105 protein-coding genes and 1 tRNA gene (2 of these 106 only partly in view) are annotated in these 114,775 nt (G+C 59.4%); 60 read left to right on the top strand and 46 right to left on the bottom strand.

Annotation, left to right across the window (positions count from 1 at the left end):
• Nucleotides 1-862: the 3' portion of a porin OmpA gene (gene ompA / locus AACQ95_RS19190; protein WP_241279401.1), read on the top strand. The gene continues 245 nt to the left of window position 1, outside the view; 862 of the gene's 1,107 nt are visible here — the last part of the coding sequence; the start codon falls outside the window, past its left edge; the stop codon is at nt 860-862.
• A 49-nt stretch (nt 863-911) separates the two neighbouring features.
• Here the strand turns inward: ompA and AACQ95_RS19185 are convergent, their stop codons facing one another.
• A complete protein-coding gene (locus AACQ95_RS19185) occupies nt 912-1,364 on the bottom strand; it encodes an HPP family protein (RefSeq protein WP_277604403.1) in 453 nt (150 codons plus the stop codon).
• 78 nt (nt 1,365-1,442) lie between these two features.
• Between AACQ95_RS19185 and AACQ95_RS19180 the strand changes: the two genes are divergently transcribed.
• Nucleotides 1,443-1,997 carry a TetR/AcrR family transcriptional regulator gene (locus AACQ95_RS19180; protein ID WP_241279398.1) on the top strand — a complete coding sequence of 185 codons (555 nt, stop codon included), beginning with the start codon at nt 1,443-1,445 and terminating at the stop codon, nt 1,995-1,997.
• 52 nt (nt 1,998-2,049) lie between these two features.
• A complete protein-coding gene (locus AACQ95_RS19175; protein WP_241279396.1) occupies nt 2,050-3,147 on the top strand; it encodes a hypothetical protein in 1,098 nt (365 codons plus the stop codon).
• A gap of 70 nt (nt 3,148-3,217) precedes the next feature.
• Here the strand turns inward: AACQ95_RS19175 and priA are convergent, their stop codons facing one another.
• Nucleotides 3,218-5,425, bottom strand: coding sequence for a primosomal protein N' (priA, locus tag AACQ95_RS19170; protein WP_241279394.1), 2,208 nt, complete (start codon nt 5,423-5,425; stop codon nt 3,218-3,220).
• Between the two features lie 146 nt (nt 5,426-5,571).
• Between priA and rpmE the strand changes: the two genes are divergently transcribed.
• The 3 genes from rpmE to AACQ95_RS19155 all read left to right on the top strand — a co-directional run bounded on the left by rpmE (nt 5,572) and on the right by AACQ95_RS19155 (nt 8,775).
• Nucleotides 5,572-5,787 carry a 50S ribosomal protein L31 gene (gene rpmE, locus AACQ95_RS19165; RefSeq protein WP_033129027.1) on the top strand — a complete coding sequence of 72 codons (216 nt, stop codon included), beginning with the start codon at nt 5,572-5,574 and terminating at the stop codon, nt 5,785-5,787.
• A 116-nt stretch (nt 5,788-5,903) separates the two neighbouring features.
• A complete protein-coding gene (locus AACQ95_RS19160) occupies nt 5,904-7,337 on the top strand; it encodes a DUF2867 domain-containing protein (protein WP_043142986.1) in 1,434 nt (477 codons plus the stop codon).
• A 181-nt stretch (nt 7,338-7,518) separates the two neighbouring features.
• Nucleotides 7,519-8,775 carry a malic enzyme-like NAD(P)-binding protein gene (locus AACQ95_RS19155; RefSeq protein ID WP_241279391.1) on the top strand — a complete coding sequence of 419 codons (1,257 nt, stop codon included), beginning with the start codon at nt 7,519-7,521 and terminating at the stop codon, nt 8,773-8,775.
• A gap of 76 nt (nt 8,776-8,851) precedes the next feature.
• On the opposite strand, the gene AACQ95_RS19150 is transcribed toward AACQ95_RS19155, so the two are convergent.
• The 4 genes from AACQ95_RS19150 to trmA all read right to left on the bottom strand — a co-directional run bounded on the left by AACQ95_RS19150 (nt 8,852) and on the right by trmA (nt 12,491).
• A complete protein-coding gene (locus tag AACQ95_RS19150; RefSeq protein WP_021138483.1) occupies nt 8,852-9,034 on the bottom strand; it encodes a hypothetical protein in 183 nt (60 codons plus the stop codon).
• 54 nt (nt 9,035-9,088) lie between these two features.
• Entirely contained in the window at nt 9,089-10,414 is a 1,326-nt protein-coding gene (rstB, locus tag AACQ95_RS19145) for a two-component system sensor histidine kinase RstB (RefSeq protein ID WP_241279390.1), read from the bottom strand.
• An 85-nt stretch (nt 10,415-10,499) separates the two neighbouring features.
• Nucleotides 10,500-11,207 carry a two-component system response regulator RstA gene (gene rstA / locus AACQ95_RS19140; RefSeq protein ID WP_043142902.1) on the bottom strand — a complete coding sequence of 236 codons (708 nt, stop codon included), beginning with the start codon at nt 11,205-11,207 and terminating at the stop codon, nt 10,500-10,502.
• A 150-nt stretch (nt 11,208-11,357) separates the two neighbouring features.
• Nucleotides 11,358-12,491 (bottom strand): tRNA (uridine(54)-C5)-methyltransferase TrmA, encoded by a 1,134-nt coding sequence (gene trmA, locus AACQ95_RS19135; RefSeq protein WP_241279388.1) that lies wholly within the window; start codon nt 12,489-12,491, stop codon nt 11,358-11,360.
• A 171-nt stretch (nt 12,492-12,662) separates the two neighbouring features.
• On the opposite strand from trmA, the gene AACQ95_RS19130 reads away from it, so the two are divergent.
• The 7 genes from AACQ95_RS19130 (at nt 12,663) to AACQ95_RS19100 (ending at nt 18,947) form a co-directional block, all read left to right on the top strand.
• Nucleotides 12,663-13,805: a DUF5610 domain-containing protein gene (locus AACQ95_RS19130; protein ID WP_241279386.1), complete on the top strand. Its 1,143-nt coding sequence runs from the start codon at nt 12,663-12,665 to the stop codon at nt 13,803-13,805.
• A 90-nt stretch (nt 13,806-13,895) separates the two neighbouring features.
• The gene (locus AACQ95_RS19125; protein ID WP_098981476.1) at nt 13,896-14,429 is read left to right on the top strand and encodes an ATP--cob(I)alamin adenosyltransferase; all 534 of its coding nucleotides are present in this window, start codon (nt 13,896-13,898) and stop codon (nt 14,427-14,429) included.
• Nucleotides 14,430-14,528: 99 nt separating this feature from the next.
• Entirely contained in the window at nt 14,529-16,211 is a 1,683-nt protein-coding gene (locus AACQ95_RS19120; protein WP_241279384.1) for an HAD-IIIC family phosphatase, read from the top strand.
• Entirely contained in the window at nt 16,204-16,434 is a 231-nt protein-coding gene (locus AACQ95_RS19115; RefSeq protein WP_241279382.1) for an acyl carrier protein, read from the top strand. Before AACQ95_RS19120 ends, AACQ95_RS19115 begins: the two co-directional genes overlap by 8 nt.
• Nucleotides 16,431-17,195: an AAC(3) family N-acetyltransferase gene (locus AACQ95_RS19110; protein ID WP_241279380.1), complete on the top strand. Its 765-nt coding sequence runs from the start codon at nt 16,431-16,433 to the stop codon at nt 17,193-17,195. The genes AACQ95_RS19115 and AACQ95_RS19110 overlap by 4 nt, the downstream gene beginning before the upstream one ends.
• Nucleotides 17,185-17,589, top strand: coding sequence for a VOC family protein (locus tag AACQ95_RS19105; protein ID WP_043554225.1), 405 nt, complete (start codon nt 17,185-17,187; stop codon nt 17,587-17,589). Before AACQ95_RS19110 ends, AACQ95_RS19105 begins: the two co-directional genes overlap by 11 nt.
• The gene (locus AACQ95_RS19100) at nt 17,586-18,947 is read left to right on the top strand and encodes a DUF4910 domain-containing protein (protein ID WP_241279378.1); all 1,362 of its coding nucleotides are present in this window, start codon (nt 17,586-17,588) and stop codon (nt 18,945-18,947) included. Before AACQ95_RS19105 ends, AACQ95_RS19100 begins: the two co-directional genes overlap by 4 nt.
• Here the strand turns inward: AACQ95_RS19100 and AACQ95_RS19095 are convergent.
• Genes AACQ95_RS19095 through pseF form a run of 6 tightly spaced genes read right to left on the bottom strand, consistent with a single transcriptional unit; the run spans nt 18,929 to nt 24,214 of the window.
• Nucleotides 18,929-19,675 carry a class I SAM-dependent methyltransferase gene (locus AACQ95_RS19095; protein ID WP_098981488.1) on the bottom strand — a complete coding sequence of 249 codons (747 nt, stop codon included), beginning with the start codon at nt 19,673-19,675 and terminating at the stop codon, nt 18,929-18,931. The genes AACQ95_RS19100 and AACQ95_RS19095 overlap by 19 nt on opposite strands.
• Nucleotides 19,672-19,935: a hypothetical protein gene (locus tag AACQ95_RS19090; protein ID WP_241279375.1), complete on the bottom strand. Its 264-nt coding sequence runs from the start codon at nt 19,933-19,935 to the stop codon at nt 19,672-19,674. Before AACQ95_RS19090 ends, AACQ95_RS19095 begins: the two co-directional genes overlap by 4 nt.
• Nucleotides 19,932-21,227 (bottom strand): motility associated factor glycosyltransferase family protein, encoded by a 1,296-nt coding sequence (locus tag AACQ95_RS19085; protein ID WP_241279373.1) that lies wholly within the window; start codon nt 21,225-21,227, stop codon nt 19,932-19,934. Before AACQ95_RS19085 ends, AACQ95_RS19090 begins: the two co-directional genes overlap by 4 nt.
• Entirely contained in the window at nt 21,220-22,266 is a 1,047-nt protein-coding gene (pseI, locus tag AACQ95_RS19080; RefSeq protein ID WP_241279371.1) for a pseudaminic acid synthase, read from the bottom strand. The genes AACQ95_RS19085 and pseI overlap by 8 nt, the downstream gene beginning before the upstream one ends.
• Nucleotides 22,267-22,272: 6 nt before the next feature.
• Nucleotides 22,273-23,529, bottom strand: coding sequence for a UDP-2,4-diacetamido-2,4,6-trideoxy-beta-L-altropyranose hydrolase (pseG, locus tag AACQ95_RS19075; RefSeq protein WP_241279369.1), 1,257 nt, complete (start codon nt 23,527-23,529; stop codon nt 22,273-22,275).
• Nucleotides 23,519-24,214 (bottom strand): pseudaminic acid cytidylyltransferase, encoded by a 696-nt coding sequence (gene pseF, locus AACQ95_RS19070; protein WP_241279367.1) that lies wholly within the window; start codon nt 24,212-24,214, stop codon nt 23,519-23,521. Before pseF ends, pseG begins: the two co-directional genes overlap by 11 nt.
• 165 nt (nt 24,215-24,379) lie before the next feature.
• Here pseF and AACQ95_RS19065 point away from each other — a divergent pair, with 165 nt between their 5' ends.
• From AACQ95_RS19065 to AACQ95_RS18965, 21 genes are all read left to right on the top strand, one after another.
• On the top strand, nt 24,380-24,916 hold the full coding sequence (locus AACQ95_RS19065; RefSeq protein ID WP_241279365.1) for a GNAT family N-acetyltransferase: 537 nt from the start codon (nt 24,380-24,382) through the stop codon (nt 24,914-24,916).
• Complete coding sequence (locus AACQ95_RS19060; RefSeq protein WP_005318271.1) at nt 24,913-25,146, top strand: acyl carrier protein; 234 nt, start codon at nt 24,913-24,915, stop codon at nt 25,144-25,146. Before AACQ95_RS19065 ends, AACQ95_RS19060 begins: the two co-directional genes overlap by 4 nt.
• Complete coding sequence (locus tag AACQ95_RS19055) at nt 25,146-25,895, top strand: SDR family NAD(P)-dependent oxidoreductase (RefSeq protein WP_241279364.1); 750 nt, start codon at nt 25,146-25,148, stop codon at nt 25,893-25,895. The genes AACQ95_RS19060 and AACQ95_RS19055 overlap by 1 nt, the downstream gene beginning before the upstream one ends.
• Complete coding sequence (locus AACQ95_RS19050) at nt 25,895-27,265, top strand: AMP-binding protein (RefSeq protein WP_241279362.1); 1,371 nt, start codon at nt 25,895-25,897, stop codon at nt 27,263-27,265. The genes AACQ95_RS19055 and AACQ95_RS19050 overlap by 1 nt, the downstream gene beginning before the upstream one ends.
• Entirely contained in the window at nt 27,265-28,323 is a 1,059-nt protein-coding gene (locus AACQ95_RS19045; RefSeq protein WP_241279360.1) for a LuxE/PaaK family acyltransferase, read from the top strand. Before AACQ95_RS19050 ends, AACQ95_RS19045 begins: the two co-directional genes overlap by 1 nt.
• Nucleotides 28,302-29,507 (top strand): acyl-CoA reductase, encoded by a 1,206-nt coding sequence (locus AACQ95_RS19040; RefSeq protein ID WP_241279358.1) that lies wholly within the window; start codon nt 28,302-28,304, stop codon nt 29,505-29,507. Before AACQ95_RS19045 ends, AACQ95_RS19040 begins: the two co-directional genes overlap by 22 nt.
• Nucleotides 29,508-29,678: 171 nt before the next feature.
• Complete coding sequence (locus AACQ95_RS19035) at nt 29,679-30,650, top strand: glycosyltransferase family 2 protein (protein WP_241279356.1); 972 nt, start codon at nt 29,679-29,681, stop codon at nt 30,648-30,650.
• A complete protein-coding gene (glf, locus tag AACQ95_RS19030; protein WP_241279355.1) occupies nt 30,647-31,822 on the top strand; it encodes a UDP-galactopyranose mutase in 1,176 nt (391 codons plus the stop codon). The genes AACQ95_RS19035 and glf overlap by 4 nt, the downstream gene beginning before the upstream one ends.
• Nucleotides 31,819-34,104 (top strand): HAD family hydrolase, encoded by a 2,286-nt coding sequence (locus AACQ95_RS19025; RefSeq protein WP_241279352.1) that lies wholly within the window; start codon nt 31,819-31,821, stop codon nt 34,102-34,104. Before glf ends, AACQ95_RS19025 begins: the two co-directional genes overlap by 4 nt.
• Nucleotides 34,105-35,424 (top strand): glycosyltransferase family 2 protein, encoded by a 1,320-nt coding sequence (locus tag AACQ95_RS19020; protein WP_241279351.1) that lies wholly within the window; start codon nt 34,105-34,107, stop codon nt 35,422-35,424. It abuts the gene before it with no gap.
• 34 nt (nt 35,425-35,458) lie between these two features.
• Nucleotides 35,459-36,190, top strand: a complete 732-nt coding sequence (locus AACQ95_RS19015) for a hypothetical protein (protein ID WP_241279350.1) — start codon at nt 35,459-35,461, stop codon at nt 36,188-36,190.
• The gene (locus tag AACQ95_RS19010; protein WP_241279349.1) at nt 36,183-36,974 is read left to right on the top strand and encodes a methyltransferase domain-containing protein; all 792 of its coding nucleotides are present in this window, start codon (nt 36,183-36,185) and stop codon (nt 36,972-36,974) included. Before AACQ95_RS19015 ends, AACQ95_RS19010 begins: the two co-directional genes overlap by 8 nt.
• Nucleotides 36,964-38,136, top strand: coding sequence for a hypothetical protein (locus tag AACQ95_RS19005; protein WP_241279348.1), 1,173 nt, complete (start codon nt 36,964-36,966; stop codon nt 38,134-38,136). The genes AACQ95_RS19010 and AACQ95_RS19005 overlap by 11 nt, the downstream gene beginning before the upstream one ends.
• Nucleotides 38,137-38,154: 18 nt before the next feature.
• Nucleotides 38,155-40,167: a hypothetical protein gene (locus AACQ95_RS19000; RefSeq protein WP_241279347.1), complete on the top strand. Its 2,013-nt coding sequence runs from the start codon at nt 38,155-38,157 to the stop codon at nt 40,165-40,167.
• A 14-nt stretch (nt 40,168-40,181) separates the two neighbouring features.
• Nucleotides 40,182-41,126 carry a hypothetical protein gene (locus AACQ95_RS18995; protein ID WP_241279346.1) on the top strand — a complete coding sequence of 315 codons (945 nt, stop codon included), beginning with the start codon at nt 40,182-40,184 and terminating at the stop codon, nt 41,124-41,126.
• An 11-nt stretch (nt 41,127-41,137) separates the two neighbouring features.
• Complete coding sequence (locus tag AACQ95_RS18990) at nt 41,138-41,653, top strand: adenylyl-sulfate kinase (RefSeq protein WP_241279345.1); 516 nt, start codon at nt 41,138-41,140, stop codon at nt 41,651-41,653.
• Between the two features lie 3 nt (nt 41,654-41,656).
• Nucleotides 41,657-42,238, top strand: a complete 582-nt coding sequence (locus tag AACQ95_RS18985; RefSeq protein WP_241279344.1) for a hypothetical protein — start codon at nt 41,657-41,659, stop codon at nt 42,236-42,238.
• Between the two features lies 1 nt (nt 42,239).
• A complete protein-coding gene (locus AACQ95_RS18980) occupies nt 42,240-42,974 on the top strand; it encodes a formyltransferase family protein (protein WP_241279343.1) in 735 nt (244 codons plus the stop codon).
• A complete protein-coding gene (locus tag AACQ95_RS18975; RefSeq protein WP_241279342.1) occupies nt 42,967-45,366 on the top strand; it encodes a PEP/pyruvate-binding domain-containing protein in 2,400 nt (799 codons plus the stop codon). Before AACQ95_RS18980 ends, AACQ95_RS18975 begins: the two co-directional genes overlap by 8 nt.
• 5 nt (nt 45,367-45,371) lie before the next feature.
• Nucleotides 45,372-45,995 (top strand): gamma-glutamyl-gamma-aminobutyrate hydrolase family protein, encoded by a 624-nt coding sequence (locus AACQ95_RS18970; protein WP_241279341.1) that lies wholly within the window; start codon nt 45,372-45,374, stop codon nt 45,993-45,995.
• 6 nt (nt 45,996-46,001) lie between these two features.
• Nucleotides 46,002-46,751: a phosphocholine cytidylyltransferase family protein gene (locus AACQ95_RS18965; protein ID WP_241279340.1), complete on the top strand. Its 750-nt coding sequence runs from the start codon at nt 46,002-46,004 to the stop codon at nt 46,749-46,751.
• Nucleotides 46,752-46,795: 44 nt separating this feature from the next.
• On the opposite strand, the gene pseC is transcribed toward AACQ95_RS18965, so the two are convergent.
• From pseC to AACQ95_RS18910, 11 genes are all read right to left on the bottom strand, one after another.
• A complete protein-coding gene (pseC, locus tag AACQ95_RS18960; protein ID WP_241279339.1) occupies nt 46,796-47,938 on the bottom strand; it encodes a UDP-4-amino-4,6-dideoxy-N-acetyl-beta-L-altrosamine transaminase in 1,143 nt (380 codons plus the stop codon).
• Entirely contained in the window at nt 47,935-48,939 is a 1,005-nt protein-coding gene (gene pseB / locus AACQ95_RS18955; protein ID WP_241279338.1) for a UDP-N-acetylglucosamine 4,6-dehydratase (inverting), read from the bottom strand. Before pseB ends, pseC begins: the two co-directional genes overlap by 4 nt.
• Before the next feature lie 221 nt (nt 48,940-49,160).
• Complete coding sequence (gene malZ / locus AACQ95_RS18950; RefSeq protein WP_241279337.1) at nt 49,161-50,990, bottom strand: maltodextrin glucosidase; 1,830 nt, start codon at nt 50,988-50,990, stop codon at nt 49,161-49,163.
• A gap of 5 nt (nt 50,991-50,995) precedes the next feature.
• Nucleotides 50,996-51,844, bottom strand: a complete 849-nt coding sequence (locus AACQ95_RS18945; protein ID WP_241279336.1) for an HDOD domain-containing protein — start codon at nt 51,842-51,844, stop codon at nt 50,996-50,998.
• A 70-nt stretch (nt 51,845-51,914) separates the two neighbouring features.
• Nucleotides 51,915-52,334, bottom strand: a complete 420-nt coding sequence (locus AACQ95_RS18940; RefSeq protein WP_241279335.1) for an META domain-containing protein — start codon at nt 52,332-52,334, stop codon at nt 51,915-51,917.
• Between the two features lie 293 nt (nt 52,335-52,627).
• Nucleotides 52,628-53,989, bottom strand: coding sequence for a molecular chaperone (gene yegD / locus AACQ95_RS18935; RefSeq protein ID WP_241279334.1), 1,362 nt, complete (start codon nt 53,987-53,989; stop codon nt 52,628-52,630).
• Between the two features lie 178 nt (nt 53,990-54,167).
• A complete protein-coding gene (locus tag AACQ95_RS18930; protein ID WP_241279333.1) occupies nt 54,168-55,157 on the bottom strand; it encodes a 2-hydroxyacid dehydrogenase in 990 nt (329 codons plus the stop codon).
• A 77-nt stretch (nt 55,158-55,234) separates the two neighbouring features.
• Complete coding sequence (locus AACQ95_RS18925; RefSeq protein WP_241279332.1) at nt 55,235-55,726, bottom strand: CreA family protein; 492 nt, start codon at nt 55,724-55,726, stop codon at nt 55,235-55,237.
• A 21-nt stretch (nt 55,727-55,747) separates the two neighbouring features.
• Nucleotides 55,748-56,194 carry an Mpo1 family 2-hydroxy fatty acid dioxygenase gene (locus AACQ95_RS18920; protein WP_241279331.1) on the bottom strand — a complete coding sequence of 149 codons (447 nt, stop codon included), beginning with the start codon at nt 56,192-56,194 and terminating at the stop codon, nt 55,748-55,750.
• Nucleotides 56,195-56,375: 181 nt separating this feature from the next.
• Nucleotides 56,376-57,230, bottom strand: coding sequence for a hypothetical protein (locus AACQ95_RS18915; protein WP_043554209.1), 855 nt, complete (start codon nt 57,228-57,230; stop codon nt 56,376-56,378).
• 185 nt (nt 57,231-57,415) lie between these two features.
• Complete coding sequence (locus AACQ95_RS18910) at nt 57,416-57,802, bottom strand: TraR/DksA family transcriptional regulator (RefSeq protein ID WP_042870327.1); 387 nt, start codon at nt 57,800-57,802, stop codon at nt 57,416-57,418.
• 467 nt (nt 57,803-58,269) lie between these two features.
• On the opposite strand from AACQ95_RS18910, the gene AACQ95_RS18905 reads away from it, so the two are divergent.
• From AACQ95_RS18905 to AACQ95_RS18865, 9 genes are all read left to right on the top strand, one after another.
• Nucleotides 58,270-59,601, top strand: coding sequence for a glutamine synthetase family protein (locus AACQ95_RS18905; protein ID WP_043142823.1), 1,332 nt, complete (start codon nt 58,270-58,272; stop codon nt 59,599-59,601).
• Nucleotides 59,602-59,775: 174 nt separating this feature from the next.
• Nucleotides 59,776-61,137 carry an aspartate aminotransferase family protein gene (locus AACQ95_RS18900; protein WP_043142820.1) on the top strand — a complete coding sequence of 454 codons (1,362 nt, stop codon included), beginning with the start codon at nt 59,776-59,778 and terminating at the stop codon, nt 61,135-61,137.
• A gap of 54 nt (nt 61,138-61,191) precedes the next feature.
• Nucleotides 61,192-62,289 (top strand): polyamine ABC transporter substrate-binding protein, encoded by a 1,098-nt coding sequence (locus tag AACQ95_RS18895; RefSeq protein ID WP_277604401.1) that lies wholly within the window; start codon nt 61,192-61,194, stop codon nt 62,287-62,289.
• Between the two features lie 141 nt (nt 62,290-62,430).
• Nucleotides 62,431-63,492, top strand: a complete 1,062-nt coding sequence (locus AACQ95_RS18890) for a polyamine ABC transporter substrate-binding protein (protein ID WP_241279475.1) — start codon at nt 62,431-62,433, stop codon at nt 63,490-63,492.
• Between the two features lie 75 nt (nt 63,493-63,567).
• Entirely contained in the window at nt 63,568-64,722 is a 1,155-nt protein-coding gene (gene potA, locus AACQ95_RS18885) for a polyamine ABC transporter ATP-binding protein (protein ID WP_042870317.1), read from the top strand.
• A complete protein-coding gene (locus tag AACQ95_RS18880) occupies nt 64,719-65,624 on the top strand; it encodes an ABC transporter permease subunit (protein WP_043142812.1) in 906 nt (301 codons plus the stop codon). The genes potA and AACQ95_RS18880 overlap by 4 nt, the downstream gene beginning before the upstream one ends.
• A 73-nt stretch (nt 65,625-65,697) precedes the next feature.
• The gene (locus AACQ95_RS18875; RefSeq protein WP_043142811.1) at nt 65,698-66,540 is read left to right on the top strand and encodes an ABC transporter permease subunit; all 843 of its coding nucleotides are present in this window, start codon (nt 65,698-65,700) and stop codon (nt 66,538-66,540) included.
• 89 nt (nt 66,541-66,629) lie between these two features.
• Complete coding sequence (locus AACQ95_RS18870; RefSeq protein WP_241279330.1) at nt 66,630-67,346, top strand: MOSC domain-containing protein; 717 nt, start codon at nt 66,630-66,632, stop codon at nt 67,344-67,346.
• Between the two features lie 154 nt (nt 67,347-67,500).
• Nucleotides 67,501-67,577, top strand: a tRNA-Pro gene (locus AACQ95_RS18865).
• A 293-nt stretch (nt 67,578-67,870) separates the two neighbouring features.
• Here AACQ95_RS18865 and AACQ95_RS18860 read toward each other — a convergent pair.
• Both AACQ95_RS18860 and AACQ95_RS18855 read right to left on the bottom strand, forming a co-directional pair.
• Nucleotides 67,871-68,398, bottom strand: coding sequence for an AbiTii domain-containing protein (locus AACQ95_RS18860; protein WP_043142807.1), 528 nt, complete (start codon nt 68,396-68,398; stop codon nt 67,871-67,873).
• 124 nt (nt 68,399-68,522) lie between these two features.
• Nucleotides 68,523-68,987 carry a thioesterase family protein gene (locus AACQ95_RS18855; protein WP_043142803.1) on the bottom strand — a complete coding sequence of 155 codons (465 nt, stop codon included), beginning with the start codon at nt 68,985-68,987 and terminating at the stop codon, nt 68,523-68,525.
• 133 nt (nt 68,988-69,120) lie between these two features.
• Here AACQ95_RS18855 and recQ point away from each other — a divergent pair, with 133 nt between their 5' ends.
• Nucleotides 69,121-70,944 carry an ATP-dependent DNA helicase RecQ gene (recQ, locus tag AACQ95_RS18850; RefSeq protein WP_043142799.1) on the top strand — a complete coding sequence of 608 codons (1,824 nt, stop codon included), beginning with the start codon at nt 69,121-69,123 and terminating at the stop codon, nt 70,942-70,944.
• 93 nt (nt 70,945-71,037) lie between these two features.
• Here recQ and AACQ95_RS18845 read toward each other — a convergent pair whose 3' ends face one another.
• The gene (locus AACQ95_RS18845; RefSeq protein WP_043554202.1) at nt 71,038-71,337 is read right to left on the bottom strand and encodes a c-type cytochrome; all 300 of its coding nucleotides are present in this window, start codon (nt 71,335-71,337) and stop codon (nt 71,038-71,040) included.
• A 104-nt stretch (nt 71,338-71,441) separates the two neighbouring features.
• Here AACQ95_RS18845 and AACQ95_RS18840 point away from each other — a divergent pair, with 104 nt between their 5' ends.
• The 3 genes from AACQ95_RS18840 to AACQ95_RS18830 all read left to right on the top strand — a co-directional run bounded on the left by AACQ95_RS18840 (nt 71,442) and on the right by AACQ95_RS18830 (nt 74,011).
• Complete coding sequence (locus AACQ95_RS18840; RefSeq protein WP_241279329.1) at nt 71,442-72,869, top strand: protein adenylyltransferase SelO; 1,428 nt, start codon at nt 71,442-71,444, stop codon at nt 72,867-72,869.
• 10 nt (nt 72,870-72,879) lie between these two features.
• Nucleotides 72,880-73,167 (top strand): DUF3630 family protein, encoded by a 288-nt coding sequence (locus tag AACQ95_RS18835; protein ID WP_241279328.1) that lies wholly within the window; start codon nt 72,880-72,882, stop codon nt 73,165-73,167.
• Nucleotides 73,168-73,336: 169 nt separating this feature from the next.
• Nucleotides 73,337-74,011 (top strand): 7-cyano-7-deazaguanine/7-aminomethyl-7-deazaguanine transporter, encoded by a 675-nt coding sequence (locus AACQ95_RS18830; protein ID WP_241279327.1) that lies wholly within the window; start codon nt 73,337-73,339, stop codon nt 74,009-74,011.
• 273 nt (nt 74,012-74,284) lie between these two features.
• Here AACQ95_RS18830 and rraA read toward each other — a convergent pair whose 3' ends face one another.
• Complete coding sequence (gene rraA, locus AACQ95_RS18825) at nt 74,285-74,770, bottom strand: ribonuclease E activity regulator RraA (RefSeq protein WP_021138460.1); 486 nt, start codon at nt 74,768-74,770, stop codon at nt 74,285-74,287.
• A 146-nt stretch (nt 74,771-74,916) separates the two neighbouring features.
• Between rraA and AACQ95_RS18820 the strand changes: the two genes are divergently transcribed.
• Nucleotides 74,917-76,770, top strand: coding sequence for a methyl-accepting chemotaxis protein (locus tag AACQ95_RS18820; protein ID WP_241279326.1), 1,854 nt, complete (start codon nt 74,917-74,919; stop codon nt 76,768-76,770).
• A gap of 71 nt (nt 76,771-76,841) precedes the next feature.
• Here the strand turns inward: AACQ95_RS18820 and mgtE are convergent, their stop codons facing one another.
• The 6 genes from mgtE to AACQ95_RS18790 form a co-directional block, all read right to left on the bottom strand.
• A complete protein-coding gene (mgtE, locus tag AACQ95_RS18815) occupies nt 76,842-78,266 on the bottom strand; it encodes a magnesium transporter (RefSeq protein ID WP_021138458.1) in 1,425 nt (474 codons plus the stop codon).
• Between the two features lie 152 nt (nt 78,267-78,418).
• Nucleotides 78,419-79,825, bottom strand: coding sequence for a siroheme synthase CysG (gene cysG / locus AACQ95_RS18810; protein WP_241279325.1), 1,407 nt, complete (start codon nt 79,823-79,825; stop codon nt 78,419-78,421).
• Between the two features lie 12 nt (nt 79,826-79,837).
• Nucleotides 79,838-80,644, bottom strand: a complete 807-nt coding sequence (gene nirC, locus AACQ95_RS18805) for a nitrite transporter NirC (RefSeq protein ID WP_241279324.1) — start codon at nt 80,642-80,644, stop codon at nt 79,838-79,840.
• 51 nt (nt 80,645-80,695) lie between these two features.
• Nucleotides 80,696-81,013, bottom strand: a complete 318-nt coding sequence (gene nirD / locus AACQ95_RS18800) for a nitrite reductase small subunit NirD (protein ID WP_241279323.1) — start codon at nt 81,011-81,013, stop codon at nt 80,696-80,698.
• Nucleotides 81,013-83,559, bottom strand: coding sequence for a nitrite reductase large subunit NirB (gene nirB, locus AACQ95_RS18795; protein WP_241279322.1), 2,547 nt, complete (start codon nt 83,557-83,559; stop codon nt 81,013-81,015). Before nirB ends, nirD begins: the two co-directional genes overlap by 1 nt.
• Nucleotides 83,560-83,859: 300 nt before the next feature.
• A complete protein-coding gene (locus tag AACQ95_RS18790; protein ID WP_241279321.1) occupies nt 83,860-84,780 on the bottom strand; it encodes a LysR family transcriptional regulator in 921 nt (306 codons plus the stop codon).
• Nucleotides 84,781-84,976: 196 nt separating this feature from the next.
• On the opposite strand from AACQ95_RS18790, the gene AACQ95_RS18785 reads away from it, so the two are divergent.
• Nucleotides 84,977-86,419: an MFS transporter gene (locus AACQ95_RS18785; RefSeq protein WP_241279320.1), complete on the top strand. Its 1,443-nt coding sequence runs from the start codon at nt 84,977-84,979 to the stop codon at nt 86,417-86,419.
• A gap of 20 nt (nt 86,420-86,439) precedes the next feature.
• Here AACQ95_RS18785 and hslU read toward each other — a convergent pair whose 3' ends face one another.
• From hslU to argS, 4 genes are all read right to left on the bottom strand, one after another.
• Nucleotides 86,440-87,768 carry an HslU--HslV peptidase ATPase subunit gene (gene hslU / locus AACQ95_RS18780; protein WP_043142767.1) on the bottom strand — a complete coding sequence of 443 codons (1,329 nt, stop codon included), beginning with the start codon at nt 87,766-87,768 and terminating at the stop codon, nt 86,440-86,442.
• 54 nt (nt 87,769-87,822) lie between these two features.
• Entirely contained in the window at nt 87,823-88,371 is a 549-nt protein-coding gene (gene hslV, locus AACQ95_RS18775; RefSeq protein WP_043142765.1) for an ATP-dependent protease subunit HslV, read from the bottom strand.
• 187 nt (nt 88,372-88,558) lie between these two features.
• A complete protein-coding gene (locus AACQ95_RS18770; RefSeq protein ID WP_241279319.1) occupies nt 88,559-89,398 on the bottom strand; it encodes an SPOR domain-containing protein in 840 nt (279 codons plus the stop codon).
• A 3-nt stretch (nt 89,399-89,401) separates the two neighbouring features.
• The gene (gene argS / locus AACQ95_RS18765) at nt 89,402-91,147 is read right to left on the bottom strand and encodes an arginine--tRNA ligase (protein ID WP_241279318.1); all 1,746 of its coding nucleotides are present in this window, start codon (nt 91,145-91,147) and stop codon (nt 89,402-89,404) included.
• A 313-nt stretch (nt 91,148-91,460) separates the two neighbouring features.
• Here argS and AACQ95_RS18760 point away from each other — a divergent pair, with 313 nt between their 5' ends.
• From AACQ95_RS18760 to AACQ95_RS18750, 3 genes are all read left to right on the top strand, one after another.
• Nucleotides 91,461-92,027, top strand: coding sequence for an LON peptidase substrate-binding domain-containing protein (locus AACQ95_RS18760; protein ID WP_043142757.1), 567 nt, complete (start codon nt 91,461-91,463; stop codon nt 92,025-92,027).
• Nucleotides 92,028-92,159: 132 nt separating this feature from the next.
• Nucleotides 92,160-92,729 carry a sigma-70 family RNA polymerase sigma factor gene (locus AACQ95_RS18755; RefSeq protein ID WP_172955248.1) on the top strand — a complete coding sequence of 190 codons (570 nt, stop codon included), beginning with the start codon at nt 92,160-92,162 and terminating at the stop codon, nt 92,727-92,729.
• Complete coding sequence (locus AACQ95_RS18750; RefSeq protein ID WP_241279317.1) at nt 92,722-93,402, top strand: ChrR family anti-sigma-E factor; 681 nt, start codon at nt 92,722-92,724, stop codon at nt 93,400-93,402. The genes AACQ95_RS18755 and AACQ95_RS18750 overlap by 8 nt, the downstream gene beginning before the upstream one ends.
• Before the next feature lie 61 nt (nt 93,403-93,463).
• On the opposite strand, the gene bacA is transcribed toward AACQ95_RS18750, so the two are convergent.
• From bacA to galE, 6 genes are all read right to left on the bottom strand, one after another.
• Entirely contained in the window at nt 93,464-94,279 is an 816-nt protein-coding gene (gene bacA / locus AACQ95_RS18745) for an undecaprenyl-diphosphate phosphatase (protein ID WP_241279316.1), read from the bottom strand.
• 139 nt (nt 94,280-94,418) lie between these two features.
• Nucleotides 94,419-95,414, bottom strand: a complete 996-nt coding sequence (locus AACQ95_RS18740) for an aldo/keto reductase (RefSeq protein ID WP_241279315.1) — start codon at nt 95,412-95,414, stop codon at nt 94,419-94,421.
• Nucleotides 95,415-95,589: 175 nt separating this feature from the next.
• Nucleotides 95,590-96,588 (bottom strand): galactose-1-epimerase, encoded by a 999-nt coding sequence (galM, locus tag AACQ95_RS18735; protein ID WP_241279314.1) that lies wholly within the window; start codon nt 96,586-96,588, stop codon nt 95,590-95,592.
• Nucleotides 96,589-96,652: 64 nt separating this feature from the next.
• On the bottom strand, nt 96,653-97,801 hold the full coding sequence (gene galK / locus AACQ95_RS18730; RefSeq protein ID WP_043554176.1) for a galactokinase: 1,149 nt from the start codon (nt 97,799-97,801) through the stop codon (nt 96,653-96,655).
• 85 nt (nt 97,802-97,886) lie between these two features.
• Nucleotides 97,887-98,936 carry a UDP-glucose--hexose-1-phosphate uridylyltransferase gene (locus AACQ95_RS18725; RefSeq protein ID WP_241279313.1) on the bottom strand — a complete coding sequence of 350 codons (1,050 nt, stop codon included), beginning with the start codon at nt 98,934-98,936 and terminating at the stop codon, nt 97,887-97,889.
• An 82-nt stretch (nt 98,937-99,018) separates the two neighbouring features.
• On the bottom strand, nt 99,019-100,032 hold the full coding sequence (gene galE, locus AACQ95_RS18720; protein WP_241279312.1) for a UDP-glucose 4-epimerase GalE: 1,014 nt from the start codon (nt 100,030-100,032) through the stop codon (nt 99,019-99,021).
• A gap of 203 nt (nt 100,033-100,235) precedes the next feature.
• On the opposite strand from galE, the gene AACQ95_RS18715 reads away from it, so the two are divergent.
• From AACQ95_RS18715 to AACQ95_RS18690, 6 genes are all read left to right on the top strand, one after another.
• The gene (locus AACQ95_RS18715) at nt 100,236-101,240 is read left to right on the top strand and encodes a substrate-binding domain-containing protein (RefSeq protein WP_042870263.1); all 1,005 of its coding nucleotides are present in this window, start codon (nt 100,236-100,238) and stop codon (nt 101,238-101,240) included.
• A 217-nt stretch (nt 101,241-101,457) separates the two neighbouring features.
• Nucleotides 101,458-104,523 carry a beta-galactosidase gene (locus tag AACQ95_RS18710; protein WP_241279311.1) on the top strand — a complete coding sequence of 1,022 codons (3,066 nt, stop codon included), beginning with the start codon at nt 101,458-101,460 and terminating at the stop codon, nt 104,521-104,523.
• A gap of 235 nt (nt 104,524-104,758) precedes the next feature.
• Nucleotides 104,759-105,745, top strand: a complete 987-nt coding sequence (gene mglB, locus AACQ95_RS18705) for a galactose/glucose ABC transporter substrate-binding protein MglB (RefSeq protein ID WP_043142734.1) — start codon at nt 104,759-104,761, stop codon at nt 105,743-105,745.
• A 53-nt stretch (nt 105,746-105,798) separates the two neighbouring features.
• A complete protein-coding gene (mglA, locus tag AACQ95_RS18700; protein ID WP_043142972.1) occupies nt 105,799-107,319 on the top strand; it encodes a galactose/methyl galactoside ABC transporter ATP-binding protein MglA in 1,521 nt (506 codons plus the stop codon).
• 16 nt (nt 107,320-107,335) lie between these two features.
• A complete protein-coding gene (gene mglC, locus AACQ95_RS18695; protein ID WP_042870254.1) occupies nt 107,336-108,346 on the top strand; it encodes a galactose/methyl galactoside ABC transporter permease MglC in 1,011 nt (336 codons plus the stop codon).
• A gap of 51 nt (nt 108,347-108,397) precedes the next feature.
• Nucleotides 108,398-110,131: a methyl-accepting chemotaxis protein gene (locus AACQ95_RS18690; protein ID WP_241279310.1), complete on the top strand. Its 1,734-nt coding sequence runs from the start codon at nt 108,398-108,400 to the stop codon at nt 110,129-110,131.
• A gap of 601 nt (nt 110,132-110,732) precedes the next feature.
• Here the strand turns inward: AACQ95_RS18690 and AACQ95_RS18685 are convergent.
• The 3 genes from AACQ95_RS18685 to AACQ95_RS18675 all read right to left on the bottom strand — a co-directional run bounded on the left by AACQ95_RS18685 (nt 110,733) and on the right by AACQ95_RS18675 (nt 112,027).
• Nucleotides 110,733-111,101 carry a hypothetical protein gene (locus AACQ95_RS18685; RefSeq protein ID WP_043142730.1) on the bottom strand — a complete coding sequence of 123 codons (369 nt, stop codon included), beginning with the start codon at nt 111,099-111,101 and terminating at the stop codon, nt 110,733-110,735.
• Nucleotide 111,102: 1 nt separating this feature from the next.
• A complete protein-coding gene (locus tag AACQ95_RS18680) occupies nt 111,103-111,750 on the bottom strand; it encodes an AAA family ATPase (protein ID WP_043142728.1) in 648 nt (215 codons plus the stop codon).
• Between the two features lie 100 nt (nt 111,751-111,850).
• Entirely contained in the window at nt 111,851-112,027 is a 177-nt protein-coding gene (locus AACQ95_RS18675; protein WP_241279309.1) for a hypothetical protein, read from the bottom strand.
• A 747-nt stretch (nt 112,028-112,774) separates the two neighbouring features.
• Between AACQ95_RS18675 and arcA the strand changes: the two genes are divergently transcribed.
• Nucleotides 112,775-113,995: an arginine deiminase gene (gene arcA / locus AACQ95_RS18670; protein WP_241279308.1), complete on the top strand. Its 1,221-nt coding sequence runs from the start codon at nt 112,775-112,777 to the stop codon at nt 113,993-113,995.
• A gap of 62 nt (nt 113,996-114,057) precedes the next feature.
• Nucleotides 114,058-114,775, top strand: the 5' portion of a protein-coding gene (gene arcC, locus AACQ95_RS18665) for a carbamate kinase (protein ID WP_043142723.1). 209 nt of this gene lie beyond the right edge of the window; only the first 718 of its 927 coding nucleotides appear in the window; it begins with the start codon at nt 114,058-114,060; the stop codon falls past the right edge of the window.

Here is a 114,775-nt window from a genome sequence, read left to right as displayed (position 1 = left end):
GTTCGGCTATGACTGGTTCGGCAAGTACACCTCGTCCGGTGATCTGAGCGGGGTCAGGGTGGAGGGGGAAGCCAAGAGCCAGATGATCCAGGCCACCATGAAGATAGGGTTCCCGGTCAACGACGCGCTGGATCTCTATGGCCGGATCGGCGGCGGCTACGCCTGGACCAACAGTGAGCTGTCGGCCCAGACCTCGACCGATTTCATCAAGGAGACAGGCAACAAGCATGGGGCCGCGTTTGTCGGGGCGCTGGGAGTTGAGTACGCCATTGATCGTGACTGGGCCGCCCGTATCGAATATCAGTACACAACGCCGCTGGGGGACGCCTCCCTCGATCGCTCCGGCATAGAGATGGATAACGGCCTGCTCTCCGTCGGCATGCTCTACCGCTTCGGTCAGCAGGGGGGCGATGTGGTGGCTCCGGCACCTGCGCCCGTCGTGGCGCCTGCTCCCGCCGCCGTGGTCGTCACCCAGCAGTTCAGCCTGAGCTCGGATGTGCTGTTCGAGTTCAACAAGGCCACCCTGAAGCCGACCGCCAGTCAGGCGCTCGATACCCTGTTCAGCCAGATAGTGGCGGCCAATCCCAAGGATGGCGTGGCGACCGTGATCGGACATACCGACCGCATAGGCTCCGATGCCTATAACCAGTCCCTGTCGGAACAGCGTGCCCGCAGCGTGGCCGACTACCTGATCGCCAAGGGGCTGTTTGCCGACAAGGTGCGGGTCGAGGGGCGTGGCAAGTCCTCCCCCGTGACCGGCAACAACTGCAGCAGCGGTTCCAAGCCTGCGCTGATCGCCTGTCTGGCACCGGATCGCCGGGTGGAAGTGCGGCTGGAAGGTGTTTCCCAGGCCGCCAAGTAAGGGTATTGGCATGAATCACAACAAGGGAGGCTTTGGCCTCCCTTGTTGTTTATATGGCCTTGGGCCGCCACAGCCGCACCCGCTGAAAGCCGTGGCCCAACAGGATCAGCAGCAAGGCACCGGGCAGCACTGTGTGCCACAGGAAGGGCCACTCTTGCCCCGTCATCAACACCAGCAGGGGGTTGGCGCCGGCGGGCGGGTGTATGAGGTTCAGGCCCTGCATCAGCGCTATGGCCAGCCCCACTCCCAATGCCAGCTGCAGTTCCAGCGGCAAGGGGAGCGACTGTACCAGCAAGCCGACCGTGGCCGTCAGCAGGTGGCCCCCGAGCAGATTGTACGGGCGGGCCAGCGGGCTGGCCGGCAGTGAAAACAGCAGCACGCAGCTTGCCCCGAAGGGCGCCATGATCAGGGCCGTGTGCCAGCTGATGTTCAGCCAGCCCAACACCCCGATCGCCAGTGCCGCGCCCACGCCTGCCCATAACGGGCCATGCCATTTTGTCATCACGTTTCCCTCTTGGTTTGTCTGACGTGATTAGGCACATTAGGTAGACAGATCGGTGTACTTCAAGGGGAAAATGACGTGAGTGAAAAACGGCAGCAGCTGATGGAAACCGCCTATCGGCTGTTCAATCGTCATGGCTTTCACGCAACCGGCATAGATCGCATCTGGGCGGAGGCAGGGAGCACCAAGCGTACCCTCTACCGTCACTTTCCCACCAAGGATGCGCTGATCGAAGAGGTGCTGCTGTCCCGTGAGCGGGAGTTTTTTGCCCTGCTTGAGACGCGGCTCGCGGGTCGGGAGGGCAGGGAGGAGCGGTTGCACGCCCTGTTCGACGGATTCGGCGAGTGGTTTGGCCGCAGCGACTTCTATGGCTGCAACTTCATCAATGCCAGCGCCGAGTTTGCCGACCCGCGTCATCCGGTTCGCAAGCTGGTGGTGGCACACAAGCAGGCGCTGCTGAACTGGGTCAGGGCGCAGCTCGGGTGCAGCCTCTCGCACGCCACCGGGCTCTGCCTGCTGCTGGAGGGGGCAGTGGTGATGGCCCACAGCTATCAGCAGCCGTTGGCGCTGGAGCAGGCCAGATCACTGGCCCTGGCCTTGTTATGTGCCGATGGCGAGGCTGCCATGCTCTGATATAGCCAATCGGTGTTAAGCCTGATGCGACATCCGGTCGATAACTGACCAGATGTATGGCGCCGAGGATCAACGTATGCGCATCGATCACTACGATCTCCAGGGAGAGGTACAGCACCAGTATCAACAGCTGCAGGCTCGCAAGGTACGCAACCTCGGGCCCGTCGCCCCTGCCGTGTCCGGGAGCCCTGCCGGGAATGAGGCCACGCCCACGACGGATCGGGTGGTGGCCGAACTGATGCGCACCGTCAGCGCGAACGTCATGCAGGGGAGCGTGAGCCAGCCAGGCGGCGCCAGTGCCGAGAGCGTGCCCTCTCTGGTCAAGCCGGAAGAGGAAGAGGCCAATCCCGACGAGGGGCTGGATAATCGGCTGCGGCTCATCAAGCTGATGATAGAGGCCATGCTCGGCCACGAGATAGAGCTGCCGACGCCCATCAAGCCGGCCGAACAGACCGCGGAGGGGGTGCCGGCTCCGCAAGGGGAGGCAACCCAGGCCGCTCCCGAGCCGGATCAGGCGGTGGAGGTAACCGATACCCTGCTGCAGCGGGAGCAGCTCAACGTGGTGGCGGCGGCCAGCGTGGAGACCAAGGATGGCCAGACCCTGCAGCTCGATCTCGGCTTTGTGCTCGACTGGCGCCAGCTCGATATCAGCCAGCGCCGCACCACCCTCAATGCCCTCAAGGATCCGCTGGTGCTCAGTCTGGATGGCAAGATTGCCGATCTGACCGAGGCGCGGGTCAACTTCGACATAGATCAGGATGGCAAGGACGACAGCCTGCCGGGTCTGAGCGAGGGCAGCGGTTTCGTGGCGCTGGATCGCAACGGCAACGGCACCATAGACGATGGCGGCGAACTGTTCGGAGCCCGCTCGGGCAACGGCTTCGGCGAGCTGGCGGCACTGGATGAGGATGGCAACGGCGTGCTGGATGAAGGCGACAAATCCTTCTCGGCCCTGCAGTTCTGGCGCCCGGACAATGCCCCCGTTGCGCTGGTGGAGCTGGGGATAGGCGCCATACTGCTGCACCCTCTGGATACCCCCTTCAATCACCTGGGCGAGGGCGGCAATCAGGGGGTCTTGCGTCAGTCAGGTCTCTACCTCACCGAGCAGGGCAAGGGCGGCTGGGTGCAACAGATAGACCTGAGGGTCTGATCCCGGGCCCTGGCTGGCGCATAGCGGGATCGCGAGTCGCCGCCAGCACCTGAGCAATATACCAACTGGCTCAGTTCAGCTCGGTGGGGTCTATGTCCAGACTCCAGCGCACCTTCTTGGTCTCGGGCCAGCCATCCAGCTCCTTGACCGCCCAATCCAGCAGTTGTGCCAGGGTTGCCCGGTTCGGCCCCTGCACCAGCAGCTGCATGCGGAATTTGCCCGCCTTGCGTTCCATGAAGCCGCTGATGGGCCCCAGCACCTGCACGTGGGGGTAACGGGCGCTGCGCAGTGTCTCGGCGAGGCGGGTGAGGAACAGCTGCACCTCGTCACGGCCAGTGGCCTCGGCCCGGAACAGCCCCTGATAGCTGAACGGCGGCAACCCCAGCAGGCGACGCTCCTTGAGCGCCGTGTCGGCGAAGTGGCCATAACCGTTCTGGGTCAGATCCTGCAGCAGGGCATGTTCCGGGTGGTGGCTCTGCAACACCACCAGCCCGGGCTTGCTGGCGCGCCCGGCGCGCCCCGCCACCTGGGTGTAGAGCTGGGCCAGCTTCTCGGCGGCGCGAAAATCGGCGCTGAACAGGGCGCCATCCACATCCAGCAGGCCCACTAGCGTCACATCCGGAAAGTGGTGCCCCTTGGCCAGCATCTGGGTGCCGATCAGGATCTTGTACTTGCCCGCCTTGATGTCGCCGAGATGGGTCTCCAGCTCCCCCTTGCGGCGGGTGTTGTCTCTGTCGATGCGCACCACCGGGTATTGGGGGAAAACCGTGGTGAGCAGCTGCTCCAGCTGCTCGGTACCAACTCCCGAGCCGATCAGCTCCTTGCTGCCGCACTCGGGGCAGCTGTGGGGCAGGGGGCGCACGCTGTCGCAGTGGTGGCAGTGCAGGCGACGCCCTGCCTGATGCCAGGTGTACCAGGCGTCGCAGCGCTCACAGGCGGCGCTCCAGCCACACTGGTGGCAGATCAGCGAGGGGGCATAGCCACGGCGGTTGAGAAACAGCATCACCTGGTTGCCGGCCACCAGGTGTTCCGCCATCAGCTGCTCCAGCTGGGGGGAGAGCCCGGCCTGCAGCCGCACGCTCTTGATGTCCAGGATCACCTGGCGGGCGGTCTGGGCGTTGCCGGCGCGCCGCGTCAGGCTGAGGTGGTGATACTTGCCGGTGCGGGCGTTGTGCAGCGTCTCCAGCGAGGGGGTGGCCGAGCCGAGCAGGATGGGAATGCCGGCGCGATGGGCCCGCATCACCGCCAGATCCCGGGCGTGGTAGCGAAAACCATCCTGTTGCTTGAAGGAGCCGTCGTGCTCCTCATCTATGATGATGATGCCGAGGTTCTTGAACGGGGTGAACACCGCAGAGCGGGTGCCGATCAGGATGGCGGCGCCGCCGTCGCGGCAGGCGAGCCAGGCATCCAGCCGTTCCCGATCGTTCATGGCCGAGTTCATCGCCACCACGGGCACCTTGAAGCGGCGACGGAAGCGATTGATGGTCTGGGGAGTGAGGCCGATTTCGGGCACCATCACCAGCGCCTGCTTGCCCGCCTTGAGCAGGGGCTCGAGTATGCTCAGGTACACTTCGGTCTTGCCTGACCCCGTGATGCCGTCCAGCAGGAAGGCGCCGAACTGGTTGCTCTGACTGGTGACGGCGGATACCGCCAGTGCCTGCTCGCCGTTGAGGCGCAGCCCCTCTCCCGCGTCAAAATGCGTCGCCCAGTCGCCGTCGTGGCTCGGCTCCAGGATACGCTTCTCCAGCAGCCCCTTCTTCTCCAGCGCAGTGAGTGCCGCACTCTGGATCTCCTCCTGCTTGAGGGCTGACGGTGTCTGCGGCCCCTTACGCAGCAGGGCGAGGGCCTGTTGCTGCTTGGCGGCCCGCTTGAGCTCGTTGAGATCGATCGCCATGCCGGCTTGCGTGGCAAACCAGAACTCCAGCTCCCGGTAGGCGGCGGGCTCCCCCTTGCGCACCAGCACCGGCAGGGCGTGGGGCAGCACCTCTCCCAGCGGATGCTGGTAGTAGCTGGCGCTCCAGGCCATCAGCGCCAGTATGTCCGGCCCCAGCACGGGGGCGCTGTCAAGCACTCGCTTGATGGGCTTGAGCTTGTTGCGGGGCACCTGGCTCTCGGTCGGATGCTCCACCACCAGCCCGACCAGGGTCTGGGGGCCGAAGGGGATCTCGACCCGACAGCCGGGCTCAGGCAGGGGCAAGGGAGAGAGATAGTCGAAGTGACGGCGTAACGGCACCGGCACAGCCACACGAACCAGATCCAGCGTTTGGGAAGAATTCACCAGGGATTGCCTATTTTTTCTGCGAAGCCACTTGCCTGATCTCAGGCATTTCCTATATTATTCGCAGCCTTTGAAACTGTGTTCAACAATCGTGTGGTGTCCGACAAGAGATCGGATGGCGACACGGCCTATTATCGAGGTTGTCCATGAAAGCTAATATCCATCCCGAGTACGTCGCCATCACCTGCAAATGCTCTTGCGGTAACGTCATCAATACCTTCTCTACCCTGGGTAAAGATCTGAACCTGGACGTGTGCTCTGCATGCCACCCGTTCTATACCGGCAAGCAGAAAGAAGTTTCTAGCGGCGGCCGCGTAGACAAGTTCAACAAGCGTTTCGGTGGTCTGACTGCCAAGAAGTAATTCTACTTCTGAAGAATTCTGAAAAAGGCGCCCATCGGGCGCCTTTTTTATTGCGCGGCGTTCTGTATTGAAGCGGTTTGCCCTATGGTGTTGGCTCACTCATGGGAGAAAAACAGATGCGCACATGTCTGGTGATGGGAGCGGCAGGATATATAGGGTCTTACCTGGTGCCCCACCTGCAAGGGCTGGGTTATCGGGTGATCGCCGGGGCTCGTCGTCCCTGCCGTCTGCCGCCGGGCGTGGAGTTTCGTCTCGCCGACAGCCTCAAGCCCATTACCCTGCTACCTGCGCTGGCGGGCATAGACACCGTCTTCTATCTGGTGCACGCCATGGGGGCCGGCGCCGATTTTCACCGGCTGGAGCAGCAGGGGGTGAAGAACTTCGCCGCCGCCGCCCGCGCCGCCGGGGTGCGTCGCATCATCTATCTGGGGGCCATCCAGCCCGAGCGCTGCAATAGCCGTCATCTCAACTCCCGCCGCCATTGTGGCGAGCTGTTTCGCGAGGCGGGTGTGCCGACGGTGGAGCTGCGCTCCGGCATCATCATAGGGCCGGGTTCGGCCGCCTTCGAGGTGATGCGGGATCTGGTGTTCAACCTGCCCATGATGGTCACGCCCAAGTGGGTGCGCTCCCGCACGCCGCCCATAGCGCTCTCCAACCTGCTGCACTACCTCGGCGGGCTGGTGGAGGTCGAGGGGGTGGATGGCCGGGTGCTCAACGCCGTCGGCCCCGAGCTGCTCAGCTATCAGCAGCAGTTGCAGAAGTTCGCCGCCCATATCGGCAAGCGCTGTCCCATCATCCCCATCCCGTTTCTGAGCCCCCGTCTCTCCGCCTGGTGGCTGCAATTCGTCACATCTGTGCCGCAACCCGTGGCCAAGGCGCTGGTGGGTGGCCTCAAGCACGACATCCCGGCCGATGACGGCCCGCTGCGGGCCCTGCTGCCGCAAACCCTGCTCAGCTTCGACGAGGCGCTCGGGGAGAGCCTGGCGCTGGAGCAGAAGCTGGGGGCCGAGCAGCAGGGGCAGGAGACGCCGCTGGGGCTGCGCTGGCGCCACCCCGAGTACGGCTTCTATGACCGCACCGCCAGCGGGGAGGCCATCTGTCTCGCTTCGCCCGAGGTGGTATGGCAGGTGTTGCAGCAGCTGGGGGGCGAGCAGCGCTACTTCTACATGAACGAGCTGTGGGTGGTGCGCGAATGGATGGATCACCTGATCGGCGGCCCTGCCCGCACCCGAGGCCGCACCAACCCGGATCGCTTCGTGAAGGGGGACATGCTGGACTCCTGGCAGATCCTCGGGGTCGACGAGGGGCGCAGGCTGGATCTGCTGTTCAACATGAAGGCCCCCGGAGTGGGGCGGCTGGAGTTCAACATACTGCCGGAGGAGTCCGGCCTGACCCGCATCAAGGTGACGGCCCACTGGCATCCTCAGGGGGCCTGGGGACTGGCCTACTGGCTCGCCATGCTGCCGTTTCATCTCTTCATCTTCCAGGGGATGACGGAGGCCATCGCCAGGCAGGCGGAGGCGAAAGCGGGCATCCCTGTGATGGGGTGAAACCATATCTATAACTAAATAGGTATTAGTGATTGGCATGACATGCTAATTACTGGCTTGTCAGTGGCGGCGAGGCGATACTTTCCTCTGTGAAAGCCCGATGGTTTTCTTTATGATCCCCAGCCCTCGCCCGCTGGCGAGCCAATGCACCACTCCATTCACTTCCGTATCGGGGTCCCCCATGTCCGATCTGCGTCACGATCTTCGTCAACAAGCACTCGATTACCATGCCCAGCCCGTACCGGGCAAGATTACCATCGCCCTCACCAAGCCCGCCGAGACAGCCCACGATCTGGCGCTGGCCTACAGCCCGGGTGTGGCCGAGCCGGTGCGCGAGATCGCCGCCAATCCCGATGATGCCTACCGCTACACCGGCAAGGGCAACCTGGTGGCCGTCATCTCCAACGGTACCGCCATCCTGGGACTGGGCAATCTGGGCCCGCTGGCGTCCAAGCCGGTGATGGAGGGCAAGGCCCTGCTGTTCAAGTGCTTCGCCGGCATAGACGCCATCGACATAGAGGTGAAGCACGAGACCAGCCAGCAGTTCATCGACACAGTGGCGGCCATCGCCGACACCTTCGGTGGCATCAACCTGGAAGACATCAAGGCGCCCGAGTGCTTCGAGATCGAGCAGGCGCTGATCGCCCGCTGCGACATCCCGGTATTCCATGATGACCAGCACGGTACCGCCATCGTCACCGCCGCCGGTCTGCTCAATGCGCTGGAAGTGCAGGGCAAGCGCATCGAACAGAGCCGCATCGTCTGCATGGGGGCCGGGGCTGCCGCCACCGCCTGCATGGACCTGCTGATCAAGTGCGGCGCCGCGCCGCACAACATCTTCATGCTCGATCGCCAGGGGGTGATCCACACAGGCCGCACCGATCTCAACCAGTACAAGCAGCGCTTCGCCAACGACACGCCGCTGCGCACCCTGATGGATGTCATTGAAGGGGCGGATGTGTTTGTCGGCGTCTCCGGCCCGGACGTGTTGCCTCCGGAGGCTGTGGCCCTGATGGCCCCCAACCCGGTGATCTTCGCCTGCTCCAACCCGGACCCGGAGATCAAGCCATCCCTGGCCCACGCGGTACGCGACGATCTCATCATGGGCACGGGCCGCTCGGATTATCCGAACCAGATCAACAACGTGCTCTGTTTCCCCTTCATTTTCCGCGGCGCGCTGGACGCCCGCGCCAGCCGCATCAACGATGCGATGAAGATAGCCGCGGTGGAGGCGATCCGCGGTCTGGTCAAGGAGCCGGTGCCGGCCGAGGTGCTGACCGCCGCCGGGGTGAGCGCGCTTTCCTTCGGCAAGGATTACGTCATTCCCAAGCCGATGGATGCCCGCCTGCTGCCACGGGTGGCCCGCGCCGTGGCGCTGGCGGCGGTAGCTTCCGGCGTGGCGCGCATCGCGCTGCCGGCAGATTACATGCTGAAATAAACTGGCGGTGCCATACCGACCACGACAGAAGGGGCCCCTGGGGGCCCCTTTTCATTACGGGAAGCTTGAGACGTCTTTATTTGGTCTTGGGAGCGACCTTGACGGCCGGTGCCTTGGCATGAGTCGCCTTGTGGTGCTTTTTCACCACCTTGGTCTGGGTCGCCTGGGGAGCGGCGGCCTTGGTGGGGGTGGCTGCCATGGTGAAGCCGGAGGTCAGGGCGAAGACAGCGGCCAGGCTCAGGGGGATCAGCTTGTTCATATTCCAGTTCCTCATTCGGGTTGATGACATGGAGCGTTTCTCCATGACTTCATCCTAGGGCCGTTCCGCTGGCGGTTCAGTGAGTGGCTGGTGACGGTTTGTATCCAAATGTACGGGCAGCTTCAGGCAGAAGCGGGCGCCGCTGCTGCTCGGCAGCAACTGCACCTCGCCGCCGTGGTGGCGGGCTATGCTGCGCACTATGGCGAGGCCGAGGCCGGCGCCGCCGGTACGGCGATCCCGGCTCTGATCCAGCCGCACGAAGGGCTCGAAGATCTGGGGTGCCAGCGCAGGATCTATGCCGGGGCCGTCGTCGGCCACCTCCAGCAGATAGTGATCCTGCTGCTGGCTCATGGCGAGGGTCACCCGGCTGGTGGCGTGGCGCAGGGCATTGCCGATGAGGTTCTCCAGCGCCCGGTCCAGCAATCGGGTATCGCCGCGCCAGGGCAGGGGATTGGCGGGGTGACTGAATTCGAGCCGGGTATGTGGCCGCAGCGCCTGCCAGTCCGGGAGACGGCTGCCGGCCCAGCCGGCCAGCTCCAGCTCGCTGCATTGCAGCGGCAGCTCGGGACGATCCAGCCTGGCGTAGGTGAGCATCTCCTCGATGAGGGCGTCCAGGGCCCCCAGATCGCGATCCAGCCCCTGTTGTTCCTCTGCCGATGGCTGCGGGTCCAGCATGGCGAGCCGGTAGCGCAACCGCACCAGGGGGGTGCGCAGCTCGTGGGCGATGGCATCGGTCAGCTGCTTGCGACTGGCCAGCATGGCCTGCAGCTGTTCCGTCATCTGATCGAAGGTGCGTCCCACCCGGCCCAGGCTGCTGCCGGCGGGCAGGCCGGTGCGGCTGGAGAGATCCCCGTCGCCGACCCGGCGGGCCGTCTGTTCGAGCCGTTGCAGGCCGCGCCAGTGCGGGCGCAGCCAGAGCAGGATCGGCAGACCCAGCGAGAGACCTATGGCCAGCAGCAGCCCTACATCGACCCAGTGCAGCTCGTGCAGGTAGGAGAGGTAGGGGACGGGGCCGACGATCAGCACCTGATCCGTCTCCGGGATGCGCTGCAGGAAGGTGTCATCCTCCTCGACTATGACTATGTTGCCCGCCTCGAGAAAGGCCTGATCCTCCTTGGCCAGCGGCTGGTTGGCGAGGGCCCCGATCTGCAGCGGCAGGGTGAGCTGGCGGCTCTGCTCCGCCATGCGGGCGGGCCAGTGTTCCGGCGGCAGGCGGGCCAGCTCGCCGGTGAGCAGGCCGAGGGAGCCTTGCATCATCCGCTCCAGATAGCGGTCACCCGCCCGCTCGGCGCTGACCTGATAGACGATGCCGACCAGCAGTATGGCCAGGGTGAAACAGCCGATCAGCAGCAGGTAGAACTGGATAAACAGGCGGCGCATGGGATCTTTCCTCTTTCCTGGATTGCGTCCGGGCGTTGCGTTTTTGCCCCCTCATCCCCCACACGGGGAGAAGGGAGCATCAAGCTCATTCCCAGGCGTGGGGCACCAGCAGATAACCCTTCTGGCGCACCGTCTTGATGCGGGTCGGGTTGTTGCTGTCATCCCCCAGCTTGCGGCGCAGGCGGGAGATGGCCACATCCATGCTGCGGTCCTGGCCATCGTAGTCGCGGCCACGCAGGCTGCGAAACAGCGCCTCCCGTCCCAGGATCTGGCCCGCATGACAGGCCAGCTCCCACAAGAGATCAAAATCGGCGGTGGAGAGGGGGATGCTGTCGCCATCGAGGCGCACATCCCGACCCGGCCCGTCGATCTGCAGGCGACCGAACTGCAGGCGCTGGGGCGGCGTACTGGCCACGGCTGTTTGCGGTGCCTGTCCCTGCTGGCGGAACTGGACCCGCAGCCTGGCCAGTAGCACGGGGGGCGGCGTTGTCTTGAGGATGTAGTCGTTGGCACCCAGCTCCAGGCTGAGGATCTGGTTCATGTCGCTGTCGAGGGAGGTGAGCATGACGATGGGGCCCTTGAAGCGCGGACGCAGATCCCGGCACAGGGAGAGGCCGTCCTGCCCCGGCAGCATGATGTCGAGCAGCACCAGGTCGGGCTGCTCGGCCAGAGCCCTGGCCAGCGCCAGGTCGCCTCTGGGCTCCAGCAGCACCTCCATGTCGTGGCGGGCAAGCCAGCTGCTGATGAGTTGGCCTATTTCGGGATCATCTTCAACAAAAAGAATGCGTTGCATTGTGGCATGACACCCAGGCTGTGGCGCGGATGCGCGTGCCGCCAGCATAACGGCTCCGGCCGCCGCGTGCACTGGGATAAATAATCAAACAGGGCCCGCGGGCCCTGTTCTTATCTTGCTTGTCGAGCGGGGAGCTGTGCCCTGGCGACATCAACCCGCCTTGCGCTTGAGATAGACCCCGGCTTCCATATGGTGGGTCCAGGGGAACTGATCGAACAGGGCGAAGCGGGCGATCTCGTGGGTTTCGCCCAGTACGACCATGTTGGCCTGCAGTGTCTCGGGGTTGCAGGAGATATAGAGGATGTTGTCGTACTCCTGTACCAACCGGACTGTGGCATCGTCGAGACCGGCGCGGGGCGGGTCGACGAAGATGGTGCTGCACTGGTAGGCGCCGAGATCGACCCCCTTGAGGCGGTTGAACTCCCGCTCGCCGCGCATCGCCATGGTGAACTCCTCGGCCGACATGCGCAGTATGATCAGGTTGTCGACACCGTTGGCGGCGATGTTGAACTGGGCTGAGTCCACGCTCGGCTTGGCGATCTCGGTGGCCAGCACCTTGCGGAAATTCTGTGCCAGGGCGATGGAGAAGTTGCCGTTGCCGCAGTAGAGCTCCAGCAGGTCACCCTCGCTGCCTTTGGTCACGTCCAGCGCCCAGCCCAGCATCTGCTCGTTGATGGCGGCGTTGGGCTGGGTGAAGCTGTTCTCCACCTGCTTGTAGACCAGCTCGCGACCCTGCACCGTCAGCCGCTCGATGACAAATTCCTCCCCCAGGCAGATCTTCTGCTTGTGGGCGCGGCCAATCAGTTGCAGCTCGAACCCCTGGGCCCGCAGGTCGGCCTGCAGCGCCTCGGCGGCTTGCTGCCACTCGCTTTCGAGCTTGCGATGGTAGAGCAGGCTGACGCAGATCTGGCCGGACTGGGTGGAGAGGTAGTCTATCTGGAACAGCTTGCGACGCAGCACGGGGTGCGGGCGAAGCCCCTCCAGCAGCACCGGCATCAGCTGGTTGATGAGGCGGCTGGCGGTGGGGAACTGGTCGACCCGGATGATCTCCTTGGTGGCCGGCGCATACATGCAGTGGAACAGGTCATCCCCTTCATGCCAGATGCGGAACTCGGCGCGCATCCGGTAGTGTTCGGCGGGGGAGGCGTGCACTTCCAGCGCAGGCAGGGTGAAGTCGGCGAACAGCCCGTTGAGGCGCTCGCGCTTCTCGTCGAGCTGGGCCTGGTAGTCGGCGGGAGTCCGCAGGGCCTGGGAGTCGGCGCCAGCTTGCTGGATTTGGGTCATGATATACCTCACATGCACACCGGCAGGGCCGGGTCGAAATCGGGGGAAGGCAACGGGCCACCCAAAGGGTGTGGATTTTAAAAGGCCATTGCAGATTGTCCAGTATTTTGTGGTCAAGAAGTGTTCAGTCAGGCCGATACCTGATCTACAGGCATGGTGGGAGGACACATTATGCAAATCGACGGCGTGGGCTCAGCCCAATCCAAGGGAGTGGGCGTTTCACCCAAGGCACCCCAACAGGCACAAGAGAAGCAGATCAGCAGCGCAGAGGAAGTCTCCCTGCACAAGCCGCCCAAGTGGGCCCAGGTGCTGATACAGCAGGCGTTGCAGTTTGCGCTGGAGATCAACGGTCAGGGTTATCAGGCACCCAAGGCACAGGAACCCGAGGAGATAACCCCGGAGACCCTGTTCGACTTCCAGTCGGTGGCGGACAACGTGCTGCAGTTCGTCACCGGACGGCTGGGCGCCGCCCGTGCGGACGGCAAGTCCGACGACGACCTGACCGGCATGATGGAGCAAGCCCGCAAGGGGGTGGACAAGGGTTTCGGCGACGCCAGGAAGCAGCTGGGCAAGTGGGCCACCGATAACGAAGACATCAAGACCGGTATCGATCAGAGCTACAAGCTGATCCAGAAGGGGCTCGACGAGTTCGAGAAGGAGTTCTTCGGCAAGGTCTCCTCCACCGACATGGGGCAGGCCGAGATGGCCAGTCGCCAGCAGGGTTCGCTGGAGATCCAGACCAAGGATGGCGACAAGGTGGTGCTGCGCTTCAATGACAGCTGGCAGACCAAGTCCCAGAAAGATGACAGCGGCAGCCAGTTCAGCCTCAAGTCGAGCCAGAGCTTCAGCTTCTCGCTGGAGGGGGATCTCAGCAGCGAGGAGATGGACTCCATCGGCAAGCTGGTCAAGGGGATCGACGATCTGGCGGGGAATTTCTTCTCCGGCAACTTCGAGGATCTGCTGAAGAAGGCGGGTGACCTGCAACTGGATGACAGCCAGCTTGCCTCCTACTCCCTCAAGCTCAAGCAGAGCGTCAAGCTGAGCCAGACCTACCAGGGAGCCCACTCGCTGCAGGATCTCCTCAAGCCGCTGGCGGACTATCTGCCCAAGCTCGATCAGGTGCAGCAACAGGCGGATGCCCTGCTGCCGGAATCGCAGCAGCAGGCGCTGACCCCTGCGGTGCTGGCGGCCCGCGGCCAGAGCGAACCGGCTCAGGTCAACAGCTTCACCAGCTTCAACCAGCGGATGCTGGAGGCGCTGCGAATGATAGGCCAGTTCCAGCCTGCGACCGAGCCTGCCAGCAAGAGCGTCTGAGTCGGCATCGCCCGGCTCAAGCCATAAGCTGCCGTTTGCCAGCTCCCCCAGGGGCTGGCAAACTGGCTCTTTTCCCAATCCGGCTACCTTATGAACCCCAAGAAGCCCAGAGACAAGCGCGAGCTCTGCTACCCCTTCATCTTCGAAACCCAGTTCCAGTGTGATTACGAGATCGCCACCGATGAGCTTTGCTGTCAGGTGGGGGCCGTACTCGCCCAGTTGCCAGTGGCAGAGGGAACCCGGGAGGTGGTGGCCGATCTGGGGGCCTTGCAGCGGCTCATCTACAACCTCAACGGTTCGGTACGGGGCAAGCTCGGTATTTTTGAAGAGGATCTGGCGTGGTTGAAAACGCGGTATGACCACTACAACGAGGCGAGCCGCGGCCGGGTCACGGGTTTTGTCTTGCCCCAGGGGCCCCAGCCCATTCCCACCCTGCATCTGTGCCGCTGCGGCAGCAAGAAGGTGGTGCGGCTGCTGGTGCGCCTCGAGGAGAGCGGCGTCCGCTTCGATCCCATCCTCTATCGCTTCGCCAACCTGCTGGCCAACTTCTTCTTCGTGCTGACCGTCTACCTCAAGCAGTTGTGGCAGGTGGAAGAGGTACCCTACGTCAGCATCAATTACTGACCAAGTGGCTGAAAATGCTTTTATTTTTCTGAAAGATAAAAGACGATCCAGCCATGCCGTTGCAATCTGGATGGCACCGATAGCGGAGCGGGGGAAGTCATGACGACGATTCATCTCAGTGGCAGTTCATTCTTGATGCCGGGCAACCTGGCCTGGCGGTCGCTGGCTGCCCACGGCGAGGTGCAGGTCGCACCCCATGGGCAGTGGCTGCAAACCCTGATGACTCCAGCCGAAGAGATCGCCGCCCAGACTCACATCATCATCTGGCTGTGGGAAGATCTGGTGCCGGCACAGACGCTGGCCGGGTGGAGCGGTTTGGCACAAGAGGCGCAGCAGCTGGCTGTGGCCGCCTTGGTCGCATCACTCTGCCAGCCCCTGCAACAGCGTCTGCTGCGCCGGCCGCAGGACCATCTGCTGGTCGGGGTCTGCAGCCGTTCCCCTGCCTCCGTATTTGGCGCGGCGCCCTCCGCGCTTGCCTGTCTGGCCGGTGAATTTGAGTGTCAGCTTGCCCATTTGCGGCAGCAGTATTCCGGCTTGGATGACCTGCACCTGCCGCTCTGGTTGCAACAGCAGGGTCGCCACCACTGTTTCGACAACCGCAATCACTACCTGATGTCCTGCCCCTTCTCCATGGCCGGGTTGGCCAGTCTGGCGCAGTGGATTGCCCCCTTGCTGCAGCGGCTGCACAGGCCAGCTCACAAGGTGCTGGTGCTCGATTGCGACAATACCCTGTGGGGAGGCGTGGTCGGCGAAGATGGCGTGGGGGGCGTCCTGCTGGGGCAGGATGGGGTGGGGCGTCTCTATCAGGCTTTCCAGCAGGCCGCCTGCTACTGGCACGGGCAGGGCGTCATATTGGCGCTCTGTTCCAAGAATCTGGCCGACGATGTGTGGCGGCTGTTCGATCAGCATCAGGGCATGGTGCTTGAGCGCCGGCACATAGCCGCGGCCGAGATTGGCTGGGAGCCCAAGTCCGCCGGCCTGCGACGCCTGGCTGCGCGGCTCAATGTGGGGCTGGACAGCCTGGTGTTCTGGGATGACAGCGAGCTGGAGCGTGCCGAGGTGCGTGCCAATTGCCCCGAGGTTACCGTCATCACGCCCCCTGCCGAGCTTTGGGGCTGGCCTGATGCATTGATGACGCTCGCCGAGCTGCAGAGCCGCCACCAGAGCCATGATGACAGCTTGCGCCAGGGCTCCTATCTGGCACAGGCAGAGGCGAATGCGGTGCGCCAGCAACTGGGCGACGAACACGCCTTCTTGCAACAGTTGGGGCTACGAGCGAGCTGGCAACCGCTCACCCAGAGCAATCAGCTGCGGGCCGAGCAGCTGAGCCAGAAGACCAACCAGTTCAATCTCTCCGCCCGGCGTTATCAGGCGGGTGAACTGGCACAGCTTGCCAGTACGCAGGGCGAGGTCTGGCTGGCATCACTGCAAGACACGTTTGCCGATCACGGCATGACGGCCCTGTTGGTGGTGCGCCCACTCGATGACGGAAAGGCGCTGCTGGATACCCTGGCCATCAGCTGTCGGGTGCTGGGGCGAGGTTTCGAATACTGGCTGCTCGCCCAACTGGCTGCCCGACTGATGGCAAAGGGCGTTGACCAACTGGTGATAAGCCTGGTACCCACGGATCGCAACCAGCCGGCGCGGGATTTTCTGGCGACCCTGCCGACCCGGCCGATAACCACTCCAGCGGGATTGACGCCGCTGGTGGACGAGATGTTCCTCTGCCTGGATCTCCCCTCTCTTTCTCTCCCGTTTCTGGAGTTTTATGCCAATGAATGACCTCATCGCGCTGGTTCGCCAGCAATTTCCCCAGGCCAGCATCAACGAGCAGGCCACCCTCGGTTTCGGCAGCTTTCCCGAGTGGGACTCCCTGGGTCACTTCAATCTGCTGCTGCTCATCGAACAGCACTTTGCCGTGCGGTTCGAGCCGCAGGAGCTGGCCGAGCTGAAGAGCCTGGCCGATATCAGACAGGCTCTGCTGCGCAAAGGGGTTGCCGAGTGAAACAGGCCATCGAACAGGCGCTGAGCGAGCTGGGGATCCCCAAGGGGAGTGCCCTTATGGTGCACTCGGACGCCATGGTCGTGGCCCAGTTTCCCGGTATGGGCAATGCCCAGGGAATAGCCGCCTTCTGGATGCACCTGGAGCAGTGGCTGGCGGGTGATCTGCTGGTGCCAACCTTCACCTACAGCCCCATGGCGGGTGAGTGCTTCGACCCGGCCCTCACCCCGAGCAAGGTGGGGCTGATGACGGAGGTGTTCAGGCAGCGTGACGGCGTGACCCGCACGCGGGATCCCATCTTCAGCGTGGCGATCAGCGGCCCCCACGGGGCCGAGCTGGCGGCCCGTGAGTGTCACGACTGCTTCGGTCAGGAGAGCCCGTTTGGCTGGCTGGCGGAGCAGGATGGCTGGTTGCTGGGATTGGGCTGTCATCCAGACAGGATCACCTTCACCCACTATGTGGAGCAACGGCTGGCCGTGCCCTATCGCTATCACAAACTGTTCGAGGGACAGGTGTGCGTTGCCGGCGCCTTGCGCGACTGGCAGGCCGACTACTATGTGCGGGATCTGGCGCTGGCCAGCGAGATCGATCTCTCCCGGCTGGTGGCCTTGCTGCAGGAAAGGGGCGCCTGGCATCAGACCCTGTGCCAGCGAGTGCCGGTCTGGGCCGTGTCCTGCCACGATTTCATCCTGGCCGCCAGTGAGTTGGTGGCGACGGCGCCATACGCCCTGATCCGGGCAGGAGGAACTTCTCATGCAATTTGACCATATAGGTCTGGTGGTGCCGGATCTCGCCAGCGGTGAGGCCTATTGCCGGGAGGTGTTGGGGCTGAGCCGCTTCTCGGTGGCGGTGGAAGATCCTTTGCAGAAGGTATGGGTGCAGTTCGTGCACGATGAGGGCGGACTTTGCTACGAGCTGGTGGCGCCGGCGACAGAGGATAGTCCTGTGACCCAGGTGCTCAAGACCCGGCGCAACGTCATCAATCATCTGGCCTATCGGGTGCCCTGCCTCGCTGAGAGTGCCGCCAGACTGCGGGATCAGCGTCACCTTCCCCTCGGCCCCAGCCAGCCGGCCATCGCCTTCGGCGGTGCCCACGTCCAGTTTTTCCTGAGCCCCCTTGGCCATATAGTCGAGTTGATCGAGGCACCTGTCATATGAGTTCTTCTCACAAGAGCGACTATCTGCCCACAGACTGGGATGACCAGGCGCAGATCGGCGAGCAGCTGCATCGCCTGCTGACCCTGCTGTTCCCCCTCAACCGCAGCCTGACCGGTGATGGCGTGCGCCAGACTCTGGCCCTGATGCGCCAGCACTGCCTGCCTGATCTGCAGATCCGGGAGGTGGCCAGCGGCACCGAATGTTTCGACTGGACTGTGCCCGATGAGTGGAACGTACAGCAGGCCTACATAGTGGGGCCGGACGGTCGCAAGGTGGTGGATTTCAAGGATCACAACCTGCATCTGGTGGGCTATTCGGAGCCGGTGCGCTGCACCCTCTCGCTGGCCGAACTGCAGCCCCATCTGCACTCCCTGCCCGAGCAGCCGGACGCCATTCCCTATGTGACCTCCTACTACAAGCGTCGCTGGGGCTTCTGCCTGCCGCACAAGGTGCGCGAGGCGCTGCCGGAGGGGGATTATGAGGTGGTGATCGATGCCAGCCTGGCGCCCGGCTCGCTCACCTATGGCGACTGGGTGCTGCCGGGAGAGAGCGAGCAGGAGATACTGCTGTCCAGCTACACCTGTCACCCCTCCATGGCCAACAACGAGCTGTCAGGCCCCTGTGTCGGGGTCTTCCTGATGGCCTGGCTCGCCTCCCTGCCAAAGCGCCGTTACAGCTATCGATTGATGCTGGTGCCCGAAACCCTGGGGGCCATCGTCTATCTCTCCCGCCATCTGGATCACCTCAAGCGGCACACCCTGGCCGGCTTCAACCTGACCTGTCTGGGCGATGAGCGCAGCTACTCCTTCCTGCCCTCACGCCAAGGCAACAGCCTGGCCGATCGCATCGGCCGTCATGTGCTTGGCCACCTGGCGCCGGGTTACAAGGCTTACAGCTTCCTGGAGCGAGGCTCCAACGAGCGCCAGCTGTGCGCCCCCGGCATCGATCTGCCGGTCACTACCCTGATGCGCAGCAAATATGGCTGCTATGCCGAGTACCACACCTCGCTGGATGATCTCTCGCTGGTGACCCCGGCTGGTCTGGCGGGCGGCTTCCTGGCGTTGCGCCGGGCCATCGAGTGTCTGGAGCTGGACGAGCGCTGCGAGGTCACAGTGCTGGGCGAGCCCCAGCTGGGCAAGCGGGGTCTCTATCCGGATCTGTCGACCCGCTATTCGGGCTGGCAGGTGAGGGAGATGATGAATCTGCTGGCCTACAGCGATGGCCAGCTGACCCTGTTCGAGATCGCCGAGACCATAAAGGTGCCTTTCTGGCGGGTGGCACCACTGGCCAGCATGCTGCTGGAAGCCGGGCTGCTGCGTCGCCTCAGCCAGCGACCGGATTACTCGATCACCAGATAGGCCGGCCCCGGGTTGTGCGGGGTACGGCGGATGGCGTAGCGATCCAGTCCCAGCACCTCCTTGAGGGCCAGGGTCTCCCCTGGAAAGGCGGGCCAGTTCAGCTCATCGAATGCCAGCACGGATCCCTTGGTCAGATGCGGCTTGATGAGCTCGAGACAGCGGCGGGTCGGTTCGTAGAGGTCAAAGTCAAAATAGGCCAGCGCTATCATGGTCTCCGGCTGACGGGCCAGATAGGCGGGCAGCGTCTCGGTCACATCCCCCTTCACCAGCTCGTGCTTGACGATGTGACCCAGCGGACTCTCGGCCTCATGGGCGGCGAGCAGCTGCGCCAGGTGCTGTTCATAGTCGGGTGTGACGCCATAGGCGCCCGGCTGGATGGCCGCATCGGATCCGTCCTGCGGAGCGTGGGAGGGAAAGCCGCTGAAGGTGTCGAATCCCACCAGCTTGCGATTGTAGTTGTAGGGCTCGTACATGCCGCGAAACGAGGAGAAGAGCGCCAGGTTCTGACCCCAGCGGGTACCGAAATCCATGATGACGCCGTGTACCGGAATGATCTTCTGGTAGAGCTCGTGCATGAACAGGATGCGGGAGAGCGACTGGCGCTTGAGGTAGAGGCCCAGATTGTTCTGCAGCTCGGCCGGGGGCAGCGGGCTGGCGCGCAATAGCTCGCTGAACGTCTGGCGACGAGACAGCTCCTCGTCGGAGGCATTGGAAATAGCCTTGATCATGAAACGTCTCCTGCTGTGGTGGGGGCGGAAGGGGTCGTCAGGGTATGCACCAGTTCATATTCGAGGTAATCGGCCAGCCCCAGCCAGTCTTGTCGCTCCTGGCTGCGGAGCAGGGCGGCTATCAGCTCGGGGGGCAGGCTGCCCCGTGCGGTGAGGGCCTCCTGCAGCAAACCGGGCAGGGTCTGGCTCGCGGCAAGCGACTGCCCCAGCCTGAACTGGTGTGCCAGCGCCCTGATGCGGGTTGTCAGGCCATTACTCATGACAGGTACTCCGGGTGGTAGCTGCAGCCCGCGATCTCGGCCCCTTCCCGGCTGCTGTTCCAGAAATGCACCTCGGGATGGCGCGCTATGTATCGCTCAAGTTCGGTGCGATAGGCGGAGAAGTTAGGGTTGGTCTTGACCCGGCGCCCGTGCCCGTCGAGGGTCCAGCTGAGTGCCTGGCTGGCAGTGGGGCCGAGCGCCCCATCCGCCCATCCTGAGTGGGTGAGCTCGCCGGGGAAGGCAAAATCCGTCCCCAGCAGTATGACCTGCTGGCAGCCCATCTGTACGGCAAGATCCACGGCGGGATGAATGACGCTGCCGCCCGAGTGCAGGGTTCCCTTGGGGATCTCCTGCCTCAGTGTCTGGTACATGGGACTGCGGGAATAGGCTGCCTTGCGCGGCCCCTGCCAGGCCAGCAGGGCTGCCGTCGGGACTGTGGGGTAGTAGACCAGGGTGGTCTGGGCCGATTGGTCGGCCGGCAACCGGCTGCCGTGGATGGCGTCATCTATGGTGACCACTATGTCTGGCCGGATGCCGTGGCGCAGCAAAAAAGCGAGCGCTGTGTCGACGCTGATCAGCAGATAGTCCTGACGCCGGGTCTGCAACTGGGCCTGCAAGGTGGCCAGATTGGTTTGCAGGGTCGGGCCGCTGGCGACGATCAGGGCATGTTTGCCTCGCGCCAGCCCGAACAGGCTGGCCACGTCGCCATCGCTTGCCAGCAGTGGCCGGTTCTCGGCCAGCCGGCGGGTCACCGCCGGATGCTCGGCATCGAACCTGGCGCTGGCAAACGGCAGCTCTATCTCGCTCACCAGCCTGTCCCGGATGCGGGCGGCGGCGTCTTCCACCAGCAGCAACTCGGGCGGCAGGGCGAAGAAGGGCAGACGGATTTCGCTCTCGTCCCCCGCCATCATCAGTTCGACCCTGGGGTCTGCCAGCCACTCCTGCTGGTCCAGCAGCCGCAGCACCAGCGCAAACAGGGCGCCATTCATGATCTTCACTTCCAGCCGCTTGAGGCCGCTGCGGCCCAGCAGGGCGCGCGGCAGATCGCCGAGCCCGGTACCGTAGAGGTGCAGCACGGCCACCTCGGGCAGGCTGGCAGCCTGCAGCTCGGCCTCTTGCACCCTGTCATGACGACTGGTGAGCTGGATGCCGTCGATGCTGAGGGTCGAGCCCAGCCCTTCGGTCAGCTCGGCCTGGATGCTCTCCACGTCCTGCGCCAGCAGACGGGGCCAGAGGGCTGGCCAGCGCTGGCTGATCAGCCTGCCGTGCTGGGCGAACAGTTCGTCACTCATCTTTGTCTATCCACTCCCAGCTCAGCGGCTGATTGGCTGCCATGTCGCGGCTGACCCGCTTGCCGATGAGTCGATCGTAATCGGCAGGGGGCAGGCCGAGGGCGGGGCGCACCGACTTGATGTGGGCGGCGGTGAGCGCCTCTCCGGCCGCAATATCTTTGACCAGATAGAGGGAGCGGCGAAAGGCGCGGTTGCCCTGCTCGCTCTGGGTGAGCTGGTAGTCGGCCACCCCGAGCGCCGCATGGGCGGTGTTGACCGAGGCAATGAGCTCGGTGAGTTCGGCCGGTTCCATGGAGAAGGCGCAATCCGGTCCGCCGTCGGCGCGGGCCAGGGTGAAGTGTTTCTCGATGAGGGTTGCCCCGAGCGCGGTGGCGGCGATGGCGGTGGCCGATCCCAGGGTGTGATCCGAGAGCCCCACCTCGACGCCGAAGCACTGGCGCAGCATGGGGATGGTGCGCAGGTTGTATTCGGCCGCCGGCGCCGGATAGCCGCTGACGCAGTGCAGCAGCGCCAGCTGGCCGCTGCCATGCTTGAGCGCCATCTCGACGGCGGCGGCGATCTCGGCCTCGTTGGCCATGCCGGTGGACATGATGAGCGGCTTGCCGGTCTGGGCGGCGTAGCGGATCAGGGGCAGGTCCACCAGCTCGAAGGAGGCAATCTTGTAGGCCGGGCAGTCGAGGGATTCCAGCAGATCCACGGCGCTGAAATCGAACGGACTGCTGAATACCGTCAGTCCCAGCTCGCGCCCCTTGGCAAACAGGGCCTGATGCCACTCCCACGGCGTGTGCGCCCACTCGTAGAGGTCGTACAGACTGTGACCATCCCACAGGCCGCCGTGGATCTGGAACTCGGGTCTGTCGCTTTTGAGGGTGATGGTATCGGGTCTGTAGGTCTGCAGTTTGACTGCACTGGCTCCGGCCGCCTTGGCGGCGGTCATGATGGCCAGCGCGCGTTCCAGGTTGCCGTTGTGGTTGGCCGAGAGCTCGGCGATCACGTAGGGCGCCTGCGCCGGGCCTATGGATTGATGGGCGATCTGCATCTGTGGTCAGGCTCCTGTGCCAAGTTGCCAGCCTTGCGGCACCGGCTGCCAGGGGGCAGGGGGCGCTATCTGCGGTGGCTCGGCAAGATAGAGGGGAAATTGGGAGAAAATGCTTTGCAAGCGATGTGCCAGCTCTTGCCACTCTTGTGCCAGAAGTGGTTGCCGGGCCTGCCATGCCAGCCGCGGGCCGCCCAGGGTCAGGGTGAGCAGATGTTTGTCATCCTGGTGGAACTGCCACTGCTGGCCATCAGGCTCCAGCTGGTAATCGGCTTGGGGCAGCAGCCAGGCGGTGAGGCGATCCAGCCCCAGGCCATCTACCTGTTGCTGGCCGCGCTGGCGATAGTCATCGGCCTGTCGCTCCAGCCGCTGCAGGGCCTGCAGCAGCCGCGCCGGCTCGGCCAGCTCGCTCAGCGTCAGCCGCTCGGCCAGCTGGAAGCGGGCTATCACTTGATCGTTGAACTGCTGGTTGTCGACTATGGGCACCGCCAGGGTCGGCAGGCCGAGGCAGGCTCGTTCCCAGGTCATGCCGCCGGCGGCGCCGATGGCGAAGTCATGCTGATTCATCAACTGCGCCATCTGATCGCTCTGGCGCAGCAGCACTATCTTGAGCTCGGACAGCTCGGCCACCCTCTGCTCCAGCTCGGGCCAGAAGGGGTTGGCACCGCCTGCTACCAGGGTCCACCGGATGGTTCGCGCCCAGGGCAAGCGGGCCAGACTGTTGAGGGTAGTGAGGCAGGCACCGGCCGGGTCGGCGCCGCCGAAGCAGATGAGCCCTCGCTGCCACTGGCTGGTTTGTTGACGTGCCAGCTGGCGATAGGCGGGCCTCAGCAGGGCATAGTCGGTGCCAAGCAATAGTCGGCAATCGGCCGGGATCAGCGGTTGGTAATCGGCGGCTGTGCGCAGTGGTCCCTGATCCAGCAGCAACTGGCAGTGGTGCGGGCGATCGGCCAGATCGTCGATCACCAGCAAGCGGCCACAGTGGATCGCCAGTTTTTGTTCGACCATGTGGTCAATTTGGTAGTGATCGAACACCAGCCAATCGGGCCGCAAGCCAGGCAGCGGGCCGGCGTCGTCCAGCGCGCTCAGGGAATGATGGTGATGGGGCTGCAGCAGCGGCAGCAGATGTGCGGGCAAGTCGTGGCAGAGAAAGTGGCACTCGGCCCCTGCCGCCCGCAGCCGATCGGCGATGGCCAGGCAGCGCATCAGGTGGCCCAGCCCTATTTCGGCGCCGGCATCGAGCCGGAAGGCGACGTTAAACGCCATCCTGGCTCAGCACCCGATAGAGCAGTTCGGCCAGGTGCCAGTCTTCCGGCGTATCTATGTCGACCACCCTGTGCCTCGGCAGAATATGGCCGATCCCTTCCCCGCCTACCGGGCTTATGCCCCCCAGCCAGGCCGCGCGGCTGCCCCAGTAGAACTGGCCGGCATCCTGGTAGGCGGGCTCCAGATCCTGGGATCGTTTCGCCATCTGCTCCGGCCAGAAGGGGGTGACTCTGCCCTGTGCGTCCATGCGCACCGCCCGCTGGATGGGGAAGCCGAATTCGGCCACCGTGTAGACGAAGGGCGCCTGGCTGGCGAGCAGGCGGTCGTGGGCGGCGCTCAGATCGCTGGCCTGAATGAGAGGCACAGTGGCATAGATGCAGCAGTAGTATTCCGCCTGCATGCCGAGATCGTCGAGTCGCCGGATGGCATCGATCACCACCGGGGTGGTGCCGGTATGATCGTCGGCCAGGCTGGCGGGGCGCAGGAAGGGCACCTCGGCGCCGAGTTGGCGGGCAACGTCGGCGACCTCCTCATCATCGGTGGAGACCACAATTCGGCTGAAGCAGCCTGCCGCCCGGGCCGCCTGAATGGCGTAGGCGAGCATGGGCTGGCCGCAGAAGGGGCGGATATTCTTGCGGGGAATGCGCTTGCTGCCGCCCCGGGCCGGAATGATGGCGATGGCCATGGTGCTCTCTCCCTGAGGGACGGGATCTGGCATCCCCGTCCGGATAATTGCTGACAACTCTTTGATTATTTTTGAGATTATACCGAGTTTTCATCTTATATTATTGAGCTTTGCTACGGAATCGCCCTGCTATGGTCGATAACATGGGCAAGTGATGGGAAGTGGGTGGTATTGAGCATGAGTTATGGTGTCGAGCTGCGCCCGGTTCAGCCGTGGGACTTGCCCACCCTGAGGCGCTGGCGCAATCAGGATGAGGTACGGCTGCAGATGGTCGAACAGGCGCTCATCTCCCCCCGCCAGCAGCGACAGTGGTTTGCCAGCAGCCGTGAGCGGCCGGATCAGCAGCACTGGGTGCTCTGGTGCCGGGGTCAGCGGGCAGGCTACGTCAACCTTAAAGGGGAGACACGGCAATCGCTGCAAGGGCAGCCGGTGGCTGACGCCGGCCTCTATCTGGGCACCTCCAGCGTGCGCCATCCCATGCTGGCCGTTGCCGCCGCCCTGTCCCAGCTCGATCAGGGTTTCGATACCTTCGAGCTCGGCTGCATCCGCACCCTGGTGCGCGCGGGCAACGGCGCCGCCCTGCGCCTGAACGAGCAGCTGGGTTATCGCCAACATGGGCAGGAGGGCGACTTTCTCGCCCTTGAACTGCAACCCGCCGATTATTATGCCGCCCGTGAACGGCTACGGAGATTTTTCAGATGACTACAGCGTTGGAACAGGTTTTCGCCGATGCCCTCGGCATAGACGTCGGCACCGTCAGCGACGGGCTGGCTTACAACAGCATTCCCCAGTGGGACTCCGTCGCTCACATGGGCCTGATCGCCCAGCTGGAGGATTGCTACGGCGTCCTGCTCGATACCGATGACATCATCGACATGAGCTCGGTCGCCAAGGCGCGGGAGATCCTCGCCAAATACGGGGTCGCCCTCTGATGCAGGAGCTGCTGCAGGGCAAGCGGGCGCTGATCACGGGGGCCGGGCGCGGCATTGGTCTCGCCATCGCCCGCCAGTTTGCCGCGCAGGGGGCCGAACTCTGGCTGGGGGGCCGCGATGAAGCGGCCATGAGCCAGCTGGCGGCCGCCCTCGGCGCCGAGTTCGGCGTCCCCTGCCAGCCGCTCTGTTTCGACGTGGCCGAGCCGCAGGCGGTCAAGCAGGCCTTTCAGCAGCTGTTTGCCCGGACCCGTCAGCTGGATGTGCTGGTCAACAATGCCGGGATACTGGAAGAGGGGCTGCTCGGTATGGTCAATCAGGCCCAGCTGGAGCAGACCTTCAGCCATAACACCTTCAGCGTTGTCTATTGCAGCCAGTACGCCGCCCGCCTGATGCAGCGCAGCGGTGGCGGCAGCATCATCAATCTGGCCTCCCTGATGGGCCGGGTGGGCGCCGCCGGGCTCAGCAGCTATGCCGGCAGCAAGGCGGCGGTGATCGGCATCACCCAGTCGCTGGCCAAGGAGCTGGCCGCCAGCCAGATCCGGGTCAACGCCATAGCCCCCGGCTTCATCGATACCGAGATGGCGCGTGCCATCCCGGACCAGAAGTTCGCCGAGCGTCTCGCCAGCATCGCCATGGGGCGGATCGGCACGCCGGACGAGGTGGCCAGGGTAGCGCTGTTCCTCGCCTCCGACCTGTCGAGTTACGTGACCGGTCAGGTCATAGGCGTGGATGGAGGCATGTTGGTCTGATGAAGCAACGCCATCCTCTACTCGCCCATCTGCATGAGGATAACCCGGCGCCGGCCTGGCGGGATCCGCTGGATGGCTGGCTCTCCTACGGCGAGCTGGCACGGCGGGTGATGCAAGTGGCAGAGACTTACCCGAGTGAGCGCAGCCTCGTCTATCTGCCCTTCTTCACCCGTACCTCCCACCTGCTGCATTATCTGGCCGCCCTCAGGCTGGGACATGCTGTGATGCTGGCAGATCCCGCCCTGCCATTGGCCCAGCATCAGGCCAGCTGCCAGCAGTTCGCCGTGACTTGCCGGGTAAATGAAGCAGGGGAGTTGATCCGTCTCAGGGATACAAGCCCACTGTTGCACCCCGAGCTGGTGGTGCTGTTGCCTACCTCGGGCAGTACCGGCAGTGCCAAGTGGGTGCGCCTATCGGGCCGCAATCTGGCGGCCAACGCCGCCTCCATCGCCGACTATCTGGCGCTGACGGCGGCCGAGCGGGCCATCACCAGCCTGCCGCTGTTCTACTCCTATGGCCTCTCGGTGCTCAACAGCCATCTGCTGGTGGGTGCCTCCCTGGTGCAGAGCGAGGGGAGCGTGCTGGAGCGCGACTTCTGGCAGCAGATCGAGCAGCACGGCGTGAGCAGTTTTGCCGGGGTGCCCTTTACCTATCAGATGCTGGCCCGGCTGCGCTTTGACTGGGCCCGGTATCCCTCCCTGCAGACCCTGACCCAGGCGGGGGGGCGACTCGAACCCGCGCTGGCGCAGCAATTTGCCGAACAGGCGCTGCGGCTGGGGCGGCGCTTCTTCGTCATGTATGGCCAGACAGAGGCCACCGCCCGCATGGCCTGGCTGGCGGCGCACGAGGTGGTCACCCATCCGGATGCCATCGGCCGCGCCATTCCCGGCGGCCACTTCTCCCTGCGCGAGCTGGAGGGGGGCAAGCCCGGGGAGGGGGAACTGGTCTATCGCGGCGACAACGTCATGCTGGGCTATGCCACTACCGTCGAAGATCTGGTGCAGGGCGCCCTGCTGCAGGAACTGGCCACCGGCGATCTGGCTCGCAGTGACGAGGCGGGCCGCTACTACATCTGTGGCCGTCTCAGTCGTTTTCTCAAGTTGTTCGGCAAGCGGATCAGCCTGGCAGAGGTCGAGAGCCAGCTCCATCGCTGGGGCTGGTCGGGGGCTTGTGGCGGGCGTGATGACAGCCTGCTGGTGGTCGTCGAACCCCATGACGAACTGACGGCCGACGGCTTGCAGCGTGAGCTGGCGCAGTGGTTACAGGCACCGCCACGGGCGGTGCGGGTGATACAGGTGGCACAGCTGCCGCGCACCGCCAACCACAAGATTGACTATGCCGCCCTGACCAGACTGGCGGAGGAGGCGTGATGGAAAGCTTGCTCGCCGCCCCCATCTTCGACCTGCCCCAGGCCGCCAAACAGGCGCTGTTGCTGGCGCGGCTCAATGCCCTGACCCGTCACCATGTCGAGCACTGTCCCCCTTATGCCAATGTGCTGCATGCCTTCGGCTGGACGACTGACGCTGCCGATTATGGCGCTCTGCCCTATCTGGCGGCCCGGCTGTTCAAGCTGGCCCAGTGGCAGAGCGTGCCCGAGGCTGAGGTGTTCAAGGTGCTCACCTCGTCGGGCACCACGGGAGCGCCGTCACGGATAGTGCTGGACCGGGAGACCGCAGCGTTGCAGAGCAAGGTGCTGGTGAAGATACTGCAGGAGTTTGTCGGCAAGCAGCGGCTGCCCATGCTGCTGGTGGAGCAGCCCGCCCTCATCCAGAACCGCAACGGCTTTTCGGCGCGTGGTGCAGGTGCCCTGGGGCTCTCCTTTCTCGGCCGGGACCACACCTATGCCCTCGACGAGCAGATGCGGCCCAACTGGCCGGTGATAGAGGCATTTTGCGACAAATACGCAGGTCAGCCTGTGCTGCTGTTCGGCTTTACCTTCATGGTCTGGCAATGCCTGCTGGAGCCCCTGCGCGAGCGCGGACTGCACCTGCCCTTTGAGCAGGGCATTTTGTTTCACAGCGGCGGCTGGAAGAAGCTGCAGCATCTGGCGGTGGACAATCCCGCCTTCAAGGCGCGTTGCCGCGATCAGCTGGGGCTGGGCCGGGTACACAACTTCTATGGCATGGCGGAGCAGGTGGGCTCCATCTTCGTCGAGTGCGAGCAGGGGCACCTGCATGCCCCCGTGTTTGCGGATGTACAGGTGCGGGATCCGCTTACCCATCAGCCGCTTGGGGTCGGTCAGCCCGGTTTATTGCAGGTGCTCTCCGCCATTCCCGGCAGTTATCCCGGCCACAGCCTGCTGACCGAGGATCTCGGCGTGCTGCTGGGGGAGGATGACTGCCCCTGTGGCCGCCATGGCAGTTATTTTCAGGTATCAGGACGCCAGCAAGGCGCCGAGGTGAGGGGATGCAGCGACACCTTCCAGTGACGCCGCCGCAGGCGGTAGAGGGGCTTTGGTTGACGGGGCCCGACGTCAGCTTCGTGGCACCGGCTGCCAGCTGGCAGACGTTTTGCCCGCAGCCGCTGCCCTGTTTTGCCCCCGTCATCTGCGACTTCGTGGCGGCTCTGTCGGCCCGCCTGCAGCAGGAGGGGCGGCGTCATCCCGATCTGGCCGCGTTCGGCTTCTGGCTGCGGCCGCGCCAGCTGGCCAGAGAGCGGCAACGGCTGCAGGGGCGGGGGCCGGTGGGCGTCACGTTTCACCTGGTGCCCTCCAACGTACCGACAGTGGCCTTCTACTCCTGGCTGATGGCCCTGCTGATGGGCAATCCCTGCGTGGTGCGGTTGTCGTCGCGCCGCGACCCGGTACAGGATGCCATGCTGGCCATACTGAACGACCTTTTCAGCCAGGTTGAGTGGCAGGGGATCGCCACCCGCACCCGCTTCATTCGCTATGGTCACGACGAAGGCACCACCGCCTGGTTGTCGGCCCGCTGCCGGCTGCGCATCATCTGGGGCGGCGACGAAACCATCCGCCAGGTGCGGGCCATTCCTCTCTCCCCAAGTGCACAGGAAATGGTATTTCCGGATCGCCGCTCCATGGCGGTGCTCGACAGCCACTGGCTGGCCGGGCTGGATGCTGTGGGCTGGCAACAGACCCTGGGTGCCCTGCAACAGGATTGCACCCGTTTCAATCAACAGGCCTGCGCCTCCCCCACTACCCTCTGCTGGCTGGGCGAGCCCGACGAAGCGTTGCGCCGCCGTCTGCTGGAGGCCCTGTTTGCGCCCTTTGCCGACGATCCCGCTCTGGTGATGGAGCGGCTCATCCACAGTCAACAAAATGCCGCCCTGGACGGTGAGATGCAGCTGAGCACATTCCCGGGTGTCACCTTATTGACTCCAGCCGCTTCTCTGCGGCTCGCACACGTCGGAGGAGGTACAGTCGCCGAGTTTGTGGCCGATACCCTGAATGAGCTGCTGTTGCAGCCGTGGGATATGCAGACCTGTGTCTGGGTCGGTGCACACAAGGCGCAGCTTGAGGATGCCTTGCCGAATGCGCCCACCTGCCGCATAGACAGGGTGGTGGTGGCGGGACAGGCGCTGGCATTCGAGTGGCACTGGGATGGCATCGACATGCTGCACGTTTGCAGCCGTGGCCTCGTCCAGCATGAATAATCGGGTGTGGCTCACATAAATCCCGCAGCTTCAATGGATTAGCTTGGTCAGGCATATCTCTTGCAGTAAAACCTGACAGAGAGGGGGGAAGGGTTGACAGGGACCGTGCGGTAGCCTTGCCCATTTTCTCCCATCAGCTTCTTTTCTACTCATCTTCTCTTGGATTTCCCTATGAAAGTCAGCGTATTGGTGCCTGTCTACAATCTGGCGCGCTTCATCGAACCCTGCCTGCTCAGCCTGCTCGAGCAGCAAACGGATTTCGAGTTCGAGGTGATCGCCATCGATGACGGCTCGAATGATGACTCCTGGGCTATCTTGCAGCGGCTGGCGCGGCAGTGGCCGACACTGCGCATTCTGCAGAACGAACAGAACATGGGGCTGGCCAAGACCCAGAAGCGGTTGCTTGCAGAGGCAAGGGGTGACTATCTCGCCTATGTGGATGGGGATGATCTGGCCCTGCCGGACAAGCTGCAGCGCCAGGCCGAGTATCTGGATGCACACCCGGGTTGCACCCTCTGCTACCACGAAGCCGAGATGTTCGATGATGAGACAGGGGCACGGATCAAGTTGTTTACCCGTGACTACTACAACAGCCGGCATCTCGAACCCGTGATGACGCGAGAGGCCTTGATCCGGTTCGGGGTCTTCGTCAATGCCAGCTCCATCATGTTTCGGCGCTATGAGGGGATGGAAAATGCCATCGACGAGGGGTGCAAGATCATCCTCGATTACCCCTGGCATATTCTGAATCTCTCTCTCAACCCGGGAACCCTCGACTTTATCCCCGAGCTGCTGGGACGTTATCGCTTCCACACCCAGAGCTTTGGCGGGCAGACCCGCAAATCGGCCGAGCGCCGTGAGCAGTCGCTGCGCGACCTGCTGCGGGCTTGCGACAATGCCGGTGACTTTGGCGCCGATCCTGTGACCATTGCCCAGGGGCGTGCCCATCACTACTACTCTGCCGCGCTCTATTTCTTGCGGCAGGGAGACTACGCCCGTTTTCTCAACCTGCTTGAGCAGTCGGTGAGCGAGGTGGCCACGCTGGCACCGGGCTGGTTTTTCGACGAGCGGCACCAGCTGGCGTGGGAGGGGCGCACCAATCCGGCCGGCGTTGTGCAACAACTGTTTGGAGATGCAGCGTGAGTTATCAGGCGATTGTCATCGGAGCCGGGCTGTCCGGCGCCGTCATGGCGGAGCGAATGGCCAGCCAGCTTGGCTGGAAGGTACTGGTGCTGGAACAGCGCGACCATATAGGCGGCAACTGCTTCGACGAGTATGACGAGCATGGGGTGCTGATCCATCGCTATGGACCGCACCTGTTTCATACCGACAAGCGGGAAGTGTGGGATTACCTGTCGCAGTTTACCGCCTGGCGGCCTTACGAGCATCGTGTGCTGTCACGGATCGATGGTCAGTTGGTGCCCATCCCGTTCAACCTGACCAGCATAGAGCGTTGCTTCCCGGCCGAGAAGGCAGCGGCCATGATTGAGGCTCTTCAGGCCAGGTTCGGTGAGGGGGCCAGAGTGCCCATCATGGCACTGCGGCAGGAAGCTGAGCCCCTGCTGGCTGAGCTGGCCCAGTTCATCTATGAGCGTGCCTTCGTCAACTACACCAGCAAGCAGTGGGGTGTATCACCAGAGCAGGTCTCGCCCGAGGTCACTGCGCGAGTGCCGGTCGTCGTCAATCGTGATGACCGTTACTTCATCGATCCCTGGCAGGCGGTGCCCGAGCAGGGCTACACCGCCATGTTCGAGCGCATGCTGGCGAACCCCTTGATTGAGGTCAGGCTCTCCACCCCCATGGGATCCCATGTTTGCCTGGATTGGCAACAGAAACGGATACTGCTGGATGGCGTGCCTTTTGCCGGACCCTTGGTCTATACCGGCATGCTGGATCAGCTGATGCCGGAGGATCACTATGATCTGCCGTATCGCTCGCTGCGCTTTGAGCACTGTCATCTGCCGCAAGCCCAATTTCAGCCGGTGACCACGGTCAATTACCCGAATGAAGAGGCCTATACCCGCATCACCGAATTCAAGCATCTGACAGGGCAGCAACATCCCGGTACCAGCATTGTTTATGAATATCCCTGTGCCTATGCGCCAGGGCAGGGGCTGGAGCCTTACTACCCGCTGTTTACCGATATGGCCAAACAGAATTATCAGGCTTGCCGCGATGAGTTGGCCCAGTTCCCGCAATTGATTGCCCTGGGGCGCCTTGCCGAATATCGCTATTTTGATATGGATGATGCGGTGGATAATGCGTTGCAAAACTTCAGGTGCCTGCGTTTATCGCCTAGGGAGGGAGTTGAGTGAGTCGTTATCTATCTGAATTGAATGCAGCTCTACAATCTCAGTCGATCACTGCCATTTCATGTGATGTATTCGATACCCTGATCTTCCGTCATGCCGGGACAGTCGAGCAACTCTGGCAACAGCTGGCAGTAAAGGCTTACCAGTTAGGTATTCTTTGCAATGACGATCCCGATGCCTTTGTGGAATACCGTAAAGAGGCTGAATCGATGGCGCGGCGTCAGATGATGCAGCGAGAAGGTCACAGAGAGGTACGGCTAGAGCACATCTATGCTTGCTGGCACAGCGCGCAGGGGGAGCTGTTGACCCAGCTGGAGCTGCAGTTGGAATACGACAACTGGCGGCTTAACTCGGTTCTGGCAGATTGGCTGGTCAGTCAGCAACAGCGTGGCCTTTTGATCGTGCTGCTCTCCGATATGTATTTGCCTGCCAGTCTGGTGCAGCGTTTCTTCAGTGCCAAGGCTCCGCAGCTGTTGCTGCACGAGATCTATATTTCCGGCGAATATCAGGCCAGCAAACAGGATGGCCGACTGTATCAGCGTCTGTTGGCCGCCCAGCAATGGCAGCCCGAATCGGTATTGCACATTGGGGATGACAAGATTGCCGACCTGCAGATGGCAAAGGCCTCCGGGCTAAGTGCCTGTCATGTCGGTTTGGGGGATGATTACCTGGCTCAATTGAAATACGAGCAACGTTTGTTTCCTCTTTGCATTCCAGGCTTGGAGCGATTGCGGCGGCAATGGCGCTGGTTGAATGATGGCTCGGCCAGTTCAGGAATATCCAGTCGTGTCTATGCGCCGCTGCTCTACGCATTTGCTCGCTGGCTTATCGTTTGCTGTCAGCAACAGGGGGTCTCCACGTTGTTCTGCCTGTTGCGTGAAGGAGATGTCATCGCACGTCTTATTCAGCAAATTTCTGGGCATACGCTGACTGTCAAGACGCTGGCAGTCTCCCGGCGTTCCAGCTTTCTGCCCAGTCGAAAGTGGTCGCTGGATCTTGTGCAGCAGCTCTGTGAGCGCCGCGGATATACGCTGGCCGAATTGCTTGAGGATCTGGGACTTGAGTGTTCACCGAGGTGGTTCCAGCACCGGCTTTGTACCTTGTCTGCGCTGGTACAAACTCCACTTTGGAGTGAGGTGCTGAGCTGGTTGGAACGTGTCCGGCCGCAGATTGTTGCCCACTTGCAGCAGCAGCGGCAGTGGTTGCTGCAATACCTTGTGCAGCAGGGGGTAAAAAACGCGCCTGAGATCGCCATTCTCGACTGGGGGTGTGGTGGCAGCCTGTTGCAAAATCTCCATCAGCTGGCGGGGCTGGATGACGTCACCTACTTCATGTTCTATGCCAGTCCGCGTGCGAGCCGGGTGGCATTGAGTCAAAAACTGCATGTGTTTCAGCCTGCGGCGTGCAAAGTATGGGCAACTCAACTGGCTGCTTATCCGGAAGTGAGCGAGATTCTGCTTAATGGTGTTCTTAATTCAACCCGGGCGTATCAGCGGGAGGATGGGGGGGGAATCACTCCTGTCGGCGTGCTACGGCCAGATGAATCTATTCGGCATGGGGTTGATCTGGATAACTTCACCAAAACGATTTTGTCCTGGGGGAAACTAGCCACAGAAGCGGGTTGGCTTGAACAGGGGCCATCCTTATCTGATCGACAGCACTTTGTTGCCATCCTGTACCGTCTGATTATTTATCCAATATGGCAAGAAGCGTGCATTCTGGCTGATTTACCTATTCCTCTGGCCGCAGGGGAAAGCACCCCCTTAGTGTCACAACGCGACATCATGTCGCTCAAAGATAGTGTCAGCTCAGGTGAACAAGCATACCAGCTTTTATTGGATGGAGTTCATCCTATCCTCCAGACCTGTTTTTGGTATCCAGGTACCGTGGCTCTTGCATTCCCGGATCAATTGCAGCTTTGTGGAGAGTTGGCCACCTACCAAGATGATGAGAAGGTGGCTCCTTTGTTGCTGCAGCTCTTGCAAGAAAAGAACATAGATGAAACGGCGCTTTACGGAGCCGGAGACCTAGGATTGCGAGTTTATGATGTTTTAATAAAACATGGTATTCGCGTAACCCATATTATCGACCGAAGAGCAGATCGAGGCTCTTTATATATGAATGGTATCAAGGTTATTACACTGGCTGAGGCGTCAAATCTGAATTTAAAAACCTATAGCGTAGCGTCTAGAGCATTCTGCAATGAAATAATTAGGTCAATAAAGTCGACCTATGATAATTCCTCGCGTGTCGTAGATATATTCACTTATAAAGGCTGCGTTTAAATGAAGAACAAAAAAAATCAACTGGTGACAATTGTTATTCCTTGTTATCAACAAGGGCATTTGCTCTCTCGTGCATTACGCTCTGTACAGCGTCAAACATATGATGCTATTGAAGTCATCATTGTTGATGATGGAAGTGAACCTGCGATAAACATCGAACAAGAGGAATACAGTTTTCCACTGGTCTTATTGAAGCAAAAAAACCAAGGCTTATCAGCAGCTCGTAATACTGGATTGAAAGCGGCAAACGGCAGTTATATCAAGTTTCTTGATTCGGATGATGAGCTATTACCAGAATGTATTGCTAATCAAGTAGCCATGATGGCATCGGAGAATACAATTGGCTGTATTGGATTTCGTGAGGTAAACGAAGATACGGGAAAAGAAGCTGATATTATTCCTGCATTTGGTGATGCTTTATCGGCATTGTTAATAGTGAATATTGGTCCTCCTCATATCTATCTATTCCGGACAAATGAAGTCCGTGCCTGTGGGGGCTTTTCTCAAGACAGCCGTGTAGATGGTGGTCATGAAGACTATGATTTTATTTTGCGAAGAGTAATTCAAGGGGCTGAGCTAATCACGCATCATTCGGTAGGTGTAGTTTATTATCGCCGAGAAGGTTCTATGTCAACGGTAAGAGACCGGATGGATAAAACACGTGCCGCTGTATGGTCATATAATGTTAATCAATATTTAACTCATTCATTTAAGTTAACTGATTTTAATGTAGTCCTGACCGCTCTTTGCAATATACTCAGGGTTACAATGCAAGAGTATAGGTCTAATCTTTGTTCAGTTATTATAAAACTTGAAAATATAGTGAAGTATGGCAAGATAGAAATGGATAGTACGAGCCAGAACTTTATTGTAGAACACCTTCGTAGTTTTCCTGAGTCCCGCGTGTTGGCTGAGTTGCTTTCGGCTAAGAAAGCACTGAATACAGCCAATACGACGTTACATCCACAATCAATTATTGATCATCGTGTGACACTGATGCAGGCGTTCAATGGCTTTAGCGATCAATATATTATCGATGTAATGAAAATGGCAGCCAAACACAAGGATAAACTTGCAATATATGGTGCTGGTGAGATAGGTAAACGTTTGGTTAGAATAATTTCTGCAGCTGGATTCAAACCTGTAGCCATTTATGATAAGAGCTGGCGTGCTATAAGTTCAATAGATAGTGTAGCGGTGTCTGCCCCCTCTTCGATAGACGAAAATAGTTGCACCGGAATAGTAATTGCGTCTTTTGCCTACAAGAGTGAGATCAGAATGTATATCGAAGAACGATCAAAATCGATCGAGCTGCTGTAGTTATTTTGATATAAATCGACCATAAGGAAATAACATGGATATGGATCTACCTCTAGGTAAGGGGATCAGAATTATATCGGTTGATATCTTTGACACTTTGCTTCTTAGAAACGGATATAGCGAAGAGCGACGTTTTATGTTGGCAGCTAAAAAGATAAAAGAGCTATGCCCAGAAATAAAAAGCAATGTGCGAGATATTTTTATATCTAGATACATGTCTCATCATTGGTTATACCGTTTATATCAACAAAAACAACTTAATAAAGAGCCAACTATCCAAGAGATTCTTGGTGTTCAGTTATCTATGTTGGGTGATGACTTGATTAGCCTGCAGAAGTTATTAGATGCAGAATTAGCAGTTGAGAGTGACGTCTTAGCATTGAATGAAGACCTATATAGTTGGCTGAAGGCGCAAGCCCAACGCGGTATCAAAGTTGTTTTTTTTAGCGACATGTATCTGTCAACAGAAATTATCAACACATTGTTATTGAGGAATAGTGTGGATCTTCCATTCGATCTATTTGTCAGTTGTGAGTCTGGGGTATCTAAACACCAAGGCACCGCTTTCCCTTGGTTAAGTAATAAATATAACGTGAGCGCTGAAGAAATATTGCATCTCGGTGATAACTATTCGGCCGATTATAACAATGCAATTGCCGCAGGCGTAAACGCATTACATACACCGCGAAGTGCTAAGTTCTATATTCTCGAAGATGCATTCAAATGGTTTGATAAACTATGGTTAAGGAGTAATGCGTATGCCTAATAAAGAAGTTTACACTCATGGATTTTATGATGATCAGGCCATGGCTTCGTATCGTTCTGCAGAGTGTGTATTGAAACACATGCTGTCACTGTTTCCTGGTATTCAGTCAGTCATAGATGTTGGATGCGGAACAGGATCTTGGCTTTCCGCGGCTCAAAATCTCGGAATAAATAAAATATACGGGATGGAGGGTTCTCCGGCTGCTAAAGATATGTTGATGATTCCTGATGATAATTGGCATGCTGTCGATGTTACAAAGCCTTTCAATTGTGGACAACGGTTTGACTTGGCTATGTCACTGGAGGTTGCAGAACATCTTCCCTTCGAGAAACACGGCGTATTTATCGAGAATATAATTCAGCATAGTGATCTTGTTCTTTTCTCGGCTGCGATTCCCTATCAAGGGGGAACCGGTCATCAAACTGAAAACTGGCCATCCTATTGGGCTCAGCTGTTTAGCTCTAAGGGTTTCCGATGCTATGATTTACTTCGCCACCGAATTTGGAATCAACGAGGTATCAATTTTTGGTATAAGCAAAATTTGTTAGTGTTTATTCGTGAAGGCGCAGAAGAAAAATTCAATATGAAAATTGAATCATCCATAGAGAGCCCTATATCTATCATTCATCCAGAGCTATATCTGTGGGCGATTAACAGAGCTGGAGGTATTACCAACGCTGAATATAATAGAGATCTTGCATATTATCTTCGTGTGAAAGATTTAGATCCAAATGTGCTCAGTGAAGAGGTAACATATGGAGATAAGTATAACAATGAATTCTGAAAATGTATATGCGGAGATATTTGGACCGTATTTTTTAGCGTGGTGTCAGCGACTACATAGCCTGGCAGAAATGTATGGCTCGCAGGGAAAAACAAAATTGTATTTTTCGACACGAGCCGGCTACGTCTTATATAAATTTTTCTCTGCATATGTCAAACAGAGAAATATTAACCAAACATATCAGTGTGAATTATTTCCTGTTTCAAGATTGGCCGCTATAAAGGCAGGGTTTGGAGAAGAACCCATGTGGACTGGCCATCTCTGTAATAGCGTATTCTATGGAAAGACCTTAAACTATTTAATAACTCGACTGGGGCGTGACTCCGAGTACTTTGATGTTAGTACATACCTTCAATTAGTGCCAAAAAAATTGCAAGAGAAGATTATCACCCCAGGTGTTATAAAAGAATGGTTTGAAATAGATGAAGCCTTACCTATAGAGCAGCAAATTTCTTCCTATTTTAAACAACAAAAAATGAAACTGGACTGTATTATTAATTCTGGTGATGACATCAATGTCATTATAGTCGACTCAGGATTATACGGCTTGACAGTGGAATTGTTGGCGGGTTTGTATCCACATAAAAATGTAGTAGGGGCATTCGTATATCTTTCAAACTACAATAAGGTTAGACCTGTAACACATCTCGATAAGTGCTACGGATTGATGGGAGAAGCGCAAAAAGCAAACTATAAACATCCTCATACCTGTGTCTTGCGGCATTGGCATCTTATTGAAGAATTACTGGAACCATCAGGGATTCCATCTTTGACTGAATATACGGATAAAGTAATGATTCGTGAGTATGTGAGTGATGATGATCGAATTAATTCGATCATTGATTTCATTGAAAGTGGCGAGAAAAAAAATCTAAATCGTATTTTAAATAGACTAAACTATTTTCTTGCAAATCCATCAATTGCGGTTGTCCGGTGTCTGTCACCTAATAGAAGAAAAAATGATGTCAATGATGAATCAATGCATGTGATTATTCCACATGACCTAGAAGTAAAGCTGCGTGAAAGAGATAAGTTGAGGCGATTTCGATATGGAATTATTAAAAGATCGCTATGGCGAGAGGGGCAGTATACGCAGAGTTATGGATTTATTGGTAGAGCAGTTAACGTTTTTAAATTATTGCGTGAAATAGTGCTTCCATAAGATGGAATATAAATATTGATGGGAAAAGAATCGCCACACTTAATGATAGACTTTGTCAGGAAATCCAATACATTGGTGTCCTACAATGTCAATGGTACCAACCCAGAAGATTTTAAAGTTTGTTTTGATAAAGCATGTGTTGCATTGAGAGTATTAGGGAAAAACGCAAGACTTGTTGCATTCAGATTCTATCCATCAGCATATGCACATCAGTTAGTCGATATCTTGAAGCAACTTCACCATTATAGGGATAATCGTTTTATACCTTTTGCGTTGATCACTTATGAGGAGTTCATCGCCACTCCAGAGTGGTATCAGCAAAACTTCAAGGATCTAAATGTATTTATATGTTGTGGTGATCATATAAAACACTTTGATTTTATTTATGCTGCGGTAATGTTGGAAAACTATATGACATATAAATCCAATCTACCGAAGCAAGTATATAAAATAGGAGTGACACATGGGATTGATGTTGACCTTGATATGTCTCTATACTTATTTGGTGGTGCATATGAATTTGATTATCTGCTAACTGCAAAAAGTATAAATTGTTATGACCCTGAACAGCTGATAAAACGATGTTATGCAAAATGTCTAATGCTTCATCAAGCTCCATCAGTTTCTTTAGTGCCTTTTGGAGTGCCAAAGCTAGATCAGTTTCTTGATTTATTAAAAGAAAAAAAAATAAAAGCTACTAGTATTGTCTATCATTTGTCGCACTTTTCTATGGAGGAAGATTGGGTCGTTGACTATATTCGTCCAACGATAGAGTTTATTCTCACTAACTTTCCAAACAATAAGTTAATATTTAGACCGTATCCAAAATATAAAAATAATCAACTAATCCTTGATATCGTTGAACACTTCTCAGCATTCAAGAACTTTTTCTACAGTACAGATAGTAGCTATGTTGTCGATTACTCTGATGCTGCAGTAATGGTTACACATAGAGCTTATCAAGATCATATATTTATTGCATCCGGCGGATATGGAGTTATTTTTTCACCATTATCTGGTAAATTTTCATTGCCGGCCATTGATAGATTGAAAGAAAGGGAATATATCGCCTGCACATATTCTAAACTCAAAGAATATATCAATACCGCATTGTCTTCAACGCAGACTCTTAGTTATAAAAACCGATACGAATATGCAAAAAAATCAGGAGTTCCACATATTGGTTGTTCAATAAAGTTCTTGGCCAGCTTACTCTCTTCAGACGAATTGAATAACAATGAATTTTCCAAGTTCTCTCTTGCAACAAGTAAGCATCTGTCAGCAGAAATTTTATTAAGGTATTATTCGCTGTTTGTTCAACAACCGTTTCATAAATTTGCACTATTATTAGTAGATGAATTTCCTGAACGGGCTGAGTTTCTTTTATTCCTAGCTGAAGCATGTCGGCGTTGTTTTAGCTATGAAGGTGAATATTGGTCTCTTGCTTTTCGTGCTCTTTATAGATTAATTCACCACCACCAATTTACATCACCTTTGCAAGCCAGTGCATGTAGATGGTGGCAACAATATGGTAGTGACTTGTTCATTGCACACTGGACGGAGTTGAAACAACGGAACTTAGAGTGTAGTGATGAAGAGCTGAAGTGTTATAATTATTTTTCTAGTGTTGATGATTATTCCACTGTAATCCAGTCATCATATCTTGTTGAGTCTTTAGATGATGGGACTATATTGAAGTCTGGGATTCTTTCACTATATTGTGCCGGTGAAATTGCTGACGGTTTTTTAAACTGGAATATTTCATCCGGTGGTAATTTTAAAATTAACTATATCTTTGACTCTTCTGAAGATAAAGTGGGTAAACCATTCCATGGTATGACAGTATTGCCAGGGCAGTCTATAGTAGACATCATTGATATTGAGTCTAGTGACCTGCTTATCTGTTCGCATAAATATTTCCTAGATATTTACATCTATCTGAGAACAGAATTACAATTTCGAGGGGGCATATATCTTTGGCATGATCATTATATATCTACCAATTTCAGCAAATTGTCTGATGATGTGTAATTGAGGTTATAAAGATGATAAACAACGAGCCATTCAGCTATCTTGAATTTGGTAGTATAGATCCTGCTACTGGTAAGCGTTGCATATATGATTACAAAGATCATGATAAAGCGTATGAATGGTTGATGCATGCGAGGTATTCTAATGACATCTATGCATATAAGAAAATGCTGAAAGAGCTATCCCATGCAGACCATGAACGAATGCTCAATATCTATCAAAACGAGATCCATCATCATGACGATTTCATAGTTAACAATAATAAGCTATTAGCTCTTGAAGTCGCTGGTAATTCGTTCTTTGAATTAGGTCAGACGTTGTTTGGGTGCATCGATGCTATGTCATTCATCCAGAAGTTTAACTTTAAATACTTAGGCATTACTTCTCCATGTATATTAGGCGATGTTTTGTGGCAGGGGGTTGATATTTCTGAGTTCTTCAACTTCACAGCGCTTCAACTGCATAATGATTATCATGTTAGTGTTGTGAATGAGCTGAATATAATCCAACCTGACCAAGATGTATTTTTTGCTAAGGGTATTACATTGCTTTATGCGGTTCGGAGTGCTGATGAGTTATTTAATCTAACTCGGAGAAAGAAAATTTCTATATTCGATTATTCATTTAGCATGAGCAATGATATTTCAACCCAAATAGGTACTGGTAAAAATGTAAAGTATCTATCAAAACGTGAATTCCTTTCTTTTTACGAAATGGTGAAAATGGAGGGGAAAGACATATGGATTAGAAATAATGCCGGCGTTAGAAATAATGGGAAGTCGTTTTATTTTGAAGCGATGGTGTGCTGTGCTGAGCTTTCAGAAAAATATATCAAGAGACAAGTAGATTGGATCAATGCCTTCAGGGAACAACCTGAAGAAATTTTGACGCTTGCCCATCGGAACGATGATGAATACTGGTCTTGGACAAAACTGGATGCTGTGCTAGATAAGATATAGGAGCAATATATATGGTTATATGGCTAGTTGGATTATCTGGTTCAGGTAAATCGACAATTGGACAGGCTTTACATAAGCGGATGAAGTTGGTCAATACGGCAACAGTTTTTATTGATGGAGATGAAATTAGAGAAATATTTCAACATAATGATGCGACTCGTGATTATTCAGAGCAAGGCCGTCGAATTAGTGCAGAACGCATGCATGAGCTCTGTGGGTGGTTAGATCGGCAAGGTATCGATGTAGTATGTTGTGTGATCTCTATGTTTCCTGATATTGTTACAATGAATCGCGATAGGTATACTGAGTTTTATGAAGTATTTATTGATGTAGATGTAGATGTGCTAATTTCTCGTGACAATAAAAATCTATATCGTCCAGCTTTGAAGGGAATAAAAAAAAATGTCGTTGGTATGGATATCCATTACAATGCTCCAGTTAATCCAGATATGGTGATAAAAAATAGTTTTAATTCAGATGATATTGTTGCTTATGCAGATGATATTTATAAAATGGTGACTAAATAGACAATGTACAAGTATCAATACGCAAGCGGTGATCTACTAGCCAATCCCCAAACTTACCAATACTCTGAATGTATTGGTACTGAGTTTATAGATGCTTGGACTACCCATCGAGCTGATATTATTTCGTCACTACCAGCACCATCTGTTCCAAGTTTGCAGCCTATGACTCGACCTATGACTCGAACAGTCGATTTCGGTGATACCGTATCCTCTCTATACCTGGTGATTTATTTTTTACGCAATAAAAATCCACTGGATAAAGAAATTGATAACTATGTATGGATGTTGGTTAGAAAATTTGAGGTAAGCAAAAGATTATACGAAGCATATGATAATATATTTCCTAACAAAGCGGTGAAGACCTCCGATTTTAGTAACTATTCAGTATATCTATTGTTTGCTGAGAGTTTGGTTAGGTCATGTCAGTTGATGGGAAATGATACTAGAAAACTAAACTGCTTACTTAAAGTATGTGATACTTTATGTTCAGCAGTTAAAATGTTTAGTGTTCAGCAACGGGCTCAACTGTCGTGGATACTAAAAGAAGAAAAAATTTGCATTATCCGTCTTATCGACAGGAGTTAATATGTTGCCAAATCGAACATTTGTAATGCTATGTGCCAGAACTGCACGCAGTAGTGCGTATGTTCAGGCACTTGCTGCTGCGGGAATAGTACCTGCAATTGTAATTATTTATGGTAAAAAATCCTCAAACATTCATAGTCGACGTCAACTCGACAGTCGTCTTTTTAATTGTTCGGTATGGTTACCAGATCTATCAATTGAGCTCGAGTCAACACTTTCGCGACTCGGGTGGCGTTATCTCTGCTGTGATGAAATAGAACTTAGTTCAGAATCGTTGTATTCCATTCTTAATATTCAAAAGATGGACTTGTTGGTTTATTCCGGATATGGTGGACAAATAGTCCCAGCATCAATTCTCTCATTGACTAAGGTATTACATATTCACTCTGGTTTGCTTCCTGAATATCGCGGTAGTACCACTTTATATTATCAGGTACTAGACCAGCAACAATGTGCTGCGAGTGCAATATTTCTTGACGAGAATATTGATACTGGACCAATTTTACTTAGAAAAATGTATCCGTTACCTCCTGAAAATATCGATGTTGATTATCTCTATGACAGTGCGATACGAGCTGATCTGCTCGTTGATTATATGAGGGGGTGGATAACTGGCGATAAAGAATACAGCTCTGAATCCCAAGTTGAAGTAAACCAACCCTATTATGTTATTCACCCTTTACTTAAGCACATTGCGTTATCTTTGTGCGATAAAGGAGGAGATAAATATGATTAGTCATCAGGGTGGATTTGTCTTTGGTACTAAAGCTGAAACTTTAACCAGTCTCAGACCGATCGTGAAGTCGTCTAAAGTATTACCTATTTTCTATTTCAATGTTGGTCAATGGAATACTGATAAACCTTGGGTTCTAGACTCAATTAATTTGATGGGAAATTATGACGCATTAATTATTAGAAGTAGTGCACAAAATGAAGATGGATTTCAGCACTCCATGGCCGGTGCATTTACAAGCCTTTTAAATGTACCAGCTAATGATCAGGTAGCTGTTATAAATGCCATTCAACAGGTTATTGCATCTTTTGGCTCTAACTCGAATGTCAATAATCAGGTGCTTGTTCAACCCATGTTAGCGAAGCCACAAATGAGTGGTGTGGTAATGACGCATGATTTTGAACATGGTGCGCCTTACTACGTTATTAACTACGATGATGAAAGTGGCCGTACTGATACGATCACAGGGGGGACTGGTGTTCAAAAGACAGTTCTTATTTATCGCAATACTGACTCATCTATTTTCCGCTCTTCACGTATCCAGTCTATCTTAGCTGCGGTCAAAGAACTGGAGTTGATCTGTTCAAGTGTTCCTCTCGATATTGAATTCGCTGTTGATGATAAAGATGATGTTTATATATTCCAGGTAAGACGTATCACCCTGTACAACATCTGGCATCCTGTGACGGAGCGTAGAGTTGCGCGACAATTAAATCATGTACAACGTTTCATCTCCCAACGGATGGCTCGCGATGGTGATTTATATGGTGCTACTACGTTACTTGGGGTAATGCCTGATTGGAACCCTGCTGAAATTATTGGTACAGCTCCCAGACCATTAGCAATTTCACTGTATCGGAAATTGATCACTGATTCTGCATGGAGTGAGGCTCGTAGTCTAATGGGGTATCATCATCCTGAATACAAGGCACTGATGGTTTTGTTGGGCTCTCAACCATATATTGATGTACGGAATAGTTTCAATTCCTTCCTTCCTGCAGGGCTAGATGCTTCGGTGTCTTGTTTATTAGTTGATGCATGGTTAGACAGGTTGAACCGTCATCCTGAGTTCCATGACAAGGTTGAGTTTGAAATAGTACAGACCTGTTTCGATTTTAGTTTTGAAAAAGATTTTGAAGACAGATATTCTGGGGTGTTGTCCCAAAGTCAGTTTGACGAGTATGTAGAATCTATCAAAGTGTTAACCGAAAATGCAATTCTCGGATTTGGTGTTGGCAGTTTACCTTATACATTAGAGTTGGTAAATATTATAGCAAAGCAACAGGATGTCCGTCGTTCTGTTAATTATCAACTTACCGAATTGAGTAATATTAATAGGCTATTGACCGACTGCCGAAAAAATGGGACTGTTTGTTTTTCTATTCTTGCTCGTCATGCATTTATCGCCGAAGCTATGCTGCGATCAGCTTCCAGTTGTGGAGCAATCACGAGCGAACGTTTACAAGCATGGAGGCAATCATTTAGTACGGTTACTACTGAATTAACTTCGGATTATACGGCTGTGTGTAATGGTGCTATGAGCTCAGATGATTTCTTTGCAAAGTTTGGTCATCTTCGTCCTGGTACATATGATATTACTTCTTTACGTTATGATGAACGACACGATCTATTCTCAATGGATAAGATTGCAACATGGTCATCCCATGCAGATGCGTCGTCTTCTACCTTTACTCTTTCCCATTCTGAATTGGATGCAACTCAGCAATTGATCGATTCAAGAGGCTGGGTGTTAACCTCATCTCAATTATTTGAATATGCAAAAATGGCTATTCAGGCAAGAGAGTATGCGAAGCTTATATTTACTAGAGACCTATCTGATGCACTGTTGATGTTAGTACATTGGGGGGCTGGGATGGGATTATCACGTGATGATTTATCTTATCTTGATATTTCATCTGTTCTAGATTTACTTGTTATGCATCCGTTGGATGATATGGACCGTGTATTATTGGATAAAGTAGGACGAGCAAAAGCTACATATCAGCAGTCATTATCCATCAAGTTAGGACATTTGATCACTAGTGTTAATGATGTTTTCGTCGTTCCGTTACATCGAAGCATGCCAAATTATGTTACTCATAAATGTGCGGAGGGGGTCTGCATTCGTTTAAAACAGGATACTCCGACCTCTGTGCCGCTCAATGGTAAGATTGTTTGTATTGAAAATGCTGACCCAGGTTATGACTGGATTTTTACCCGTGACATCGCTGGTTTGGTCACCCAGTTTGGGGGCGCTAATTCGCATATGGCTATTCGTTGTGCCGAGTTTGGAATCCCTGCTGCCATCGGTTGTGGAGAACAGTTATTCAATAAATTAAAAGATAACTATAAGATAGTCTTAAACTGTAAAGATAAAACCATCAATATGGTGTAGTTGATATGAAGAGAATTGGTGTTTCCATGCGGTCTTGTCCTGCGGAATCATATGTTGAAGCGAGGGATGGCTTAGCCAGAGATTGGTTTAGTCTTTTACATTTTCTTGGCTGGAACTGGTTGTTAGTTCCTAATCTCGGTCTGAAGACCGCCGATTATGTTCAAGCTCAAGGCATTGATGCACTTATTCTTACTGGCGGTGCAAACCTAGGGCATGATCCGATTCGTGATCAAAGTGAATTCGCGTTATTGCAGTACGCAACAAAGTATGAATTACCTGTGTTGGGGGTTTGTCGTGGTATGCAGATAATGTGTCAGTTTCACGGTGGGCAAGTCATATCGGCGCCAAAGATTGAACTTGCGGGCTTACGTCATTCTGTTCAACTTTGTCGTTTTCCTTTTTGGTTTGATTCATCCAATCCCTCCACTCTTATGGTTAATTCATTTCATCATAATGTGGTATCTATGCCTTTATCTGATGAGCTGGATCCGATTGCACTTGATGAGGATGGATACTGTGAAGCCTTTGTACACAAACGCCTTTTGCAGGTCGGTATTATGTGGCATCCGGAACGTGATGCGACGCTGAGCAGTTTTGACAGAAATTTAATTCAATGGTTATTTAAGTGAGAGTTTATGGATGCAATTATACTTGCTGCTGGACGTGGTTCCCGTCTCGGTAACCTTACCCGTGAGATTCCTAAACCTTTAACTCAGTTGGCGGGAAAGTCGCTAATAGAGTGGCAGATCAATGCATTACAGGTTGCAGGCATTCAAAAGATTAATTTGGTAACTGGCTATGCTGGTGACAAGCTGCTCCCCTACGGTGATGATCATATTTATAATCCTCGCTGGGCTACCAGTAATATGGTGCGGAGCTTGATGTCTGTAGATTCACTATTGAGTACACAGCCATACCTCATCAGTTATGGCGATATTGTTTATCGCTCAGATATTATTAGTGATCTGCTCGATAGTTCAGGCGATATTTCTATTACATTTGATGTGGATTGGTGGGATCTCTGGTCCGTTCGCTTTACAGACCCTTTGTCTGACGCAGAGAGTTTTCAGCATGAGCAGGGGCGTTTACTGAGTATTGGTGAGCGTGTTTCGGATAGAGCATTGATAAATGGCCAGTACATGGGCTTGCTCAAGTTTAGCCCTACGGGGTGGTTACAGGTTCGGAATATTCTTGCTGGTCTGGATAGTGTGTCAGTAGATAAACTGGATATGACTAGTTTGCTACGATTTTTACTTCAACAAGGCATCACGATCACGGTAGTTCCCATTCATGGTGGCTGGGTCGAAGTGGATAATCCCTCTGATATCGAGTTTTATGAACATATCATTCAGCAGCCTGGTTGGAGTCATGATTGGCGTGTATAACGCTTACCATGAAGCCTGTATTTTGTTCTGACTTCATGGGGTTATTAATTGAGTTGACTGAGCATGGCAATAATTGTATTTCTATCTGGTGCAATCAGTGCAGGAAAGAGTGGAATTGAAATGAGTGCCGATGAAAAATTGCTCGCTTGTGTGAGCAAATCGTTGTTTCTTTGTTCCTGTGCATGAAAGGGCTGAGCTGGAATAGGGGTATAGTGTACATTCACCCCGATCTCGCACATGCGTAACCGCTCGAATAATTCGCGACGTTGTGTGGTTGGCACCTTGATTATAAATAGATGCCAAGCGGACTCTCGTTCTTCTCGGTTAGCTAAAATGTCAAGGCCAAGGCGAGGTAATTCTGCTTGATAGCATGCGGCAATCTGGCGGCGCTTGGCTAGAAACAGTTCAAGTTGGCCCATTTGACTCAACCCCAGCGCCGCCTGGATATCTGTCATGCGATAGTTGAAACCCAGCATCTGCTGTTCGTAGTACCAAGGCCCGTCCGGTTCGTTGATGAAGTCTTCCGGTTCACGGGTGATGCCGTGGCTGCGTAGCATGCTCATGGTCTTGGCGAGAGCGGGATCATTGGTCATGGCCATGCCGCCTTCGCCCGTGGTGATGATCTTCACCGGGTGGAAGCTGAAGACGGTAATGTCGCTGTAGCGGCCATTGCCGGTCGGCTCGCCGTGATAGCGGGAGCCTAGGGCGTGGCAGGCATCTTCTATGATGCGAAACCCGTACTCCTGGCCCAGACGGTGGATCTCTTTCATATCGCAGGGCAAGCCGGCGAAGTGTACCGGAATGACCACCTTGGGCAGGCGTCCTTGCGCCTTGGCGACAATCAGCTTGCGCTCCAGCTCCTGTGCGCACATGTTGCCGGTATCCGGCTCTATGTCGACGAAGTCGACTTGGGCCCCGCAATAGAGTGCACAATTGGCCGAGGCGACGAAGCTGATGGGGGAGGTCCATACCCAGTCTCCCTGGCCAATACCCAGCGCTAGGCAGGCGATGTGCAAGGCGGCCGTGCCCGAATTGACTGCTACCCCGAAGCGGGCACCGCAGTAATCTGCCACGGCCTGCTCGAAACGGGGGACGACCGGGCCCTGCGTCAGAAAGTCCGACCTCAACACCTCGACTACCGCCTCGATATCCGCCTCGCTGATCGACTGCCTGCCGTACGGGATCATTCCATTACCACCTTGTCATTCAACTCTTTCAGTTGTGCCACCGTCAGGAAGTCGCCGTTGTTGCGTGAGTTGTACTCGAATCCCTGTTCGACCATGCATCCCTTCTCGCCTGTCGCAGTGACCGAGAAGTCATTGTTGCGATTGTTGAAGTTGATGGTGGGGCCGATGATGAAGAAGTCGTCGAACTCGAAGGTATGATAGGAGTCGTCACAGGGGCACATCACCTCATGCAGCTTCTCGCCCGGGCGAATGCCGATAATTTCCTGGGTCAGCTGGGGTGCCATGGCGGTAGCCAGGTCGGTGATCCGCACCGAAGGCAGCTTGGGCACGAAGATCTCGCCCCCCTTCATGCGCGGGAAGTTGTTCATCACAAAATCCACCCCCTGTTGCAGGGTGATCCAGAAGCGGGTCATCTCGGCATGGGTGATGGGAAGCGTGCCGGCGCCCTGGTCGATCCGTTTCTGGAAGAAAGGAACGACTGACCCACGTGAACCCACCACATTGCCGTAGCGCACGACCGCGAAGCGGGTTGGATCCTGGCCTGCGATGTTGTTGGCCGCCACAAACAGCTTGTCGGAAGCCAGCTTGGTGGCACCATACAGGTTGATGGGGTTGGCGGCCTTGTCGGTGGAGAGGGCGATCACCTTCTTGACCTGATTGAGCAGGGCGGCCTGGATGACGTTTTCTGCCCCATGGATGTTGGTCTTGATGCACTCCATGGGGTTGTATTCGGCGGCAGGCACCTGCTTGAGCGCGGCCGCGTGCACGACGTAATCAACGCCGCGCATCGCCATGTTCAGCCGGTTGGCATCCCGCACATCCCCGATGAAATAGCGCATGCAGGGTTCGTTGAACACCTGCTGCATCTCGAACTGTTTCAGTTCATCGCGGGAGTAGATGATAAGCCGTTTCGGCTTGTGGCGTTCCAGCACTGTCTTGACCAGCATCTTGCCAAACGAGCCAGTGCCGCCGGTAATCAATAGGGTTTTATTGTCGAACATGACGGATTCTCGCTAGTGATGCCAAGAGGCAAGCAATAAATGTGCCTTGAGCCAGTTTAGCCGAAAAGAGCTGAAAGCAGTTCTGCATGATGCCAGTTTTATTCCACTCTGCGTGAAGTAACTAGATGATTCATAGAGAAATCCAACCCAGCTCAAACAACTTTATGCGATTTTTGATGCTTTAACAAAAAGCGGAACACCCGGTTCCGCTTTTTTGACGCCTAGCTGGAGAGCAGCACCCTGGCCGAGTTGGCGGGTATGGTCAGTTGCACCTGTCCCTGCACCACTTCGTACTTGTCGCCGTTGAAGGCATCGGTGAAGCGGCTGGCGGGGCTGGCGGTCTGCCACAGGGGCAGCTTGATGGTGCGTGGTTCGGTCGGATGTCGGTTGCAGGCCACCACCACTTGATCGCTTTGCAGGGTGCGGGCGAACACATAGCTGTGCGGGCCGGCGTAGAGGGTCTGGATGTCGCCACGGCGCAGGGCTGGCCGCTGCTTGCGGATCTGGATCAGCCGGCGGTAGTGATCGTGCAGCACGTGATCCCAGGCCGTGGTTTCCCAGGGGAAGCAGCGACGGCAATCCGGGTCATTGCCACCCGAGAGCCCCACCTCGTCACCGTAGTAGATGGACGGCACGCCTATGTAGGTGAGCAGCAGGGTGGCAGCCAGGGTCATGCGCTGTTTGTCTTCGCCCAGCAGATGCAGGAAGCGGGCGGTATCGTGGCTGTCCAGCAGGTTGAACTGGGCCAGCTGGTTCTTGAACGGGATATGGGCCCGCGCCAGCTTGAGCCAGCGATCCAGCTCGTCGGCGCTGATCCTGATGGGGTGATAGGCGATGTCCTGCCCGGCCAGGAAGGCGCGGATCGGGTGGGCGAAACCATAGTAGTTCATGGCGCCATCCTCCTGATCCCCCTGCAGCCACTGGCTCGCCTCGAAGAAGTGCTCGCCGAGCACATAGGCGTCCGGGTTCTCCTGTTTCACCGCGCCGCGAATGGCGCGCACATGGCCGCGATTGCCCTCGGCCGTGCCCCGTTCTCCCAACATGTGGATGACGTCGAAGCGCCAGCCGTCGATCTGATAGGGGGCGCGCATCCAGTAGCGCAGGATGGCGTCGTCGGCCCGGTAGACGGCGTCCTGCACCTGTTCGCTGGCAAAGTCCAGCTTGGGCAGGCTGCGAATGCCCTTCCAGCTGACATAGTCCCCTTCGTTGTCAAAGGTGTAAAAGCTGCGCCACGGTGAGTCCGGGTTGCTCTGGGCCCCCTGTGGCGGGCAGAACCAGGGGTGCTGGGTCGAGGTGTGGTTGACCACGGCATCCAGGATGATCTTCATGCCGCGCTGGTGCAGGTTGCGGGTCAGCTCGGCGAACTGCGCGTTGCTGCCGAGGTGTGCGTCCACCTTGAAGTAGTCCTGGGTATCGTACTTGTGGTTGCTCGGCGAGTCGAAGATGGGGTTCAGGTAAAGGGCCGTGACCCCGAGGGATTGCAGGTAGTGCAGCTTGGCATCGATGCCCGCCAGATCCCCGCCGTAAAATTCACAGGCGCCGTGCCCCTCTTCGTGACGGCTGACCGGCTCGCCCCACGCCTTGCTGATGACCGCCTTGCCTCTGTACTCATATTCGTGATGTTTGACGCTGAGCGACGGGTCGCCGTTGCAGAAGCGGTCGGGGAAGATCTGGTAGAACACCTGATCCTGCACCCAGGCCGGCGGCTGATGCAGGCTGTTGAAGCGAAAGTGTTGCTCCCGTGGCGGCATGGCCGGGCTGACGCCGGCACCGTGCAGCCACCACTGCTCCTCGTCGGTCAGGCACTTGAAACAGTAGAGGTAGATATCCTGTCCCTTGGCCAGCGGCAGGGTTGCCTGCCACACCTGCAACCTGTCCCGGGTGGAGACAGGCGTCATGGCCACCAGATACTCCTCGTTGTCCGGTTCGTGGCGCAGCCACACCTCTCGGATCGGGGCATCCAGCGCGCTGAACAGGGTGAGTTGCAGGGTGTCGGCGCTCTCTTTGAACCAGGGCGCCACCTGGGGATGAAACAGAAATGGATGGGTCATGATGCTTATTGAGTCAGAAGGTCGGCGAGGGCATTACCCTGTTCGTGAAGCGTTTCGAGCTGGCCTGCCAGTGACTTGGGATCCAGCCCCAGCTGATCGGCGAGCGGCTTGGGGAAGCGGGCTATGATGGCCTGGGCGGGCACGCCCGCATTCCAGGCGAAGGAGATGAAAACGGCGAGCCGGATCAGCACCGCCTCCTTGCTGACCGGATCGTGGGAGAGGGGATCCAGCTGCTGGGCGATGGCATCGACGAAGGCTTCCGACAGGTTCCAGCGCCGCGCCAGCTCGGCGCCGAGCTGGGCATAGTCGTAGCCCAGCATCTCCCGCTGAGCCTCGACCCGGCTGCTGCCCTTCTGGATCGCCATGTTGATGAGCTCGGCCTCTTCCGGCAGGGTGCTCTGGATCAGCAGCTCGCCAATGTTGTGGATCAGGGCGCAGGTGAAGGCGGTCTCGGGATCGAGCACCTTGGCCTCCTGGGCCAGCGTCTTGGCTATGGTGGCGACCTGGAAGGTCTCGGTCCAGAACTTGTTCTTGTCGAAGCTGGGGGGGGCCTTGAAGCTGCCTATGATGCCGGAGGCGACCACCACGGAGCGCAGCCGGTTGAAACCGAGGCGGATCACCGCCTGTTCGATGGAGGTGACCTCATTGCCACGGCGCAGGGCGGCCGAGTTGGCCATCCGCAGCACCTTGACGCTGATCACCTGATCCATGGCGATCTTGGCCGCGATCTGGTCGATGCGGGCGTTTTCATCGTTGAAGCTCTGCATCAACTCATGCAGCAGCTGCGGGATAGTGGGGAGTTGTTTGATCTTGTCAAACAGACGATCCATCGACATGGCTGAGACAGCCTCCATTGCGAGCACTGCCTCATAGTGTGCCACAGGCGGGACACATGTTCCTGTTTGTGATGCCGGTTTGTGAGCGCTAGTGCACCCAGTCCCGCAGCTGGTATTCCAAACGGTGCCGTTTCCCTTCCAGGATCAGGGTCTGGGTGGTGCCGCTCAGGGTGGCCCCTTCGGTCAGGGTGGTGATGACGGCCTGCTCTATGGCCTCGAGCCGTGCCTGACAGGCCATCTCTGTGCTGCCGAGGCTGGTGACCCAAAATCTGTCGCCCTCGAGGTGTCCCTGGCCAAAGTAGCGATTGCAGCCGGCGATGCCGTTGACGGTGAAGTGCTCACCTATCTCGAAATCGGGCGGGTTGTCGCGAGAGGCCGTGACGGCCTGGCCATCCAGCTTGTCGAGCACCCAGTGATGGTGCTGCAACTCTTGCTGGACGAACGAGGGTGTACTGCTGCAGGCGCTGAGCAGGATCAGGGCGAGCAACAGTAGCAAGAATCTGGGCATGGAAGGGCTCCAATAGTGGGAGCGACAAGCATACCTGCTGCGCCGCCCTCGGGGCAGGGCGAGGGCGGCCGCCCCCGACCGCTTCTGTCGCCCTGCTGGTCAGCCCTGTGTCGTTAAATGGCAACACTTGCGGGCTGGCGGGACACGTTCGATGCCAACAAGACGACAGGAACCCTTATCGCTCCGTATCAGCGGTTGAACAGGCGCTCGGCGTAACGGGCAAGTCCTGCGGCCACCGGACCGAAGTCACCGCCACTCTCAAGAGCAATGGCGGGCAACGTTCGGCATTATGGTCAGCGATTGAACAGGCGCTCGGCGTAACGGGCCAGCCCTGCGGCGACCGAGCCGAAGTCATCGCCGCCTTCAAGCGGAATCGTGGGCAACTTCTGACGAATGAAGGCGGCGATGAGCGGCGAACGGGCGCTGCCGCCGGTGACGAAGATGCGGTCGGGCTGTACACCCGCGGCGGCAATGGCTTGGTCCATCAGCTCGCCAATCTTCTCCAGCAGCAGGGCCGAGGCGCTGGCCAGCTGCTCGCGATTGAGCTCAGCCTCCAGTCCCTTCTCCAGCTCGCTCAGAGACTGATGATTCGATTCCTGCTCCGAGAGGGCGATCTTGCCCTGCTCCGCGCGCCACACCAGCTGGTGGCTCAGCTTGTGGGCCCGCAGATTGGCGAGGCGACCCAGCTTGCTGCCGGGCTGGCTGTCGAGCTGCAGATCCTGCAGCTGACGGGCGGTATCCAGGCTGTAGAAGCGGCCCTGGGCACTGACGTCGTTGATGGCGGCCGCGTCCCAGAACAGCGGGTGGGGCAGTGGCTTGCCGGTCTTGAGGGTCTCGTGCATGCCGAGCAGCGGCATCATGCCTTCCACCGTCAGCCGGATGTCGAAGTCGTTGCCGCCGATGCGCTGGCCGCTGTGGCCGAGCAGATCGCCGCTGCGATCCAGCTGGTCGCGATGGCTCGGGCCCATGCGCAGCATGGAGCAGTCCGTGGTGCCGCCGCCGATATCCACCACCAGCACGACCGCATCCTCGTCGAGGCGCGCCTCGAATTCGAAACCGGCCGCCACGGGTTCATAGAGGAACTCCACCTGCTCGAACCCGGCCAGACGGGCCGCCTCGGTCAGAATGGCGATGGCCTGGCTGTTGCTCTCCTCCCCGGCCAGCCCCTGGAAGTTGACCGGGCGACCGATCACCGCTTGGCGGATCGGGGCGTCAAGCTGCTGCTCCGCCTCGCGGCGTACGTGCAGCATCATGGCGCAGACAATGTCTTCGAACAGCGCTATCTGGGGAGCCTTGAGGCCGTAGGCGCCGAGGAAGGATTTCGGCGACTTGATGTAGTAGCCGTCGTCCGGCTCCTCCAGATAGCGCTCCAGCGCCGCGGCGCCGAAGCTGAGCTCGTCGATCAGCCCCTCTTCCCGCATCTGGCGGCGCACGGCCTGGGCCCGGGTGACGACGGGGCCGCGCAGCTTGAGGTATTCCGCCTGCTGGGCAGGGGCCAGCCCTTCGGCCAGCAGGCCGGCGATGGCCTCTCTGTGGGGGGCGTGCAGCGTGGAGGGGAGATAGCGGGAACCGCACAGGGTCAGCAGCCTGGGGCTGCCCTGTTCCATCACGGCGACGGCACAGTTGGAGGTACCGTAATCAAATCCGATAAACATGGGCTGCCAGACTCCTGAATAAAAAAGGGCAGGTAGCCTACCCGATGGCGTCGGGTCTCACAACCCGGCGCCATGGTTATTGCGGCCGCAGGGGAGAATTGCATGACGAAGAGCGGGTCTGTGTACCAAACAGAGGGAGTGGCTCCCTCTGTCGTTCATGGCTGCGGGTGCGAGAGGATTACTCTACCTCGTTGTCGCTGCGGCCCTGGCTCTCGATGGCCTTGAGGTTGCCGAGGGTGGTATCGGCGATGGCGTGCAGCGCCTCGCGGGTCAGGAAGGCCTGATGGCCGGTAAACAGCACGTTGTGGCAGGCGGAGAGGCGACGGAACACGTCATCCGTGATCACCTCGTTGGACTTGTCGGAGAAGAAAAGGTCTTCCTCTTCCTCGTAGACGTCCAGCCCCAGGGCACCGATACGGGAGGTCTTGAGCGCCTCGATAGCGGCGTTGGAGTCGAGCAGGCCGCCCCGGCTGGTGTTGATGATCATCACACCATCCTTCATCTTGGCGAACGCCTCCTTGTTCAGCAGGTGGTAGTTCTCCTTGAACAGCGGGCAGTGCAGGCTGATGACGTCGGACTGGCGGAACAGGGTGTCGAGATCCACGTATTCGGCCCCCAGCTCGATGGCCGCCTGGTTCGGATAGGGGTCACTCACCAGCAGCCGCATGCCGAAACCCTTGAGGATGCGCAGGGTGGCGATGCCGATCTTGCCGGTGCCGATAATGCCGGCGGTGCGGCCGTGCATGTTGAAGCCGACCAGGCCTTCCAGCGAGAAGTTGGCATCGCGGGTGCGCTGATAGGCCTTATGGATGCGGCGGTTGAGGGTCATCATCAGCCCCACCGCGTGTTCGGCGACGGCTTCGGGGGAGTAGGCGGGCACCCGCACCACTTTCAGCCCCAGTTCCTTGGCGGCGACCAGATCCACGTTGTTGTAACCGGCGCAGCGCAGAGCGATCACCCTGGTGCCGTTGGCGGCCAGCTCGGTCAGTACTTCCCGATCGGCATCGTCATTGACGAACAGGCACACCACGGGGAAGCCGTGGGCCAGCCGGGCTGTCTTGGCCTCCAGCCGCACGTCGAAGAACTCCAGCTCGTAGCCGTACTGGCTGTTGGCCTGATTGAAGTGATCCTTGTCGTAGCTCTTGGTACTGAAAACGGCGACTTTCATGGTGCGCTCTCCGCAAATAATGATGTAGTTAAATTACAACAAATCAGACGCTTCATCACGGCTTAAATGGCGGCTTCTCAGCCCCACGGCATGATGGGAACCGCGCTCACTGCGCTTTTATACGAGCCATCCACCAGCTTGGTGCTGTAGGTCAGATAGACAAGTGCCTTGCGCTTTTCGTCGTAAAAACGCACCACTTTCTGCTCCTTGAACACCAGCGAGGTGCTGACGTCGAACACATCTTCCCCCGCCTTCAACTTGGCAGGCAGTGTGATGGGGCCAATCTGGTGGCACGACAAAGAGGCGTGAGAGGGGTCTTCCGCCAGCCCAAGCCCGCCCTTGACGCCACCGGTCTTGGGGCGTGCCAGGTAGCAGGCGACGCCCGCGATGCGGGGGTCGTCGAACGCCTCCACCAGGATCTTGTGGTTGGGGCCCACCAGCTTGAAGGCGGTGCTCACCTCACCTATGGGATCGGCCTTGTCGGCCAGCGCCGGGCCGGCGAGCAGGGCCCCCAGCAGCAGGGGCAGGGCAGGACTCAGCCTGTTACTAAGCGTGTGGCGGTATGACATTGTCTCTCCTGTTGGCCTCCCTCAGTAGGGAATGCCCAGACGACGATAGAGGCTGGCCAGCACCCAGGCGGGGCCGATCAGCAGAAATTGCAGGTCGGCGAGGAAGGAGGGGCGTTTGCCCTCGATCCTGTGACCGACGAACTGGGCTATCCAGAGCAGCCCGAAACCCACCAGGGCGGGCCACAGCAGTGGCCCCTGCCACTGGTAACAGCCCCACAGTCCCAGCGCGGTCAGCACCGCCATCCCCACAAACAGGGGGAACGACAGCCGCAGATAGAAGGCCAGCACAGGGATGGCCACCAGCGCCGCCCAGTTGAGCGAGGACGGCAGCGGGCCGGTCGGCAGACACCAGAGCAGCGCCAGCGAGCAGAGGTAGATGCCGGGCACGGCCAGCTTGTGGATCGCCACATTGACGGGGTGCTGGTGGCTCTGGCCGTAGTCGCTGAACCATTCATCGAGTCGTTTCATGGCACCTCCCTGGTGCTGCGGGTTGAAACCTCGGCTGGCTGGCGTGTCCCTTGCCAGCCCTGCCATCGCCTCTGCGTTTCTCTGCCCGGGCGGCTTGAGCTATGTCGCTGCGTCGGGTAATCCCAATGCAGAGGCCGGGGCTCCATACTGCGGTGGATAATCCCCACGGCCCCGGAGCCCATTATTGGGGTGGATAATCCCAATATTGGGCCGGAATGCTCCTGAGCAAGGGGGTCATGTCCGGATTGGGCAGCGAAATGGTGACCCGCTGGTTCAGATTGGCGCTGGCGAGGGCCTCACGGATCTTGGGGTTCTCCCGGAAGAAGGTCATGAAGCTGCCATCGGCATAGGCGCGTTCCAGTCCGGTCTGGATCGCCTTGGCCAGCTTGGGAGACTCGGGGCTGACGAAGAAGAACTCGGCAAAGGGATAGCGGATCAACAGGTGCTGATCTATCACCAGGTTGGGGTATTGCGCCACCAGTTCGCTGCGTTCGGCGAAGATCTCCACCAGATTGCGCGGGAAGAAGTCGAGCTTGTCACCGTCGTTGATCAGGCGAAACAGGTTGCTGTAGCGCCCGGAATAGGTGGGAATGCCGGCATTTTCCAGGATCTTGTTGTCGGCCCAGCCAACCCCCTGGGCCGCCTTCAGTCGCTTGAGATCGGCCAGCGAGTTGACCTGATTGAACTTCTCCTGGGCATCGCTGTGGATGAAGGAGAGGCGCAGCCCTTCCAGACCGCGAAACAGCGGGATCGGCACGGCGATGAGGGAGGATTCGAGTGCGCTGGAGGTGCCCATCCAGAACACATTGATGGTTTGGCCCTTGCCCAGCTGTTGCTGCAGGCTGTACTGGTTGAGGTTGAGCTCCACCTGCTGGATGCGAAATGGCTGTCCGGAGCGGGTCAGCGCCAGTTCCAGCAGCTTGAGCTGGTATTCCTTGTCGAGATCGTTGATCGGTCGGCTGGGGACCTTGACCGTGAGGGTCTGTGCTTGTGCCAGCAACGGCAGACACAAGCACAGTTTGAGGAACCATTTCACTCTCTGCTCTCCTGTAGATTCCGGGCTTGCCCGGAGTCTAACAGAAGTTGTCACTCTCTTGTGCGACGCCGTGATCTGGGCTCATGTGCAGCTTTTGGTCCGCATTTATCAACATAAACGCCGGTTCCTGCGCTGTACCTTGCCGACGACTTATCGCGACCGGCCAGTGACGGCTCTTCGCAGGATCAGGCGACGCGACGATACACGTGGGTATCGTTGAACTCCTTGGTACTCTGGCATTCGACGCAGAAGCGGGACTCAGGCCGAGCCTGCAGTCGCTTGAGGGAGATCTCGTCACCGCAGGATTCGCAGTAACCGAACTCTCCTTCGCCGATACGCTTCAACGCCCCTCTCAACTTGCGCAGATGCAGCTTGTCATGCTCGATGCGGTTCAGCTCCAGACGACGGGCTTCCTCGATACTGGCACGGTCAATTTCATCTGCCATCTCGTTGGTATCGGTGGCGATGGCCTGGCTGGCCTGGGAGTTGAGGCGATCCTCGAGTTCGAGGATTTGGCGCTCGATCTGTCCCTTGTAAAAGGCCAGTTGGTCTTTAGTCATGAAATCACACATACGGTTTACTACCAGTCAGTTACTAACCCAATTATCCCTGTTTATGGGGGCTGTCTGCCTGCAGACCAAGCCCTGTGTCCTGCATTTGCACCAAATCCAAGCAGGAGAGTGCAAATCAGGGCGGGCCTTGTACCAAAAAAATGCAGGCATGCAAAGCAAATAGGGCAAGGATTGTGCGCCCTTGCAAAAAAATGACCCGATTCGGACAGGGTCTGACTGAGAACATGGGGGATCAGGCCCCCTCGTTGGCACCGGGATTGCAGTGAGCTTTGAGGGCGCCTGGGTGTTTAGTATTTGGTGCCGCCATGGTCATTATATACACCGTTATTTATAGTTTTTTAAACACCACCGCTTGACATTGGCCATAACGGCGGGCTTTTATGGTGGTGTTGATTACAATTTGATAACAAGGGTGTTCCATATATTAGACACCCTTGCCAATGGCAATCGTAAAGTCGGGGTTTAACATGGACAGTATCAAGGGCTGGATGGAGAGCAATCGCATCACGGAAGTGGAGTGCCTGTTTCCGGATTTCACCGGTAATGCCCGAGGCAAGATCATTCCAGCCAACAAATTTTTGCGCGAAGGGGGCATGCGGCTGCCCGAGGTCATCTTCACCCAGACGGTGACCGGCGAGTACCCGGATGACGACAGCATGATAGACCCGCTGGAGCGGGACATGCAGCTCTATCCGGACCCCAACACCATTCGTTTCGTGCCCTGGGCGCTGGAGCCGACCGCTCAGGTGATCCACGACTGTTTCGACATCAATGGCAAGCTGATCGACATAGCGCCGCGCTCCGTGCTGCGTCGGGTCCTGTCATTCTATGAGAAACAGGGCTGGAAGCCGGTGGTGGCGCCCGAGCTGGAGTTCTATCTGGTCAAGCGCAACGAAGACCCCGACTATCCGCTGGTGCCGCCCGTTGGCCGCAATGGCCGACCCGAGACGGCCCGCCAGTCGTTCAGTATCGATGCGGTCAACGAATTCGACCCCATCTTCGAAGACATGTACGACTACTGCGAGGCGCAGGAGCTGGAAGTGGACACTCTGATCCACGAATCCGGCGCCGCCCAGATGGAGATCAACTTCCTGCACGGCGATGCCATCGATCTGGCGGATCAGGTGTTCCTGTTCAAGCGCACCATGCGTGAGGCGGCCCACAAGCACGGCATCTACGCCACCTTCATGGCCAAGCCGATGAGCGACGAGCCGGGCTCCGCCATGCACATCCACCAGAGCCTGGAAGATGTGGACGGTCGCAACCTGTTCGGCACGGAAAATGGCGGCAATACCGAGCAGTTCATGCACTTCATCGCGGGGCTGCAGAAGTACACCCCGGCGGTGACCGCCCTGCTGGCACCGAACGTCAACTCCTACCGTCGTCTCACCTTCGGCGAGAGCGCGCCGCGCAACGTGCAGTGGGGGGTGGAAAACCGTACCTGCGGCCTGCGCGTGCCCTTCTCCGAGGCCGGTGCGCGCCGCGTCGAAAACCGCTTCGCCGGGGCCGACGCCAATCCGTATCTGGCCCTGGCCGCCACCCTGGCCTGCGGCTACCTCGGCATGATGGAGAAGCTGGAGCCGTTGCAGGAGATGAAGTCGAGCGCCTATGACCTGCCCTACAGTCTGCCCCGTTCGCTGGAGGAGGCCCTGAGCCACCTGGAACAGTGCGAGCCCATCAAGGAGATGCTGGGTGAGCGCTTCATTCGTGCCTTCGTCGCGGTCAAGCGCAAGGAGTACGAGACCTACTTCGGGGTGATCAGTCGCTGGGAGCGGGAGTTCCTGCTGCTGAACGTGTGATCCGGCTGCGTGCTTGCCACGCGCCGCCCAGATACGGGGAGGCCGATGACGGCCTCTCCTGCTCATATGGAATCAACACACTGCCCGTGAGTGGCAGTGACGGTGAGCGCGCCAGCCGCCCTCACCGACGGACGAAAGATTCTCGCTTAAATCGAAGGAACCGAGGAGCAAGCAATGAAGCAGACCACACGTGAGTGGCAACAGCTGGATGCCAGCCACCACCTGCACCCCTTTACCGATTTTCAGGCGCTCAACAAGAAGGGCAGCCGCATCATCACCAAGGCCGAAGGTGTCTATCTGGAAGACTCTGAAGGCAAGCGCATTCTGGACGGGATGGCGGGCCTCTGGTGCGTCAACATGGGCTACGGCCGGCAGGAGCTGGTGGATGCCGCCACCAAACAGATGCAGCAACTGCCCTACTACAACCTCTTCTTCCAGACCAGCCACCCGCCTGCGGCCGAGCTGGCGACCCTGCTGGCCGAGATCACCCCCTCCCATCTCAATCACGTCTTCTTCACCGGCTCAGGCTCGGAGTGCAACGATACAGTGCTGCGCATGGTGCGCCACTACTGGGCCAGCAAGGGGCAGCCGGACAAGCAGGTGATCATCAGTCGCCACAACGCCTACCACGGCTCGACGGTAGCGGGTGCCAGCCTGGGCGGCATGAAGGGCATGCATGCCCAGGGTGGCCTGCCCATTCCCGGCATAGTGCACATCGATCAGCCCTACCACTTCGGTGAGGGGCAGGGGATGAGCGCCCACGAGTTCGGTCTGGAGCGCGCCCGCCAGCTGGAGCAGAAGATACTGGAACTGGGAGTGGACAAGGTTGCCGCCTTCATCGGCGAGCCCATCCAGGGGGCCGGCGGCGTCATCATTCCGCCCGACAGCTACTGGCCCGAGATCCAGCGTATCTGCGATCACTACGGCATCCTGCTCATCGCCGACGAGGTGATCTGTGGTTTCGGTCGTACCGGTCACTGGTTCGCCAGCGAAGGGTTTGGCATCAAGCCGGATCTCATGTGCCTGGCCAAGGGGATCACCTCCGGCTATCTGCCGATGGGGGCCGTGATGGTGGGCGACAGGGTCGCCAAGGTGCTGGTGGAGGAGGGGGGCGAATTCAACCACGGCTTCACCTACTCCGGCCATCCGGTGGCCTGCGCCGTGGCCATCGCCAACATTACGCTTATGCAAAACGAGAGCATAGTTAAGCGAATTCATGATAACATCGGCCCCTATTTGCAGCGCCGCTGGCGTGAACTGGCCGACCATCCGCTGGTGGGAGAAACCCGTGGCAAAGGCCTGGTGGCCGCGCTGGAAATAGTGCAGGACAAACAGACCAACAGCCGCTTCCCGGCTGGGCTGCAGGCCGGTATGACCTGCCGGGAGTTCTGCTTTAACAATGGCTTGGTGATGAGGGCTGTCGGCGATACCATGATCATATCGCCCCCCTTGGTGATCACCGAGGAACAGGTGGATGAATTGGTCAATCTGGCCAGGCTCAGTCTGGATCTGACGGCTGCAAAGCTGAAAGGGTAGGCGAGTGCCGGGCAGGTTGGCTTGCGCATACAATTTGCTTAGGAGACAAGGACTATGTCTTTCAAAACGGGAATGATTGCCGCTTCCGTGGCGCTGGTCATGATGAGTACCGGGGCGATGGCCGAGGACAAGGTGTTGCACGTCTACAACTGGAGCGACTATATCGCGCCGGATACGCTGGAAAACTTCCAGAAAGAGACGGGTATCAAGGTGGTATACGACGTGTTCGACAGCAACGAGGTGCTGGAAGCCAAGTTGCTGGCGGGCAGTTCGGGCTACGACATAGTCGTGCCGTCCAACCCCTTCCTGGCCAAGCAGATCAAGGCGGGTGTCTTCCAGAAGCTGGACAAGTCCAAGCTCTCCAATTGGCAAAACATGGATGTCGACCTGTTGAAGGCGCTCGAGCCGAGCGATCCGGGCAACCAGTACTCGATTCCTTACCTGTGGGGCACCATTGGCTACGCCTACAACGCCGAGAAGGTGAAAGCCGTGCTGGGCAAGGACGCGCCTGTGGACTCCTGGGATCTGGTGTTCAAACCGGAGAACATGGCCAAGCTGAAGGAGTGTGGCGTCTCTTTCCTCGACTCACCGACCGAAATGCTGCCGGCTGCCCTGCAATATCTGGGCTTCAAACCGGATAGCCAGAAGCCGGATGAGTTGAAGAAGGCAGAGGCGCTGTTCCTCTCCATCCGTCCCTATACCGCCTACTTCCACTCCTCCAAGTACATCTCGGATCTGGCCAACGGCAACCTGTGCGTCGCGGTCGGTTACTCCGGTGACTTGCAACAGTCCAAGGCGCGGGCGGCGGAGGCCAAGAACGGTGTGGCGCTGACCTACACAATTCCGAAAGAGGGGGCTGGCAGCTTCTTTGACATGCTGGCCATTCCGGCCGATGCCAAGAACGTCGAGGCCGCTCACACCTTCATCAACTATCTGATGAAGCCGGAAGTGATCGCCAGCATCACCAACGTGGTGCAGTTCCCGAACGGCAACAAGGCGGCGACCCCGCTGGTGGATGAGCCTATCCGTACCGACCCGGGTATCTACCCGAACGCGGAGACACTCAAGAAGATCTACACCTTCCCGGATCTGCCGGCCAAGGTGCAGCGTCTGATGACCCGCAGCTGGACCAAGATCAAATCAGGTAAATAAGTGACGAGTGCCCCTCCCGGTCCGCAGTTCGGCCGGGAGGGTGGTGACAACCCGACAGGTTGAACGGCGCGTATGGATGCGCAGCTGGCATACCAAAAAACATGAGGACTGAGATACGTGCACACAACCAAGATAGTGACTATGGCCCTGGCGCTGGGGCTGGCAAACGTGGCCCAGGCCGCCCCTGTGGTTCATTTTTACAACTGGTCCGATTATATCGGCGAGACCACCCTCAGCGACTTCCAGCAGGCAACCGGGATCCAGACCGTCTACGACGTGTTTGATTCCAACGAGACCCTGGAAGGCAAGCTGCTGACCGGACGCACCGGTTACGATCTGGTGGTGCCTTCCAACAATTTCCTGGCCAAACAGATCAAGGCGGGGGCCTTCCAGAAGCTGGATCCTGCCCTGCTGCCCAATCTGGCCAATCTGGATCCCGTGCTGCTCAAGCAGCTCGACAAGGTGGATCCGGGTCATCAGTACGCCGTGCCCTACCTGTGGGGTACCAACGGCATCGGTTACAACGTGGACAAGGTCAAGGCCGTGCTGGGAGTCGACAAGATTGACTCCTGGGCCATGATCTTCGAGCCGGAAAACATGCAGAAGCTGGCCCGTTGCGGTGTCGCCTTCCTCGATTCGGCCGACGAGATGATACCGGCGGCGCTCAACTACCTTGGGCTCGACCCCAACAGCCAGGATCCGGCCGATCTCAAGCGTGCCGAGAGCCAGCTGCTCAAGGTGCGGCCGTATGTGGCCTACTTCCACTCCTCCAAGTACATAGGCGATCTGGCCAACGGCGACATCTGCGTCGCGGCCGGCTTCTCTGGTGACATATTGCAGGCGGCGGCCCGTGCCGACGAGGCGGGCAAGGGGATCAAGATTGCCTACAGCATCCCGAAGGAGGGGGGCAACCTCTGGTTCGACATGATGGCGATCCCGACGGATGCCACCAACGTGAAAGAGGCGCACGCCCTGATCAACTACGTACTCCAGCCCGAAGTGATCGCCAAGGTCAGCAACCATGTGGGCTATGCGAATCCCAATGCCAAGGCGGGAGAGTACATGGACGAGAGCGTGCGCAATGACGAGTCCGTCTATCCACCCCAGGCGGTGCTGGAACGGCTGTATGTGCAGCAGGCACATCCCCGTGCGGTGCAGCGTCTGATCACCCGGAGTTGGACCAAGATCAAGTCCGGAACCTAACCTTGGCGCCCATCCTGGGGCGCCAGACTGTTTTATGGATCGGCCCAGGCCGGTATCACGTTTGGGAGTTTGGTAATGGCGATAGCCTCCAGTGCCTACAAGAAAGCCCTCGAGGGCAACCAGCAGCGCAAAGAAGTGCTGGTGAAGATTGACAGGGTAAGCAAGCAGTTCGATGAAACGCTGGCGGTCGACAACGTGTCACTCAACATCCACAAGGGTGAAATCTTCGCCCTGCTGGGGGGATCCGGTTCCGGCAAGTCGACCCTGCTGCGGATGCTGGCGGGATTCGAGCGCCCCACCGAGGGGCGCCTGTTCCTCGATGGCGTCGACATCACCGACATGCCGCCCTATGAACGGCCCATCAACATGATGTTCCAGTCCTACGCCCTGTTCCCCCACATGACGGTGGCGCAGAACATTGCCTTCGGCCTCAAGCAGGATGGCCTGCCCAAGGCCGAGATCGATGCGCAGGTCGAGGAGATGCTCAAGCTGGTGCAGATGACCCAGTATGCTCGCCGCAAGCCGCATCAGCTCTCCGGTGGCCAGCGCCAGCGGGTGGCACTGGCCCGCTCGCTGGCCAAGCGCCCCAAGCTGTTGCTGCTGGACGAACCCATGGGGGCGCTGGACAAGAAGCTGCGTTCCAGGATGCAGCTCGAACTGGTGGAGATCATAGAGCGGGTCGGCGTAACTTGCGTCATGGTGACCCACGATCAGGAAGAGGCCATGACCATGGCCGAACGGATCGCCATCATGCATCTGGGGTGCATCGAGCAGATCGGCAGTCCCATGGACATCTACGAGACCCCGGCCAGCCGGCTGGTGTGCGAGTTCATCGGCAACGTCAACCTGTTTGACGGCCTGCTGGTGGAGGATGAACAGGACCACGCCACCATCGCCTGCGCCGATCTGGAGCAGCCCATTTACGTGGGCCACGGCATCAGCTCCCGCGCCGAGAACAAGAAGGTCACCTACGCCCTGCGGCCGGAAAAACTCTTGATGAGCACCCAGAAACCGACCGAGATCGAGCACCCCGATTTCAACTGGACCAAGGGTGAGGTCTATGACATCGCCTATCTGGGCGGTCACTCGGTTTATCACATCCAGCTGCCTTCGGGCAAAATCGTGCAGGCCTTCATCGCCAATGCCGAACGCCACGGCAAGCGGCCGACCTGGGATGACCAGGTGTTCCTCTATTGGGAAGATGACAGCGGCGTGGTGTTGCAATCATGAAGGCATTGAGACGACTGAAGCGACTGGGCGGGCGCCAGCTGGTGATCGGCGTGCCCTTCTTCTGGCTGTTCCTCTTCTTCCTGCTGCCCTTCATCATAGTGGTGAAGATCAGCTTCGCCGAAGCGGACGTGGCTATCCCGCCCTACACGGACGTGGTGAGCTGGGCCGACAATCAGCTCACCATCTTGCTCAACATGGGCAACTACCTGCTGCTGCAGGAGGATGAGCTCTACATAGCGGCCTATCTGGGCTCCCTCAAGATGGCCTTCGTCAGCACCCTGCTCTGTCTGCTGATAGGCTATCCCATGGCCTACTCCATTGCACGGGCCAACAAGGAGACCCAGACAGTTCTGCTGCTGCTCATCATGATGCCGACCTGGACCGCGATTCTGATCCGGGTCTACGCCTGGATGGGGATCCTCAGCAACAACGGCCTGCTCAACAGCCTGCTGATGGGCATTGGCCTGATTGACGAGCCGCTGACCATACTCAACACCAACCTGGCGGTCTATATCGGCATCGTTTACTCCTACCTGCCGTTCATGGTGCTGCCGCTCTACGCCAACCTGGTCAAACACGATCAGAGCCTGCTGGAGGCGGCCTCCGACCTCGGTGCCCGCAACTTGACCCGCTTCTGGCGGATCACGGTACCGCTCTCCAAGAACGGCATCATAGCCGGCTGCATGCTGGTGTTCATCCCTGTGGTGGGCGAGTTCGTGATCCCGGAACTGCTTGGCGGCCCCGAGACCCTGATGATCGGCAAGGTGCTGTGGCAGGAGTTCTTCAACAACCGTGACTGGCCGGTGGCGTCTGCCCTAGCGGTGGTGATGCTGGCGGTGCTGATAGTCCCGATTATCCTGTTCAACCGCAACCAGGCCAAGGAATTGGAGGGCAAGGTATGAAAAAGGAACTGCTGATAGCCCTCCTGTTATCCCTGTTCAACTGCAACCAGGCCAAAGAGCTGGAGGGTAAAGTATGAGGCGCTTTGGTTTTGCCAAGCTGATGCTGTGGCTGGGGCTGCTGTTTATCTACCTGCCCATGGTCATCATGGTGATCTACTCCTTCAACGCCTCCAAGCTGGTGACGGTATGGGGGGGCTGGTCGCTGAAGTGGTACTTCGGCCTGCTCGACAACAAGCAGTTGATTGGCTCTGTGTTGCGCTCGCTGGAGATCGCCTTCTATACCGCCATTGCGGCGGTGGCGCTGGGGACCATGGCGGCCTTCGTGCTGACCCGGATCCCGCACTTCCGCGGCCGCACCCTGTTCGGTGGCCTGGTGACGGCGCCCCTGGTCATGCCCGAAGTGATCACGGGTCTGTCGCTGTTGCTGCTGTTCGTGGCCATGGCCCAGCTGATTGGCTGGCCGGCCGAGCGGGGCATGCTGACCATCTGGATCGCCCACACCACCTTCTGCACCGCCTACGTGGCGATCGTGGTGTCGGCGCGCCTGCGGGAGCTGGATCTCTCCATCGAGGAGGCGGCCATGGATCTGGGAGCCAAACCCTGGAAGGTGTTCTTCCTGATCACCATCCCCATGATAGCCCCCTCGCTGGCGGCCGGCGGCATGATGTCGTTCGCCCTGTCGCTGGATGATCTGGTGCTGGCGAGCTTCGTTTCTGGCCCGGGCGCCACTACCCTGCCGATGGAAGTCTTCTCGGCGGTCCGGCTCGGGGTGAAACCCGAGATCAACGCGGTAGCCAGCCTGATCCTGCTGTCGGTGTCACTGTTCACCTTTGGCAGCTGGTATCTGATGGCCAAGGCGGAGAAACGCCGCCGTGCCGAGATCGCCATGACCACCCAGATGCAGGCCGTCGCCTGACCCCGGAGCTGTTGACGCCGCAACATGGCTTGCGCCGCAGCGTCAACAGCCCCTAAGATCCGCATTCTGTCATCCGTCAGGAGAATGGAATGCGGATCTCCCTCTTTATCGGCCAGAGCGCCGAGCTGAATGCCGAACTGGCTCCTGCTCTCGTCAGTGCCATCGACAAGCATGTGGCAGGCAATCCCCTGTGGTGCAGTTTTTCTGGCCTGGAGGGAGATGAACAGAGCGACCAGCGCCATCACGGCGGCCCGGATCGCGCACTGCACTACTATCCCGCCGATCACTACCCCTGGTGGCACAACTGGCAAGCGGCGCTGGGCCTGGCCGCACCACGTACGCCCTGGCAACCCGCCGCCTTTGGCGAGAACCTGTCCGGTCTCGGGCTGACCGAGGTTGAGGCCTGTATCGGCGATGTCTATCGACTCGGTGAGGCGCTGATCCAGATAAGTCAGCCGAGATCCCCCTGTTTCAAGCTCAACCTGCGTTTCGGCTATGGCCAGATGTCACAGGTGATGCAGCTCAATGGCCGTTGTGGCTGGCTGTTGCGGGTGCTGGAGGAGGGGACTGTCGCACCGCAGGAGACGATGGAACTGGTCGACAGGCCCTATCCCGCCCTGACGGTGAAACGCACCGCCGATATCCTGTTCAATCAGCTACGGGACGAAGCGGATCTGCTGTTGCTGCTGGAGAATCCGGCGATCTCTCCCAATTGGCGCCAGCATGCGGCCAACTGGCTGGAGCATGGGGTGGTGGCCGACTGGCGTCGCCGTTTGCTGGGGCCGGCCGAATTTCAGCTTCCCTAGGATGGGTTGGAAAAATGTCACGTCCCTGCACCCTTTCTGTGAACCCGGTGCCAAAGCGCTGAATAGTTGAACGAACGGCCATTTTTTTCCCTTAAAACACAAAAAAGGCTTGTGTCATGTCGGGGCATTAGGTAAATTCTCGCCCCGCAGACATCGGTGTGTAGCGCAGCTTGGTAGCGCACTTCGTTCGGGACGAAGGGGTCGGAGGTTCGAATCCTCTCACACCGACCATATTAGAAAAGGCCGCTCAATGAGCGGCCTTTTCGCATCTGGATTTTACCGATCCCGGTACGGAATATCCTGCTGGCTGCTGGCTGCTGGCTGCTGGCTGCTGGTGGTGGCATATCTATACCGCTGCGGCTTTCTTGCTCATCTATCCGGCTGCCGTCGTGGTGCGCAGACATTAAAAGGGCCACCGCTCGGTGGCCCAGGGTGGAGTCTGATTCTGACTCCGGCACTCTAGATTGTGGCAATCTCGCTATGGGTCTTGTCTATGGTGCCCTCCTTGCGCCCTAGGCGCTTACTCAGATATGCCAGTGCTGATGCCGCAATGCCTTGAAGCTGTGTTGAGGTTGCAAGGCCGCGTGCTTGGGGTACTCACTAATGAAATGTTCGATTCCCTCCATCAGTTGTGAACGTAATGAAGACACGGGCTCATGCCAGGCTTGCAGGCATAAATGGCCGGGGATCAACTGCTCCTGATAATCTTCCAGCAGCTGCTCTGGCCAGGGTTCAATACCGGAATTGCGTTGCAGTAGATAATGGGCGGCGGGTTCACGGGCATAGATGAACTGAATCTGGGCCAGATCGCGTTGGCTTAGCGTTTGACTGTTGATATGACAGGTCAAATATTTTCCCGTCTTCAGATCCAAGAAGTGACCGCGTTGCCGACAGGCTACGATGCGATACCAGGGCAGGGGCGAACAGAGAGAGTATCCCTCAAGCTCCTGTTCCAGCCAGTGGCGACACTCGGGTGTCTGCACCTCGTCGAGCATGGACTCGAGCTGTGTCAACAAGGCTCTGGATGGTTTGGTGGCCAGTTTCGCACTCATCGCCTGCAATCCTCCCTCTGCACACAATCCCGAATTTCAGTATGGACCCGTGGGCGGCAGAGGGGGTAAGGATTCTAATGATTAAAATCAGATTAGCAGCGTGGTTTTTATGCAATGGGAGGGGTCAGCCCACCAGATAGGTGCCGGTGCCGAAGGCGATGTGGGTGCCCTCTTCGTTGTGCAGTTCCATCCGGGCGACGGCAACCTTGCTGCCGGCGCGGATGATGTGGGCGGTGGCGATGAACTCGTTGCCGCGGCCCGGGCGCAGATAGTCCACCCGCAGATCTATGGTGCCGAGGCGAGAGAAGCGCTCCTTGAGGTAGCTGGGGGAAAAATCTTCCAGCTCGTCGATGCAGGAGGCGGCGACTATCATGCCGCCGGCCACATCCAGCAGGCTGGCGGTGACGCCGCCGTGCAAGATGTTGTGGAAGGGGTTGCCGATCAGCTTGTCATCCATCTTGATGCGCAGCTCCACCTTCTCGAAGTCGTAGTGGGTCACCTGCATGCCAATCAGCTTGTTGAACGGCATCCGCTCGGCGAACAGGTTGGCAATGCCACTGAGCGCCATCTTCTTCAGCATGTGTTTCATTCTCTGATACCGATCCCTGTCATCAAAGCCGAGTAAAAACTCCAGCCAGTCTGCAACACTTCTTTAACAGTCGCAATGGCAGGTTTATTGTGAGCGGCGGCTGCTTTAGAATGGCGACCCCAAAGGAGAGCCCATGACCGTCATTGCCGAAACCTTGCCCGATACACCACTTGCCTTGTTGCAGGCGGTATTCGGCTACCAGCAATTTCGGCCGGGCCAGCTGGAGATCATCGAGCAGATAGTGGCGGGACGCGATGCCATGGTGCTCAAGCCCACAGGTGGCGGCAAGTCACTCTGCTTCCAGATCCCGGCGCTGCTGCGACCCGGGCTGGGCGTGGTGGTCTCCCCACTTATCTCGCTGATGAAGGATCAAGTCGACAGCCTGCGCGCCAACGGTGTGGCGGCCATCTACATCAACTCGGCCCTGAGCCGGGAGGAGATGATCCAGAACTTTGCCGCCATGCGTCGCGGTGAGATCAAGCTGCTCTACGTCTCCCCCGAGCGCTTGTTGCAGCACGAGTTCATGGATCGGCTGGCGGAGCTGCCGCTCGGCCTGTTTGCCATCGACGAGGCCCACTGCGTCTCCCAGTGGGGTCACGATTTCCGGCCGGAATACGCGGCGCTCGGGCGGCTCAAGCAGTGGTTCCCCCAGGTGCCCGTGGTGGCGCTCACCGCCACCGCCGACGAGGCGACCCGTAGCGATATGCTGCACCGGTTGGAGCTCAACGATCCCTTCATCCATACCGCCAGCTTCGACAGGCCCAATATCCGCTACAGCCTGGTGGAGAAGTTCAAGGCGGCGGAGCAGTTGCTGCGCTATGTGCAGAGCCAGAAGGGCAACTGCGGCATCGTCTACTGCTCCAGTCGCAATCGGGTGGAGGAGGTGGCCGAGCGTCTCTCCCGTCACGGCAGCAAGGCTGCGCCCTACCACGCCGGTCTGCCCCTGGCCCAGCGCCAGCAGACCCAGGATGCCTTCCTCAAGGATGACATCGAGATAGTGGTGGCGACGGTGGCGTTCGGCATGGGTATCGACAAGCCGAACGTGCGCTTCGTGGTGCACTACGACATCCCCAAGAACATCGAGTCCTACTATCAGGAGACGGGCCGGGCCGGCCGCGATGGCACGCCCGCCGAGGCGCTGCTGCTCTACGATCCCGCCGACATAGGCCGGGTGCGGCGCCTGCTCGACAACATAGAAAACCCCCAGCAGTTGCAGGTTGAGCAGTACAAGCTCAACGTGATGGCGGCCTTTGCCGAGGCGCAGACCTGCCGTCGCCAGGTGCTGCTCAACTACTTCGGTGAATACAACGACAAGCCGTGTGGCAACTGCGACATCTGTCTGGATCCGCCCAAGAGCTACGACGGCACCGAGGATGCCCAGAAGGCGCTCTCCTGCGTCTGGCGGGTGGGGCAGAACTTCGGGGTGGGTTACGTGGTGGAGGTGCTGCGCGGCTCCCTCAACCAGCGCATCAAGGATCATGGCCACGACAAGCTGTCGACCTACGGCATCGGCAAGGATCAGAGCCACGAGTACTGGATGAGCGTGATCCGCCAGCTGATCCACAAGGGGCTGCTGACCCAGAACATCACCCGCAATCTGGTGCTGCAGCTGACCGAGGCGTCCCGCCCCGTGCTGCGTGGCGAGATGAAGCTGGAACTGGCGGTACCACGGCTGCAGCCCATCTCCAGTCGCAAGGAGAAGCGCAACGGCCTGCTGGACAACGCCAACTACGACAAGCGGCTGTTCAAGGAGCTGCGCGGCCTGCGCAAACAGATTGCCGAGGATGAAGAGGTGCCACCCTACGTGGTGTTCAACGACGCGACCCTGGTGGAGATGGCGCAACTGATGCCGATGACCGAGGCGGAGATGCTGGCGGTCAATGGCGTCGGGCATCGCAAGCTGGAGCGCTTCGGTGAAGCCTTTATGGACCTTATCATCGACTACTGCCGTCGCTAGGGTCGATTAGCGAAGCCTAATCGACCCTAGCAGGTGCACTCCTGGATGAGGGCACGTCAGGAGTGGGGCGCCCGTCCGCCGGGCGCCGAGAGGTTATTTCAAGCTGGCGTAATAGGCCGCCAGGTTCTCCATGTCGGCCTCGGTGAGCGGCGCCATGAAGGGCAGCATCAGGGGTTCCTTGCGACTGCCCTCCTTGAAGGCTTTCAGCTGTTTCACCAGATAGGCGGCATTCTGGCCGGCCAGATGGGGATAGTTGGGGATCAGTGCCTTGCCCTCGACCCCATGGCAGGCGGAGCAGACCGCCGCCTTGGCCTTGCCCGCCTCGATATCGGCCGCCTGGGCCTGTCCCCACAACAACATCAGCAGGGGCAGGGTGCCCAACCATCTTTGCATCTTCTTCTCCTTGAAATGAAATAGCGCGATCACCTGTTAGCCGAACTCGGCTGACGGCGGTATAAAGAGTGACACGAGCATACGCAGGGACGAATCGCACTACCATGAAGCTGATCAACACTTTCGCCACCGAACTGCCCTGGGCCTGTGAGCCCGTGGCCCCCCAGCCGCTGCGCGAGCCCAGCTTGCTGCACCTCAACCACGGCCTGCTGAACGAGCTGGGACTGGGCGATGTCGGCGAAACAGACTGGCTTGCCTGTTGTGGTCTGGGCCAGCCGCTGCCAGGCATGCAGCCGGTGGCCCAGGTCTATGCGGGTCATCAGTTCGGTGGTTACAGCCCGCGGCTCGGCGATGGCCGCGCCCTGCTGCTGGGGGAGCAGCTGGCACCGGATGGTCAGGGCTGGGATCTGCATCTGAAAGGGGCGGGCAAGACCCCCTTCTCCCGCTTCGGTGATGGCCGTGCCGTGCTGCGCTCCAGCATCCGCGAGTATCTCGCCTCCGAGGCGCTGCATGCCCTCGGCATTCCCACCACCCGGGCGCTGGTGCTGGTTGGCAGCCAGGAGCCTGTCTACCGGGAACAGGAAGAACGCGGGGCGACAGTGCTGCGCACAGCCCCGAGCCACCTGCGTTTCGGTCATATCGAATATTTCGCCTGGAGCGGGCAGGGAGAGAAGATACCGCTGCTCATCGACTATCTGCTCCGTCACCACTTCCCCGAGCTGAACAACGGGGCCGAACTGTTTGCCGAGGTGGTGCGGCGCACCGCGCGGCTCATCGCCAAGTGGCAGGCCGCCGGTTTCTGCCATGGCGTGATGAACACCGACAACATGTCGCTGCTCGGGCTGACTCTGGATTACGGCCCCTACGGTTTCATCGATGCCTATGTGCCGGACTTTGTCTGCAATCACTCGGATCCGGGTGGCCGCTACGCGCTGGATCAGCAGCCGGCGGTGGGTTACTGGAACCTGCAGAAGCTGGCGCAGGCGTTGGCGGACCATGTGGACGGCGAGGCCCTGGCCGCCGCGCTGGCCGAGTATGAACATCAGCTGATGCTGCACTACTCCGAACTGATGCGCGCCCGGCTCGGGCTGGCGGTGTGGGAAGAGGAGGACCCGGCGCTGTTCCGCGAGCTGTTCCGGCTGTTGGCGAGCCAGGGAGTGGACTATCACCTCTTCCTGCGCCGGCTGGGTGAGGTTACTCAGCAGGGGGATTTGCCCGCCTCCCTGTTGGCACTGCTGCCGGATCCTGCGCTCTGGCAGCAGTGGCTCGCGCTCTATCGGGCACGACTGGTGCGGGAGGGAGGCGAGGATGCCGCCCGCAAGCGGCAGATGGACGCCGTCAATCCCAAGTATGTGCTGCGCAATGCCCTGGCCCAGCAGGCGATAGATGCCGCCGAGGCGGGGGATATGACACCGTTCGAGCGGTTGTTTGCGGCCTTGCAGCACCCCTATGATGAGCAACCGGAATATGAAGATCTCGCCACCCCTGCACCCGCGTGGTATTGCGGTGGCGAGCTTTCTTGCAGCAGTTGAGGGATGAGAGATGAATTGGCGTGTAACACGGACAGACATTGAGTCGGCCGTGCTGATACTGGATTGTCCCGGGCTCTGCTGGGATACCTTCCCGGCGCTGGCCGGTGCCTTGCTGCAGGAGTGGGAGCTCAGGCTGCTCGACAGGGAGTGGGGCGCCGATCGCCACGGCTGGTTGCTGGAATTTGAAGGCAGCCAGCTCAGGCTGGAGTATGAACACCATAGCGGTTGCTGGCTGACGGCGGTACAGCCGGTCGATCGCGAGGTCTTGCTCTGGCTCGGTCGCCAGCATAGAGGCTGAACGGGCTGCTTGGGGCGCATGACCTTGCCCTTCGATGGCAATGGCCGCTGGTCGAATCAACAGCATAAAGATTGAACTATCAGTTGGGGGGCGTATAATCTCGCCCCTCAATTATCGCCAATGGTGGCGGTATGGGTTCCCTAACCCCATTAACCAAAAAGGTCACAATATGAATTTGACCCCTGCTCAGCACCAGACGGCGCTGGTGCGCCTCTCGTTGTTCCACATCCTGATCATCGCCAGCAGCAACTACCTGGTGCAGCTGCCGATCACCATCTTCGGCTTCCACACTACCTGGGGTGCCTTCAGCTTCCCGTTCATCTTCCTGGCCACCGATCTGACGGTGCGGATCTTCGGTGCCGGTCTGGCGCGCAAGATCATCCAGACCGTGATGCTGCCTGCACTGGCCGTTTCCTATGCGCTCTCCGTGCTGTTCTTCGAGGGCAGTTATCAGGGCATGGGCAATCTGGCGGAGTTCAACCTGTTCGTGGCGCGTATCGCGCTGGCCAGTTTCATGGCCTATCTGGTGGGCCAGTTCATGGACGTGGTGGTATTCAACCGGCTGCGGCTGCTCAGGGCCTGGTGGGTGGCGCCAGCCGCCTCGACCCTGTTTGGCAACCTGGTGGACACCATCGCCTTCTTCAGCATCGCCTTCTGGCGCAGCACGGATCCCTTCATGGCCGAGCACTGGGTCGAGATCGCAACCGTGGACTATGTATTCAAGTTGCTGATAAGCCTTGGTTTGTTTGTGCCTCTCTACGGCGTCTTGCTGCGTTATCTCAGCCGCAAGCTGGTGGGCGAGGCCGGATTGGCCGGCTTGCAAACGGCGACGCGCCAGGCCTGATGCAATTGACCACCCCAGCGGTGGTCAATTTTTTTGCACGTTTGGCAAATAAGAGTTGCTTAGTTAAATGAGAATGATTATTGTTAACTTGTTTTCCGGGAAAGACTTCATTCGTTCCAACGTGATGGACTTCTTGTGAAGGCACGACATTGCTCACATTGCTTCCAGTTATAGGGCCAGTTCTTCTGGCCCTCTTTTTTTGCTTTTTTTCAGCAAGTTGCAGCCATAAAAAATGGGAGCCAAGGCTCCCATCGTCACAACTCAGGTTGCGGTTTACTCGATATCGAGCGCCTCAGGGGAGAGGATTACCCCTGTGGTGTCTGCGTAGAGATGATCATCCGGCAGGAAGGTGACGCCACCGAAGTTGACCGGCAGATCCGTCTCCCCCACGTCCTTGCTGTCGGCGCCCACCGGAATGGCGGCCAGTGCCTGAATGCCGATATCCAGATCTTCCAGGATGTCGACCTCGCGCACGCAGCCGTAGCAGACGATGCCTTCCCACTCGTTCTCGGCTGCCGTAGTGGCGATCTCGCTGTCGATCAGGGCGCGGCGCATGGAGCCACCGCCATCGATCAGCAGCACGCGGCCGACGCCGTTCTCCTTGACCAGTTCACGGATCAGGCCATTCGATTCGAAGCATTTGACTGTGGTGATGACGCCGCCGAAAGAGGCGCGGCCGCCGAAGGAGCAGAGCATGGGTTCGAGCACATCCACCATGTCCTGATAGATGTCGCACAGTTCTGAAGTGTTGTATTCCATAGTGTCAAATCCACGGCTGGAAACAGGTGGGATCCAGTATAAGGAGTGGGACTGGCATTTCAATGAATATTCCTTGAACAACAACAGGGATGGCGTTTTCTGCATAAGCTCAATGCAGTTCATTCCCTGTTCGTGAGAGGTCCATCGTGCTGATCCGTCATAAGTTGATCCTGAACACAGTGCTGGTGGCCATTGCCATGCTGGTGCTGAGTGGTTTGTTTCTCTATTCCAGCCAGGTGAGCCGCCATCTGACAGAAGCCCAGCGCAACGTGGATGCGCTCGAGATTGCCATGCTGAACCTGCGACGGGCCGAGAAGGATTTCCTGATCCGCAAGGATTTGGCCTTCGTCGATCGCTTCAACCAGGGGTTGGCCGATTTTCACAAGCTGGACCAGACCTTGAGTGCCGATGACAACCTGAGGGCCGTGAACGGCGAGCTGGCCCGGCTGGATCAGCAGATGGGGGCCTATGGCAAGGCCTTCAACGATCTGGTGGCGCAGCAACAGACCATAGGGCTGGGGCCGGAAGATGGTCTCTACGGCCGCCTGAGGGCGGCTGTGCATCAGGTCGAGGAGGGGCTCAAGCAGCTGGATCAGCAGGGGTTGATCATCACAATGCTGCAGCTGAGGCGGGCGGAGAAAGACTTCATGCTGCGCTCCGACATCCAGTATCTGGAGCGTTTCCAGACCTTGCACAAGAGCTTCCAGGAGAGCCTGGCGACGCTGCCGGAGGCGGACCGCGGCAATCTGGAACAGGCCAGCCTGCAGTATCGGCAGGACTTCGTCGCCCTGGTGGAGGGCATGCAGGTGCTGGGGCTGAAAGAGGATGAGGGGCTGCGCAACCAGATGCGGGACTTGGTGCATCAGACCGAGCAGGGCTTCGCCGCCCTCGGTCAGCACATAGCCGACGAGCTGGTGCGGCAGACCTCGCGCCTCAACAGCCTGATGCTGGTCTGCGGTGGCGTGATCATAGTGCTGATCGGCATCATGAGCATCTTGCTGGGCCGCAGCATAGACAGGCCCATCTCGCGGGTGAACGACACAGTCAACCGCATCCGCCAGGACAACGACCTGCGCCTCAAGATAGAGCTGCAAGGGGCCGACGAGATGGCCCAGCTGGCAGGCAATCTGGACGTGATGCTGGGAGGCTTTCGCCATCTGATCGGCGATGTGAAGCAGAGCGTGCACACCCTGACCGAGGCGGCGGATCACCTCTCCAGCAACGTCAGACGCACCAGCGAGGGGGCGTCACGCCAGTTGCAGGAAACCGACATGGTGGCGACGGCCTCCACCGAGATGGGATCCACCATAGAGGAGATAGCCCGCAACACAGAGCAGGCCGCCAACAATGCCCAGGCCACCAACAACAAGGCGATGGAGGGGCGCACCGCGGTCGAGAACACGGTTCGCCAGATCCGCTCGCTGGCCGGCAATCTGGAGAGCTCCTCCCAGGAGGTGGCCCAGTTGCAGAAAGAGAGCGAGACCATAGGCTCCGTGCTGGACGTGATCCGCGGCATCGCCGAGCAGACCAACCTGCTGGCGCTCAATGCGGCCATCGAGGCGGCGCGGGCTGGGGATCAGGGCCGAGGTTTTGCGGTGGTGGCGGACGAGGTGCGCAGCCTCGCCATCCGTACCCAGAAGTCGACCCAGGAGATAGCCGGCATCATCAGCTCGCTGCAGAAGCAGACCGGCAGCATAGTGGGCATGATGGCGACCTGTCGCGAGCAGGGCAACAGCAGCTCGGAGCAGGCCAGCACGGCGGGTGAGCTGCTGGGGCAGATCACCCAGGATGTCACCCACATCATGGATATGAGCACCCAGATTGCCGCGGCCATCGAACAGCAGAGTCTGGTGGCCAACGAGGTGAACCGCAATGTCAACAACATCCGCGACATAGCCCAGGAGTCGAGCCTGATGGCGGAGGAGAATGCCAAGTCCAGCCAGGGCCTGACCGAGCAGGCCAAGTTGCTCAACCAGGCGGTGGCCAAGTACCGGGTCTAGCGGTCAGACCCCTGGAACAGCAAAAAGGGAGCCGTGCAGGCTCCCTTTTTCATAGAGACGGCTCGCCCCTACTAGATGAGGAACAGGGTCGCCAGCCCGAGGAAGATGAAGAAGCCGCCGGTATCCGTGATGGCGGTGATCATCACGCTGGCACCGATCGCCGGATCCCGGCCGAGACGCGACATCGTCATGGGGATGATGACCCCCATCAGGGCGGCGACCAGCAGGTTGATCATCATGGCCAGCGTCATCACGGCGCCCAGCGCCGCATCCTGATAGAGGGCATAGGTGGCCAGCCCCATGGTACCGCCCCACACCAGACCGTTGATCAGTGCTACCCCCAGCTCGCGCCACAGCAGGAAGGAGACGTTGCCCGCCTGTATGTGCTGCAGCGCCAGCGCCCGCACTATCATGGTGATGGTCTGGTTGCCCGTGTTGCCGCCTATCCCTGCGACGATTGGCATCAGGGCCGCCAGCGCCACCAGTTGCGATATGGTGTGCTCGAACAGGCCTATGACCCGGGAGGCCACGAAGGCGGTACAGAGGTTGATGGCGAGCCAGGCCCAGCGGGTCTTGACCGCCTTGTTGACCGGGGCGAATACGTCTTCATCTTCACTGATCCCCCCCATGCGGCGCAGATCCGTGTCGCTCTCCTCATACACCAGATCCACCACCTCGGCGACTGTGAGGCGGCCCATCAGCTTGCCGCGGCCGTCGATGACGGCGGCGGAGACCAAGTCGTCCCGCTCGAAGGTTCGGGCGGCGGCTTCATCGTTGTCCTCCGGATCGAAGGTGACAGGATCCCGCTCCATCACCTCGCCGACCAGGGTCGCCGGCTTGTGCAGCAGCACAGTGGTGAGCGGCAGCTCCCCCTGCAGCCGGTTGCGCCTGTCGATGACAAACAGCTTGTCGGTGTTGACGGGGATCTTGCCGCGCAGGCGCAGGTAGCGCTGCACGGTCGCCAGGCTTACCTCGGCGCGCACCGTGATGAGCTCGAAGTCCATCATGGCGCCGACCGTGTGCTTGCCGTAGCGGATCACCTCTCTTACCTGGTCGCGCTGGGGGGGCGCCATGGAGGTGAGCAGTCGGCCCATCAGGTTGCGGGGCAGGTATTGGCCCAGATAGATCTGATCGTCTATGTCCAGGGTGCGCAGGGCGTGCAGCAGCGCCTTGTCGCTCATGCCGCTGATCAGGCTGTCCCACACAGTCTCCGAGGCCTCGACCAGCACCTGGCCATGTTTCTCCGGGTCTACCTGCTGCCAGAGCACGTGGCGCTCGTCCGGCGGCAGGGATTCCAGCGCATCGGCGATGTCGGCGGCCGGCAGGCTGTTGACCAGTCGCGTCAGCTCGCTGGTCTGATCCCGCAGCTCGGCATCCTGTACCGTCTGCGGATCCAGCAGGCTGTCGGTGAGGGCATCATCGGCCAGCAGCAGGGTGAGAATGCGCGATCTGTCTTGTTCACGCTGCTTGGCGCTGTTCTTGACGGGGAGAGACATGAAACAGAATTCCTGAATTCGGTTGGCCGGATGACCTTCCCCATAGGATACCAGACTCAAAACAAGAGGTTATGACCATGAATGCGGTAAGTGCGGATAAAAAAACCGCCACCATGGTGGTGACGGTCTCAATGGCGAGGCTGACGGCCGGCTCAGGCCAGTGCGGCGGCCTGCGAGGGGGCACCAGTCTGACCGAACCAGGCGAGCTGGTCGGCCAGGGTGACCACGGATCCCACCATGATGAGGGCCGGGCTCTCGACGCCAACCGCCAGCTCGGCCAGCTGATCCAGGGTGCCACGAATGACCCGCTGGCTCGGTTGGGTGCCGCGCTCGATCAGCGCCACCGGAGTGGCGCCGCCCTTGCCGTGGGCCATCAGCTGCTCACGGATGGTGGCGCAGCTTGAGAGTCCCATATAGAACACCAGCGTCTGCTGATCCCGGGCCAGCAGGGGCCAGTCCAGATCCTGGGTGCCGCCCTTGCCGTGGGCGGTGACGAAGCGCACGCTCTGGGCGTGATCGCGGTGGGTGAGCGGGATGCCGGCGTAGGCGGCGCAGCCGCTCGCCGCCGTGATCCCCGGCACCACCTGAAAGCCCACGCCGCTGCCGACCAGCGTCTCCAGCTCCTCGCCGCCCCGGCCGAAGATGAAGGGGTCGCCCCCTTTCAGCCGTACTACCCGTTGCCCCTTGCTGGCTTCCTCCAGCAAGAGTTGGTTGATCCCCTCCTGGGGCACGCAGTGGTTGCCCGCCTGCTTGCCGACGAAGATGCGTTTGGCATCCCGTCTGACCAGCGCCATCACCTCGTCGGAGACCAGACGGTCATGGACCACCACGTCCGCCTGCTGCATCTGGCGCAGGGCGTGCAGGGTGAGCAGACCGGGATCGCCGGGGCCTGCGCCCACCAGGATCACTTCCCCCTTGGCAGCGGCATCCTCGGCAAACAGAGCGTCGGCCAGCTGGTTGGCCGAGGCCTGGTCACCCCGCGCCAGCGCCTGGCCGAGCCGGTCGGCGCCAAGCAGCCGCTCCCAGAACTGGCGGCGCTCTCCCATGCTGGCGAAACGGGCCTTGACCCTATCCCGCAGGCCACCGGCGAAGGCCGCCACGGCGCCGAGATGCTGGGGCAGCAGGGCCTCGAGTTTCTCGCGCAGCAAGCGGGCCAGCACCGGTGCCTTGCCGCCGGAGGAGATGGCCACTATCAGGGGCGAGCGGTCTATGATCGACGGCATGATGAAGCTGGAGCGTTTGGGGTCATCCACCACGTTGGCAAAGATCCGCGCCTGATTGGCGCTCTGGTAGACCAGCGCATTGACTTCGCGCCTGTCGGTGGCGGCTACCACCAGCCACTTGCCCGTCAGCTGCGCTGGCTCGAATTCACCGGTCAGCCACTCGATCGTCCCGCTGGCGGCAAGGGCTGCCAGCTCGGGGTCGAGCTCGGGAGAGACCACAGTCAGGCGGGCACCTGCGTCCAGCAGCAGGCGCGCCTTGCGCTCTGCGACTTCGCCGCCGCCAACCAGCAGCACGGGTTTATTGTCGAGTCGGCAAAAGATGGGCAAGTAGTCCATGGGGCCTCCGGATCAGGCGGTTTGGGTCTGGCTGACGGTGTTCTCGGTCACGGCAACCGGGCGATCCGCCTTGGGAGTGGCATACCAGTAGCCCAGCCCCATGAAGAGGGCGCCGGAGACGGTATTACCGAGGGTCACCCACAGCAGGTTGTGGCCTATACCGCCCAGGGTGTAGGCGTCTGAGTGAGCGCCGAACCAGGAGAGGGCGAACAGCGTCATGTTGGCGACCGAGTGCTCATAGCCGGAGGCGATGAAGGCCAGCAGGCACCACCAGATGGCGATGAACTTGGCGGCACCCTCGGTGCGCAGCGCCATCCAGATAGCGAGGCAGACCAGCCAGTTACACAGCACGCCTTTCATGAACAGGGTCAGCGCCGGTGCCTGGGTCTTGGCCAGCGCCACCTTGTGGGCCAGGCTGCCCGCGTCCGGCAGCAGGCTGCCGCCGTAGGAGTAGATCAGCGCCACTGCTATGGAGCCGAGCAGGTTGCCGGCCCAGGTCTGGGGCAGGATGCGCAGCAGGTCGCCCATGGTGATCTTGCCGCTCTTCACCCCGAAGGTGAGGAACATGGTGTGGCCGGTGAACAGCTCGGAGCCGGCGATGACAACCAGGGTCAGGGCTATGCCGAAGGTGGCCCCCATCACCAGCGGGCGAATGCTGGGGTCGACCAGGTTGCCCAGAGTGAAGATGAGGATGATGCCCAGGCCCACATAGGCCCCGGCCATGGCGGAGCTGAGCCAGAAGCCCAGCTTGTCGCTGCGCTCGAAGCGGTTGATGCGGGCCGCGTTGGCGGCGCACTTGTTGATGGTTTCGGTATACATCTTTGTTTCCTTCAAGAGGGCCGCCCGCGGGCAGCCCTGATATGCATGGTGTTAGACGGCAACCCAGACCTGCTGGTCGCGTACTTCAACGGGATAGCTTTGCACCGACATGGCGGCGTTCTCGAGGCAGTGGCCGTCGCGCAGACGGAAGTGCTGCTTCTTGAGCGGGCTGGCAACCCAGAGCTCGCCCTCGTGTTCACCTATGATGCCGCGCGACAGCACGTTGGCAGCGAAGAAGGGGTCCCGGTTGTCGATGGCGAACACCTCGGCCGCGTCGTTCGGGCGGAACAGGGCGATCTGACGACCCTCGATCAGGGCGCAGACGCCGGTGCCCGGAAATATGTCATTGAGTTGACAGGCTAATTTCATTACTTTGCCTCCACTTCGATCTGATAGACGGGAATGCGCTCGGCCGGGGTGGCCGGTCTGTGCTGGTCGCGCTCGGTGACGAACTGCACGTCCGGATCGCGTTTGCCGCTGTTGATGAAGTGGCTGAAGCGCTTGAGCTGCTCCTCTTCATTCAGGGTGCGGGACCACTCGCACTCGTAGCTGTCGATCAGCACCTGGATGTCGTGCTCCAGGGTGGCATTCAGTCCCAGCTTGTCGTCGACGATCACCTCGCGCAGGTAGTCGACGCCCCCTTCCAGGTTGCCGAGCCAGACCGAGGTGCGCTGCAGTTTGTCGGCGCTGGTGACGTAGAACATCATAAAGCGGTCAATCAACCGGATTAACGTCTCGCGGTCCAGATCGGAGGCCAGCAGGTCGGCGTGGCGCGGTTTCATACCGCCGTTGCCGCCCACATAGAGGTTCCAGCCCGCGTCCGTGGCTATGATGCCGACATCCTTGCCCTGGGCTTCCGCGCATTCGCGGGTACAGCCGGAGACACCGAACTTCATCTTGTGGGGGGTGCGAATGCCCTTGTAGCGGTTCTCGAGGAAGACCCCGAGGCCGACGCTGTCCTGCACGCCGAAGCGGCACCAAGTGCTGCCGACGCAGGTCTTGGCCATGCGCAGCGCCTTGGCGTAGGCCTGACCTGTCTCGAAGCCCGCGGCCAGCAATTTGCGCCAGATGGCGGGCAGATCGTCCTTCTGGGCGCCGAACAGGCCGATGCGCTGGGCACCGGTGATCTTGGTGTAGAGCTTGTAGTCGCGGGCCACTTCGGCCACCGCCAGCAAGCCTTCCGGGGTCACCTCACCACCGGCCATGCGCGGGATGACGGAGTAGCTGCCGTCCTTCTGCATGTTGCCGAGGAAGATGTCGTTGGTGTCCTGCAGCTGGGTGTTGAGCGGGCTCAGCACATAGCCGTTCCAGCAGGAGGCGAGGATGGAGCCGACCGTGGGTTTGCACACCTCGCAGCCATAGCCGTGTCCGTGTTTGGCCAGCAGCTCGTCGAAGCTCTTGATCCCTTCCACCTTGACCAGGTGGAACAGCTCCTGGCGGGAATGGGGGAAGTGGGCGCAGAGGTGGTTGTTGACCTCTATGCCCTGCTTCACCAACTCGGCGTTGAGCACCTGGCTGATGAGGGGCACGCAGCCGCCACAGCCGGTGCCGGCCTTGGTGTGCTGCTTGATGGCGGCCAGGGTGGTATGGCCCTCGGCGACCGCATTGGCTATGTCGCCCTTGGAGACGTCGAAGCAGGAGCAGATCTGGGCGGTGGACGGCAGGGCATCCACCCCCAGGGTCGGCTTGGCACCGGCGTAGGCGGGCAGGATCAGGGTGTCCGGGTGGGCGGGCAGCGGCATGGCATTGAGCATCAGCTGCAGCAGGTTGCCGTAGTCATCCACATCGCCGACCAGCACGGCACCGAGCAGGCGGCTGTTGTCTTCGCTCACCACGATACGCTTGTAGACGCCGGCCTGATCGTCCTGGAACACATAGCTGTGGCTGCCGGGCGTGCGGCCATGGGCATCGCCGATGGAACCGACGGAGACGCCGAGCAGCTTGAGCTTGGCACTCATGTCCGCCCCTTCGAAGCGGCTGTCGCCGCCGAGCAGGTGGTCGACGGTGATCTGGGCCATCTTGTAGCCGGGCGCCACCAGGCCGAAGAAGCGACCCTGCCAGGCGGCGCACTCGCCGATGGCATAGATGTCGGGGTCGGAGGTGAGGCAGTGATCATCGACAGCTACGCCGCCGCGCTCGGCGATGGCCAGTTCGCAATACCGGCCCAGTGTATCCTGCGGGCGGATACCGGTGGAGAAGACCACCACATCCACTTCCAGCTGGCTGCCGTCGGCGAAGGCGAGGCGATGCTGGGCGTCACGACCGCCGTGCATCAGGATCTCGCTGGTGCTCTTGCTGGTGTGAACCTGCACCCCCATGGATTCGATCTTGCGGCGCAGCAGCTGGCCACCCTGGCCGTCGAGCTGTTCCGCCATCAATACCGGGGCAAACTCCACCACGTGGGTCTCGAGACCCAGAGCTTTGAGGGCACCGGCGGCTTCGAGACCAAGCAGACCGCCCCCAATGACAACGCCACTCTTGCCGCTCTTGGCAGCGCTGCGGATGGCTTTCAGATCCTCTATGGTGCGATAGACGAAGCATTCGTGGTGCTGACTGCCCGCAATGGGCGGCACCCAGGGGTAGGAGCCGGTGGCCAGCACCAGCTTGTCATAGCCGACCACTGTGCCCTTGTTGGAGTGCACCTCGCGGGCCGCCCTGTCGATTTTTTTCACCGCCTCGCCGAGCAGCAGACGGATGCCGTGCTTCTCGTAGAAACCGGGTTTGACGAGGGAGAGATCTTCGCTGGTGTGGTGGGAGAAGTAGGAGGAGAGATGGACACGATCGTAGGCGGGACGCGGTTCAGCACCGAAGACGGTGATCTCGAACCGGTCCGGATCGGACCGCTCGATCAACTCTTCGATGAAGCGGTGCCCCACCATGCCGTTCCCTATGACGGCCAGCCTGACTTTGCTCATGATTGCCTCTAGTTTGGAGTAATAAAACATCATTCTGAGGCTAGGCTACCCAGTCGCAGGGCCGGGGCGATTGATGCAAATCAAGTGTCTATTTATATATCTCCTCAGGGGTAATTCGATACAATTCAAAGATATATATAAATAGGTATACCAGTGGTGCATTCTGGGCTTTGGTTGTCATGGAGCAAGGGGGGAAAGAGGGGTGGCTCGTCTGGCCAGGCATGATGAAAGAAAGCACCTCGGCAGAGGTGCTTTCACTGTGCGGCATCCGGGTGGCACAGCGGGTTGTGGCGGCGCAGATCAGCGCTCTTTCGGGGTGGGCTGATAGGGGGCGCGGGCGCAGGTTTCGCGGATGAGGGTGCGCAGCCAGCGGTGAGCCGGATCGGCGTCCAGCCGTGGGTGCCAGAGCAGGGCCAGGGTGATCCCGGGCAGGGGGAAGGGCAGGGGCAGGGTCACCAGATCGGCGTGCAGGGAGGCGCAGTGCAGGGCGGGCACGGTCGCCACCAGATCGCTGCCCCGCACCAGCGCCAGCGCAGTGGCAAAGCCCGGCACCAGGGTGGCGATGGCACGCTCCAGCTTCAGGGCGGCGAGCGCCTCGTCGACGGGGCCGTGCTCCTGCCCGCGCCGCGACACCAGCACATGGCGGGCGGCGGCATAACGGACTGCGGTCAGGGGCCCCTCGCACAGTGGATGGCCCGGCCGCACCACGGCGACGAAGCGATCCTGGAACAGCGCCTGGGTATGCAGCTCGGGTGCCGTATTGGTGCCGATCACGCCGGTTTCAAAATCCAGCTCGCCACCGCGCAGGGGCTGACTCTCCTTGTCGGGCTTGGCCATGAAATGCAGACGCACCCCGGGCGCCTCGGCGGTGAGCCGCGCCAGCAGCGCCGCCCCGACACTCTCCACGAAACCGTCGCTGGATCTGAGGCGAAAGGTGCGCACCAGGTGAGCCGGATCTATCTCCTGCTGGGGGCGCAGCACGGCTTCGGCCTCCTGCACCAGCTGGCTGACCCGCTCGCGCAGGGCCAGGGCGCGTGGCGTGGGCACCAGCCCCCGGCCCGCCCGTACCAGCAGCGGGTCCCCGGTCGTCTCACGCAGGCGGGCCAGCGCCCGGCTCATGGCGGAGGGGCTGAGACGCAGCCGTCTGGCGGCGCCGGCTACGCTGCCCTCATCGAGCAGCGCATCCAGGGTGATCAGCAGGTTGAAATCGGGGGTGCTCATGGTCGTGCCCTCGCCGGCCTGGTATGCGGGGTGATCAGCCGATGGCGATCATATCTGTGTGTTGACTCATCATACGCGAGAATCCATGGCTTCATATGGCGTGTCGTGCAGCTATAAGCTGCATCTCGTGCGCCTTCCGCCGGATCAGCGTCAGGGCTAGCCTTGTGGTCATCCTGGTTCGCTTGAGGTCACATCCATGTCATACCCCAGCATAATTTCCTCTCCCTGGGTTCGCCGTGCCGGCTTGCTGGCACTCGGCCTCGCCACCCTGTTGCCCATGCTGGCGGGGAGCATGGCCAACATGGCGCTGCCCGCGCTGGGGCAGGCGTTTGCCGCCCCCTTCGCCAGCCTGCAGTGGGTGCTGGTGGCCTACCTGCTGGGGATCACCTGCCTGACCCTGGTGGCCGGCCGGCTCGGCGACAGGTTTGGCCGGCGCCGCCTGTTGCTGGGGGGCGTGGTGCTGTTTGCGCTGGCATCCCTGCTGTGCGCCCTGGCACCGACCATAGGCTGGCTGATTGCGGCGCGTGTCCTGCAGGGGATCGGTGCGGCCTGCATGCTCTCTCTGGCGCTGGCCATGGTGGGGCAGCTTGTACCTGCGGCGCAGCGTGGCCGGGGCATGGGGCTGCTCGGTACCCTGTCGGCCTGCGGCACTGCCCTTGGCCCCTCGTTCGGCGGCCTGCTGATCGGCGGGTTTGGCTGGCAGGCCCCCTTCCTGCTGCTGGTGCCCGTCAGTCTGCTGGCGCTGGGTGCCGGCATGGTCGGCCTGCCACCTGAGGGGGCTTTGCCACAAAGAGAGAGGGTGACGCTGGTGAGCCTGTCGATGCTGGTGGTGGCGCTGCTCTGCTACGGGCTGGCGCTGACCTCGGGGGGCGCCCTGGCGCTGGGCTGGTGGGCGGGAGCACTGCTTGGCACTGCCTTGTTCGTTCGCCGCGAGCGCCGTGCCCGTTTCCCCCTGCTGCCGCTGGCACTGCTGGCCGACTCCTGGCTCAAGGGGGGCCTGCTCGCCAGTGCGCTGGTGGCCAGCGTCATGGTGCTGACCCTGCTGATCGGCCCCTTCTACCTGCACGGCGTGTTCGAGCTCGACATGGCGACGGTCGGGCTCATGATCTCCGGCGGACCCCTGCTGGCGGCCTTGACGGGCATGCCTGCCGGCTGGCTGGTGGACAGGTTCGGTTCGCGCCGGGTCGCTCGGCTGGGGTTGATGGCCATGATGATCGCGCTCCTCGGGCTGGCCACCCTGAGCGCCGGATATGGCCCGCTCGGTTATCTGCTGCCCATACTGCTGCTGACCGCCGGCTATGCCCTGTTCCAGACCGCCAACAACAGCGCCGTGGTGGGGGCGGCAACCGAACAGGCGCGGGGAGCCGTGGCCGGCTTGCTGACCCTGTCGCGCAATCTGGGCCAGCTGACGGGGGCGGCCGGGCTCGGTGGCCTGTTTGCCACCCTGGTGGGAACGCCCAACCTGGCCACGGCCATGCCGGCAGATCTGGTGTTCGGCATGCAGATCAGCTTTGCCCTGAGCGGCCTGCTGATTGGCGCCGCGATCTGGCTGACGGGAAGAGGCCACAGTGGCGCGCCGGTCGAAACTATCCAGGAGGGAGCCGAAAACGAAGACGCCTCCGCAAGGGAGGCGTCTTGAATGATGACGGTAGGGCGCGCTTACAGGATGAAGCGGCTCAGATCCTCGTCCTCGATCAGCGCCCCGAGGTGGGCGTTGACGTAGTCGGCGTCTATGGTGAAGGTCTCGCCTGACTTCTCGGAGGCGTCATAGGAGATGTCTTCCATCAGCCGCTCCATCACTGTGTGCAGGCGGCGGGCACCTATGTTCTCGGTGCGCTCGTTGACCTGCCAGGCCGCTTCGGCCAGACGGCGGATGCCATCCTTGGTGAACTCGATCTTGACCCCTTCGGTGGCCATCAGCGCCTGGTACTGATCGGTGAGCGAGGCGTTCGGCTCGGTCAGGATGCGCTCGAAGTCATCCGTGGTGAGCGCGGTCAGCTCGACCCGGATCGGCAGGCGACCCTGCAGCTCGGGGATGAGATCCGACGGGCGGGCCACCTGGAAGGCACCGGAGGCGACAAACAGAATGTGGTCTGTCTTGACCATGCCGTGCTTGGTGTTGACGGTGCAGCCTTCCACCAGCGGCAGCAGGTCGCGCTGCACCCCTTCGCGGGAGACATCCGGGCCCGAGCTCTCGCCACGCTTGCAGATTTTGTCGATCTCGTCGAGGAAGACGATGCCGTTGTTCTCGACCGCCGCGATCGCCTTCTGCTTCAGCTCTTCCGGGTTGACCAGACGGGCCGCTTCCTCTTCGATCAGCGCCTTCATGGCCTCTTTGACCTTGATCTTGCGCTTCTTCTTCTGGTTCTGACCCAGGTTCTGGAACAGCCCCTGCAACTGGCTGGCCATCTCTTCCATGCCCGGCGGGGTCATGATGTCGACGCCCATGGGGCTGGCTGACAGCTCGAGTTCTATCTCCTTGTCATCCAGCTGGCCTTCCCGCAGCTTCTTGCGGAAGATCTGGCGGGTGTTGGAGTTGTCGGCCTTCTCCTCCTCGCCCCAGCTGTTGCGCGGGTTGGGCAGCAGGGCGTCGAGGATGCGCTCCTCGGCGGCTTCCTCGGCGCGGTATTTCATCTTCTCCATCTCGGTCTCGCGCACCAGCTTGATGGCGACGTCGGTCAGATCGCGGATGATGCTGTCCACTTCCTTGCCCACATAGCCCACCTCGGTGAACTTGGTGGCTTCCACCTTGATGAAGGGGGCGTTGGCCAGCTTGGCCAGACGACGGGCGATCTCGGTCTTGCCGACCCCGGTCGGGCCTATCATCAGGATGTTTTTCGGGGTCACCTCGTGGCGCATCTCTTCATCGAGCTGCATCCGGCGCCAGCGATTGCGCAGGGCGACTGCGACGGCACGCTTGGCGTCGGCCTGACCAATGATGTGTCGGTCCAGCTCGTGGACGATTTCTCTCGGGGTCATCTCGGACATGATGGCATTCCTGTATCCGGGGCGGGCAGGGCCCACCCCTTGCAAATGGGGGGCTTACTTGGGCTCGGCTTCTTTCGGATCGTAATTCAGCACTTCGACCGTGTGATGCTGGTTGGTGAAGACGCAGATGTCGCCCGCGATCTTGAGGGACTTCTCGACGATGCTCTTGGCGTCGAGATCTGTGTTCTCCAGCAGGGCGGTGGCGGCGGACTGGGCGAAGTTGCCGCCCGAGCCGATGGCGATCAGGTCATGCTCCGGCTGCACCACGTCGCCGTTGCCTGTGATGATGAAGGATTTGTTTTCATCGGCGACCGCCAGCAGGGCCTCGAGACGGCGCAGGGCGCGATCGGTGCGCCAGTCTTTGGCCAGCGCCACGGCGGCGCGTTCCAGATTACCCTGATGGGCCTGCAGTTTGGCTTCGAAGCGCTCGAGCAGAGTGAAGGCATCGGCAGTGCCGCCGGCGAAACCTGCCAGCACCTTGCCGTTATAGAGACGATGAACCTTGCGGGCGTTGCCCTTCATGACGGTGTTGCCGAGGGATACCTGGCCATCACCACCTATCACGACTTGGCCGTTGCGGCGGACAGAAACTATGGTAGTCACTTTACTTACCTCGCTTGAGCCGAATAACGGCCTGACTGTGCATGGCAAGAAAGATGGGGATGGGGTTGGCGCTTTTCAACCCTGGCGGATTATCCGCCACGGGTCGACTTCCGTTGAGATGTGTGGCGCAGAAAAGAAAAGGGCCGAGTCTTCAACCCGGCCCTGATCACTCATCCGCTGGCGGCGGTCACCCCTTTTTGGGGATGCAGCCGCTGATGCCGGAGCCTTGCAGCTTGCGGTTGGCCGCATCGACGGCCGCCTTGCCGCTGAAGGGACCCACCATCACCTTGTAGACGGTGCCGTTGGCGCCATTCACCACCTGCAGGCTGGAGGAGAGGCCGGCACCGAAGGCGATACGCGCCTTGAGCGACTCGGCAGACTCCTGCGAGCGCAGGGCGGCGCACTGCATCATGTATCGACCGCTGTCCGCCGCTGTGGTTTGCGCCGGCTGGGTCGCTGCCTGAGCCCTGGCGGCTTCGGCGCGCTCCCGTTCCAGCTCGGCCCGCAGTTCACGCTCCATCCGCTCCCGCTCGGCCTTGCGGTCGATCACCTGCTCCTGGGCACTGGCCACGGGGGCTGGCTTGGCGGGTTGAACCGGTTGCGGCTTGTAGGGCTGCACCTGGCCAATAGGCGTTCCCGGCTGGGGAATGTCGGTCGGCACCGGCTGCGGCAGTTTCTCCGGCTGCAGAGTCAGGGTCTGGGCAGGGGGCGGTGGCAGCACACCCGGTTGGGGGGGCGGCTCAGTGATATCGACCTGCTTGTTCTCCAGCCGTTCGATATAGCTCCACTTCTCCTGCGGCAAGCCGTTGTTCTGCGCCTTGGGCTTGTTGGCCTTGACCTGTTCTTCAATGGTGGGGGCATCGCTGCCCTTGCCGTTGATCATGTAGAGGAAGCCGCCGAACCCTGCCAGCAGCACCCCGGCCAGCAGTGCCGGGATAACAGGAAAGCGGCGAGGTGCCGCTTTCTTGGTGTTACGACCACCGGCCCGTCTTCTCGGGCTGTTGCCGACGTAATCCCGGGTTGCCATCTATTACATGCGCTCCAGGGTATGGATACCCAGCACGCCCAGACCCAGTTTCAGGACCTTGGCGGTGGCTGCGCACAGCAGCAGACGGCTCTGGCGGGTGGCTTCGTCGACGCCATCCTTGTTGATCGGGCAGGCTTCGTAGAAGGTCATGAAGTTGCCGGACAGCTCGTACAGATAGGTACAGAGCAGGTGCGGCATGCCCTTGTCCGCCACGCCGTTGACCGCGTCGGAGAACTGGATCAGCTTCTGGGCCAGCACCTCTTCGGCTTCCTCGTTCAGGGTCACAGTACCGGTCAAGGTCTCGGCATTGACACCGGCCTTGCGGAAGATGGACTGGATCCGGGTGTAGGCGTACTGCAGGTAAGGGGCCGTGTTGCCTTCGAACGACAGCATCATGTCCCAGTCGAAGATGTAGTCTGTGGTACGGTTCTTGGAGAGATCCGCATACTTGACCGCACCCATGGCGATGGCGTGGACCACTTCGGCCTTCTCTGCGGCGGAGAGATCGTTGTTGCGGTTCTCCAGCAGGGCGCTCGCGCGCTCCTCGGCTTCGTTGAGCAGGTCGACCAGCTTGACGGTGCCGCCGGAGCGGGTCTTGTAGGGACGACCATCCTTGCCCAGCATCATGCCGAAGGCGTGGTGCTCGAGCGGCACGGATTCCGGCACATAGCCCGCCTTGCGGGTGATGGTCCAGGCCTGCATCAGGTGCTGGTGCTGACGGGAGTCGATGAAGTACATGACGCGGTCGGCGCCCAGGGTTTCGTAACGATATTTGGCACAGGCGATGTCGGTGGTGGTGTAGAGGAAGCCGCCATCGCTCTTCTGGATGATGACGCCCATGGGCTCGCCATCCTTGTTCTTGAATTCGTCCAGGAAGACGACAGTGGCCCCTTCGCTCTCGACCGCCAGCCCGCGGGCTTTCAGGTCGTCCACGATTTGCGGCAGCATGTCGTTGTACATGGACTCGCCCATTATGTCCTTGTTGGTCAGGGAGACATTCAGGCGGTCGTAGTTGATCTGGTTCTGCTCCATGGTCATGTCGACCAGCTTCTTCCACATGGTGCGGCAGTATTCATCGCCACCCTGCAGCTTGACCACGTAGTTGCGCGCGCGCTCGGCGAAGACTTCGTCTTCGTCGTAGCAACGCTTGGCCTGGGTGTAGAAGGCTTCGAGATCCTTGAGCGCCATGTCGGAGGCGTGCTCGTTGGCCATCTTCTCCAGATAGGCGATCAGCATGCCGAACTGGGTGCCCCAGTCACCGATATGGTTGGCGCGTACCACCTTGTGGCCGAGGAATTCTAGGGCACGGGCGGCTACGTCACCGAGCACGGTAGAGCGGATGTGGTGCACCGCCATCTCTTTGGCCACGTTCGGCGCCGAGTAGTCCACCACCACTGTCTGCGGGGTCGGTAACTTCACGTTGGCGTTGGCAGAGGTCACCATGGCTTCCACCTGGCCGGCCAGCCAGCGCTGGTCGAAGAAGAAGTTGATGAAGCCGGGGCCGGCGATCTCGACCTTGGCGATCAGGTCCGAGGCGGGCAGGTGCTCTATGATGGCAGCGGCCAGCTCACGGGGGTTCTTGCGGGCCGGTTTGGCCAGCAGCATGGCCAGGTTGGTGGCCAGGTCACCGTGAGCCTTCTCCTTGCATCGGTCTACTTGCACCCGGGCTTCCAGGTCCGCCGGCAACACGCCCGCTGACTTGAGATTGGCTACCGTTTGTTCAAGTAGATGATGAATATGCTCTTTCATAACTGACCACCAAGGTTGCGCGTCGAAAAATGACTGATATATAAGGGCGTGAATTTTACCCGCATCGGCCCGAGAAAACTATAGGGACGGCCCGCCGGAGTTGGTCGGGCGGATATTTCACTGCATTTGTCACCAGTATCCAGAATATTCAATGGATTAAATGGTGCTTATCCATTTCTACTGCATATCGAAGCGGCTTGTCCAGGCTATTTTCCCCTGATTGTTAAGGGTTTTTTTATTCCAACTCGGTCTGAATGATCTGCCCGTCCACGGCGGTCGTATCAACAGGTATCTTCCACAGAGGAATATCCTGATGAAACTGGCGCTGTTTCCCCTCTCGGCTCACCTGCTGCCCGGTGGCATCATGCCGCTGCGCATCTTCGAGCCCAGATACCAGCGCATGATCGCCGAGGCGGGAGATCAGGGCTTCGTGCTCTGCATGCTCGACCCCCGCCAGCCCGATGCGCTGCGCAACATGTACCCCATCGCCACCCGGGTGCGGATCATCGATTTCGATCAGCTGCCGGATGGTCTGCTGGGCATTACCGTGCTCGGCATGGAGCGGGTCAGGATCGTCGATCTGTGGCAGGAGCCCGACGGGCTTAGGGTCGGCGAGGTGGCGCTGCTGCCGCCCTGGCAGACGGGCAGGCTCAATGCCGATCAGCACTCACTGGCCAGGGCACTGCAGGAGGTGTTCAACGACTACCCGGAATATGCGGCCCTCTACCATGATCCCGACTGGGACGATGCCAGCTGGGTGGCCCAGCGCTGGCTGGAGGTGCTGCCCATTCCCGTGGAACAGAAGCAGTGGTTGCTGGCGGCGGACGACAACCAGCCTGCGCTCTCCCTGCTGAGCGGCCTGCTGGTTGCCAGCCATTGAGTGCCAATTTGCGGCCCGCTTGTGATCCTTTTGCCACGCCCGGCGTAATGGTGATGACCACAACATTCAAGGCATGGCGCAATGGCATATACTGGCCAACCCCAATCGACTCAGCGCAGGATATCGCCCCCCATGGACAATCCAGATGGCGATCTGACGTCTCTTCTCATCCGGGTCGCCGAGCAGGCCGACAAGGCCGCCTTCGCCCGGCTGTTCCACCACTTCGCGCCGCGTATCCGCAGCTATGGGCTGCGCCACCTCGGCAGCGAGGCCAACGCCATGGAGCTGGTGCAGGAGACCATGCTGCTGGTGTGGCAGAAGGCCCGCCTCTACCACCCCGAGAAGGGGGCGCCGACCACCTGGATCTACACCGTCATGCGCAACCAGAGCTTCGACATGCTGCGCCGTCGCCGCGCCAGCAAGGAGGATCTCTGCGCCGAGGAGCTGTGGCCCATGCTGGAGTTCAGGGCGGAAGAGGAGCATCTGAGCGGCGGTGAGGATGCCGTGCTGACCCGCCAGATGGCGCACTACCTCGCCACCCTGCCGGAGCCGCAACAGCAGGTGGTGCGCGGCATCTATCTGCAGGAGTTCTCCCAGCAGGAGCTGGCGGAGCGACTCGGCGTGCCGCTTGGCACCATCAAATCCCGCCTCAGACTGGCATTACAGAAATTGAAAGAGCAAGTGGAGCAAGGCCATGATTAAAACCCATCCGACCCACGCCATGTTGCGCGCCTTCGCCGCCGACGAGCTGTCCCTGCCGCTGGCCGTCGGTGTCTCCGCCCACTGCGAGCTCTGCCCCGAGTGTGCTGCCAGTCTGCGAGCCTGCGAAGAGGAACTGGCCCGCCAGTATCTGGAGCCGGCAGAAGATCAGCCGGCAACGATGAGCGAGAGCATGCCGGTGGCATTCGATGCCATGCTGGCCGGCATACTGCAGCAGCCGGTAGCCACGACGGCAGCACTCAGCCAGTTGGCACCCCCCCAGCCCGAGTTGCAGGTGGCGGGCCAGTCATACCGCTTGCCCAGGGTGCTGGCGCGTCACCATGCCCCCAAGTGGCGTCACATTGGCACCATTCGTCAGCACAGTCTGCCGCTGGACGAGCTGGGGGCCCGCGCCAGCCTGCTGCACATAGAAGCCGGTGGCCGCATCCCCGAGCACACCCATCAGGGCTATGAGCTGACCCTGCTGCTGGCAGGCACCATCGAAGATGGCGACACCTGCTATCAGGCGGGGGACTTCATCTGGCGCGATGCCAGCCACGCCCACAGTCCGCACACCCCGGACGGCTGCCTCTGCTACACGGTTCAGGATGCGCCGGTCCAGTTCACCAAGGGACTGTCGCGGCTGCTCAACGGCATCACCCATCGCCTCTATTGAGGACGGGCAACAATAGAAAAAGGGACCGACAGGTCCCTTTTTTCATGGTGTCGCGGCCGGATCAGGCAACGAATACCAGGTAGACGGCGAAGGCCACCACGAAGCGGTAGATGGCGAACGGGATGAAGTCTAGGCGACGGATCAGCGCCAGGAAGGTCTTGATCGCTATCATGGCGACCACGAAGGCGGTGATGAAGCCCACCGCAAACATGGGGAAGTCGGCCATGGAGAGCAGGTCGCGGCTCTTGTAGAGATCCAGTCCGCTGGCGGCCACCATCATGGGCACCGCCAGGATGAAGGAGAACTCGGCCGCCGCCTGACGACTGATCCCCATCAGCATGCCGCCGCTGATGGTGGCGCCGGAGCGCGAGAAGCCGGGCCAGAGCGCCAGACACTGGAACAGGCCTATGCCGAACGCCTGCTGGTAGCTGATGTCATCCAGGGTCTCGGAGCGTACCGCCGGGCGAAATTTCTCGGCGATGATCAGCAAGATGCCGCCGGCGACCAGGGCATACATCACGGTTTCCGGGCCGAACAGGTTGGCCTTGATCCAGCTGTGAATGGCGAGACCTATGAGTACGGCGGGCAGCATGCCGAGGATGATGTGGACCAGGGAGAGGGTGGCGTGATCCTGCGCCGGCTTCTGGCCGAAGTGGATGCCAATCAGGCCGAACAGGCGGCGCCAGAAGACGGCAACGACCGCGAGAATGGAACCCATCTGGATCACCACCTCGAAGGTGGCGGCCTTGGGGCCTTCGAAGCCCAGCAGGTGGCCGACGATGATCATGTGGCCGGTCGAGGAAACGGGCAGAAACTCGGTCAGGCCCTCTACTATGCCCAGCACGAAGGCGACAAACAGGGCGTAAGACTCTGTCATGGTTCAGATCTCTTGGTTGATTGGTCCGGATGAAGTCGGCCCCGGGCTGAGCCGGGGCGACCAATGATGGAGGAAAATCAGACGGGCAACCAGTGAATATTGGGGCCTCCCCCTGGCAATGGGGGAGGTTGAGAGCGGGTCAGGCCAGGGTGGCTTCTATCTGTCGTTGCAACGTCTCGTCCAGCGGGGGCAGGGCCAGGGCTTCGACCGCGCTCACTATCTGCTGGGGGCTGCTGGCGCCGATCAGGGCGCAACTCACCACGGGATCGCGCAACACCCACTGCAACGCCAGCTGTGACAACTCCTGCCCCCGCTGTTGTGCCAGAGCATGCAGGGCCTGGATCCTGGCCAGTTTGTCCGCGGTGATCTGCTCCGGCTTGAGGAAGGGGCTGCCGCTGGCGGCGCGAGAGTCGGCGGGAATGCCAGCCAGATAGCGGTTGCTGAGCAGGCCGCCCGCCAGCGGCGAGAAGGCCACCACCCCCATGCCGTGTTCGCGACAGACCGGCAGGGTGTCGGCTTCGATGTCGCGCTGGAACAGCGAGTATTTGAGCTGATTGACCAGACAGGGGGTGCCCAGCTCCGCCAGCCGGGCGGCGGCCTGTGCAGCCAGCCTGGCCGGGTAGTTGGAGAGGCCGACATAGAGTGCCTTGCCCTGACGCACCATGAGCGCCAGCGCCTGACAGGTCTCCTCCAGCGGGGTGCGGGGATCCGGCCTGTGGTGATAGAAGATGTCCACATAGTCGAGGCCGAGCCGGCGCAGACTCTGGTGCAGGCTGGCAAACAGGTACTTGGCGCTGCCGCCATCCCCGTAGGGGCCGTCCCACATCACATAGCCCGCCTTGCTGGCGATGATCAGCTCGTCTCGGTAGGGGGCCAGACTGCCCTTGAGCACGCGGCCGAAGGTGGTCTCGGCGGAGCCGGGGGGCGGCCCGTAGTTGTTGGCGAGATCGAAGTGGGTGATGCCCAGATCGAACGCCTGGTGCACCATGGCCTTCACCCTGGCGGGATCGCTCCCCTCGCCGAAGTTGTGCCAGAGCCCGAGACCTATGCTGGGCAGGCGCAGGCCGTGGCGGCCCACGGGTCGATAGGGCTGGCGCTGATAGCGGTCGGGCGCGGCTAGGTAGTGTTCATCCATAACGACTCCTTGCGTGGACTTGTTTACGAGCTGATGTAATGGGTGACCCCGAGCCCTCTTCATTCGCTATGTCTGCGTGGGAGAAGAGGGTGCGGGGCCAGAGTGTAGCTGCATGATGACGCCATCTCGGCCTCGCCTGTGGTTGTCAGCGTAGGTCTGCCGGAGGGCGCCGGGGTCAGCTGGCGGCGATAAAGCGATAACGGGTCTGGTGGTGGTAGTAGTGCCCCGGCAGCAGCCAGGGATCTCCGAGCTCGGGCCGGTTGGGGCTGTCCGGCAACTGCTGTGCCTCCAGACAGAAGCCGTCGTAATCCTGATGCGGCTGGCCGCTGCGGCTCGGGGTGTTGGCCAGCCAGTTGCCGGTGTAGAACTGCAGCGAAGGCTGGTTGCTGTAGACCTCCATCGCCAGCTGCCGATCGCCGGAAACCACTCGCGCGGCCCAGGTCTGCTCCGGGCCATCATGCTGCGGATGATTGAGCTGGAAGGCGTGATCGTACCCCTTGGCCTGCCGTTGCTGGGGATGGCTCAGCCAATCCTGGCCCATGGAGCGCGGGGTGCGCAGATCGAAGGGGCCTTCCACCGGTGCAATGGCCAGCGGCAGACCGCTCTCATCGGTCGGCAGAAAGCGATCGGCGTTGAGGCTGATGGTGTGGTCGCGCACATCGCCGCCCCCATCCAGGTTGAAGTAGGCGTGACTGGTGAGGCTGACCGGGGTCGGCGCATCCGTGCTGGCCCTGAAATCGACCACCAGATCGTACTGCTCCAGCCGGTACTCCAGGGTCACCCGCAAGTTGCCGGGAAAGCCCTGATCCCCCGCCTTCGACAGCAGGACGAGCTTGACCCTGTCCGCCTCCAGCTCCTTGATCTGCCAGCGCTGGCGATGAAACCCCTCCCGTCCGCCGTGCAGGCAGTGGGGGGCCTGATTGGCATCCAGCGGCCAGTGCTGGCCATCGCGCACCAGTTCGGCGCCGCCGATGCGGTTGGCAAAACGCCCCGCCACCGCACCCAGCCACACCTGCTGCGCAGGATAGGCCTCATCGGCGCAGCCCAGCAGCACCTCGCGGTGCTTGCCCGCGACCGGCAGGGTGAGGGAGGTGAGGGTGGCGCCAACATCGAGGCCGCGCAGGCGCAGCCCCTCTTCGTTTTCCAGCTCGAACGGGATCATGGTGTTGCTCATAGCTTGCCTGCAGCTGTGTTGCCGATCCGGCAGACATAGCCGTCGGCCTGCATCATAAATGGGCTCATAGTTTTCCCGCCCCCGCGCTGGCGCGGCAGACATAGCTGTCGGCCTTGAGGCCGAAGCGGGCCGGATACTCGGCGTCGACGGCGGCAATCACCTCGGCGACCTGTGCCGGGCGCAGCAGGGCAACCACGCAGCCGCCGAAGCCGCCGCCCGTCATCCGCACACCGCCTTCGCGGCCAAGCCTGGCCTTGATGATCTCCACCAGACCGTCGATGGGGGGCACGGTAATCTCGAAGTCATCGCGCATGGCGGCGTGGGACTCGGCCATCAGTTCGCCGAGGCGCACCAGATCGCCGGACTCCAGCGCATCGGCGGCGGCCAGGGTGCGGCTGTTGTCGCCCACCACGTGGCGAGCGCGGCGGTAGCAGACCTCATCCAGCCCGGCCTTGCCCGCCTCCAGCGCGGCCATGTCGAGGTCGCGCAGCGCCTTGACCCCGTAGTGGCGGGCGGCGGTTTCACACTGCTGACGGCGGGTGTTGTATTCGCTGTCCACCAGGCCGCGGCGCACATTGGAGTTGACGATCAGCACCGCCAGGTCGGGGGGCATGGGGATGAGGCGGGTTTCCAGCGAGCGGCAGTCGAGCAGCAGGGCATGATCCTGCTTGCCGCTGGCGGAGATCATCTGATCCATAATGCCGCAGTTGCAGCCGACGAACTGGTTCTCGGCCTGCTGGCCGTTGAGGGCGATCTCGGCCTGGCTGATGTCGAGCCCCAACGCCTCCTTGAAGGCCTGGCCTATGGCCACCTCCAGCGAAGCGGACGACGACAGGCCTGTGCCCTGCGGCACGTTGCCGGAGACCACCAGGTTGAGGCCGCGCAGCGCATGGCCGCGCACCTGCAGGTATTTCACCACGCCGCGTATGTAGTCGCTCCAGCGCTGATCGGCATGGTGGGTGATGGGCTGGTTCAGATCGAACAGGTCGCGCTGGTTGCCGTAGTCGGCGGCGATCACGTGCACCAGGCTGTCATCGCGTAGGCCGATGGCGACGCAGGTCTCGTAGTCGATGGCGCAGGGCAGCACGAAGCCGTCGTTGTAGTCCGTGTGTTCGCCGATGAGGTTGACGCGACCGGGGGCGCGCACCAGCAGGTCGGGTTGCTGCTCAAACTGCTCTGCAAAAACGGCGCTGACGCGTTGGCTGGGGGTCATAGGGCCTCCTCATTGGCTTGGCTGATCGGGTTGTAGTAAATGGGGCTCACGGCTTGCTCCGGGGTCGGAACACATTGACTGGGTTTCATCGCTTCTCCCCGTCAGCCTGGTTGTAATGAATGGGGGACAGGGCGCGCAGTCGTTCTGCCGCTTGTTCCGGCGTCAGATCGCGTTGGGTTTCTGCCAGCATCTCGAAGCCCACCATAAATTTGCGCACCGTAGCGGAGCGCAACAAGGGCGGATAGAAGTGGGCGTGCAGTTGCCAGGCTTCCGGGCAGCCGGAGTGAGGCGGCGCGAAGTGCCAGCCCATGGAGTAGGGGAAGCTGCACTCGAACAGGTTGTCGTAACGGCTGGTGAGCTCCTTGAGCGCCACCGCCAGATCCTGCTGCAGCTCGGGGGTGAGGCCGAGCAGGGAGGGCACATGGGTCTTGGGCAGCAGCAGGGTTTCGAACGGCCAGGCGGCCCAGAAAGGAACGACGGCCAGCCAGTGTGCTGTTTCCACTACGATGCGGGTGCGATCCGTCAGCTCCCGCTCCACATATTCAACCAGCAGTGGGCGGCCGTGCTCGGCCAGCCAGTCGTGCTGGTGCTGCTCTTCGCGGGCGATCTCGTTGGGCAGAAAATCGCTGCCCCACAGCTGGCCGTGAGGGTGGGGGTTGGAGCAGCCCATGACGGCGCCCTTGTTTTCAAACACCTGCACCCATTCCCACTGGGCTGACAGCTCGGCCACCTGTTCCATCCAGGTGGTGATCACCGCCTCTATGGCGGGTAGCGGCAGCTCGGGCAGTGTCTTGCCGTGATCCGGCGAGAAACAGATGACCCGGCTGGTGCCGCGGGCGGCTTCCAGCTTGAGCAGGGGATCCTGTGCCGTGTCGGTGGCCGGGGTGTCCTGCATCAGGGCGGCGAAGTCGTTGGTGAAGACGAAGGTGCCCTGATAGTCCGGGTTCTGGTCGCCGGTGACGCGCTGGTTGCCCGCGCAGAGGAAGCAATCCGGATCGTGGGATTGGCTCGGCGCCTGACTGACCTTCTCGACCTGGCCCTGCCAGGGGCGCTTGGCCCTGTGGGGGGAGACCAGCACGTATTGACCGGTCAGCGGGTTGAAACGACGGTGGGGGTGATCAACCGGGTTGAACATCATCACTCCTCATTACCTGATGAAATGGATGGATTGGCCGCCTACTGGGCGGACGAGGGAGGGCGAGTCGCACTGGGCATGTTCACGCCTCGTACCCCTGCGGATTGGCGGACTGCCAGCGCCAGCTGTCGGTGCACATGGTTGCGAGGTCGCGGCTGGCACGCCAGCCCAGCTCACGCTCGGCCTTGGCGGGATCGGCCCAGCACTCGGCGATGTCGCCTGGACGCCTGGGTTCGATGCGATAGGGCAGCGGCCGACCGGAGGCGGCTTCGAACGCCGCGACCATCTGCAACACGCTCTGGCCCTGGCCCGTGCCCAGGTTGTAGACGTGTACGCCCCCTTGCCTGGCGCAATGTTGCAGCGCCTTGACGTGCCCCTCGGCGAGATCCATCACGTGGATGTAGTCGCGCACCCCGGTGCCATCGACGGTGGGGTAATCGTTTCCAAAGACGGAGAGAGAGTCGCGGCGGCCGATGGCAACCTGGGTCAAAAACGGCATGAGGTTGTTGGGTATGCCCTGGGGATCTTCCCCCAGGGTGCCTGAGTCGTGGGCGCCGACCGGATTGAAGTAGCGCAGCAGCGTCATGCTCCAGTGGGGCTCGGCCCGCTGCAGATCCTCGAGGATCTCCTCGATGATCAACTTGGATCGCCCGTAGGGATTGGTGGCGCTGCGGGGGAAATCCTCCCGGATGGGCGTGCTGGCCGGATCGCCATAGACGGTGGCCGACGAGCTGAACACCAGGCTGCTGACCCCGGCGCGTTTCATCGCCTGCAGCAGGGTGAGGGTGCCGCCCAGATTGTTCTCGTAGTATTCGAGGGGGAGACGGGTCGATTCACCGACCGCCTTGAGGGCGGCGAAGTGGATCACGGCGGCTATCTGTTGCTCGCCGAAGATGCGATCCAGCAGGGCCGGATCACGAATGTCCCCCTGATAGAAGAGGGGTTCACGCCCGCTGATGGCGGCGATGCGCGCCAGTACGCCCGCCTTGCTGTTGCAGAGGTTATCCACCACCACGGGTTCCATTCCCGCGGCCTGCAAGGCCAGACAGGTGTGGCTGCCGATGTAGCCGCAGCCGCCGGTGACCAGTACTTTCATCCTCTTCTCCACGCTAAAAAAGCCTGTGAAGGAGTCTAGCCGAGGCTCCGACGGGTAAACTGTGAACTAGTTAACAAATATGTGGAAACGATTACACATGTTGGTGTGGTCATAAATGCAGCTATGTGGCTTTTTCCCCTGTTATCAGTGACATTGCTCGGTATAATGGCGCCGTCTTGAACCGTGAAATAAGTGAAAACAGCATGAGCACCATCAAGGATGTCGCCCGTTTGGCCAAGGTATCTGTGGCAACGGTTTCACGGGTGATGAACAACTCACCCAAGGCCAGTGCCGCCTCCCGCGAGGTGGTGCAGAAGGCCATGGCCGAGTTGGGCTACACCCCCAACGCCAATGCCCGTGCGCTGGTCAGCAGGACCTGTGACACCATGGGGGTGCTGGTGGGTGACGTGGCGGATCCCTTCTTCGGCGCCCTGATCAAGGGGGTCGCGGCGATTGCGGTGGAGCAGGGGTTGCACCTGTTGATGGGTAATGGTTTTCACCGGGCGCAGCAAGAGCGGGAATCCATCGAGCTGCTGATCGGCAAGCGCTGCGAGGCGCTGGTGGTGCACAGCAAGGCACTGAGCGATGAGGAGCTGATCGACTACGCCCAGCGGGTGCCCGGCATGGTGTTGATTAACCGCGACATCCCGGCCCTGAAGGGGCGCTGCATCGCCCTCAACAACCGGCAGGGGGCCGCCACGGCGACCCGTCATCTGCTGGAGCTGGGCCACCGCCACATCGCCTTCCTCAGTTCGGATCACGTCATCGAGGATGCCACCTTGCGCCTGCAAGGTTATCAGGATGCGCTGGCCGAGGCTGGGCTGTTCGCCGATCCCGAGCTGGTGGAGAGCGGCATGCCCAACGAGGAGGGGGGGGAGCGCGCCATGCTCAACCTGCTGGCCAAGGGACAGCCCATCACGGCCGTGGTGGCCTACAACGATGCCATGGCGGCCGGCGCCATCTCTGTGCTGGCCGACAACGGCCTCAAGGTGCCGGAGGAGGTCTCTGTGGTGGGCTTCGATGACATCATCTACGCCAGATACCTGAGACCCAAGCTCTCCACCATGCGCTATCCCATCGAGCTGATGGCGGCCCAGGCGGCCAAGCTGGCATTGCAGCTGGCGGCGGGTGAGTGCGAGTCGGTGCAGAGCCGCATTTACACGCCGACCCTGATCAATCGCCACTCGGTGGCCCCCGTACGGGCCTGACCCCTCCATTCACGCCTCTTTCCTCCCCCGGATCGCCGTTTTTCAGGCCTGTGATCCGGGGGCTCGGTCTTTTACCTTCATTTAGCTCATTTTTACCCTGTTTTACTTAACAAAATCAGTGTAATCGTTTACATCTGTGTGAGCGGGATCGCCGATCACCGGGCAAAACTCCCCTACACTGCATACGTTTTCGGCGTTCATGCAGGGAGAGAGAAGAATGCTCAGGGAGATAGTGGCCCGTCAGGATTGGCAGACCCAGGCGATTACATCGGTGAATCGTCTTGCTGCCCATACCCCCTTGTTCAGCTGGCGCAGTGAGGCCGACGCCCGTGCCGATCTCGCTTCGCCGTCCCGCCTGCTGCTGGATGGCGAATGGCGCTTTTCCTTCTTCGAGGCGCCCGAGCGGGTGCCCGATGGCTGGCTGACGCAGGATCTGCCGCAGGCGTGTGCCATCAGGGTGCCGGGCAACTGGCAGCTGGATGCCGCCTACCCGGCGTCGCGTCCGCTCACGGACGGCCCCATCTACACCAACATCAAGTATCCCTTCCCCTGCGATCCGCCCAGGGTGCCGGCCGCCAATCCGACCGGCTGCTACTCTCGCGAGTTCAGCGTGCCGGCCGACTGGCTGGCCGGCGGCCAGACCAGCATCATCTTCGACGGGGTCGACAGCGCCTTCTACCTGTTCTGCAACGGCCGCTGGGTGGGTTACTCCCAGGACAGCCGGCTGCCCGCCGAATTCGATCTGAGCCCCTTCCTGCAGGCCGGTGGCAACCGGCTGGCTGTGCTGGTGCTGCGCTGGTCAGATGGCTCCTATCTGGAGGATCAAGACATGTGGCGCCTGAGCGGCATCTTCCGCTCCGTCACTCTGCTGCACAAACCGGCCCGTCATCTGATGGATATCCGGGTTACGCCCGAGCTGGATGCCTGCTATCGGGATGCTCGTCTCAAGATCGAGCTGCAGGCCGCCAACGCAGCGGGCCTGTCGGTGGAGGTCAGCCTCTACGACGGCACAGAGCGGGTGGCGACCCTGCGCCAGCGGTTCGGCACGGCAGCCATCGACGAGAAGGGGGCCTATGAGGATCGCGCCGAGTGTTGGCTCGAGGTGGCGGCCCCTCGCAAGTGGAGCGCCGAGACGCCTCACCTCTACCGACTGACCCTGACCCTGCTCGGCGAGCAGGGCGAGCCCATCGAGAGCGAAGCCTATGACGTGGGCTTTCGGACGGTGGAGATCAAGGGCGGTCTGCTGCGGGTCAACGGCCAGCCCCTGCTGATCCGCGGCGCCAACCGGCACGAACACGATGCAGCCAGGGGCCATGTGGTAACTCCTGCCGCCATTGAGCAGGACCTGCTGCTGATGAAGCGGCACAACTTCAACGCGGTGCGCTGCTCCCACTACCCCAATCACCCCGAGCTTTATCGCCTGTGCGACCGGCTCGGCCTCTATGTGGTGGACGAGGCGAATCTGGAGACCCACGGCATGACCCCCATGGGGCGGCTGGCGCGGGATCCGGCCTGGAGCAACGCCTTCCTGGAGCGGGTCACCCGTATGGTGGCCCGCGACTTCAACCACCCCTGCATCATCATCTGGTCCCTTGGTAACGAGTCCGGCTACGGCCCGGCCCACGATGCCATGTATGGCTGGGCCAAGCAGGCGGATCCGAGCCGCCCGGTGCAGTATGAAGGAGGCGGGGCCGACACGGCCGCCACCGACATCATCTGCCCCATGTATGCCCGCACCCATCAGGACCAGCCCTTCCCTGCGGTGCCCAAGTGGGCGCTGGCCAAGTGGATCGGCCTGCCGGGCGAGACCCGGCCACTCATCCTCTGCGAATACGCCCATGCCATGGGCAACAGCCTGGGGGGCTTTGCCCACTACTGGCAGGCGTTTCGCGATCATCCCAGGCTGCAGGGCGGCTTTGTCTGGGATTGGGTGGATCAGGGGCTCGACAAGCAGACCGATGATGGCCGTCACTACTGGGCCTACGGCGGTGACTTCGGCGACCAGCCCAATGACCGCCAGTTCTGCTGCAACGGCCTGCTGTTCCCGGATCGGACGTCCCATCCCGCCCTGTTCGAGGCGAAGCGGGCCCAGCAACCTTTTGTGCTGACGCTGCAAAGCCAGGCGCCGCTGCGGGTCGAAATTCGCAGCGAGTATCTGTTCCGCAGTACGGACAACGAGTTGCTGCGCTGGCAACTGTGCGAGAACGGCCTTGTGCTGCAACAGGGTGAATGCCCACTCAGCCTGGCGCCCCGGGCCAGCGTGGTACTGACCCTGCTGGATACGCTGCCGGCCTTTGCGGCGGGCTCCCTCGCCTGGCTGGATCTGGCCATAGTGCAACCCGTCGCCACGGCCTGGGCCGAGCCGGAGCATGAGGTGGCGCGCCAGCAATTTATGCTGCCAACGCCGATGGCGATACCGGCGGCGTTTAACCCCACCGCGATAAAGGAGCTGCCGGATCATTGGCTCGTCTGCGCGGCTGGCAGCGAGTGGCAACTGGACAAAACCAGCGGCCGCATCCGCAGTTGGCAGAAACATGGCCGCGAACGGCTGCAGGATGCCATTGCCGATCACTTCTATCGCGCACCGCTCGACAACGACATAGGCGCCAGCGAGGCGGATCACATAGATCCCAACGCCTGGATTGCCCGCTGGCAAGGCGCCGGCCTCAACGAACTTGAGCATCGCTGTCTTGGGCTGGAGGTGGATCCCCATCATGGCCGCGTGCTGGTCAGGCACGGTTACTTCGTCCAGGGGGTACTCAAGCTGTCGACCCGCTGGCAGCACAGCTTCGGTGCGGACGGTGCCATGGCGCTCACCATAGCCGTCGAGGTTGCGGCCGGCATGCCGTCGTTGCCCCGCATTGGCGCCCTGCTCTGGCTGGTCGACGAGGTGGCAGAGTTGAGCTGGCTAGGTCTGGGCCCTCACGAGAACTATCCGGATCGCCTGCTCGGCGCCGACTTCGGCCGCTGGCAGTTGCCGCTGGCGGACCTGCATACCCCTTATGTGTTCCCGACCGACAACGGGCTGCGTTGTGATACCCGTCAACTGCAGCTTGGCGAGATTGCCGTCGAGGGCCAGTTCCATTTCAGCGTCAGCCGCTACAGCCAGCAGCAGCTGGCCCTGGCCCGTCACCAGACAGATCTGGTGGCCGAGGGGGGCCTGCATCTCTGCCTCGATGGCTTCCACATGGGGATTGGGGGCGATGACTCCTGGAGTCAGAGCGTGCGACCGGAATATTGGTTGCAGCCGGGCGGCTACTATTGGAACTGTGTTCTACGCTGAATCTGAGCCATGGTTGGGTCGACTGAGGCGGCGATAAGGCCTCATTCGAAAATGATTACTCATAACAATATGATATTTAATTGTTTTGTTGCTATGTAACAGAGTGTAAACGTTTTCATTTTGTTGTCAGGATCACAGAACATCACACAACAAACTGATTACATTAGGCTGGCGCCAGTTCAATTGGTGTACAGCATTCCCTACAAAAAACAGATAGAGAGATCGGAGCATAACAATGAAAAAAATCACGACAATTGCCGCCGTGCTGATGAGCCTGATGGCAGGAGCCACTGCCCATGCCGAAACCCGTATCGGGGTGACAGTCTATAAGTACGACGACAACTTCATGGCTGTGGTGCGCAAGGCAATCGAGAAGGAAGCAGCGGCAAACCCGGGTGTGGAGCTGCTGATGAATGACTCCCAGAATGACCAGTCCAAGCAGAACGATCAGATCGACGTGCTGCTGGCCAAAGGGGTGAAGGCCCTGGCGATCAACCTGGTTGACCCGGCGGCGGCCCCTGTCGTGATTGAGAAGGCCCGTGGCGAAGATGTGCCCGTGGTGTTCTACAACAAGGAGCCGAGCGCTGCCGATCTGGCCAGTTATGAGAAGGCTTACTACGTGGGTACCGACTCCAAGGAGTCAGGCATCATCCAGGGTCAGCTGATCGCCAAACACTGGAAAGCCCATCCGGAGTGGGATCTGAACAAGGATGGCGTCATCCAGTTCGTACTGCTCAAGGGCGAGCCGGGCCACCCGGATGCGGAAGCCCGTACCACCTATGTCATCAAGACCCTGAACGACGGTGGCGTCAAAACCGAACAGCTGCACATGGATACAGGTATGTGGGATACCGCCATGGCCAAGGACAAGATGGACGCCTGGATCTCCGGCCCCAACGCCAGCAAGATCGAAGTGGTCATCGCCAACAATGACGGCATGGCGATGGGTGCCGTTGAATCTCTGAAAGCGCAAGGCAAGACTGCCATCCCGGTATTTGGCGTCGATGCCTTGCCGGAAGCCCTGGCCATGGTCAAGAGCGGTGCCATGGCGGGTACAGTGCTGAACGATGCGGCCAACCAGGCGAAGGCCACCTTCGAGCTGACCAAGAACCTGGCTGAAGGCAAGCCGGCCGGTGAAGGCACCAAGTGGAACATAGTCGACAAGGTCGTCCGTGTTGCCTACGTCGGTGTGGATAAAGACAACCTGTCCCAATTCGAGTAATTCCCCCCTCCAGGGCAAGGGAGATCCCCTTGCCCTTTTTTCAACCAGATGTGATGGCTGATATGACAACACAGCAACAATCAGAATGGCTGTTGGAGATGATTGACGTCAGTAAGAGTTTTCCTGGCGTCAAGGCACTCGATAAAGTCAATTTACGGGTCCGTCCTCATTCTGTGCATGCGTTGATGGGCGAGAACGGGGCAGGAAAATCCACGCTGCTCAAATGCCTGTTCGGCATCTATGAGAAGGATGAGGGCAAGATCTTCTTCAAGGGACAGGAGATCAACTTCACCTCCTCCAAAGAGGCGCTGGAGAATGGCGTCTCCATGGTGCACCAGGAGCTGAACCTGGTGTTGCAACGCACGGTAATGGACAACATGTGGCTCGGTCGCTATCCCACCAAGGGCTGGTTCATCGACCACGGCAAGATGTATGACGACACCAAGCACATCTTCGACGAGCTGGATATCGACATAGATCCCAGGGTCAAGGTGGGCACGCTTTCGGTGTCCCAGATGCAGATGATCGAGATCGCCAAGGCGTTCTCCTACGATGCCAAGATCGTCATCATGGATGAGCCGACCTCCTCCCTGACCGAGAAAGAGGTCAATCATCTCTTCAAGATCATCAACAAGCTGAAAGAGAAGGGCTGCGGCATCGTCTATATCTCCCACAAGATGGAAGAGATCTTCCAGCTGTGTGACGAGATCACCATATTGCGGGATGGCCAGTGGGTGGCGACCCAGCCGCTCGAGGGCATGACCATGGATCAGATCATCGGCATGATGGTTGGCCGTGAACTGACCCAGCGCTTCCCGGAAAAAACCAACCAGCCGAAAGAGGTGATCCTCGAGGTTGAGCATCTGACGGCCAAGAACCAGCCCTCCATTCAGGACATCACCTTCGATCTGCACAAGGGGGAGATCCTCGGCATCGCCGGGCTGGTGGGGGCCAAGCGTACCGATATCGTCGAGACCCTGTTCGGCATTCGCGATCGCAACGAGGGCGTCATCAAGCTGCACGGCAAGGTAGTGGCGAATCACACGGCGCACGAGGCCATTCAGAACGGATTCGCGCTGGTGACGGAAGAGCGCCGTTCCACCGGCATCTACTCCCGCCTCGATATCGCCTTCAACTCCCTGATCGCCAACATGGACAGCTACAAGAGTTCCATGGGGCTGCTCAGCAACAACAAGATGAAGAGCGATACCCAGTGGGTCATCGACTCCATGCGCGTCAAAACCCCGACCCAGCAGACCCAGATCGGCTCCCTGTCCGGTGGCAACCAGCAGAAGGTCATTATCGGCCGCTGGCTGCTGACCCAGCCGGAGATCCTGATGCTGGATGAACCGACTCGCGGGATTGACGTGGGTGCCAAGTTCGAGATCTACCAGCTCATCCTGGAGCTGGCCAAGAAGGACAAGGGCATCATCATCATCTCGTCCGAAATGCCCGAGCTGCTGGGGATCACGGATCGCATCATGGTGATGAGCAATGGCCGGGTCGCCGGGATCGTCAATACCAAAGAAACTGACCAGAGCGAGATACTGCGCCTGGCATCTCTGTACCTTTAGAGACAGGAAGACATTTATGGAGTCGGCTAAAAATTTCAATCTGATGCAGGCGCTCAAAGAGAACGGCATCTATGTGGTGTTGCTGGTGCTGCTCATGATCATAGTGATCAAGGAGCCATCCTTCCTGAGCCTCACCAACTTCAGCAACATACTGACCCAGTCCTCGGTGCGGGTCATCATAGCGCTGGGGGTGGCGGGCATTATCATCACCCAGGGCACGGATCTGTCGGCCGGTCGCCAGGTTGGCCTGGCGGCGCTGATTGCGGCCACCATGTTGCAGGCGCTGACCAACGTCAACAAGGTGTTCCCCAGTCTGGGGGAGGTGCCCATTCCTGTGGTGATCCTGCTGGTGTGTGCCGTGGGTGCCCTGATAGGCCTGGTCAACGGTCTGATCGTGGCCTATCTCAATGTGACCCCGTTCATTACCACCCTGGGTACCATGATCATCGTCTACGGCATCAACTCCCTCTATTTTGATTCCGTGGGCGCCTCACCGGTGGCCGGCTTCGATCCTCGCTTCTCGAGCTTCGCGCAGGGCTTCATCAAGCTGGGAGGGTTCAAGCTATCCTATCTCACCTTCTATGCCGCCATCGCCAGCGTCTTTGTCTGGGTGCTGTGGAACAAGACCCGCTTTGGCAAAAACATCTTCGCCATCGGCGGCAACCCCGAGGCGGCCAAGGTCTCCGGCGTCAACGTGGCGGTCAACCTGGTGATGATCTATGCCCTGGCGGGTGTCTTCTACGCCTTCGGCGGCATGCTGGAGGCGGGCCGCATCGGCAGTGCCACCAACAACCTGGGCTTCATGTATGAGCTGGATGCCATCGCGGCCTGCGTGGTGGGCGGTGTCTCGTTCGCCGGTGGCGTGGGGACGGTTGCCGGGGTGATCACGGGCGTGCTCATTTTTACCCTGATCAACTATGGTCTGACCTATATTGGAGTCAGCCCTTACTGGCAGTTCATCATCAAGGGCGGCATCATCATACTGGCGGTGGCCCTGGACTCCATGAAGTACGCCAAGAAGAAATAACGATTGGCAGAGAGGGCTGGCCATGCCGGCCCTCTCTTCTGGAGGGATCCCATGCCATTCAAGGTCAAGATTTACGTCTTGCTGCTGCTGGCCATTCTGGTCACCATCGGCACCGCCTGGCTCAGCGTGAATCACTTCATCAGTGGCTACATTCGCACTCAGGCCACCCAGAACATCAACGAACAGATAGCCCTGGTCAAAGAGAAGCTGGCGGGGGACATCAATCAAAAAATCCTGCTGGCCGCCAACCTCAACTTCGGGGTGACCAACGTCAAGAAGACCCTGGAAGAGACCGGCTTTCATAACATAGTCAAGGTGATCGGCGACATGGCGTTCGACGTGAGCGGCGTCATCAACGACACGGCCAGGGTCGACGCTCTGCGCAAGCTGATCCCTGAGGCGAACAACCGGATCACAGTCAGCCCGCTGCAGCAGCTGGATGGCAAACCCGTCATCTCCATCCTGGTACCGCGTGGTGCCGACTCTGCCTACCTTTATTACCTCGACATGAGCGAGTTCAAGAACCTGCTGGAGAAGGTGAGCGGGGAGGGGCGCTACTTCTCCCTTGCCGACGGTCAGGGCAATGTGCTCTACAGCAGCAAGCCGCAGGGTGAGAGCGAGTCACGCCCCAACCAGCTGGATATTCGCGGCAGCAGCTGGACGCTGACCGGCTACATAGACCTCGACTACATCCGCACCATGACCCAGGCGCTCAATGGCCAGATCGTCATGGCCCTGCTGGCGGTTGCCGTGTTGGTATTGCTGCTGGCCATGCTGGCGCTCAATGTCGCTTATCGTCCCATCCTCTCGCTGCGGGATCTGGTGCTGGAGCTGTCTCGTGGCAGCGGCGACCTGACCCGCCGCCTGACGGTGACCAGCACGGATGATCTGGGCCAGATCTCGGCCGGCATCAACCGTTTCATCGAGCGTCTGCAGGAGATGATGGGGGAGGTGCGGCAGGCGAGCGGCCAGCTCAACAACGGTATCGAGGGGTTGGCCAGCCAGACCGGAGCTGCGCAATCCCTGCTGGCGGATCATGTGCGCGAGACCGAGCAGGTGGTGACCGCCATCAACGAGATGAGCCGCACAGCGGTTTCCGTCTCGGAGAGTGCCGCCAGCACGGCCCAGCTGACCGGCCAGAGCCAGCAGCTGGCAAGCCAGTCCCGCCAGGTGGTGGATCAGGCCATGGCCAGCGTGATGGCGCTGGTGGACGAGGTGGAGGAAACAGCCAGATCCATCGAAGCCATGCAGCAGGATGTGCAGCAGATTGGCTCAGTGCTCGGGGTGATCGGCAGCATTGCCGAACAGACCAACCTGCTGGCGCTCAACGCCGCCATAGAGGCGGCCCGCGCCGGTGAGCAGGGACGCGGCTTCGCTGTGGTGGCGGACGAGGTCCGCTCGCTGGCGGCTCGCACCCAGAAGAGCACCGCCGAGATCCAGACCATGCTGGCCAGTCTGCAGCGAGGTACCCGCACAGTGGTGGAGGCCATGAGCAACACCAAGCAGAGCTGTCAGGGGGCCGCCGAGAATACCACCAAGGTCAACGAGTCGCTGGACCTGATGGCAGGCGAGGTGGTGGAGATCAACGATCTCATCAGCCACATCGCCACGGCGGCCGAACAGCAGAGTGCGGTAGCGGAAGAGATAAATCGCAACATGAGCGCCATCGCCGAGGTGATCCGTCAGCTGACGCACAATGGAGAAGAGACAGTGACCAGCTCGGCTTCGATGCAGCAGACCTATCACAGACTGAGGGAGATAGTGGGGCACTTCCGGCTGGAATAACGGCATCTGGAGGTGTGGCCCAGGTAAAAAAGGCCAAAAAGATGGGGGCGACTTGCGTCGCCCCCGATAGTCTTATCGCTCATGTCCTTGAACGAAGTTGCTCCCTGCAATCCCTGACTATACCTCTTCCTTTAGGTTTCCCCTTCCCAATCCTTTGGGGTGTCCTTTAGCCATCATGGCCTGACGAGTCATCCATTCCCGTCGCACTTTCTCCGTCCTGGGAGGTGTCCTTTACCACATCCTGTGGTGAGTCCATTTGCCCAACCCTGGCAGCCAGTCTTCCTGACCGACTTCATTGCGTCCGTGCATGAGTAACTATAAGGATTTCGCAGGGGACGACAACGGCAGCATGAAAAACGTTTTTACGCATCTCGTTACGCAAGAAACTTGTTGTGATTTTTATGATTTAAAATCATATGGTTGACTCTTAAACGTTCAGGTTTTTGGATCCTATCTTCCGACTATCGCGGGATCTTTTTCGGCGTCTGGCTCACAGGGGGGATGGCGAATGTCTCACACGTTGTTTAACTCGGGTTCAGAAAGGGGGAAGAGGCAGATGTGTGGTCGCCGAAAAGGTGAGAATGACAACCAATATGGTGGGTCAGCTGTGCTCCTGCAGCCGTTCATAGATGGTTTGACGCTCTTCCGGGCTCAGTGAAGAGAAATAGTGGGTGAACAGGCGCAGCAACAGGGATTTGTTCATGCCGTCCTGCTGGGTCAGGCTGCCAAGCTCGTCGATGGCGGCCGTGCTCAGGGAGAAGGTGGCTTTTTTATAGCTTGGCTTCAGGTAGTCGCCGCTTTCGATAAAGGCGAGTGCCGTCAGGGCTTCCTCCCGATGCAGGTTCAGCTCAAGGCTGACCACCTTGGGTTTGCCCTTGGCATAGAAGTCCGCATCCTCGATGAACTCGTCTATGGTGAACTTCTTCTGATGATGCAGATTGTGTTTCTTCTTCAGGTCGGCAAGGCCCATCTCACACCTCCAGCTCCAAAAACTCCTTGGCGATGGCCCGGATCTCCTCGGCCGACTTGCCATCGGGTTCTATCTCCATGACGGAAAGGCCCTTCTCCTCGCTGTCGTCATAGACATTGCGACCATAGGTGATGGCGTTCAGTACATCGACCCCGAACGAGGCGCATACCTCCTTGGCCTCCAGGATCCGTTTTACCTGGTTGGGCAGGGCTGGGCACTGGGTCAGCACCACGGCGGCCTTGAGGGTGGGATTGACCATCTTGCAGGTGGTGATGAGATCTTCCATGTGTGGCAGGGTCTTGAGATCGCGGCGTTTGGGCCGCAGCGGGATCAGGCCATGGGTGGCCACCGCCATGGTGGAGCGCAGCGCCCGGTTGTCCTGGCCGCCACAGTCGACGATGACATAGTCATAGCGGTTTTTCAGGCTGAGCAGGTCGTTGCGAATATTGCCGTAGAGCTGAACGCAGTTTATCTGGGGCAGATCCGGGTTGTCGTTGCGCTCCTGGATCCAGTCCGAGGTGGTGCGTTGCGGGTCACAATCGACCAGCAGCACTTCGCCATGAAACCGGGTTCTGAGGTAGACCGCCAGATTCTGGGCCAGACAACTCTTGCCGCTCCCTCCCTTCTCTCCACCGACCAACAGGATCATGACTATCTCCTATCCCTATGAAAAATAGCTGCCTTGAGTATAGGAGGGGGTTGAAGCATGACAAGCCAAGAGGAGGTGACCTCCTCTTGGGCTCTCACTTTCAGTAGTGCTGGCTGCCGCCGTACCACTGGCACACGTACTCGGGGACCAGCATCTGGGGAGCCTGGTCGATATGGCAGACCACCATGGGGATGGCGGGCGCTCCCTCAGCGCTGACCAGCGATGGGGTCATGGGCAGGATCAGGGCGGCGAACAGGAACAGTGACTTGATCTTCATGGCTATCTCCTTGGTGACAGAACACGGCGTGATCTGGATCACTTTCTGAGTTAAGCCGAGCCGGCCCGTGACGCAAGGTTATGAAATAAATTCAACGAATGAAAAAAGTTTGAAAAGAGGGTGTAGCGGGGTCGCTGAGAAATACATGACCAAGATGCGGGCTTTGTGCATATCCATATAACAGGCATGTTGCTGACAACTTGTGCCGCGAGCCTGTGGCGGCGGCTTTGGCACAATGCCATGATCTGGGACAAGAAGCAGATTATTCAGCGCCCCGCCTGCTTATGACTATTTATCTCGGTACCCATCCCTTAAAAACCAGTGAAAAATTCAGTTTAATGCATATTAAATTCAGGTGATGTGCTTGTGTTTTATATTGCCTTGAAAATAATGGATTTTTGTTTTTTGTCATATCCCTTAGTAGATATCTGCCGTGAATGAAACAGGATGAAATATGAAATAAAAGCGTGGATTAGTGCGTATCAATGCATGATGTCTGAATGAGAGATTGTCAGTTCTGTTACCCTCATCAAAGAATAAACCGTGATTTTATTCAGTTCAGAGTGAATGTGATCAATGTCTAAGTTTATCGTGATTGGCAGGTCTAACCTCGGTCTCGAAAGGCAAGGGCAGGATAGAACACAAGCTGAGTACCCTACATAAAGAATATCCCGCCTTAGCCACGAGCATGAATAGAAGGAATCTATTCAATCACTCGCAGGGACCACTGCTAGACGGAATATAATCATGAGCAAATTTTATGTAGGTTCTGAAGTTGGCCAATTGCGCCGTGTCATGTTGCACCGCCCCAACCTCAGTCTGAAGCGTCTGACCCCTTCCAACTGCCAGGACCTGTTGTTTGATGATGTCCTGTCGGTTGAACGCGCCGGTCAGGAGCACGACAAATTCGCTCAGGTACTGCGCGATCAGAATGTCGAAGTTTTCCTGCTGACCAACCTGCTGGCCGAGACTCTGGATGTGCCGGAAGCCAAAACCTGGCTGCTGCAACATCAGGTCTCCGATTATCGCCTCGGTTCTTCCCTTGCCAACGACGTGCGCTGCTTCCTGGCTGACATGCCGCACCGCGAACTGGCCCGCATTCTTTCCGGTGGCCTGACCTACTCAGAGATGCCTTACAGCGGCGTCAACATGGTAGTGGGCATGCACGCCCCGACCGATTTCATCATAGAGCCGCTGCCCAACCACCTCTTTACCCGTGACACCTCCTGCTGGGTCTATGGTGGCGTCTCCATCAACCCCATGGCCAAGGCCGCCCGTCGCCGCGAGACCAACCATGTGAAGGCCATCTACCGCTGGCACCCGCAGTTTGCCGGTCAGGACTTCATCAAGTACTTCGGTGACGAGGATCGTGACTACGACAACTCCACCATCGAAGGCGGTGACGTGCTGGTCATCGGCCGTGGCGCCGTGCTCATCGGCATGTCCGAGCGCACCACGCCGCAAGGGGTCGAGCACCTGGCACGCAGCCTGTTCAAACACGGTCAGGCCAAACAGGTCATCGCCATGCAACTGCCGAAACACCGCAGCTGCATGCACCTGGATACCGTCATGACCCACATGGACATAGACACCTTCTCCGTCTATCCGGAAGTCATCCGCAAGGATGTGAACTGCTGGAGTCTGACTCCGGGCGGTGCCAGCGGCATGAACATCAAGGAAGAGGGTTACTTCGTGACCGCCATCGAGAAGGCGCTGGGCGTGGATCAGCTCAAGCTCATCACCACAGGTGGTGACACCTTCGAGGCCGAACGTGAACAGTGGAACGATGCCAACAACGTGCTGACGGTGCGTCCTGGCGTGGTCGTGGGTTATGAGCGCAACACCTACACCAACGAGAAATATGACAAGGCCGGCATCACAGTTCTCTCCATCCCGGGTGAAGAACTGGGTCGTGGCCGCGGCGGCGCCCGCTGCATGAGCTGCCCGATGGAACGTGACGGCATCTAACAAGACGGCGTGGCGCCGGCAGAGGCTGGCGCCACAGATACCAAGACTCGAGATCAACACTCATGAAAAAACCAACTGTCGTCGTCGCCCTGGGTGGCAATGCCCTGCTCCGTCGTGGTGAGCCCCTTGAAGCGGATATCCAGCGCAAGAACATCGCCACCGCCGCCAAGACCATCGCCCTGATCGCTCAGGAGTACAACGTGGTGCTGGTGCATGGCAACGGCCCGCAAGTCGGCCTGCTGGCCCTGCAAAACAGCGCCTATACCAAGGTCGCGCCCTATCCCCTGGATGTGCTGGGTGCCGAGTCCCAGGGCATGATCGGCTACATGCTGATCCAGGAGCTCAAAAACCTGATGCCGAGCCGCAACGTCACCGCGCTGCTGACCCAGGTACAGGTCGATCCCAAGGATCCGGCATTTGCCAATCCGACCAAATTTATCGGACCCGTCTATGACGAAGCCGAAGCCCGCATCCTGGCCGAAGAGAAGCACTGGGTGGTCAAGGCCGACGGCAAGTTCTTCCGCCGCGTGGTGCCGTCTCCGCTGCCCCAGCGCATCGTCGAAGGTGATGCCATCGAAACCCTGATCGCCCAGGGACACCTCATCATCTGTACCGGTGGTGGTGGGATTCCCGTGACCTGGGATGGCCAGTGCCTGACCGGCATCGAAGCCGTCATCGACAAGGACATGTCTGCCGCCTACCTGGCCAAGCAGATCAAGGCCGATGCCCTGCTGATCCTGACCGACGCCGATGCCGTCTACCTGGATTGGGGCAAACCGA

The organism is Aeromonas sp. MR19 (assembly GCF_963899305.1).
Lineage (GTDB): Bacteria > Pseudomonadota > Gammaproteobacteria > Enterobacterales > Aeromonadaceae > Aeromonas > Aeromonas bestiarum.
This window is presented reverse-complemented; position numbering and strand designations above follow the sequence as displayed.

Coding starts and splice junctions, on each gene's coding strand:
- AACQ95_RS19185 (WP_277604403.1), bottom strand. CDS start 1,364: ATGACAAAATGGCATGGCCCGTTATGGGCAGGCGTGGGCGCGGCACTG.
- AACQ95_RS19175 (WP_241279396.1), top strand. CDS start 2,050: ATGTATGGCGCCGAGGATCAACGTATGCGCATCGATCACTACGATCTC.
- rpmE (WP_033129027.1), top strand. CDS start 5,572: ATGAAAGCTAATATCCATCCCGAGTACGTCGCCATCACCTGCAAATGC.
- AACQ95_RS19160 (WP_043142986.1), top strand. CDS start 5,904: ATGCGCACATGTCTGGTGATGGGAGCGGCAGGATATATAGGGTCTTAC.
- AACQ95_RS19155 (WP_241279391.1), top strand. CDS start 7,519: ATGTCCGATCTGCGTCACGATCTTCGTCAACAAGCACTCGATTACCAT.
- AACQ95_RS19150 (WP_021138483.1), bottom strand. CDS start 9,034: ATGAACAAGCTGATCCCCCTGAGCCTGGCCGCTGTCTTCGCCCTGACC.
- rstB (WP_241279390.1), bottom strand. CDS start 10,414: ATGCGCCGCCTGTTTATCCAGTTCTACCTGCTGCTGATCGGCTGTTTC.
- rstA (WP_043142902.1), bottom strand. CDS start 11,207: ATGCAACGCATTCTTTTTGTTGAAGATGATCCCGAAATAGGCCAACTC.
- trmA (WP_241279388.1), bottom strand. CDS start 12,491: ATGACCCAAATCCAGCAAGCTGGCGCCGACTCCCAGGCCCTGCGGACT.
- AACQ95_RS19130 (WP_241279386.1), top strand. CDS start 12,663: ATGCAAATCGACGGCGTGGGCTCAGCCCAATCCAAGGGAGTGGGCGTT.
- AACQ95_RS19125 (WP_098981476.1), top strand. CDS start 13,896: ATGAACCCCAAGAAGCCCAGAGACAAGCGCGAGCTCTGCTACCCCTTC.
- AACQ95_RS19120 (WP_241279384.1), top strand. CDS start 14,529: ATGACGACGATTCATCTCAGTGGCAGTTCATTCTTGATGCCGGGCAAC.
- AACQ95_RS19115 (WP_241279382.1), top strand. CDS start 16,204: ATGAATGACCTCATCGCGCTGGTTCGCCAGCAATTTCCCCAGGCCAGC.
- AACQ95_RS19105 (WP_043554225.1), top strand. CDS start 17,185: ATGCAATTTGACCATATAGGTCTGGTGGTGCCGGATCTCGCCAGCGGT.
- AACQ95_RS19100 (WP_241279378.1), top strand. CDS start 17,586: ATGAGTTCTTCTCACAAGAGCGACTATCTGCCCACAGACTGGGATGAC.
- AACQ95_RS19095 (WP_098981488.1), bottom strand. CDS start 19,675: ATGATCAAGGCTATTTCCAATGCCTCCGACGAGGAGCTGTCTCGTCGC.
- AACQ95_RS19090 (WP_241279375.1), bottom strand. CDS start 19,935: ATGAGTAATGGCCTGACAACCCGCATCAGGGCGCTGGCACACCAGTTC.
- AACQ95_RS19085 (WP_241279373.1), bottom strand. CDS start 21,227: ATGAGTGACGAACTGTTCGCCCAGCACGGCAGGCTGATCAGCCAGCGC.
- pseI (WP_241279371.1), bottom strand. CDS start 22,266: ATGCAGATCGCCCATCAATCCATAGGCCCGGCGCAGGCGCCCTACGTG.
- pseG (WP_241279369.1), bottom strand. CDS start 23,529: ATGGCGTTTAACGTCGCCTTCCGGCTCGATGCCGGCGCCGAAATAGGG.
- pseF (WP_241279367.1), bottom strand. CDS start 24,214: ATGGCCATCGCCATCATTCCGGCCCGGGGCGGCAGCAAGCGCATTCCC.
- AACQ95_RS19060 (WP_005318271.1), top strand. CDS start 24,913: ATGACTACAGCGTTGGAACAGGTTTTCGCCGATGCCCTCGGCATAGAC.
- AACQ95_RS19055 (WP_241279364.1), top strand. CDS start 25,146: ATGCAGGAGCTGCTGCAGGGCAAGCGGGCGCTGATCACGGGGGCCGGG.
- AACQ95_RS19050 (WP_241279362.1), top strand. CDS start 25,895: ATGAAGCAACGCCATCCTCTACTCGCCCATCTGCATGAGGATAACCCG.
- AACQ95_RS19045 (WP_241279360.1), top strand. CDS start 27,265: ATGGAAAGCTTGCTCGCCGCCCCCATCTTCGACCTGCCCCAGGCCGCC.
- AACQ95_RS19040 (WP_241279358.1), top strand. CDS start 28,302: ATGCAGCGACACCTTCCAGTGACGCCGCCGCAGGCGGTAGAGGGGCTT.
- AACQ95_RS19035 (WP_241279356.1), top strand. CDS start 29,679: ATGAAAGTCAGCGTATTGGTGCCTGTCTACAATCTGGCGCGCTTCATC.
- AACQ95_RS19020 (WP_241279351.1), top strand. CDS start 34,105: ATGAAGAACAAAAAAAATCAACTGGTGACAATTGTTATTCCTTGTTAT.
- AACQ95_RS19015 (WP_241279350.1), top strand. CDS start 35,459: ATGGATATGGATCTACCTCTAGGTAAGGGGATCAGAATTATATCGGTT.
- AACQ95_RS19010 (WP_241279349.1), top strand. CDS start 36,183: ATGCCTAATAAAGAAGTTTACACTCATGGATTTTATGATGATCAGGCC.
- AACQ95_RS19005 (WP_241279348.1), top strand. CDS start 36,964: ATGAATTCTGAAAATGTATATGCGGAGATATTTGGACCGTATTTTTTA.
- AACQ95_RS19000 (WP_241279347.1), top strand. CDS start 38,155: ATGGGAAAAGAATCGCCACACTTAATGATAGACTTTGTCAGGAAATCC.
- AACQ95_RS18995 (WP_241279346.1), top strand. CDS start 40,182: ATGATAAACAACGAGCCATTCAGCTATCTTGAATTTGGTAGTATAGAT.
- AACQ95_RS18990 (WP_241279345.1), top strand. CDS start 41,138: ATGGTTATATGGCTAGTTGGATTATCTGGTTCAGGTAAATCGACAATT.
- AACQ95_RS18985 (WP_241279344.1), top strand. CDS start 41,657: ATGTACAAGTATCAATACGCAAGCGGTGATCTACTAGCCAATCCCCAA.
- AACQ95_RS18980 (WP_241279343.1), top strand. CDS start 42,240: ATGTTGCCAAATCGAACATTTGTAATGCTATGTGCCAGAACTGCACGC.
- AACQ95_RS18975 (WP_241279342.1), top strand. CDS start 42,967: ATGATTAGTCATCAGGGTGGATTTGTCTTTGGTACTAAAGCTGAAACT.
- AACQ95_RS18970 (WP_241279341.1), top strand. CDS start 45,372: ATGAAGAGAATTGGTGTTTCCATGCGGTCTTGTCCTGCGGAATCATAT.
- AACQ95_RS18965 (WP_241279340.1), top strand. CDS start 46,002: ATGGATGCAATTATACTTGCTGCTGGACGTGGTTCCCGTCTCGGTAAC.
- pseC (WP_241279339.1), bottom strand. CDS start 47,938: ATGATCCCGTACGGCAGGCAGTCGATCAGCGAGGCGGATATCGAGGCG.
- pseB (WP_241279338.1), bottom strand. CDS start 48,939: ATGTTCGACAATAAAACCCTATTGATTACCGGCGGCACTGGCTCGTTT.
- malZ (WP_241279337.1), bottom strand. CDS start 50,990: ATGACCCATCCATTTCTGTTTCATCCCCAGGTGGCGCCCTGGTTCAAA.
- AACQ95_RS18945 (WP_241279336.1), bottom strand. CDS start 51,844: ATGGAGGCTGTCTCAGCCATGTCGATGGATCGTCTGTTTGACAAGATC.
- AACQ95_RS18940 (WP_241279335.1), bottom strand. CDS start 52,334: ATGCCCAGATTCTTGCTACTGTTGCTCGCCCTGATCCTGCTCAGCGCC.
- yegD (WP_241279334.1), bottom strand. CDS start 53,989: ATGTTTATCGGATTTGATTACGGTACCTCCAACTGTGCCGTCGCCGTG.
- AACQ95_RS18930 (WP_241279333.1), bottom strand. CDS start 55,157: ATGAAAGTCGCCGTTTTCAGTACCAAGAGCTACGACAAGGATCACTTC.
- AACQ95_RS18925 (WP_241279332.1), bottom strand. CDS start 55,726: ATGTCATACCGCCACACGCTTAGTAACAGGCTGAGTCCTGCCCTGCCC.
- AACQ95_RS18920 (WP_241279331.1), bottom strand. CDS start 56,194: ATGAAACGACTCGATGAATGGTTCAGCGACTACGGCCAGAGCCACCAG.
- AACQ95_RS18910 (WP_042870327.1), bottom strand. CDS start 57,802: ATGTGTGATTTCATGACTAAAGACCAACTGGCCTTTTACAAGGGACAG.
- AACQ95_RS18905 (WP_043142823.1), top strand. CDS start 58,270: ATGGACAGTATCAAGGGCTGGATGGAGAGCAATCGCATCACGGAAGTG.
- AACQ95_RS18900 (WP_043142820.1), top strand. CDS start 59,776: ATGAAGCAGACCACACGTGAGTGGCAACAGCTGGATGCCAGCCACCAC.
- AACQ95_RS18895 (WP_277604401.1), top strand. CDS start 61,192: ATGTCTTTCAAAACGGGAATGATTGCCGCTTCCGTGGCGCTGGTCATG.
- AACQ95_RS18890 (WP_241279475.1), top strand. CDS start 62,431: ATGGCCCTGGCGCTGGGGCTGGCAAACGTGGCCCAGGCCGCCCCTGTG.
- potA (WP_042870317.1), top strand. CDS start 63,568: ATGGCGATAGCCTCCAGTGCCTACAAGAAAGCCCTCGAGGGCAACCAG.
- AACQ95_RS18880 (WP_043142812.1), top strand. CDS start 64,719: ATGAAGGCATTGAGACGACTGAAGCGACTGGGCGGGCGCCAGCTGGTG.
- AACQ95_RS18875 (WP_043142811.1), top strand. CDS start 65,698: ATGAGGCGCTTTGGTTTTGCCAAGCTGATGCTGTGGCTGGGGCTGCTG.
- AACQ95_RS18870 (WP_241279330.1), top strand. CDS start 66,630: ATGCGGATCTCCCTCTTTATCGGCCAGAGCGCCGAGCTGAATGCCGAA.
- AACQ95_RS18860 (WP_043142807.1), bottom strand. CDS start 68,398: ATGAGTGCGAAACTGGCCACCAAACCATCCAGAGCCTTGTTGACACAG.
- AACQ95_RS18855 (WP_043142803.1), bottom strand. CDS start 68,987: ATGAAACACATGCTGAAGAAGATGGCGCTCAGTGGCATTGCCAACCTG.
- recQ (WP_043142799.1), top strand. CDS start 69,121: ATGACCGTCATTGCCGAAACCTTGCCCGATACACCACTTGCCTTGTTG.
- AACQ95_RS18845 (WP_043554202.1), bottom strand. CDS start 71,337: ATGCAAAGATGGTTGGGCACCCTGCCCCTGCTGATGTTGTTGTGGGGA.
- AACQ95_RS18840 (WP_241279329.1), top strand. CDS start 71,442: ATGAAGCTGATCAACACTTTCGCCACCGAACTGCCCTGGGCCTGTGAG.
- AACQ95_RS18835 (WP_241279328.1), top strand. CDS start 72,880: ATGAATTGGCGTGTAACACGGACAGACATTGAGTCGGCCGTGCTGATA.
- AACQ95_RS18830 (WP_241279327.1), top strand. CDS start 73,337: ATGAATTTGACCCCTGCTCAGCACCAGACGGCGCTGGTGCGCCTCTCG.
- rraA (WP_021138460.1), bottom strand. CDS start 74,770: ATGGAATACAACACTTCAGAACTGTGCGACATCTATCAGGACATGGTG.
- mgtE (WP_021138458.1), bottom strand. CDS start 78,266: ATGTCTCTCCCCGTCAAGAACAGCGCCAAGCAGCGTGAACAAGACAGA.
- cysG (WP_241279325.1), bottom strand. CDS start 79,825: ATGGACTACTTGCCCATCTTTTGCCGACTCGACAATAAACCCGTGCTG.
- nirC (WP_241279324.1), bottom strand. CDS start 80,644: ATGTATACCGAAACCATCAACAAGTGCGCCGCCAACGCGGCCCGCATC.
- nirD (WP_241279323.1), bottom strand. CDS start 81,013: ATGAAATTAGCCTGTCAACTCAATGACATATTTCCGGGCACCGGCGTC.
- nirB (WP_241279322.1), bottom strand. CDS start 83,559: ATGAGCAAAGTCAGGCTGGCCGTCATAGGGAACGGCATGGTGGGGCAC.
- AACQ95_RS18790 (WP_241279321.1), bottom strand. CDS start 84,780: ATGAGCACCCCCGATTTCAACCTGCTGATCACCCTGGATGCGCTGCTC.
- AACQ95_RS18785 (WP_241279320.1), top strand. CDS start 84,977: ATGTCATACCCCAGCATAATTTCCTCTCCCTGGGTTCGCCGTGCCGGC.
- hslU (WP_043142767.1), bottom strand. CDS start 87,768: ATGTCCGAGATGACCCCGAGAGAAATCGTCCACGAGCTGGACCGACAC.
- AACQ95_RS18770 (WP_241279319.1), bottom strand. CDS start 89,398: ATGGCAACCCGGGATTACGTCGGCAACAGCCCGAGAAGACGGGCCGGT.
- argS (WP_241279318.1), bottom strand. CDS start 91,147: ATGAAAGAGCATATTCATCATCTACTTGAACAAACGGTAGCCAATCTC.
- AACQ95_RS18760 (WP_043142757.1), top strand. CDS start 91,461: ATGAAACTGGCGCTGTTTCCCCTCTCGGCTCACCTGCTGCCCGGTGGC.
- AACQ95_RS18755 (WP_172955248.1), top strand. CDS start 92,160: ATGGACAATCCAGATGGCGATCTGACGTCTCTTCTCATCCGGGTCGCC.
- AACQ95_RS18750 (WP_241279317.1), top strand. CDS start 92,722: ATGATTAAAACCCATCCGACCCACGCCATGTTGCGCGCCTTCGCCGCC.
- bacA (WP_241279316.1), bottom strand. CDS start 94,279: ATGACAGAGTCTTACGCCCTGTTTGTCGCCTTCGTGCTGGGCATAGTA.
- AACQ95_RS18740 (WP_241279315.1), bottom strand. CDS start 95,414: ATGGATGAACACTACCTAGCCGCGCCCGACCGCTATCAGCGCCAGCCC.
- galM (WP_241279314.1), bottom strand. CDS start 96,588: ATGAGCAACACCATGATCCCGTTCGAGCTGGAAAACGAAGAGGGGCTG.
- galK (WP_043554176.1), bottom strand. CDS start 97,801: ATGACCCCCAGCCAACGCGTCAGCGCCGTTTTTGCAGAGCAGTTTGAG.
- AACQ95_RS18725 (WP_241279313.1), bottom strand. CDS start 98,936: ATGTTCAACCCGGTTGATCACCCCCACCGTCGTTTCAACCCGCTGACC.
- galE (WP_241279312.1), bottom strand. CDS start 100,032: ATGAAAGTACTGGTCACCGGCGGCTGCGGCTACATCGGCAGCCACACC.
- AACQ95_RS18715 (WP_042870263.1), top strand. CDS start 100,236: ATGAGCACCATCAAGGATGTCGCCCGTTTGGCCAAGGTATCTGTGGCA.
- AACQ95_RS18710 (WP_241279311.1), top strand. CDS start 101,458: ATGCTCAGGGAGATAGTGGCCCGTCAGGATTGGCAGACCCAGGCGATT.
- mglB (WP_043142734.1), top strand. CDS start 104,759: ATGAAAAAAATCACGACAATTGCCGCCGTGCTGATGAGCCTGATGGCA.
- mglA (WP_043142972.1), top strand. CDS start 105,799: ATGGCTGATATGACAACACAGCAACAATCAGAATGGCTGTTGGAGATG.
- mglC (WP_042870254.1), top strand. CDS start 107,336: ATGGAGTCGGCTAAAAATTTCAATCTGATGCAGGCGCTCAAAGAGAAC.
- AACQ95_RS18690 (WP_241279310.1), top strand. CDS start 108,398: ATGCCATTCAAGGTCAAGATTTACGTCTTGCTGCTGCTGGCCATTCTG.
- AACQ95_RS18685 (WP_043142730.1), bottom strand. CDS start 111,101: ATGGGCCTTGCCGACCTGAAGAAGAAACACAATCTGCATCATCAGAAG.
- AACQ95_RS18680 (WP_043142728.1), bottom strand. CDS start 111,750: ATGATCCTGTTGGTCGGTGGAGAGAAGGGAGGGAGCGGCAAGAGTTGT.
- AACQ95_RS18675 (WP_241279309.1), bottom strand. CDS start 112,027: ATGAAGATCAAGTCACTGTTCCTGTTCGCCGCCCTGATCCTGCCCATG.
- arcA (WP_241279308.1), top strand. CDS start 112,775: ATGAGCAAATTTTATGTAGGTTCTGAAGTTGGCCAATTGCGCCGTGTC.